Genomic DNA, 111286 nt, shown 5'->3' on the forward strand with positions numbered 1-111286 from the left:
AGGTGCTGGGCGACCTCGAGCACGAGGCGCGTGCTCTGCTCGCCGATCGTGATCGTCGTCTCGAGCGCGTTGTAGATCTCGGGGATCGAGTCGTGGGGGAACTCGATGTCGACGACCGGTCCGGTGACGCGGCAGATTCGGCCCGTGCTCATGTATACAACCATAGTTGTGTAACAACGGTTGTGCAAATGGTCCGGACGACGAGCTCGCTCGAACATCCGGGCCGCGGAGCCGGCCCGCGCGCGGTGCGCGAGCCGGCCTCGTGCGGTGGCTCAGCGGACGCCGGCGAGCGCGTTCTGCGCTGCCGTGGCGATGACCTCCGAGACGACGCCGGGCTGCGTCAGGAACACGGCGTGGCTGGCCTCGACGTGGGTGATCTCGGCGCCCGCGCGGGTGGCCATGTGCTCCACCATCGCCTGGTCGAAGGCGTTGTCGCCGATCGCGACGACGGCCCACGAGGGCTTGTCGTGCCAGGCCGCGTGGGTCACGGGTGCGCCGAAGACCGCCATGTTCACCGGCACCTGCGAGTCGCGCAGGAACGCCGCGTCGGCGTCGCTCGCGTCGCCGGCGAAGGCGACCTTGAACTTGTCGGGGTTGAGGAAGCCGAAGCCGTCGTCGCCCACGTCGATGACGAACTCGGGCGTCGCCGCGAAGCCCTCGTACTGCTCTCCGCTGTTCTGACCGCTGTCCGGGATGAGTGCCGCCACGTAGACGAGCCCGGCGACCGAGGGGTGGTTGCCCGCCTCGGTGACGACGGTGCCGCCCCACGAGTGGCCGACGAGGATGGTCGGGCCGTCCTGCTTGTCGAGCACGCGGGTGGTGGCCGCGACGTCGTCCTCGAACGAGGTGAGCGGGTTCTGCACGATCGTCACCCGGAAGCCTCGGGCGGTCAGGTCGTCGTACACGCCGCGCCATCCCGCGCCATCGGCGAAGGCGCCGTGCACCAGCACCACGTTCCGAACCTCTTGATCGATGGTGGTCATCGTTCCTCTTCCTTTCGTCGCTCCTGCCGCTGTCGGCGGAGTGGGGGCCGGATCGGCGGACGCCGACCCGGAGTTCTCGTCAGCCCGCGATCGCGGCCACGATCGTGCGGGTCACGACATCCGGTCGTGAGACGTGGAGGGCATGGGACGCGCCCTCGACGAGCGTCGTGCCGCGCGCACCCGCGCGCTCTGCGGTGAACGCGACCGCGGAGGGGGGCAGGATGCGGTCCGCGTCGCCGTACACGAACCACGAGGGCAGCGTGCGCCAGCCCGGAGTCGTCGTGGGAAGCGGATCGCGCAGCACGTGCTCGGGGATCGCGCCGACGGTGCCCTCCGGGGGAAGCGCGACCAGCTCGGCCCACGATTCACCGGTGTCGGGTGCGATCGCGGCGACGTAGACGAGCGCCTCGACGTCGCCCGCGTCGGTCGCCGCTTGCGTGATGACCATGCCGCCGTACGAGTGACCCACCAGCACGACCGGGCCGTCGACGCGGCGCACGAGGTCGGCGACGTGCGCGCCGTCGTCGGAGAGGCCGTGCATCCGGGAGGCCGCGGCGACCGCCCGCACGCCGTCCCGCGCCAGCCGCTCGATGACGGCGTCCCAGTTCGAGGTGTCGGAGGTCGCACCGTGCACGAGCACGACCGTGATGGTGCTGCTGCCCATCGCTCCTCCTCTCGACGATCGGATGCGCACCTCACCGGTGCACGATGCGATCGTGCGCCCCGCGGGCGACGGTCACGAAGAGTCGAATGACTCGACCGAGTCATCGACGAGTCGATACGGATGCACGGACCGGCGCCGCGATCCGCACGCGCGCGTCGCGCCTCACCACAGCGGCCCGGGGCGCGGGGTTCCGTATCATCGAGCATGACCACCCGACCGCCCTGGGGGAGCGACGTGCCGGCTGCATCCGCCCTCGCCCTGCGGCACCTCGAGGACATCTTCGGTGTCGAGGACGTGCCCCCGACGGCGGTCGAACGGCTGACCCGTCACGCCCAGTGGTTCGGCGTGCTGCCGCGGCTCGACGACCTGAGCGCCGAGGGGGCGGCGCTCGCCGCGGACTTCTCCGCACTGCAGCCCGATGTGCGCGGCCATCTGCTCGCGTTCGCGCTGCAGGGGGAGATGGGCGCGCTGTCGTCGGTGCGGGCGTCCGCCGCGGCGACGGGGTTCATCGAGCTCGCCGAGCGGGGACGTGTCGGCTGGACGACCGACCGGCACCGTGTGGCCGTTCTCGCCGCCGCCGGGCCCGACGACCACCGCCTCGCCGGTCGCGTGCACTTCTCCGACGCCGCGACGCCGCACGGCGGCGCGCTGCACCTGCTCTTCGCCGACGAGGAGGTCGGCGTCGACGACCTGGTCTCCGCCGCCGAGTTCTATGCCCGCGCCGACCGGCCCTCGTGGGCGGTGCACTGTCTCGTGAGCGCGGCGGATGCCGCGACCGCCCCGGATCGGGCGGCCGCGCTCGCCGCCGCTGCCGCGAACCTCGCGGCGTGCGACGGGGACTTCCAGGTCGCGGAGCGGGTGATGGAGCGCTTCACGGCGGTCGATACGCGCGTGCTCATCCGGGAGAGCGCCCCGGCTCGCGCCCTGCGGCAGGCGCTCGTCGAGAACGAGTCCGCCGCCGCCCGGGCCACTCTCGAGGCGCGGCTGTCGAGCGACGGCCTCGACGCCGATGCCGTCGGCGAGGCGCTCGCCGTCTACGCGCTCGTCAACGTGATCGGCGCGGAGCTGGAGGGCTGGAACGGGTTCATGGCCGCCTGCGCCGCCGCGACCGTGCCGCTCCACCCCGAGATCATCGCGATCGGCTCCACCTTCGGCAGCGCAACGGAGCCCCACCTCGACTACCCGGCGACCGCCGACGGACGCGGGTGGTCGCAGCTCGCGGGCTGCGTCGCGACGATCCTGCACGCGTACCGCGACATGCGCCTCGGGTCGTTCGCCCCGCCGGTCGGGCTGGTCAAGCGGGTCGGCAACCGCCTCGTGCGCGCCGTCGAGGCGACGTACGTGTCGATCATGCTCGCGCACAACCAGCACTGGAACGAGCTCGACACGGCGCTCGCGATCGCGATCGAGACCACCACGGAGACGGTGCCTGCGCCGCTCATGCGGGCCGGATCCGAGGCGATGCTCGCCTTCGCCGAGGCCTTCCGGGGGGAGCGCGACGCGGCGCGGCAGCGCGTCGACCGCATCCTCGCCGAACCGGTGGCGCGCGGCGCGTACCGGCTGCGCGCGATCCTCGACTCGGTAATCGTGATGATCGAGGGCCCGCAGGGCAACTACGACCAGGCGATGGCCCTGCTCTCGACGCGGCAGGCCGACATCCTGAACCTCACGACCGGCCCGTGCGGTCCGATCGAGCTGTTCGACTTCGTCGACTACGCGCTCATGGTGCAGGAGACCGAGCAGGCGGAGGCGCGCGTCGAGCGCTTCCGCGAGGCCCTGCAACGGCAGCGATCCGAGCGCGCCGACTTCGTGCTCGCCGCGTGCGATGCGATCATCGCCGCGCGCACCACCCTCGAGCCCACGGAGGAGTTGCTGGTGCGGGCGGAGTCGCTCCCGTTCGTCTACGAGGCGGCGCGGCTGCGCATGGTCTACGCGGAACGGCTGCGCCGCGCGCGCCGCACGACCGAGGCGCGGCGCCAGCTGCTGCGGGTCGAGTTCGACCTCATCAGCGTGCGCGCCGGCGCCTGGCTCGACCGCGTGCGGCGCGAGTTGCGCGCGTGCCAGCGCGAGATCGCCGTGCAGGTCGGCGATCTGACCGAGCAGGAGATGCGCATCGCGGAACTCGCCGCCGGCGGCATGTCCAACAAGGAGATCGGCGTGCAGCTGTACCTGTCGCCGCGCACGGTCGGCGGGCACCTGTACCGGATCTTCCCCAAGCTCGGCGTCACCACCCGGGCGCAGCTGCGCGATGCGATGTCGGTGAGCGCGGAAGTCGGCGGCGCGACCGGGCCGGCCGGCGACCCGCGTATGCCACGGGACACCGACTGGCCGGTCTGAGCCGCGCATCCGGGATCAGGCGGCCGACGCCGCCCCTGCCCGCACCGAACGCAGCGCCGTCGCCCAGGCGACCAGCTGGTCGAGCTGCACCTCGAGCGCCGCGACGTGGTACGCCGCGGGTTCCTTGAAGACGGTGTAGTCCTCGAAGTCGGTGATGGTGGAGAACAGCACCGGCTGGCGCACATCGGCCACCTGCAGTTCGGCGAGGATGAGCCTCAGGTGCTCCGCCGCGCGCGCTCCGCTCACGGCGCCGCCGTAGCTCACGATGCCCGCCGCCTTGTCGTTCCACTCGGCGTAGAGGAAGTCGATCGCGTTCTTCAGCGTGCCCGGGATCGAGCGGTTGTACTCCGGCGTGACGAACACGTAACCGTCGTATCGCGCGATGGTCGCCGCCCACTTCTTGGTGTGCTCCTTCTCGTACAGCCCGAGAATGGGCGAGTTCGCCTCGTCGAGGTGCGGCAGCGTGAAGTCGGCGAGGTCGATCAGCTCGTACCGCGCATCACCGCGGGCGCTCGCTCGATCGAGCACCCAGTCGGCCACCTGCTTGCCGACCCGTCCCGGTCGGGTGCTTCCGACGATGACGCCGATCCTGAGGTCTGACATGTCTTCCTTCCTTTCGACCCGGCGCCGGAGTCGACGCCGGGGGACCGTGGACGCCGTCAGCGAGACGACGTGAGGGCGGGGGCGGAGGCGCGACCCAGAAGCGTGTCGACGGAGGTCGTGCCGAGTTCCCTCTGCACGAGGGGGCGCACCTCCGTGCCGAACAACTCGATCGCGCGCAGCAGGTCCTTCTGCGGCAGGGCACCCATGTCGATGTGGAGGTACTGGCGCACGTGACCCCAGTGCTGGTGCATGAGGATGATCCGCTCGGCGATCTCCTCGGGGGAGCCGATCAGCAGACCGCCCTGCGGCCCGGTGTCCCGGTCGTAGGAGTCGCGGGTAGGGGCGGCGAAGCCGCGCTGCTCACCGACGATCTTCATGAACTGGTGCCAGTGCGGCCACCACGTCTCGCGGGCCATCTTGCCGTCGGGCATGAGGAAGCCCGGCGATCCGAGCATGATCATGGTCTGCTCGGGGCTGTTGCCGAACTGCTCGGCGGCCCGTCGGTAGAGGGTCGCGTTGGTGGCGGAACGGATGGCGCTCCCGCCGAGCACGCCGGTCGCCATCGGGAGACCCAGTTGGGCCGCACGGATGACCGATCCGGGGTTCCCGCCGACCCCGAGCCAGATCGGGATCGGCCCGTGCTCCGCCCTCGGCGGCACGTATTCGCCGTGCAGAGCAGGACGGGTGGTGCCCTCCCACGTGACGCGTGCGGACCGGTTCACCTCGAGCAGCAGGTCGAGCTTCTCGGCGAAGAGCCGGTCGTAGTCCCTCAAGTCGTATCCGAAGAGCGGGAACGACTCGATCGAGGAGCCGCGGCCGGGGATCATCTCGACCCGCCCGTTCGAGAGGGCGTCGACCGTCGCGTACTGCTCGTACACGCGCACCGGATCATCCGTGCTCAACACCGTGACGGCGCTCGACAGTTTGATGCGGGAGGTGCGTGCCGCGGCGGCGGCGAGTACGGTCGCGGCGGCCGAGACGGGGAACTCGGGCGTGTGGTGCTCGCCCAGTCCGAACCAGTCCAGTCCGGCCTGTTCGGCGACCTCGATCGATTCGACGACGTTCCGCACCGCTTGTGCTTCCGAGATGCGGGTTCCCGTAGCCGGATCCCAGTTGGCGTCTCCGAAGGCGCCGATTCCGAGTTCCATGTGACTCCGTTCGATGGTGATGGTTGAGGCGGGGATGAGAGGAGGCGGCGCGGAGCCGGATCAGGCGGCCTCGAGCCGGAGGTCCCGCAGCGCGCGGCTGATCTCGGCGGCGGTGAGGCGCGCTCCGAAGACCGGGCCGCCCGGTTGCAGCGCACGTCCGTCGGCGAGGGAGGGAAGGGTCACCGGGTCATAACCGATCCGCTCGATCACTCCGGCGACGATCGCGACGGCGGACGGGTCGTCGCCGGCGACGGCGAGCCCGAGTCGCTGCGGATGACCGAGCGCACGCCGGTCGACCTCGAGGTCGTGGTAGCCGACGTGGTTGAGCGTCTTCACGATCGTGCTTCCCGCGAGCAGGCGCTCGACGACCCTGCTCGTGCCGTCGGGAGCGGCGTCGAACTCCTCGAGTTCCCCGTCGATCGGCGGCCAGTAGTTCATCGCGTCGACCACCACCCGGCCGGTGAAGGGCGCCGGGGCGAGGCTCGCGAGGCGGTGCAGCGGCACGGCGACGATCACCAGATCGGCCTGCGTCACCGCCTCCGCCGTCCATCTCGCCTGGGCGCCCGGCGCGACGATGGAGGCGAATGCCTCCACCTCGGCGGGGGAACCGGACCCGCTCAGGGTCACGTCGTATCCGGCGTCGACCAGCGTGCGGGCGACGGCGGTTCCGACGCGTCCCGCGCCCACGACGGCGATCCGCTGTATCCCCATCACGCGACACCCGTCGCGGTGTCGGCGAGGAGCGTCCGCACGTGGGGCACGACCTCGAGCCCGAAGCGCTCGATGTTCTCGCGCTTGTCCTTGTGCGGCATCCGGCTCGCGGCGGCGACGAAGTCGAACCGCGTCGCGCCGAGCGTCCGCATCCCGGCCGCCACCTGGCGGGCGACCGTCTCGGGCGAGCCGACGACGAGCGAGCCGGCGGCGACTTCGGCGTCGTACCGGTCGCGCCGGAACGGCGCCCATCCGCGCTTCGGCGCCTCGGCGTTCATCATCCCCGACCAGACCGGCCAGAAGCGCTCGATCGCCTCGTCGTCGGTGTCGGCGATGAAGCCGTGCACGTGCATGCCGACCGGTTGCTCGGCCTGACCGAGCGTCTGCATCGTGCGCCGGTAGAGATCCACCAGGGGGCCGAACCGTTCGATGCTGCCGCCGATGATGCCGAGCATGAGGGGCAACCCGAATCGGGCCGCGCGCACGACCGACTGCGGGCTGCCGCCGACACCGACCCATACCGGGATGGCACCGGGGGCGACGGAGGGCTCGAGCACCTGATCGACGAGCGGCGATCGGAAGCGGCCCGACCAGGTGACCGGCTGCTCGCGCAGGAGGCGCATCAGCAGGTCGAGTTTCTCCTCGAAGAGCTGCTCGTAGTCCGCGAGCCGGAAGCCGAAGAGCGGGAACGACTCGATCGCCGAGCCGCGACCCACGATGAGCTGCGCGCGGCCGTCCGAGACGGCGTCGAGGGTGGCGTACTCGTTGTAGACGCGCACGGGATCCTGGGTGCTGAGCACGGTGACGGCCGTGCCTAGCCGGAGCGTCGTGGTGCGCGACGCGATCGCGCCGAGCACGACGGGTGCTGCGGAATCCATCATCCCCGGCCGGTAGTGCTCGGCGATGCCGAAGGAGTCGAGACCCGCGCGTTCCGCGGCGACGGCTTCGGCGACGACGTCGCGCAGTACTTGCGGTCCCGGCGTCGGCGATCCGTCGTCGTCGGCGGTCTGGAACGCGAAGGTGCCGATGCCGAAGTGGAGGCCGCCCGGAGCGGGATCCGCCACACGGGGCTCGGCGCGTGTGGAGAGCGCCGAATCCTGGGACCATGGGTTACTCATGGGTACTGTGTAACGGACGATAACCAGTCACTTCAATTGAACCTGGTCACCCCGATGTGACCGAGAGCGAGGACACGATGGCGGAGAAGCAGCGGATCAGCGACATGCTCTGCATCTGCACGGAGGACGACCCGCAGGTGTTCCGCTCCGTGCTCGATCGCGTCGCCGACAAGTGGACGCTCATCGTCATCGGGCTGCTCGAGGAACGCACGCTCCGTTTCACGGAGCTGCTCGCGGCCATCCCCGGCATCTCGCGGCGGATGCTGACACTGACGCTGCGCTCGCTCGAGAGGGACGGGCTGGTCAGCCGCACCATCTACGCCGAGGTGCCGCCGCGGGTCGAATACCGGGCCACTCCCCTCGGTGCCGCGCTCAGCGGGCCGGTGCTCGCCCTCGCGACGTGGGTCGCCGACCACAAGGACGAGATCGAGACGCACCGGCTCACGTTCGACGAAGCCGCCGATCGGCGGGCCGTGGAGGTCGGGCGCGGCTAGCGCCCCGGCCGCTCACTTCTTCGGCGCGATCCCGTCGAAGAGGTTGTCCACCAGCGCATCCAGGAACTCCGGGGTGACCGGCTCGTCGGGGATGAGCAGCCGGTGGTAGACCGCGCCCCAGAGCTGGTCGACGAGCACGTGCACGTCGACCCCGGCGCGGATCTCGCCGTTCTGCTGGGCGAGCGTCAACCGGTCGTGGGCCAGTAGACGTCGGCCGGAGGAGTACAGGGCGCGGTAGGCGACGGCGAGGTTCTCATCGAGCTGCGATTCCCCGATGAGCTGCAGGAGTGCCCGACCGCCGGGGGTCGCCATCACCTCCGCGAACGAGTGCAGTTGGTGCCGCAGGTCGGCCCGCACGTCGACCGTGGCGTCGAAGGCGAGTGTCCGTTCGACGGCGTGGAAGTAGCCGTCGAGGGCGAGCGCGCCGCGGGAGGGCCACCACTTGTACAGCGTCGTCTTGCTGACTCCCGCGATGCGGGCGACCCGCTCGAAGGTGAGTCCGGCGATGCCCTCGTCGAGCACGAGCCGGCCGACCGCGGCGAGCACGTCGGCGCGCACCTCGTCGGCACGCCGACGCCCGCGCCCGCGCGGGCGGGTGCCGGCGTCGGCGTCCGTCGTGGGTGTCGTCACACCTCATCCTCTCCCATCAGGCGATCCGCAGATCGGCGATGAGACCGTCCCGCAGAACGAACGTCATGGGTCCGGTGCCGTTGTAGCCATCGCCGGTGACCCGCAGCGTGACGAGGTACGCGTCCGCTTCGGATGCCGCCCGGATGTCGAGCAGCTCGAAGTGCGAGCGCACGCCGATGTTGTCGGTGCGGTTCCACCCCCGGATGCCGTCGTGGCCGGTGAAGACGCGGCCCCAGTCGTCCAGGCGGGCGTCCGGGGCGAAGGTCGCCACGAAGGCGTCGGTGTCGCCGGCGTTCGTCGCGTCGACGAAGGTGCGGATGGCGTCGGGGATGGGCGTGGCGTCCATGAGCGGATCCCTCACCGTCCGGTGTGCACGGTCAGCAGGTCCTCGAGCCCGACGCGTCCGAGGAACTCGCGGCGGACGCGGTCGGCGACCTCCGACACCTCTTCGGAGCCGTCGTCGGCCGGGTCGATGTGCACCCGGAACGGCCGCTCACCGGCGGGGAGCGCCACGATGCGGGCGATCTCGTCGGCGACGAGCGACGCGTCCGCGTCGGCGGGCGAGAGGTCGGCGAGCTTGCGGGCGACCTGCTCCATGAGTCCGGTGTACCGGGTCTCGTACTCGGCGGCGACCTCCGCGTCGGCGGGGGTGCCGCTGTGCGCGAAGTGGTTCGTGCCGCGGGTGAAGGAGCCGGGCACCACGATCGAGGTCTCGACGCCCCACCGGGCGAGTTCGCCCGCGTAGCTCACGGCGAGGGAGTCCATGCCGGCCTTCGCGGCGAAGTAGGGGGCGAGGTACGGCGGGGTACCGCCCTTCACGCTCGAGCTCGACACCCAGACGACGAGACCCGCGCCGCGAGCGCGCATCGCGGGCAGCACGGCCCGGTTGACCCGCTGGGTCGACAGCACGTTGACGTCGTACAACTCGGCGAGCTGTTCGGGGGTGAACGCCTCCGCGGGTCCGACAACCATGTGACCGGCGTTGTGGATGAGCACGTCGATGCGGCCCTCGGCGGCGAGGATCTGGGCGACCGCCGTGTCGACGGACTCCTGGAAGTTCACGTCGAGCTCGATGGCGCGCAGGTCGACGCCGTGCTGCTGCGAGTAGTCCGCCGCCTCCTGCACGCGCGGTGCATTGCGATCGCCCGTGTGGCGCATGCCGGCGTAGACGATGTCTCCGGCATCCGCGAGTGCGCGGGCGGTGAGGGCGCCGAAACCGCTCGAGGCGCCGGTGATGAGCACGACCTTCTGATCGGACATGATGTGGCCTTTCTGAGTCGCGGGGGCGTTCGGTCGGTGGGTCAGGCGATGCCGCCGTTGGCGAACAGCACCTGCCCGTTGATCCAGCGGGCGGGTCCGGCGAGGAACGCGACGACTTCGCCGATGTCCTCGGGCTGCCCGAGTCGCTCGAGCGGCGGGAGGGCGGCGAGGCGCGCGATGGTCTCCTCGTCCTTGCCGTCGAGGAACAGGGGAGTGGCGACGGGGCCGGGGGCGACGGCGTTCACGGTGATGTCCTTGCCGCGGAGCTCGCGGGCGAGCACCATGGTGAGGCCCTCGACAGCGGCTTTGCTCGCGGCGTAGGCGCCGTAGGTAGGGTGCTGCAGCCGAGTCTGGCTCGTCGAGACGTTGATGAGGGCGCCGCCGGCGCGCAGGCGCGTGGCCGCGAGCTGCGAGACGACGAAGGTGCCGCGGATGTTCGTGCGGTGCATCCGATCGAGGGCATCGAGGTCGAACGTCGCGACCGGGCCGAGGATCATGATGCCGGCCGTGTTGACGACCACGTCGATGCCGCCGAAGGCCTCTTCCGTCGCGTCGAACGCCGCGGCCATCGCGTTCTCGTCGGCGACATCGCCGCCGACGGCGATCGCCCGGTGACCGGACTCCGCGAGTCGCTCGGCGAGCGCGTCAGCCTTTGCCCGGTTGCCGGCGTAGTGCACGGCGACGGCGAAGCCGTCGGCCGCGAGTCGTTCGACGACGGACTGGCCGATGCCGCCCGAGCCGCCGGTGACCAGTGCGATCCGATCCGTGTTCATGGTTCCTCCTCGATGCCTTTCGCCGATATGGACGATGCGTACATATAAACATGAAATGAACGCGGTGTCCATAAAATTCCTCCGTCGCCTTCCCGAGCCGCTAGGGTCGGCCCGTGCCGATGCACGACGACGAACTCGAACTCGGCGATGCCGCCGCCGAAGCGCTGATCCGTGCGCAATTCCCCGAGTGGAGTGGAGAGCACGTGCGGCGCCTCCCCGGCGCGGGCACCGTCAACGCGATCTACCGCATCGGCACCGGGATGGCCGCGCGCTTCCCGCTTCGGCGCGCGGATGCCGGCGAAGCACGTCGTGCGCTCGAGCGCGAGGGCGCGGCGATGGTCGAGCTGGCTGCGTGCTCACCGGTTCCGACGCCGCAGCCGCTCGCCATCGGGGAGCCCGGCCTCGGATATCCGCTGCCCTGGTCGGTGCAGACCTGGGTGCCGGGCGACACGGCCACACCGCACGGGCTCGCGCACTCCGCGACCTTCGCGCGCGACCTCGCCGCGCTCATCCGCGCCCTGCACTCCGCCGACACGCGCGGGCGCACCTTCGACGGCGCCGGGCGCGGCGGGGATCTGCGGGACGGGGACGCGTGGATGCAGACGTGCTTCCGCGAGAGCGAGGGGCTGCTCGACGTGCCGCGACTGCGCTCGCTCTGGGCGTCGCTGCGCGACCTGCCGCGGCTCGCGCCCGACGCGATGACGCACGGCGACCTCATCCCCGGCAACCTGCTCGTGCAGGGGGAGTACCTCGTCGGGGTGGTCGACGGTGGCGGCTTCAAGGCCGCCGACCCGGCGCTCGACCTCGTCGCCGCGTGGCACCTGCTCGACGCCGGCGCGCGAACGATCCTCCGCGGGGAGCTGCAGAGCGACGACCTCGGATGGGCGCGTGGTGCCGCGTGGGCGTTCCAGCAGGCGATGGGCCTCGTCTGGTACTACCGCACCAGCAACCCCGTCATGAGCGCCCTGGGCCGCAGCACGCTCGACCGGCTGTTTGCGGACTTCGAGGTCTAGCGGGACTCAGGCCAGGGGATCTCCGGCGAGCGGTGGAACGCGATGCCGAGCGCCGTCCACAACTCACCTTGGGCCGCCACGCGTTCGCGGAACGACTCCCAGGTGCGCAGCTCGCTCGAGCCGGTGGCGGGCGACCACGCCGCCTCGGCCGCGGAGGCGAGCCGCGGGAAGGCGAGCTCGTCGATGTCGGCGAGGGTGCGCACCGTCTCCGTCCACAAGGGCGCCTCGACACCGAGGATCGCGGACTCGGGAAGGCCGGGGATGACCTCGGCCGGCTCCCATTCGTAGGAGCGCCGCACGCTCGTCGGTCCGTTCGCCCACTCGAGCCCGATCCGCGTCTCGGCGTCGTACTTCATGTCGAGGTACACCGCATCCGCCGGCGACAGGATGACCCGCGCGCCGCCGTCCGCGAACGCCCGCGCCTTCGCATCCATGCCGTCGAGCGGCACGACGAAACCCCAGTACTGCCCGACGGAACCGCGGGCGAGGCCCGGGGCGGCGCCCGCCTCGTGCCACGCGACCACGGTCTTGCCGTACTCGGCGACGATCGCGCTCGCGCGTTCGATGAACACGGCGAAATCAGCAGGGTCGGTGCCGTGAGCCTCGTCGCCGCCGATGTGCAGGTAGGGCCCGGGCGTCAGTGCGGCGAGCTCGCCGAGCACGTCGCGGAGCAGGTCGTACGTCGCGTCGTCGTGGATGCGCAGCGACGAGAAGCCCACCGCGGTGCCCTCGTACGGTTCGCCGCGGCGCGGGGGCTGCTCGCCCGCGCGCTCGCCGTGGGCCAGCACGTCGGGGGTCACGACGGGGTCGTGGGCGACGTCGGGGTAGGCGAGTCCCAGGGCGTGCGTGTGGCCGGGCAGGTCGATTTCCGGCACCGTCGTGATGTGACGGGACGCCGCGTAGGCGACGATCTCGCGGTAGTCGTCCTTCGTGTAGAAGCCGCCCGGGTCGCCGCCGACGGCGGTGCCGGCGCCGCGGGCGGTGAGCTCCGGCCGAGAGTCGAGGTGCAGGCGCCAGCCCTGGTCATCGGTGAGGTGCAGGTGCAGGTGGTTGAGCTTGAGCAGCGCCGCCCGGTCGATCACCGCCTTGACCGTGGGCACGTCGAAGCAGTGGCGGGCGACGTCGAGCATGACGCCTCGGTAGGGGAAGCGCGGCGCGTCGTCGATGCGCACCGCGGGGATCCGCACACCGTCCGCGGTCCGCTCGACGAGCTGTGCGAGCGTCTGGACCCCGTAGAAGAGCCCGGCGGAATCCGCCCCGACGACGGTGACCCCGGCCGCATCGACCGAGAGACGGTACGACTCGGCCGCTCCCGTGCCGTCGACCGTGAGCGCGATCTCGCCCTCGTCCGCGATCGGAAACGTCTCACCGAGTAGGGCGTCGAGCAGGTGCGTGAGTACGGACGCCGCGTCGGGATCGCCAGCGATCCGCGCGCGCGAGGTCAGGAGGAACGGATCGATGCCGGCGGAGTGCACCGTGGCGGGCGCGGGGATCACGCGTCAGATCCGGGCGAGCAGCGCCAGCACGCGCTCCGTGAGGAGGTCGGTCGCCGCCGCGTCGAAGGTGGGCAACGACTCGTCCTCGAAGAGATGCATTCCGCCGGGGTAGAGGAACAGCTCGCCGTCGTCGGCGCTCGCCACGAGCTCGCGGGCGGCATCGAGGTCGCCCTCTCCGGCGAAGATCGGGTCGGCGTCCATGCCGTGCACCTGCACCGGCACCCCGTCGGGCCACGGTCCGATCGCCCACTCGCCGGTGACCGGAAGGCACGACTCCATGAGCACCGCGCCGCCGGCGCCGGGCCGGGTCTGGGCGAGTCGCTGCGCCTGCAGCACCCCGAACGAGATGCCCGCGTAGACGACGCCGTCCGGCATCCCGGCCGCCGCCGCGTCCGCGAGGGAGTCGAAGTCCGGGTGATCGTCACCGCGCATGAAAGCCATGCCGTCATCGACGGTGGGGAATGTGGCCCCGCCGAAGAGGTCAGGGGTCAGCACCGCGTGCCCGGCCGCCCGCCAGCGGTCGGCGAGGGCGATCACCCCCGGTGTCAGCCCCTGTACGTGGTGGAACAACAGCACCTCGGCCATGAGGTCTCCCTAATCGCGTGGTCCGTTCGAGCCTAGGGCCGGCGGCGGACCGGGGGAACGGTAGGTTCGGCCGGGCGCGAGGAGTCGTTCCGCGCTACGACGCATGCCGCCACCTCACATTCGGGGCGCCGATCGCGTCGGAAGGGTATGAACTCAAATCTCCGCCGCGTCGTCCTCGCACTGACCGTGCTCATCGGCGCGTACGTCGGCATCTGGGGCTACGTCGTGCCCGACGCGTTCTACACGTCGTTCCCCGGATTCGGCTTGCACTGGATCGACATCGACGGACCCTTCAACGAGCACCTCATCCGCGACGTCGGCAGCCTCTACATCGCGCTCGGCGCCGGCAGCCTGGTCGCGATCTTCACCCGCACCGCCATGCCCGGCCGCGTGATGGGTGTCGTCTGGTTCGTCTTCGGCGTGCTCCACTTCGGCTACCACGTGCTGCACCCCGAAGGCACAACCCTCGACGTCGTCGGCAGCATCGTCAGCCTCGGCGTGAGTGCACTCGTCGGCGTCGTGCTCATGCTGCCGCTCGAGCCGCACGCCGACCGGGCGGGTACTAGCCCTTCTTCAGCCCCTGGGCGAGCATGACGAGGATGCCGCTCGGGCCGCGCAGGTACGTGAGCTTGTAGACGTCGTCGTAGGTCGCGACGCCGCGGAGCGGAGAGCACCCGTGTCGCGCGGCGATCTCGAGCGCTTCGTCGATGTCGTCCACCGAGAACGCGACCCGATGCATGCCGATCTCGTGGGGAAGGGTCGGCTCCGTCTCGATCGCCGCGGGATGGATGTACTCGAAGAGCTCGAGGCGGCCCTGACCGTCGGGCGTCTGCAGCATGGCGATCTTCGCGTGGTTGCCGTCGAGCCCCACTGCGGTGTCCGCCCACTCCCCGCTCACCGTGTCGCGGCCGATGACCGTGAGACCGAGATCGGTGAAGAAGGCGATCGCGGCCTCTAGATCGCGGACGGCGATGGCGACGTTCTCGAGCTTGATGGGCATGCGCTGCATGCTAGCGAGCCGGATCGTCGCCGGGTCAGTTGATGATCTCGCCCCGTCGGTCGGCGCGGATGGCGGCGAGGCGGTCCCTCCACCCTTGCAGGGGCTCCGGCGTCAGTCGCGTCCAGTCGGTCTTCGCCGACGATCCGCAACGGCTCGCTGCTGCGGTACGACCGGGTCGGGTTGCCCGGGAACTTCTTGTCCGTCACGTTCGGGTCGTTCTCGTAGGGACCGGTCGGCTCCACGACGTACACATGCGGGGCAAGCGCCTCAGCGCCGGCTGTCGTCCTCGTAGCCCACGGGCGCCACGACGTCATCCCATGACCGCACTTCGGGCAACGGGTCGTACACGCCCACGGCAGCGTTATCGAGCGTGCATTTCTCTCGCCCCTCGAAGGACGGTGAAGCTCCGTATATCTTGCTGACATGCATCTCGCCGGGGCCGTCGGCGACAATCACGTAGCCGTCTATTCGGGTGTCGTCGAGATTCGGCTCGGACGTGATTTCGCCAGTCTTCCTGCTCACCTCGTACGTTCCGTGAGCGGGCCGACACACTTCGATGACGGCACCCCCCTCGCCGTCCGGCTCGACAGATAATGGCTCAAAAATCCACGGGCCGCCGAACAGATGAGATGGGCTGTGGGTCTCGTCGAAGCTCTCGTACAAGTTGAGCACCTGCTCCTCCGTGCGGTGCTCGCGGAGCTGCGCAATAGAGAAGTCCTGGGTATTGACGGCGAGCTGGTAGCTCTCGAAGTAGCCGCGTAGCCATTGCACGTACGGATCATTATCGAGCGGGCCGTTCGGCTCCTGAGACCACACCACGTCGGGCTCCGCGACCTTGTTCGGTTCTGAGACGAACTGAGGTCGACTGCACCCGCTCAGCAGGGCGACGGCTGCGACGACGAAGCCGGTGACGACGAGCGGGCGATTGAACTGACGATTCATCTCGTCGCAACGCTAGCGGAGATGCTGCTGGCTATTGCGAACAACCGGCAAGGCGGAGCCTCATCCCGGGCCGCGAAGGTGAGAACGCCCCCTCACCCGGCGGCGCTGATCGCGTCCTCTTCGCGGGACCGCGCTCGCGCGATGACCTTGCCGCGCGCCGAGGTGGGGAAGCGCTCGAGCATCGCCCGCACCGCATCCGCCTCGACGTCGGCGCCGAACAGTTCCGCGCCCGGCTCGAGGGCGATGCCGGCCGCGAGGGGGCCGGCGACGACCGGATCGAATCCGAGTGCGTCGATGACGGCACCGACCGCCGCGACATCCGCCGGGTCGTCTCCCGCGATCGCGATCGCCTTGCGGTCGGCCGCGCCCGACGGCCGCGCTTCGTCTTCGAGGTCGTGGTAGCCCATGTGGTTGAAGGCCTTCACCACGCGCGCGTCGTGCAGGAACGCCTGCACCGTCTCGCTCGTCGAGGTGTGCGGGTTGTTGAGGTCGTCGCGCACCCCGTCGACCTCCCACCAGTAGTTCATCGCATCGATCACGAGCTTGCCGCGCAACGCCTCCGCCGGGATCGTGCGGTACTTGCCGAGCGGGAGGGCGAGGATGACGACATCGGCGGCGGCCGCGGCCTCCGCGGCCGTGACGGCGACGGCTCCCGGTGCGAGCACCTCGACCGTCAGCGCGATGCGCGCCGGATCGCCGGATCCCGCCACGAGCACGCGGTAGCCGGCGGCGCGCGCGAGTCGCGCGAGCACCGTGCCGACCTTTCCGGCCCCGAGGATGCCTATCGTCTCGGAATTCTCACGGACCATGCCGCTCGCCCTCCCTCTCCTTCGTCGTTCTCGATTGTCGCGGTCACCGGGCGAGCATGTCCCGCACCATCGGGATCACCCGGGAGCCGTACAACTCCACTGCCCGTAACCGCGCGGCGGCCGGTAACGTTCCCGACGTGTAGATGAGGTCGAAGCGCCCGACGCCGAGGGTCGTGATCGCCGCGGCCATCTTGCGCGCCACGGTCTCGGGCGACCCGACGTACATCGAGCCGTGGGTGACCTCGTGCTCGAACTCCTCGCGGCGCACCGGCGGCCAGCCGCGCAACGCGCCGATCCGGTCGCGGATGACCTTGTAGCGCGGGTAGAACAGCTCCTTGGCCTCGTCGTCCGTGTCGGCGATGAACCCGGGGGAGTGCATGCCGACCGGGTGCGCGATCGTGCCCGACTGCTCCGCCGCGCGACGGTACAGGTCGATGTAGGGCGCGAACCGGCCGGGGTCGCCGCCGATGATCGCGAGCATGAGCGGCAGACCGTAATAGGCGGTGCGGATGACCGACTGCGGCGAACCACCGACGCCCACCCAGGTGGTCAGCCGGCCGGACTCCGTCTTCGGGAACACGTCCGCGTTCTCGAGCGCCGGTCGCAGAGTGCCGTTCCAGGTGACCGGCTTCTCGTCGAGGAGTTTCACGAACAGGTCGATCTTCTCTTCGAACAGCTGGTCGTAGTCGCGCAGGTCGTATCCGAACAGCGGGAACGACTCGGTGAACGAACCACGGCCGAGGATCACCTCGGCGCGACCGTTCGAGAGGGCGTCGACGGTGGCGAAGCGTTGGAAGACGCGAACCGGGTCGTCCGAGCTGAGCACCGTCACGCCCGAGCCGAGCCGGATGCGGGAGGTGCGCGCGGCGATGCCGGCGAGCACCGTCTCGGGTGTCGAGATCGCGTACTCGGGCCGGTGATGCTCACCGAGCGCGATGGCGTCGACGCCAAGTTCGTCGGCGAGCACGGCCTCGTCGACCACCTGGCGGATCGCCGCCGCGTAGGAGAGCAGGGTGCCCGAGGTGTCCTCGGGCACGTCGCCGAAGGTGTCGAGGCCGAAGACGAGGTCAGACATGTGCGGGCTCCTTCACAAGCAGCTCACGCACGCGGGGGGCGACCTCGCGACCGAGCAGCTCGATCGTCGTGGCGCGCGCCTCACGCGGGAGGCTCATGATGTCGTATTTGAGGTCGAAGCGGTCGAGCTTCAGCTGTTCGGTCACGCGCGCGATCTTGCGCGCGACGGTCTCGGGGGATCCGACGAACAGCGCGCCGCCGTCGAGTTCCGCCTCGAAGCGGTCGCGGGTCGGAGCGTAGAACCCGCGTTCGCGGGCGAGGCTCTCGACCACCGGCTGCCAGTACGTCCACCAGGTCTCGCGCGCCTCCTCATCCGTCGCCGCGATGAGACCGAGCGAGTGCTGGCCGACCGGCTGCATCGGCTGCCCGAACTGGGCGAGCGCCCGGTGGTACAGCTCGACGTGACCGGCGAAGCGCTCGGGGCGGCCGCCGATGATGGCGAGCATGAGCGGCAGCCCGTACCGGGCCGCCCGCACCACCGAATCCGGGCTCCCGCCGACGCCGATCCAGGTGGGGATGCCCCCGGGTCGCATCCGCGGGTTGAGCGTCTGGGCGGTGAGCGGGGCACGGACGGTGCCCGACCAGGTGACCGGCTGGTCGAGCTGCAGCTTCATGAACAGGTCGAGCTTCTCTTCGAAGAGGTTCTCGTAGTCGGCGAGGTCGTAGCCGAAGAGCGGGAACGACTCGGTCGCAGACGCGCGGCCGAGCACGAGGCGGGCGCGTCCGTTCGAGACCGCGTCGAGGGTCGAGAACTCGTGGTAGAGCCGAACGGGGTCGTTCGTGCTGAGCACGGTGACGCTCGTGCCGAGGGCGATGCGCTCGGTGGCGGTTGCCATTGCGGCGAGGAGCACGGGCGGTGCCGAGTCGTTGTGACCCTCGCGATAGTGCTCGCCGACGCTGAAGACGTCGAGACCGACCGCCTCGGCGAGGCGCGCCTCCTCGACGAGCAGTCGCACGGTCTCCGCGCCGGACAGCACGCGTCCGCTGCCGTCGCTCGCGAGGTCTCCGAACGAGTTGAGGCCGAGTTCGAATCGACCGGTCATGGGGTCCTCCAGGTGATTGACACGTCAAGTAATTGACGCGTCAATGATGCGCCCATATGATTGACATGTCAATAACGGAGGTTCCGACATGACCGACAGCACCGCTGAGGCCGCGACTCCCGCCACGGGCGGCCCCGCGAAGACTGCGCGGCGCTCGCCGAACGCCTTGGAACTGCACACGTGGCGCACCTTCATCGAGACGGCGGAGGAGCTGCGCTCCGCGCTGAGCGGCCGGCTGCAGGCGGAGTCCGGCATCTCGTCGGGGGACTACGCGGTGATGCTCGCCCTAAGCGAGGCGGAGGGTCGGCGGTTGCGTTCCTCCGAACTGGCCGACCACATCGGCTGGGAGCGGAGTCGGCTCTCCCACCATCTCGGACGCATGGAGAAGCGCGGCCTGCTCGTGCGGGAAGGGTGCGCCACCGACAACCGCGGCGCCGAGATCACCCTGACCCCGGTCGGCAGCGATGCCTTCCGCTCGGCGTCGTCACCGCATCTGCGCGCCATCCGGGAACTGTTCATCGACGCCCTCACCCCCGAGCAGCTCGCCGCGGCCGGCGAGATCGCCGAGGCGTTGCAGGCGAAACTCCGGGAACGCGCGGGCGGCGCCTGACCGGTCAGCCGCGGAACGCGTCGGCGAGCACGTCCGCGAATCGGGCGGCGTCCGCGTCGAAGGCGACGCGCGCGGTGGTCGGTTCGGTGGTCCACTGCCTCGTGTCGACGATCATCTCGCCGAGGGTGCGGGTGCCCGTCGTCTCGACGTTCACCGGGTGGACGCCCGAACGCGTGACGACCTCGGGGTCGACGAGATAGGCGACGCACACCGCGTCGTGCACGGCCGTGCTCGCGGCCGCTTCGGCATCGCCGCGCAGCGCCGTGTCGATGCGGTGCCGGACGAACGCGCTCGAGGCGAGCGCGGCGGGCGTGCCGATCGCGTCGAAGCGGTCGCAGTCCGCGAGCGTGAGTTCCGCCGCGTGGGTGGCGTCGAGCGGCACGATCGTCACGTCGCGGATGCCCGCGGTGAGCACCGCCTCCGCCGCCTCCGGGTCGACCCAGAAGTTGAATTCCGCGGTCGGCGTGACGTTGCCCATCCGGTGCCCGCCGCCCATGATCACGAGCCGCGGGATGCGCGCGGCGAGCCGCGGCTCCGCGCCGAGCGCGAGGGCGAGGTTGGTGAGCGGCCCCGTGGCGACGAGCACGATGTCTGCGCCCTCGTCGCCGAGGTACGTGTCGATGAGGAACTGCACCGCGCCGGTCTGCTGCGCGGTGGACGTCGCCTCGGGGAGGTCGAGCTGCAGCACCTGGAACTCCGGGCTGTCGGCGTTGAGCACCTCGCGGGGGATGGGGAAGTCGGGTCGGATGAGGGGCCGCGCGGCTCCTGGGTAGACCGGCACGTCGGCGCCGACGTGATCGAGCACCCGCAGCGTGTTGTCCGTCGTGTTCTCGAGCGGCACGTTGCCGTTGACGGTGGTGACCGCCACGAGGTCGAGTTCCGGATGCCCGGCCGCCGCCATGATGGCGACCGCGTCGTCGGTGCCGGTGTCGCAGTCGAGGATCAATCGCGTGGTCATGCCTCCACTGTGGCAGGCTTCGCGTGCACCCTCGGAACCCCTCACCGACATCGAGTCAGGAGCACGCCATGTCATTCCAGGCCTACCTCGACAACATCGAGACGAAGACGGGGCTCACCCCTCGGCAGTTCGTCGAGCTCGCCCGCGAGCGCGGCTTCGGTGCCGGCACGAAGGCGACCCCGATCGTGCAGTGGCTCGCCGAGGAGTACGACCTCGGCCGCGGTCACGCGATGGCCCTCGTGCACGTGATCACGAAGGGGGCGCAGATCGACGCCAAACACGTCGACTCGGGCGGCACCCACAGCGACCCGAAGGACCACTTGTGGCTCGACGGCAAGGACTCCAAGCCCGAGGGCTATTGAGGCGCTAGTCGTCGAGGCGGAGCGTCCAGGCGCGCAGTCGCAGCTGGGCCCCGCGGAACTCCTGGTCGAACTCGGCACCCGGGCTGAACCCGGCCTTACGGCACACGGCATTGGACGCCGCGTTCGCCACAGCGGGGAACGCCGTGAGAAGAGGATGCGTGCCGTGCTCACGGGCATCCGCGACCACGAGCGCGAGCGCTGCCACCGCGATGCCGCGGCGCTGCGCCTCCGGTACGACGAACCACCCGGTCTCATGCACCTGCTCGCCGGACCAGTACGTCGACCACAGGCCGGTGCCGCCGACCGGCTCGCCGTCGGCGTCGATGCGGAACATGCGCGACTCGCCTGTCTCCCATCCGCGGAGGTAACGCGCGTGACGATCGGCGATCTGCTCGTCGGTCTCGGGTCCGCCGAGGTGTGCGGTCATCTCCGGGGTGTTCGCTCGAGAAAGCAGCGGCTCGTCCTCGTCGCTCCAGCGTCGCAGCGTCACGTGCGTCATGGCGTGCAGGCTACGCCCGGCCGCCGACGGCCGACCATCCGCCCGCACCTGTCTCGCGGCCGGCTTGACCCAAGGCGCATGCGACCGCATCCTGGGAGCACGTCATCACGCCGGCCGGGGCATCGATCGAGGAGTTGGCTGATGCGTGGAACCGACCGTCGTTGCGCGGCCGTCGACTGTCCGGAGGCGGCCGAGTCGGGAGCGCCGGCGCCGTTGTGCGCGGCGCACTCCGCGCTCGTGGCGGAGTGGGCGCAGGGCGAGGCGGGCACGACGGACGTGCTGCCGTCTCCGTGTCTCGTGTGCGGGTCTCGCACCGGCGTGCGCTACCCGGGCGGTTGGGTGTGCGCGGTGTGCGAATGGCGGCACGGCGAGGTGCCCGACGGCGACCTCGCGCCGCCCCGCGTGGACGTCGTGTACTACATCCGCTTCGACGACCGCATCAAGATCGGCACCACCGCGAACCCGCGGCAGCGGCTGGGCCGGTTGTGGCACGACCAGCTGCTGGCGTTCGAACGCGGCGGACGCGCGGTCGAGCAGCGGCGGCACGCGCAGTTCGCCCGGTACCGGTTCGACCGCACGGAGTGGTTCCGGGTGGACGACGAGCTCGAGCACCACATCCGCATCGTCGCGAACGGGGAGCCGGATGCGTGGGCGGTGTACGCGCGATGGACGAGCGAGGCGCTCGCCCTGCGCGGGTGACCGCGCTCTCACCTGAGGTAGGCGTCCACGAAGAGGGCGCCGCGGATGATCCGCAACTCGTCGAGTAGTTGCGCGTAGGTCGCCCGGCTGAGCCCCGCGACGGTGAGATCGTGCGGGCCGAGCTTCGGCAGCCGGCCCGTGCGGATGCGGATGACCTCCCAGCCGGCGGACCGCAGCGCTCGGTCCTTCCGGCGATCGGCGGCCTCCCGGCGTCCGACGTGCTCCAGGCCGTGCCGGCCGGTGGTGTCGTACTCGAGCGCGACGCGCAGTTCGGGCAGCAGCACGTCGGGCCACGCCTCGAGATGGTCGAAGAACGGCCGCGCCAGCCGCACGGCGTTGAGCGGGGACACTCCCATCAGTCGCGCCTCGAGTCCCGCCCGCAGGTCCGCCTCGGCCGCGGAGGCGACCCGGGGAGCGCATGTGCTCGCGAACGGCTCGCCGACCGGCAACGCGGGGGTGCGCGTGCAGAGCTCGCGAGCCGGACGGGTCTTCGTCGACCGGGATCGGACCTTCTGCGGAGGGGCTGCGGTCGCGGAGGGTGCGGCCGCCGCGGGAGCGGGCCGCGCCGGAACGGGACGATCGCGGGCGACCTCGCTGCACACCGGACACCACGACGAACGCCGCCGCTCCCGCCCGGGCCGGTCGCGCTGCTCGCTCGGCGTCGCGACGAAGATGTGCCCCGCCTCGCATTGCCACTGCAGGTACACCTCCGCCGCCGGAGGGATCTGGGTGAGCGTGATGCCGTGGTTGAGGTCGGGATGGTACTGACGCACGAGCACGGGATACGACGCCCACTCCGTGCGGTACGTGCCGATCGGATACGGCGTCTCGGTTCCGCGCGAGAACCGGCGGCGCTCCCACCACCTCTCGATCGACTCGGGCATGCGGGCAGGTTAGACGCCACCACCGGCACGCCGGGTGGGTACCGCTCCCCATGCCCGTGCGGCACGGCGAAGTCGTGAGTCCGTCATGATCGAGGGATGTCCTACGATCCTGCATCCGTTCCCCCTCCGCCTCCCGCCCCGTCGCCGTACGCGGCGCCCGCACAGCCGGCCGGTCCCGCCGGTGCGCCGCCGACCGGCCGCGTCAACGGTCTCGGCATCGCGGCGCTCGCCGTCGGTGCCGTCGGCCTCGTCGTCGCGTTCGTGCCGTTCATCGGCGCGCTCGGCGGCTTCCTCGGCTTCGTCGGCCTCGTGCTCGGCATCATCGGCCTCGTGCTCAAGGGCCGTAAGAAGGGTCTCGCGATCGCGGGCACGATCGTCTCCGGCGTCGCGCTGATCGCCTCGATCGTGATGATCTTCGTGTACACCGCCTCGTACATCAACGCCTTCAACGACGCCATCGAGAGCGGCCCTTCGGTCGTCGACGAGGCGCCGCCGGCCGAAGGGGAAGAGGAAGCGGAGGGCATCGAGCCCGGCGGGGTCGGCTCGCGCGAGAACCCCGCGCCGATCGGATCGACGGTGTCGATCGAGGCGATCACCGGCGCAGCCTGGGAGGTCTCGCTCGGCGCGCCGACTCTGAACGCGACCGACCTCGTGAAGGCCGCGAGCGAGTACAACCCCGACCCGGCCGCGGGCAACCAGTACGCGATCGTGCCGGCGACGATCACGAACGTCGGCGAGGCGAACGGCAGCCCGTTCGAGCTGACCTTCGAGTTCGTCGACGCCGACGGCCGCAGCTATACCGGCGGCTACGTGTCGATGGAGGGCCAGCTCGCGGACGTCGACGAGCTGCTGCCCGGGGCGTCCGCCACCGGCAACGTCGTCATCGAGATCCCGAGCGCGGGTGCCGAGGCGGGCACCTGGGCGGTGGCCCACATCATGGGCGACCCGATCTACTTCGCCGCCCAGTAAAGGCAGTACATCGACGGCCGCGTCGTCCGCCTCCCCAGCAGGGCGGATGGCGTGGCCGTCGTCATACACGCGGGTTGACTTCGCGGTCGGCGCGCATCACACTCATACCCCGACAGGGTATGGAGGTCGTGGTGTCCCACGGATACGTCGAGAACAAGGATGAACTGCTCAAGCGCCTGCGTCGCGCGGAGGGGCAGGTGCGCGGCATCCAGCGGATGGTCGAGAACGACACCTACTGCATCGACATCCTCACGCAGGTGTCGGCAGTGACGAAGGCGCTCGAAGGCGTGGCCCTCGCCCTTCTCGACGACCACCTCACGCACTGCGTGGCCGAGGCCACCGCGCAAGGTGGAGCGGTGGCGGACGAGAAGATCCGGGAGGCCAGCCAGGCCATCGCCCGGCTCGTGCGCTCCTAGCGTTCCACCGGAGATTTCCTCCGCACCGGCGTCGGTGCCAGAATGCCGGAGAGCGACGCCGCTCGGGAGTCCCCCGTAGCCGTCGCGTCCGGGAACGGGGTGAACCGCATGGACGATCGCACGCGCGATCTCTTCGCCGCGTCGTTCCGGCTGAAACGCGTGCAGTACCGCAAGAGCGCGGCCGTCGACGCAGCGCTGTTGCAGATCGGCTCGAGCCTCGCCCAGTGGGCCCTGCTCCGCGACATCTCCCAGCATCCGGGCGAGACGGCTCGCGCGCTCGCACAGCGCACCCGGCAGACCGACCAGGCGCTCGGCGCGCTCATCGTCAAGCTCGCCGAGCGGGGTCTCGTCGAGCGCACGCCGGGACGGGGGAAGGCGCTGCGGCACGAGCTCACCGAGACGGGTCGACGGATGCTCGCCCAATGCACCCCGGTCGTGGCCGAGGTGCTCAGCCGCGAGTTCGGGCATCTCGATGACGAGGAGCTCGCGACCTTCGTCGCTCTGCTCGGCAAGATCGCGGGCGACGAGGCCTGATCGCGTGACGGAGTCCGACGACGGGAAGCCCCGTGCCGCGAGGAGAGCGCTTCGGATCCTCGCCTGGATCGGCGGGTCGCTCGTCGTGCTCATCGTGGCCGGCGTCGTTTTCTGGAACGTGAGTCCCTGGCCGAGCGTCTGGCTGCTGCGTTCGGCGCCCGACCCGGCGGGCCTCGAGAACGCCGAAGCCGCTGCGCGCTACGTGCCCGACGACATCCACGCCGACCTCGACGTCGTCTACGACGAGACGTCGCCGGACGGTCGGCTCGACGTGTTCCGCCCCGACGACGCCGTCGCCGCCCTGCCCGTGATCTTCTGGGTGCACGGCGGCGCCTTCATCGCGGGGGAGAAGGAGCCGGTGCGCGACTACCTGCGTGTGCTGGCGTCTCACGGCTTCGCCGTCGTGAATGTGGAATACACCCACGCGCCGGAGGCGACTTACCCCCGGCCGATCGTGCAGGTGGACGAGGCGATCGCGCACGTCGTCGAGCACGCCGCCGAATTCCACGCCGACCTCGACCGCATCGTGCTCGCGGGTGATTCGGCAGGTGCCCACATCGCGGCGCAGGCCGCGATGGCGATCGCGCAACCCGACTACGCCGAGGAAGCCAGGCTGCCCGCGGCCGTGGAGCCTGGCCGGCTCGTCGGCACCGTGCTCTTCAGCGGCCCGTACGACCCGACGACCGTCGACTATGACAACGAGCTCTTCGGATTCTTCATGCGCACCGTCATGTGGTCGTACTCCGGCACGAAGGACTTCCTCGGGGACGAGCGCTTCCTCTACACGGCCCTCCCGCAGCACGTGAATGCCGACTATCCGCCGACGTTCGTGTCGACGGGTCCGGCCGATCCGCTCCTCCGGCAGAACGAGGAGTGGGTCGCCGCGCTCACCGCGGCGGGCGTGGAGGTCACTCCGCTGTTCTTCGATGCGGCGACGACGCCGGACACCGTGGGCCACGAATACCAGTTGTCGCTGGACACCCCTGAGGCGAAGCAGGCCATGGTCGAGCAGGTCGCGTTCCTGCGCGGCGTCACCGGCGCCGAGGAGCGCCCCGGGGTCTCCGACACCTGGTGAGCGCGGGGGGCTCGATACGCCGTCTCCGCTGGTCGAGTAGGCGCGCGAAGCCGCCGTATCGAGACCCCTCCAGCGCGCCCGTCAGTCGGTCAGGCGGATCTCACGGCGCTCGCGGGCCGAGAGGTACGCGGCGTCGATGATGCGGGCGAGCTTCGTCGCCGACGATCCGTCGACCGACGTCCAATCGCCCGAGCGGATCGCGTCGAGGAACTGATCGACGACGGCGGCGTGTCCGCGGCCGGGCGCGGCGTACAACCGGGTCTCGCTCGGGGTGCCGGCGTCGTCGGTGAACAGCCGCAGCTCGCCGCTCTCGATGTAGTTCTCGACGCGCAGTTCCGCGCCGCCGTCGGTGCCGTACATGGTGATGCCGAACTCGTCGCTGTTCGTCCGATGAGCGGCCCAGCTCGACTCGATGAGCAGCGTGCCGCCGCCCTCGAGCCGCAGGAAGACGCTCGCGAGGTCCTCGACCTCGAACGTCGTCGTGTCGGCGGCACCCGACTTCACGCCGGCGGAGCCGAAGCCGGCCGAACCGAGGTGGTTGTAGGTCGACGCGGTCACCGTCTCGACCGCCGGGTTGCCGAGCAGGTGCAGCGAGTAGTCGAGCACGTGCACGCCGATGTCGGCGAGCGGACCGCCGCCGGCGGTCTCGAAACGGGTGAACCAGCTGCCGATCATGGGGATGCCGCTACGGCGCAGCCAGTACGCCTTCGTGTAGTACGGGGTGCCGAGACGTCCGGCGTCGACGAGCTCCTTGAGCTTGCGGATGTCGCCGCGCTGACGGTGGTTGAACGCGACGTCGAGCACGCGACCGGCGGCGCGGGCCGCGTCGACCATCGACTGCGCCTCCTCACCCGTGCGGGCGATCGGCTTCTCCGACAGCACGTGGAGTCCGCGCTCGAGGGCGGCGACGGCGATCGGCGCGTGCAGGAACGTGGGCACCGCGACGCTGACGGCGTCCAGCCCGTCGAGCGCGACGAGGTCCTGCCAGTCGCGGTACAGGCCGCTGACGCCGTATCGGGCGCCGAGTTCGGCGAGCACCTCCTCCTCCATGCCGGCGATGGCGACGAGCTCGACGCCCGGAGCCATGGCGTACGCGTCGATGTGCTGCTGCCCCGCCCATCCGACGCCGATGACGCCGACGCGCAGGGGACTGGTGCTGGTGGTTTCCGTGGTCATCCGTCAATGCTTTCGGATGCGGCGCCGGTCTGCCAAGCGCATCCGGCGACTTTTTTGCACGACAGGAGAAAGTCGCATGAGAAAGGGCGGCCGGCTCTGCCGACCGCCCTGTTGACGCTGTTCCTACTTGAACGCGTCCTTGATGTTCTCGCCCGCCTGCTTGAGGTTGGCCTTCGTCTGGTCGCCCTTACCCTCCGCTTCGAGGTCGCGGTCGCCGGTGTGGCGGCCCGCCTCCTCCTTCGCGTGGCCCGTGGCGCCTTCGACGGTGTTCTTGATCTTGTCGTCCAGTCCCATATGCGCTCCTTCGTCCGGGTGCATTGCCTCTACGACAGTGCTCCTCTGGCCTGAAAGCGGCGTGTGCGCAGCCTCGGAAGAGCTGAGTCCCGGCTGCGCGCGGCGGGAGAGCTGGCCAGTGAGGGCGAGGACGAGGATGACCACGGCGAGCAGGATCCAGCCGGGCCAGCCGAGCAGCGTGCCGTACACGGCATCCAGAGGTTGCCCCGCCGCCATGAGCAGGGCGAACGTGTTGACGGAGGTGTTGAGGGCGGCGTGGGCGACGACCGCGGGCCACACCGACGCCGACCGCAGCCGCAGCCAGCCGAAGATCACGCCGAGCAGCGTGCACCACACGACCATGAGCAGCAGGCCCAGGATGTCGGTGCGCTGGTAGTTGTAGCCGAGCAGGATGACCGGGGCGTGCCAGAGCCCCCATACCGCGCCGCTCAGCGCGAGCGCCGGCACGGTGCCGAGCGGCAGGAGGTTCGGCAGCAGCCAGCCGCGCCAGCCGATCTCCTCACCGAAGGTCGCGACGCAGTTCATCAGCACGACCACGGGGATCATGGCGAGCTGCACGGCCACGATGCCCGGAACGGCGTCGGCGGGCAGGTCGGCGCCGGTGGCGGCGAACGCCTCGCGGGCCGCGGAGAAGGTGACGAGGTCGAGCTGGAGCAGTCCCATCGCATGGCCGAGCAGCATCGCCAGGAACGCGAGCGCCACGAACCCGACGAGTGCGATCGCGCTGAGGCCGAGGGTGCGGCGCACCGGTCGCAGCGGCGCGAGCCCGGTGAGGCGGGGGATGCTCGTGGGCCGGAACACGAGCACGGTCACGAGGGTCGCGACGGCGGGGGTGAACATCATGAGGGTCGTGAGCAGCAGGAACAGCGGATGCTGCATGCCCTGCCCCGACAGCCAGACCGGCAGCTGCACGAGCCACGCCCCGCCCAGGGCGAGCACCAGCCACAACGCGAGGGCTGCCCAGCGCATGCGTTCGGGGAGCACGGGGGCCAGGGCGGCGTTCTTCTGTCGTTGACGCTCGGCGGCGGCGCTGCGGCGTTCGGCCCGCGTCGCCGGGACGGCGGTGACGGTCGTCATGGTGACTCCTTCCGGTCCCTTCTCACGCTACGGAGCCGACGCGCCCGCGTCGTCCGCCTGCAGACGGGACGCCGACTCCACCGCGCGGCGGAGGCGCCTCGGGCTCGGTCACGGGCACCTGAGTCACCCCTGGACGACCCCAGAGCCGCCGCAAGACGGCGTGGTAGCTTGCGCGGATGTCACGCATCATCGCGGTCGCCCCCGTGCTACCCGATCACGCCTACTCACAGGCGGAGATCACCGCCGAACTGGCGTCGATGCTCGTTCCCGACTCCCCGAAACGCGCGCTGCTCGAGCGATTGCACGCCGGCACCCGCATCGGCACCCGCCACACCGCCCTGCCGCTCGAGGCGTATCGCGACCTCGGCTCGTTCGGCGAATCGAACGACCACTGGATCCGCGTCGGCACGCAGCTCTCCGAACGGGCCGTGCGCCGGGCGCTGTTGACAGCCGGATTGCAGCCGACCGACGTCGACCACCTCTTCTTCACCTCGGTGACCGGGGTTGCCGCCCCGTCGATCGACGCCCGGCTCGTGCCCCTGCTCGGCCTCCGGCCCGACGTCAAGCGGATCCCGTCGTTCGGGCTCGGTTGCGTCGCCGGCGCCTCGGGCCTGGCCCGCGTGCACGACTACCTGAAGGGCCACCCCGACGACATCGCCGTGCTCCTGTCGGTGGAGCTGTGCTCGCTCACCGTTCAGCGCGACGACGCGTCGGTCGCGAACTTCGTCGCGAGCGGCCTGTTCGGGGACGGCGCCGCCGCGGTGGTCGTCGCGGGCGAGAACCGGGCGCGCGAGCTCGGCATCGCAGGACCCGAGATCGTCGACACCCGCAGTTGCTTCTACGCCGACACGGCCGACGTCATCGGCTGGGATGTGCGCGACACGGGATTCCAGATCGTGTTGTCCGCCGGCGTCGCCGAAGCGATCGACGCCAACTTCGGTCCCGACGTCGCCACTCTGCTCCGCGCCCACGATCTCGACGTCCCCGACATCGGCGCGTGGATCGCCCACCCGGGCGGCCCGCGGGTTCTCGAGGCCTTCGCCGATTCGCTCGGCCTCACCGAGCAGGATCTCGCCCCGAGCTGGCGCTCGCTCGAGCAGGTCGGCAACCTCTCGTCGTCGTCGGTGCTGCACATCCTCGCCGACGTCGCCGAGCAACCGGCCGGCACTCGCGGTCTGCTGTTCGCCCTCGGCCCGGGGGTGACCGCGGAACTCGTGCTGCTGCGGTGGGCCGCGTGATCGGTTACCTCGCGCTGATCCTCGCGACCGGCATCGAGCGGATCGCCGAGCTCGTCATCTCGACGCGGCACGCGGACTGGGCATTCCAGCGCGGCGGCGTCGAGACCGGTCGTGGGCACTTCCCGTGGATGGTCGCCCTGCACACCGGCTTCCTGCTCGCGTGTCTCGGCGAGGTCGTGTTGTTCGACCGGCCCTTCCTCCCCGCCCTGGGCTGGCCGATGCTCGTGATCGCGCTGCTGTGTCAGGTCGGTCGCGCGTGGGTGATCGTGTCGCTCGGCAAGCAGTGGAACACCCGCGTGATCGTCGTGCCCGGCATGCCCCTCTCGCGTCGCGGACCGTACCGGTTCGACTGGCTGCCGCATCCGAACTACCTCATCGTCGCGATCGAGGGCATCGCCCTGCCCCTCGTGCACAGCGCGTGGGTGACCGCGATCGCCTTCACCGTGCTCAATGCGATTTTGCTGCTCGGCTTCCGGATCCCCGCGGAGGACCGCGCCCTCCGCCAGGCGGCGCCCGCATGATCGATGCGGATGTGCTCGTCGTCGGCGGCGGACCGGTCGGTCTGGCGACGGCGATCGAAGCGCGCCTCGCCGGATTCTCGGTGGTCGTCGCCGAGCCGCGTCGCGGCAGCATCGACAAGGCGTGCGGGGAGGGCCTGATGCCGGGGGCCGTGCCGCTGTTGGCGCGCCTCGGCGTCGATCCGCCCGGCTGCCCGCTGCGGGGAGTCAGCTACCGCGACGGGGTGCACCGCGTCGACCACGTGTTCTCGCACGGCGCCGGCAGGGGCGTGCGGCGCATCGCCCTGCACGAGGCGCTCGCCCGCCGAGCGGACGAGCTCGGCGTGCGCCGCGAAGCCGTCCGTGTCGAGGAGGTCGAGCAGGGTGCGGATGACGTGCGCGCCGGCGGGGTGCGCGCCCGGTACCTGCTCGCCTGCGACGGGCTGCACTCGACCGTGGCGCGCGCCGTCGGACTGGCGCTGCCGGTGCCGCGCGGGACGCGGCGCTACGGCATCCGGGAACACCACGAGGTCGAGCCGTGGTCGGATCTCATCGAGGTGCACGTCGCCCGCGACGCGGAGTTCTACGTCACCCCGGTGGCCGACGACACGGTCGGCATCTCGATGCTCGCCCGTCAGGGCGTCGACTACGACGACGCACTCGCCTCCGCACCGGAACTGGAGGAACGCATCGCCGGCACGATGCTCGTGAGCACCCGTCGTGGCGCGGGCCCGTTCCGGCAGCGCACCCGCCGCCGCGTCGCCGGACGGGTGCTGCTCGTCGGCGACGCGTCCGGCTACGTCGACGCGATCACCGGCGAGGGTCTGCGGCTCGGCTTCGCGCAAGCGACCGAGGCCGTGGCCGCGGTGCTCGCCGGCCGGCCGCGCGACTACGAGCGCCGCTGGCGCCGGGTCACCCGCGACTTCCGTATGCTCACGAGCGGTCTCGTCGCCCTCGCGACGTCGCCGGCGCGTCCGTACGTGATCCCCACCGCATCCCGGAACCCCGCCCTGTTCGGCCGGATGGTCGACCGCCTCGCGAGATAGGAGCAGCAATGGAAGAGATGACCGACGAGGAGAAGCGCCGCGATCAGCTGTTGCGCGCCGAGAAGTCGACGGAGCGCGACGCCGAGCCGCGCATCGAGGTCACGAAGAAGGATGACGGCGTGACGCGCATCGACGTGCGCGACGACGCCGTCGTGCGCCCCGGCGACCCCGAGGACTGACCGCCTCCCGCCGGCTCCCACAATCGGTTTCCCGTCAGTAGTCGCCCTTACGAGCGCCGCGAAAGGGCATCTACTGACGGGAAACCGCATGCACGAGCATCCGGACGCGACATTCCCGTCGCATATTGCGGGTGCGGGCGGCGCGCACCCGCGTTTCGCGACGGGGAATCGTCGGTGCGGTTGAGCAACCCGGGTGCCGCCTGAGGGAGATCTCGATACGGCCGTGGACGACCTACTCGATCGGCGGTGTCCGCGCTGCGGCGATGAGGGTCGTGAGCGAATCCCGGATGCCCTCGAGCTCGGTCACGTCCATGCCGAGTCGTTCGACGATGCGGCCTGGCACAAGCTCGGCCTCCCGGCGGAGCGCGCGCCCCGCGTCCGTGAGTTCGACCGCGAGGGCCCGCTCATCCGCGGCGTTACGCCGCCGGGTGATGAGCCCTGAGGCCTCGAGCCGCTTGAGCAGCGGGCTCAGCGTGGCGGATTCGAGCAGCAGGGCGTCGGCGATGTCGGCGACCGTGCGTGGGCTGCGCTCCCAAAGCGCGAGCATCACGAGGTACTGCGGATGCGTCAGGCCGAGCGGTTCGAGCACGGGCCGGTAGAGGCCGATGACGCTGCGTGAGGCGGCGGCGAGTGCGAAGCACACCTGCCGGTCGAGGGCGAGCGCATCCGTCATGCGACCACTATACGAGGGCACGAATAGTTAGTACACTAAGAATATGACCGACCGCGAACGCCTCCGCTGGTGGGAGCGCCTGAACAAGTCCCTGCGCCCCTTCATGGGTCCGGCGCAGCTCGGACCGTTCGATGAGGCGCCGCGGCCGTCGTCGACGGGCAAGCCGTGCCCGCTGTGCGGGGCACCGCTCGACACCCACGTGATCGAGCGCGGCGCCGGATCCACGCGTCTGCACTGCCCGGCACCGGTTCCCACCCCCTGAGTCCACTGCGCAGATCCCGCGACGCAGCCGCCGCCGGGGCGCTCCGTGCCAGCATCGCACCGGAGGTCACCATGGCGAGGATCATCGCGTTGCACCGCGAGCGGATGGCGCAGACCGTGCTCGACGCGGTGCGTGCCGGCGATCGGACGCGGCTGCGTCGGCTGCTCGCTCCGGCCGTGACCCTCGTCGACGACCGCGAACCCGCGCGCGTGATCCGCGGCGGTCGCGAGGTGGCCGCGGTGCTCGAGCGGATGCTCGCCGCTCCGGGGGCAGCGGTGCGCCGGATCGACGAACGGGACGGCATCGTGTTGCCGGGCGCCGACGGCGTGATCGTCTTCGGGGTGCGGTGGCGCATCGCCACCGTGCGGGTCCTCCGCGACCGCAGCGCGCTGCGGCCGTGGACCGAGAGGCGGCGAGCGGACCTCGCGAGCGCGGGACCGCGGGGCTACCGTGAGGTGTGGCCGCGACTCCGACCAGTGACCGGCGATCGATCGCCGTCGTCTCCGACATCCACGGCAACCTCACCGCGCTGCGCGCCGTGCTCGCCGACATCGAGTCGCGGGGCATCACCGAGATCGTCGACCTGGGCGACATCGTCGGGAAGGGACCACGCGGATCCGCGTGCGTCGCGCTGGCTCGAGAACGCTGCGCCGTCACCGTCGCGGGCAACTGGGAGGCGATGCTGCTCGCCGAGGGGCTGTCGCACGAGGCGCTCCTCTGGTGGCGCGACGAGCTGACCGACGCCGACCGGGAGTGGCTCGCCGCGCTGCCTCTCGTCCACGACATGGAGTTGAGCGGGCGCACCATCCGCTTCCTGCACGCCTCGGCGCTGAGCGTGTTCACCCGGGTGTTCGCGCAGCACTCCGACGAGGAGTTCGCGGCGATGTTCGCGAACACCGAGCTGACCGGCCCCGGGCCGGTGCCGCAGGTGGTCTGCTACGGCGACATCCACAACGCCTACGTCCGCACGATGCCGGGCCGGATGCTCCTCAACGCCGGCAGCGTGGGCAACCCGCTCGATGAGCCCACGGCGTCCTACCTCGTGCTGCACGGTTCCGACGGCCCGGGTCCGTTCGGAGTGGAGTTCGTACGGGTGCCGTACGACGTCGAAGCCGAGATCGCGGTCGCGTTCGAGCTCGGGATGCCCGACCTCGACGCGTACGCCGCGGAACTGCGCACGGCCCGCTACTCGCGCTGAGCCGTTCCGGGCATGGGTGAACCGGGTGCCGCCCCCCATGAGTACGGCACCCGGTCGCCCGTGCATCACACGCGGGTGTGCGCGCGACGCGTGCGGAGCATCAGCCCTCCCGCCGCGAGCAGCAGCAGGGCGAGCGCCCCGGCGAATCCGGCACCGTCGGCGCCGGTCGTCGCGAGACGGTTCGTGTTCCCGGAGTCGGCGGTCACGGCCGCCACGGTCATCCCCGCGGGGGTGATGGTGGCGTCGCCACCGTCACCCGGCACGGCCGGGTCGGTCGGATCTGTCGGCAGCACCGGGTCGGTCGGGTCCGTCGGGTCGGTCGGGTCCGTCGGGTCGGTCGGGTCCGTCGGGTCGGTCGGGTCGACCGGGCCGGTGGTCGAACCGCCGGTCGTGCTGTCTCCGATCACGCTGATCGCGTTGCCGCCGACCGTCACGGGGAGGGTCGGGACGATGATGATCTGCCCTCCGCCGACGATCGAGTCGTCGCCGGAGGTCGTCGGCGCATCCGACGATCCACCGGTGCTGGGGATACCCGTGGTGGAGCCCTCGGAGGTGCTGTCGCCGATCACGCTGACCGCGTTGCCTCCGGCGGTCACCGGGAGCGCGGGGGTGAGGACGACCTGGCTGCCGCCGAGCACGCTGTCGTCGCCGCCGGTGGTCGGGGCGCCGGAGGTGCCGGACGTGCCGCCGGTGGTGCCGGTGGTGGAGCCCTCCGAGGTGGAGTCGCCGATGACGCTGATCGCGTTGCCGGCCACCCCGATCGGGGCGAGCACGTCGCAGACGATCTGGGTGCCGCCGAGCACGCTGTCATCGCCGCCCGTCGTGGGCGTGGCGGAGGTACCGGGGGTGGAACCCGTGCCGCCCGCCGTGCCGGTGGTCGAGCCCTCCGAGGAGGAGTCACCGAGCACGCTGATCGCGTTGCCGCTCACGTTCACGGGAGCGACCGCGTCGACGACGGCTTGCGTGCCGCCGAGGATGCCGTCGTCACCCGAGGTGGCGGCCGAGTCGGCCGCTCCGCCGGTGCTGCCGGCCGGCGCCGCGGTCGAGCCCTCCGAGGAGGAGTCGCCGAGCACGCTGATGCTGTTGCCGCTCACCGTGACCGGCACGACCGCATCCACGACGGCCTGGCTGCCGCCGAGCACCGAGTCGCTGCCGCCCGTGGAGGCATCCGCCGGAGCCGAGGCCGGCGCGGACGCCGTGCTCGAACCGCTGCTCGACGAGTCGCCGAGCACGCTGATGTTGTTGCCGCTGACGTTCACGGGGAGCACCGCTTCGACGACGGCCTGGGTTCCGCCGAGGATGCTCTCCTCGCCGGTGGTGTCGGCCGCGTTGGCCACACCCGCTCCGAGAGCCATGAGGCCCCCGGTGAAGAGGACGCCGAAGAGTCCTCTCGAGACGTACTTGTTCATGGTCAGATTCCTTGTCCGATTGAGGTGGGGTCCCGCGATCACGGGACGGGGTCGTGTCCGCACAGGCGGATACGACGACCTCAGTCGGGCGAGGAGTCGGAGTCGGAGACGGGAGCGCCGGGCAGGCGGTCATCGGTGTGACCGTGAGCCGAACCGGCGGCGAAAGCGAAGCGGATGTGGTCGGCGAGGATGCCGACGGATGCGGCGGCGCCGTTGGATCCGGAGGCGGACGCGCCGCCGAGCGCGGCGGCCGATGCCGAGCCGCCCGAGGCGGCGTCGAACAGCACGCCGCTCGGCGTCACGGCCGCGTCGGCGCCGGTCGGCAGGTCGGCCCGCAGCGCGGTGGACGCGGAAGCGAGGCGGCCGGCGAGTGTGCCGGAGACCTCGAGTGAGGTGTCCCCGGCGACGGAGATCCCGATGACGACGGGGCCGATGCCGTCCACCGACTCGTCCGGGATCACGGCGTCGACGCCGGCGCCGAGTCCGTCCGTGATGGTGTCGACGGCATCCACCACCGGGTCGGTGACGGTCGTGATCGGCGATTCGCCGAGCACCGCGTCGACGAGCGGCAGGTTGCCGACGACCGGGAGGGCGCCCACCGTCGAGTCGACGACCCCGGCGACCGGGGTGAGGATCGTGGAGACCGACGTGTTCGCGACGGTCTCGGTGACGGTGTGCACCACGGCGGGAACCGGCGTGGCCTGCACGACCGGCGCCTGCACGACGGGAGCGGCGACGGCGACGACCTCCTGGACGGCGGCCGCAGCGGTGCTGGAGACGGGCGCGGTCACGTGCTCGACGAGCGTCGCGACGCGATCGACCACCGAATCCGGCGGCGCCTCCTCGGCCGATGACGGGCTGGCCGTCGTGAACAACGCGAGGAGGACACCGCCGAACACGGCGGCGAAGAGCCCCAGAAGCAGGCGCACGCGTCGGGGGTATCCGGCGACGAACGATTCGTCCACGTCAACCACCCCCCAGAGTCGGTGCGCTTGGGGGCGACGTTAGGCGCGATCCGCGTGAATCCCCTTCGTTATCAGGGAGTGCTCAGTCGTTCTTCACTGGTTCGACAGGGACACGACCACCGGCGTCGGGTTCGCGAACAGGTCGAGCACCGGGCAGTGGGCGTCGACAGCGGCCTTCAGTTCCTCGTACTTCTCCGCCGACTCGGGACCGCTCAGGCGCACGGCGAGACGCACCTCGGAGAACCCGGCGCGCACCGACTCGTCGATGCCGAACAGGCGTCGCACGTCGAGGTCGCCTTCGGCCGAGATGTCGATCTCGTCGACGCGGATGCCGAGAGCCTGCGCGTAGAGGCGGTAGACGACCACCTGACACGAGATGAGCGCCCCGAGCGCGAACTCCACCGGGCTCGCGGCCACGTCGTCCCCGGCGAGGGCGGCGGGCTCGTCGACGACGAACTCGTGCTTGCCGGCGGTGATGCGGGTGGCGACGGAGCCTTCGCCCGCTCCTCCCACGCGGTAGGTGAGTTGCGCAGAGGCGGGCTTCGCGGCGATGCGATCACCCCAGGCGGCGCCCGCCTCGGTGAGGCGCGCGGCGCGCTCGTCGGAAGTGGACTCGGGCACGGAGACGGTGTTGATGAGTGTCATGGCGCCACGCTAAAAGCGCCGGTCAGGGGGCACGAGTGCGCGAGTAACACGGCGACACGCTGCACGTCATCCGCCGTCACAAACGGCACGTCCGACGGTGGCGGCGGATGCCATCCCGGTCAGAAGAGCACGCGGAGCAGGGCGTTCGCGCTCGTCGACGGCGCAAAGGTCGGCGAGCCCTCGAACTGCGCCGTGACGGTGTGCCGCCCGCGGTCCACGCGGGGGAGGGTGACCGACGCGCGTCCGTTCGACGCGGTCGTCAGGGTCGCGGTGGCCACCCGCTCGCCGTCGATCAGGACGGCGACCCGCCCCGTCGGTGCTGCCGTGCCGGCGGCGCCGACGACGACGGTCGCACTCACCCGTTGGAACGAGAACGCGGTCGTCGACGAGACGGCGACGCGGGTCGTCGTGGGTGCGGCGACCGCTTCGCTGATCCTGGCGGAGTGCACCCAGAACGTGCGCCGCGTCTCCTCGGAGGATTCGCCGGCGCTCGAGGAGATCTCGATCCAGTTGATCGCCGCGAGATGCTCAGGGTGAAGCTCGCTCGGGAGGGTGAAGCTGAGCACGGAACCGTCCGCCGAGACGGTGCCCTCGAGGCCGGTGACGCGCTCCCAGGCGTCGCGCCCGTACGCGCGCAGTTCACCGGCGGCGGTGGAGCCCTCCCAGGTGCCCGGGCCTCCGGCGACCTCGATGCGGTCGCCGGGGTGGAGCGCGACCGGCGCCTCGGTGATCGACCCGTGGTAGGCCCGCACGTCGATCCGATCCGGCTCATCCGTGCTCAACTCCACTGTGGACGCCGCGCCCGCATCCGGCGTGAGCACCCACGTGTCGCGCCAACCGGCCCAGTCGATGGCCCCGCTGCGGCAGTCGAGCTCGTAGGAGCGGCCGTCGCCGGGCACGACGGCTCCCGCCTCGATCGGCACGACGGGGTCCGCCGTCCATTCCGCCCCGCTGAACGCCCGTTCGCCCACCCATTCGCCGGACGCGGACAGCGTGCAGACCACGAGATCCTGCACGGCCGCGACATCGGTGTCGATCGCGAGTCGCGTGGTCGCCGGTCCGACCAGGATGGGCGGGGCCGCCGTGCCGAAGACACGGTCCCGGTGTTCCTGCGCGGGACCGGCGGCGAAGTGCACGACCGCACCGGTCGTGTCGGCCGCCGCCGCGGCCATCGGGCCGCCGAGCGTGAGGGCGCCGGCGACGAGCGCGACGGCGATGGTGCGGCGGGTGGGGATGCGGTGCATGGCGTCACTCCGATCGCCAGGGCGGCTGATGGCTCGGAGCCTAGACCGCCGTGACGACGCCACGCCAGAGTGCCGGAGGGCGCAATATAAAGTGCGTCTTGTAATGGTGTGCGCCACACAGTATGGTGTGACGCATGGACACCGACGCCGCGCTCGCGGCACACCGACAGGAACTCCGGCGCGGCACCGTCGTCGTCGCCTGCCTCACCGTTCTGCGCGAGCCGAACTACGGGTACGCCCTGCTCGAAGCCCTCGACACGGCCGGGTTCGAAGTGGAGGCCAACACCCTCTACCCGCTGCTGCGGCGGCTCGAGACGCAGGGACTGCTCACGAGCGACTGGAACACCGACGAAGCGCGACCGCGCAAGTTCTACCGCACCACGATCGAGGGCGACGCCATGGCGACCACCCTCCGTGCCGACTGGGCGGCGCTCACCGCCGCCATCACCGAACTCGACGAAGGAGACCGCTCATGACCGTCACCACGACCCTGACCGACCGCTACGTCTGGGCGACGTTGCGCACCCTCCCCGACGCGAAGCGCGCCGACATCGAGCGCGAGCTCCGCGCATCCATCGAGGATGCGATGGAAGCGCGACTCGAGAGCGGTGCAGACCCTGACGAGGCCGAACGCGCCGTGCTGCTCGAACTCGGCGACCCCATCCGTCTCGCCGCCCAGTACGCCGAGCGGCCGCTGTACGTCATCGGGCCGAGCATGTACCCGGACTGGATCCGGTTGCTCAAGCTGCTGCTCGCCACCGTGCTGCCGATCGCCGGCCTCGCGGTCGGCACCGTGCAGGCGCTGATCGGCTCGACGATCGGCGAGATCATCGCCGAAGTCGTGCTCGTGCTGCTCGGCACGACGATGCACCTGATCTTCTGGACGACCCTCGTGTTCTGGATCGTCGAGCGCGCCGGATCGACGTGGCAGGGGTCCGGATGGACGCTCGCACAGCTGCCGGACCTCGACGACGGCAAGCACGTGAAGCTCAGCGAGGTCATCGGCGCGCTCGGGTTCGCCGCCCTCGTCGCCGTGCTGATGATCTGGCAGCAGAACTTCTCGTTCTTCACCGTGGACGGCCGGCCCCTTCCGCTGCTCCGCGAGGAGAACTGGAGCTTCTGGTGGCCGTACGTGATCGTCGTGCTCGCCCTCGACGCGCTCGTGCTCGTCGCCGTCTACGGCCGACGCCGGTGGACGTACGGGCTCGTCGCCACCAAGGCCGTCACCAACCTGGCCTTCGCGATCCCGGCGATCTGGCTGCTGCTCGCCGACCGCGTGTTCACCTCCGCCTTCCTCGAGCGGCTCGACTGGGGAACCGCCGACCCGCACACCGTGCTCACCGTGATCGGTGTGCTCACGATCGGCATCAGCGCGGTGTGGGACGTGGTGCAGAACCTCATCCGCGCCCGTCGCGCCCGCTTGTGACATCTCGTTCGTACCGAAACGACGAGATCGTGCGGCGTACCGCGCGATCTCGTCGCTTCGGCGCGAGGGCCGGCGTTCAGAGCGAGCGGATGAAGGCGCGCAGGTCGTCGAGCAGCATCTCCGGCTCCTCGAGTGCCGCGAAGTGGCCACCGCGATCGTGCACGTCGGTCCACCGGACGATGGTGTTCGAGCGCTCGGCGACCGCCCGGATCCCGATGTCGTGGGCGAACTGGATGGCCGCGGTGGGCACTCCCGAATCCTGCGGCTCCGCGCCCCAGGCGCCCTGCTGGGCGTAGCCGACCGCAGCCGCCGAGCCGGCGGACCGGGTGAACCAGTACAGGCCGAGGTTGCCGAAGACGAAGTCGGCGCCGAGCGCTTCTTCGGGAGTCGCCTCGAGGGGGTGGCTCCACGCGCGGTACTTGTCCCACATCCACGCCAACTGCGCCACCGGGCTGTCGGCGACCATCGCGCCGAGCAGAGCGGGACGCGTGGACTGCAGCGAGATGTAGGCGAACTCGTTCTGCATGAACTCGTGCACTCGGCGCATCCGATCGTGTTCGAACGGCTGGAGCACGGCCGTGGTCGCGTCGTCGAGTTCGCTGACGAACTCTCCGAGCGCGCCGTTGACGTGCACGCCGATCACGCGCTCGGGGCAGACCCGGCCGATCTCGGGTGCCACGCCGGCTCCGATGTCTCCGCCCTGCACGGCGAACCGCTCGTACCCGAGGCGCGACATCAGTTCCGCGAACGCTGCCGCGATCCGGCTCGTGGGCCAGTCGAGGCTCGCCAGCGGGGTCGAGAACCCGAAGCCGGGCAGCGACGGGATGACGACGTGGAAGGCGGGCTCGTCGCCGACCGGGTCGGTCATCCGGTCGATGAGGCCGACGAACTCGAGGAACGACCCGGGCCAGCCGTGGATGAGCAGCAACGGCACGGCGTCGGCCCGCTCGGAGCGCACGTGTGCGAAGTGGATGCGCTGCCCGTCGAACTCCGTCGTGAACTGCGGCACGTCGGCGAGGCGCCGCTCGAACGCCCGCCAGTCGAAGGCGCCCCAGCCGTCCACCGCGCGCTGCAGTTCGGTCACGGGTACCCCGAACGCCCAGTCGTCGCCGGGAAGCGCGTCGGGCAGTCGGGTGGCGTCGAGCCGCCGATGCAGATCGGCGAGCTCGCCGTCGTCGATCCGGAGTGAGAAGGGGGTGATGTCGTCGTCCATTCCCCCATGCTTCCGCCCGCTCAGGTCAGGATCCGTCCTGAATCCGGACGGATCGCGACGAGGTCGAGTGAACCGCGACAAGCGTCGCGCTGAGACGGCGCGGGCTACAGTCCGAGCGCCTCGCGGAGCTCCTCGGCGCTGGAGACGATGAGCGAGGCCCCCGCCGACTCGGCCGGGGAGCCGTAACCCCATTCGACGAAGATCGTCGGAACGCCGTGCGCCGCGGCCCCCTCGACGTCGTGGATGCGGTCGCCGATCATCACGACCCGCTCGAGGTCCGCTCCCAGATCGCGCAAGCGGCGCAGGGCCTCGGCCACCACATCCGCCTTCGCACTCCGCGTCTCGTCGGCGGAAGCGCCGGTGATCACGTCGAAGCAGCCGGCGAGCACGAAGTGCTCGAGCATGAGCGTCGCCGGCAGCTCGGGCTTCGAGGTCGCGAGCGACATGCGCATCGGGCTGTCGCGGATCGCGCGGAGCACCTCCGGCATGCCGGAGTAGACGCGCGAGTCGGTCGTACCCTGATCGAGGTAGCGCGCGCGGTAGATCTCGAGCGCCTCGGCGGACTGCTCCGGAGTGAGCCCGGCGAGATCGCGGAACGCGTCGAGGATCGGCGGTCCCACGTACTCGAGCAGTCCGCTCGGGCTCGGCACCGGAACGCCGATGCGCTCGAACGTGTACGCCAAGGTCGCCGTGATGCCGGGCGCCGAGTCGAGGATGGTGCCGTCGAGGTCGCACAGCACCGCCGTATAGGGGAGCGTCATCAGAACAGCCTCGAGTGCGCGTCGTCGAGCCCGCGCATGGCGTCGTAGTCGAGCACGACGCAGCGGATGCCGCGGTCCTGGGCGAGCGTGCGCGCCTGCGGTTTGATCTCCTGGGCCGCGAACACGCCCTCGACCGGGGCGAGCAGCGGATCGCGGTTCATCAGCTCCAGGTAGCGGGTGAGCTGCTCGACGCCGTCGATGTCGCCCCGCCGCTTGATCTCGACCGCGACGCTGCCGCCCGCGGCATCCTTCGCGAGGATGTCGACCGGGCCGATCGCGGTCATGTACTCGCGTCGCACGAGGCGGTACCCCTCACCGAGCAACTCGATCTGCTCGGCGAGGAGCTTCTGCAGGTGCGCCTCGACGCCGTCCTTCTGCAGCCCGGGGTCGACGCCGAGGTCGTGCGAGCTGTCGTGCAGGATCTCGTGGATGCTGATCACGAGCTGGTCGGCGGTCTTGGCCTGGCCGACCCGCCAGATCTGCTGCACTCCGAGGGCCGCCTGTTCCGCATCCGGCTCGATCGTGCTCAGGAAGCACGGCGGGCTCATCCAGTTCAACGGCTTGTAGCTGAGCGAATCCGAGTGCACGAGCACGCTGCCGTCGGCCTTGAGCAACAGCAGGCGGGTGGCGAGGGGCAGGTGGGCGCTCAACCTGCCCGCGTAGTCGACGGAGCACCGGGCGATGACGAGACGCACCCGTCGAGGCTACCCGGGCGGCGGGGCCACTCCGTGCATCCGCCGCCCGGACGATCAGCGACGTGCGTCGGCGACCGGCTGCTGCACCTTCGAACGCTCGCGGGCGGCCGGCGACAGGACGCCTGCGATCACGATGAGCACGAGCACGAACAGCAGCGCGTTGAGCAGGCCCACCTGCTCGCCGACGATGCCGATGAGGGGAGGTCCGACGAGGAACGCGCAGTAGCCGACGGTCGCGACGGCGCTCACGCGGGCCGCGGCCTTGGCGGGGTCGTCCGCCGCGGCCGACATGCCGACCGGGAAGCCGAGTGCGGCGCCGAGGCCCCAGAACACGATGCCGATCACCATGACGACCGGCTGCTCGACGAAGATGACGAGGGCGAGGCCGATCACGGCGAGCGCGGCCGATCCGCGCAGCACGGGAACGCGTCCGTAGCGGTCGAGCAGCGGAACGCCGGCGACGCGGGCGACCGTCATCGCGACGGTGAAGACGCCGAACAGGGCCGCGCCGGTCGCGTGCGAGACGCCGCGTTCGTCGACCATCGCGAGGGCGAGCCAGTCGTTCGCGGAGCCCTCGGTGAAGGCCATCCCGAGCACGATCGCGCCGATGAGCAGCGTGCGGGGCTCGAGCCAGATCGACACCCGGTCGCGGAAGGTGCTCTTCGGGGTGGGTTCGCCGTGCTCGTCGTGCGTGTCGACGATGTCGCCGAGGAAGGCACGGATGGCGAACACGGCGCCGACGGCGAGCACGACGGCGACGGCGGAGAGGTGCACGGCGACCGGCACGTGCGCGAGCGAGACGAGCGATCCGATGCCCGCGCCCACGATCGTGCCGACGCTCCACATCGCATGGAACAGCGGCATGAGGGTGCGGCCCGACGCGCGTTCCGCGGCGGCACCCTCCACGTTCATCGCGACGTCGCAGATGCCCGTGCCGAGTCCGTAGAGGAACAGGCCGAAGAGGGTGAGCACGTAGCTCTCGAACACGCTCGCGCCGACGCCCATCACGGTGAGGCCGAGCGCGCACATCGCGAGCGCGTAGAGCACGGTGCGCTTCGCGCCGAGCCAGGTGAGCACGTGGCTCGAGAACAGCAGGCCAATGATCGAGCCGGACGAGACGCCGAGCAGCAACAGGCCGACCTCACCGGAGCCGATGCCGAGGTGGTCGCGGATGGCCGGCGTGCGCGAGACCCACGTGGCCATGCCGAGCCCGTTGAGGGCGAACGTCACGAAGACGGCATTGCGCCAAGAGGCGATCTGCCTGCGGCTGAGGGCGGATGCGGTGGTGCTCACGGGTCTCCGGGGTTTCTCGAGGGGGCGACGTGCGGAAGATCGGATCGACCAAAGTCGAATCGATTCGATCGAATCGATTCGACTACGATAGCCACATGACCGCCGAACCGGCAACACCCGTGACGCGGGCCACCCTGTCCGATGTGGCCCGGGCCGCCGGCGTCTCCGCGTCGACGGCATCCCTCGCCTTCAGCGGCACCGGTCCGGTCGCGGAGGCGACACGGCAGCGCGTCATCGACGCCGCCGCCCGGCTCGGCTACGCGGGGCCCGACCCGCGGGCGCGTTCGCTGCGACGGGGACGCTCCGGCGTGGTCGCCGTCGTGATGGAGGACAGCATCGCCGACGCCTTCCGTGACCCGGTGAACATCGCCCTGCTCGACGGGATCGCCGACTCCCTCGGTGTCTCGGGTGACGGGCTGCTGCTGCTCACCGACCAGGGCGACGGCACCACCTCCCTCGCCACCGCCCCCATGGACGGCGTCATCCTCGTCGGCTGCTCCACCCGACTCGACGAATCGGTGGCCGTGCTGCGGCGACGCGGCGTGCCGGTCGTCGCGATCGAGGCGGATGGGCTCGAAGGCGCCGTGCTCATCTCGCTCGACAACCGCGACGCGAGCCGGCGCGCCGCCGAGTACGTACGCGACCTCGGGCACGAACGCGTCGCCATGGTCACCCTGCCGCTCGACGACGACCGCACCCGCGGACCGCTCACCCCGGAACGCGAAGCCGCGGCGACGGGCTACACCTCGAGCGGCCGCATCGCGGGGGTGCGCGACGTCTACCCCGACGCGGGCGGCATCTCGACGGCGGGCAGCTACCGGGAGGAGGGGCGCATCGCGGGCCTCGCGCTGCTCGACCGCCCGGCCGCCGAGCGCCCGACGGCGATCATCGCGCAGAGCGACATGCTCGCCGCCGGCGTGCTGCGCGCGGCGCTCGACCTCGGATTGAGCGTGCCCGAGGACCTCAGCATCGTCGGCTTCGACGGCGTGCGTGTGGAGGGCATCGCCCCGCACGTGCTCACGACCCTCGCCCAGCCGGCCGTGGAGAAGGGACGCGCCGCCGGGTCCGCCCTCATCGAAGCGATCGAGGGCGGCGCCCCCGACGCCGTCGCGTTCACGAGCGAGCTGCGCATCGGCACGACGACGGGTCCCGCACCCCGCTGACCGCGCCTCGTGCGTCCCTCGACGACGCACACGTTATGTCCACTGGCACGAAAGGCCCCGTATGGCGCCCGTGTTCGGGGCCTCTGGCGCCACTCGGGGCTCGTGCAGGCGCAGCGAGCGGCGAGTGTCGGATTCAGGACGAGCGCTGACCTGTGCGATCCGTACAGTCGGGGCGCCGCGAGAGCCGCGGCATCCGATCGGAGGACCAATGAGCACGATCCCGCGCGCACCCGAGGGGTACCGCACCGTCAACCCGTTCGTCTTCGCGGACGACGCGCCCGCCCTCATCCGCTTCATGACCGACGTGTTCGGCGCACGCGAGCGCATGGACGCCCACACCGTCGACACGGACGGGCTGCTGCTGCACTCCGAGCTGGAGCTCGGCGACTCCATCGTCATGGTCGTCGACCGCAAACCCGACTGGCCGTTCACGCCGGCGTTCCTGCAGGTGTACGTCGACGACCTCGCCACGACGCTCGAGCGAGCGCGCGCGGCGGGCGCCCGGGTGATCACCGAGCCGCGGCCGTTCTTCGGCGACGTGCTGTCACGCGTGCTCGACCCATGGGGCGACATCTGGTGGGTCTACTCGCACGAGGGTGGCCCCGCCGAGTGGCCCGCGGACGGCGGCGAGGAGTGGGCGGGGCCGGATGCCGCCGGCGCGGAATGGGAGGGCGACCTCGCGTACGTGCACGACACGATCACGGCCGCGATGCGCGCGCTGCGCGATCCGCGCGGCTGACGGCGCATCCGCGCGCTCGCCGCCTCCCGGCCCGCTCGCGTGCATCCGCCGGCTACTTCCGCCGAGCGTGCCCTTTTGCGACGCCGCAATCGATCCCAGAGGGCCGGAAACGTCGCGAACGGGCACGCTCGGCGCTACACGGCCGGATCAGGCGCCCGTGACGATCCAGCGCGTGCCGCGGGCGCGCAAACCGAGAGTGACCGCGCGGGCGCCGAGGTAGCCGAAGCACAGGGCGGCGAGGATGGCGACGAGGGCAGCCGTCCCCGATGCGAAGGCCGCGAGGGCGAGCAGGGGCAGGTAGGCGACGAGGTTCACGACGCCCGTCCAGGCGAGGTACCGGGCGTCGCCCGCCCCGATGAGCACGCCGTCGAGCACGAAGACGTAGCCGGCGAGCGGGGTGCTCGCCGCGACCACGAGCAGCGCGGGCACGAGCGCCTGCCGCACCGCCGCATCCGAGGTGAACACCGGTCCGAGCAGCGGCGCGAGCGCGGCCGCAACGAGTCCGAGCGCGACGCCGGACACGACGCCGAGCACGATGAGGCGTCGCGTCACCGCCTGCACGCGGGGGACATCCGCCGCCCCGAGCCCGTGTCCGATGAGCGCCTGCCCGGCGATCGCGTAGGCGTCGAGCACGAACGCGAGCGTCGAGAACACGGTGAGCGCGATCTGCAGGGTCGCGAGTTCCGTGACGCCGACGGATGCGCCGACGGCGACGGTCGCGAGCATCGCGACGCGCAGGCTCGCCGTGCGCAGCAGCAACCATCCGCCGGCGAGGGCGCTCGCACTCACCCCGCGCAGCCCCGGACGCAGCGGGGACCCGTAACGGCGGGCGGCCCGCACCGCGATCACGACGTACACGGCGGCCATGCCCCACTGCGCCACGACCGTGCCGAGCGCGCTCCCGGCGATGCCGAGTCCGGCGCCGTAGATGAGCAGTGCGTTGAGGCCCGCGTTCGCCGCGAAGCCCGCGACGGCGACGATGAGCGGGGTGCGGGTGTCCTGCAGCCCGCGCAGCAGGCCGGTCGCGGCGATGACGAGCAGCATGCCGGGCAGCCCCCAGAGGGAGACCGAGAGGTAGGTGGTCGCCGCGTCGGCGACGGCGCCGTCGGCACCGAGCGTGCGCGCGACCGGCGCGGCGAGCGGCAGGCCCGCGACGAGCAGCAGCACCCCGATGCCGAGCGCGAGCCACATTCCGTCGATGCCCGCACGGATCGCGCCGGGGGTGTCGCCGGCGCCGAGGCGGCGGGCGACGGTCGGGGTGGTGGCGTAGGCGAGGAACACGAGCAGCCCCACCGCCGTCTGCAGCACGATCGACGCGATTCCGAGACCCGCTAGCGCATCCGCACCGAGGTGTCCGACGAGCGCGGTGTCGGTCAGCAGGAACAACGGCTCGGCCACGAGGGCGCCGAGCGCGGGCACCGCGAGACGCAGGATGTCGCGGTCGAGGGGGGAGCGGAGCAGCGCGGTACGGATGCGTCGATTTTAGGGAACGGCCGGCCCGTCGGGGCCCGGGGCGTGGGCGTCGCCTGAGGCGGGCGCTCCCGCATCCGGAGTGCCGCCCTCCGAGACGCGCGCTCCCGCATCCGGAGCATCGAGCGCGTCGAGCTGCGCCAGGCCGGCGTGGGCCCGCTCGAGTCGGGCGCGTTCGTCCGACTCCCACCACTTCGGTCCGCGCTCGCCGAGGGCGTGCTTCGCGAGGTTCACCCGGTGCCGGGCGGCCGCGACGGCGGCCTCGTCCCCGCTGCGCGTGGCGGTCCGGACGCCCGCGCGTCCTCGCCCGAGGTGCGAGCGGAGCCGCGCCACCACGTCATCCGGCAGCGCGGGATCGGTGCGGCGCCACCGCCGACCGCCGATGACGAGCCACCGCTCCTCGTCGGACGACTCCGGTTCCATCCGCTCACCCTGCCAGCCCGGCACACACCGCGCGGCGATCGACCCCCCACACACGGCAACCGCGCGGGCGGCGTCCGAGCACCCTTGAAACGCACTCAGCGTCGCGCCGGCCACGGTCGTAGGGTGGACGGGTGACCGCCGACGCGCTGAACTCCGGAATCCTGCTCGACGAACTCGATCCGGAGGTGCGTCCGCAGGACGACCTCTTCCGGCACGTCAACGGCACGTGGATCCGCCGCACCGAGATCCCGAGCGACAAGGCGCGTTACGGCTCCTTCTATGTGCTCGCGGAGGAGGCCGAGAAGGCGGTGCGCGCGATCATCGAGCGCGCGCAGCAGGCCGAACCGGGCACGGAGGAGCGCAAGATCGGCGACCTCTACTCGAGCTTCATGGACGAAGACGCGGTCGAACGCCGCGGCGCGGAGCCCGTCGCGCCGCTGCTCGCCGAGGTCGACGCCGCCCACGACCTCGACTCGTTCCTGGATGTGCTGGGTCGCCTCGAGCGCGGCGGCACGAGCGGATTCCTGCAGCTCTTCGTCGACAACGACCCGGGCAACCCCGAGCGCTACCTCGTGTTCGCGGAGCAGGGCGGACTCGGTCTTCCCGACGAGGGCTACTACCGCGAGGAGCACTTCGCCGAGGTGCGCGACAACTACCGCGGATTCCTCGAGCGGATGTTCACCCTCGCCGGGCTCGGAGACCCGGCCACCCGTGCCGAGCGCGTGTTCACCCTCGAGACCGAACTCGCCTCCCACCACTGGGACAAGGTGCGTTCGCGCGACAGCCAGGCCACCTACAACCCGATGCCGTGGAACGACGTCGTCGCGAAGACCCCGCAGCTGCAGCGCTGGCTCGACGCGGTCGACGCTCCCGCCGGCGCGCTGAGCGAGGTCGTCGTGCGGCAGCCGAGCTTCGTGCAGTCGCTCGGCGAGCTGCTCGACGCCGACCGGCTCGACGCGTGGCGGGACTGGGCACGCTGGCAGGTCATCCGCAGCTACGCCCCGTACCTCTCGAGCGAGTTCGTCGCGGAGAACTTCGACTTCTACGGCCGCACCCTCACCGGCACGCCGGAACTGCGTGCGCGGTGGAAGCGCGGCGTTTCCCTCGTCGAGGGAGCCCTCGGCGAGGCGGTCGGACGCATCTACGTCGACGAGCACTTCAAGCCCGCGGCGAAGGAGGCGATGGACGAGCTCGTCGGTCACCTCGTGGAGGCGTACCGGCAGAGCATCCGTTCGCTCGAATGGATGACCGAGGAGACCCAGCAGCGCGCGCTCGAGAAGCTCGAGAAGTTCACGCCGAAGATCGGGTACCCGGTGAAGTGGCGCGACTACTCCGCGCTCGAGATCACCGCATCCGATCTGATCGGCAACGTGCGGGCGACCAACGAGTTCGAGTTCCAGCGGGAGCTCGGCAAGATCGGCAAGCCGATCGACCGCGACGAGTGGTTCATGACCCCGCAGACGATCAACGCGTACTACAACCCGGGGTTCAACGAGATCGTGTTCCCGGCGGCGATCCTGCAGTACCCCTTCTTCGACGAGACCCGGGATGCGGCGGCGAACTACGGCGCGATCGGTGCCGTGATCGGGCACGAGATCGGGCACGGCTTCGATGACCAGGGGTCCCGGTACGACGGCGACGGCAAGCTCACCGACTGGTGGACCGAGGCCGACCGCGCCGCGTTCGAGGAGCGCACCTCCTCGCTCATCGCGCAGTACGACGCGCTCGCGCCGGCGCAGGTGCCCGATCACCACGTCAACGGCGCGCTCACCATCGGCGAGAACATCGGCGACCTCGGCGGACTCGGCATCGCGTGGAAGGCGTATCTGATCTCGCTCGGCGGGCAGGAGCCGCCGGTGATCGATGGGCTCACCGGTGCTGAGCGGTTCTTCCTGAGCTGGGCGCAGGCGTGGCAGACGAAGGCGCGCGACGAGGAGGCGATCCGGCTGCTCGCGATCGACCCGCACTCGCCGGCCGAATTCCGCTGCAACCAGATCGTGCGTAACATCGACGAGTTCTACACGGCCTTCGGGGTGACCGAAGGCGATGCGCTGTGGCTCGACCCCGCCGAGCGCGTCACCATCTGGTAGTCAGTCCACCCCCTCTTCACCCCCGGAGTGCCGTGACCGACAGCGTGCGAACCCGAGAGCGCAGCGAGCGGATGCGCCGCCTGCGCCAGGCCCGACATCGCGCCCCGGCGGAGCGCGAGAACTTCGGGCGCGGGTTCGCCGCCCTCGGCGACCTCGCCTACGAGGGCGCTCAGGTGTCCGCGAAGATCATGGATCTCGACACCGGCCGGGTGCTCATGGCGGTCGACGACCGGATCGTGCTGCCCACCGCATCCATCGGCAAGATCCTGCTGCTCGTCGAGGTGTCGGCACGGATGACCGCCCGCGACCCGAGCGCCTTCGCGGTGCTCGACAAGACGGCGCGCGACTCGGTCGGCGACTCCGGCGTGTGGCAGCACCTGCAGGCCACCTCGTTCTCGGTGCCCGACCTCGCGGCCCTCATCGCGGCGACGAGCGACAACCTCGCGACCAACGTGCTGCTGCGGCATGTCGGACTCGAGGCGGTGCGGGCGCGCGGCGAGGAGATGGGTCTCATGCGCACCGCGTTGCTCGACCTGGTGCGCGACAGCCGGGGGCCGGATGACGCGCCGCAGCTCTCCGTCGGGTCGACCGCGGAGCTCGCGTGGCTCTTCGGGGCCCTCGCGAACAACCAGGTGGTCGACTCGCTCACGAGCGCGCGGGTGCTCGCGTGGTTGTCGCTGAACACCGACCTGTCGATGGTAGCGAGCGCGTTCGGGCTCGATCCGCTCGCCCACCGGGGCGCGGACCACCGGACCCTGCTCGTGAACAAGACGGGCACGGACACGGGCGTGCGCGCCGAGGCCGGCGTCGTGCGCGGCCGCCGGGCCGCCGCCGCGTACGCCGTGTCGGTGCAGTTCAGCGACGACGACATCGGCGCGCGGCTGCGCGTGCTCGAGGCGATGCGCACGATCGGCATGGACCTGCTCGAGTACGTCCACTGAGGGGGTGGGTGCCGCCTGGGGTGCGTCGCTGGTCGAGTAGGCGCGCAAAGCCGCCGTATCGAGACCCGCCGAGCACAGCATCCGCCGGCCCTCCCATCCCCGCCACCACCACCTCGGCTCGTTCTCCCGTCGCAAAGTGCGGGTGCCATCGACGCCGACCCGCAATACGCGACGGGAGATCGTCCCCGCGGCCCCCCCCCGCCAACGCGGCCGGCCCGAGCGAGCACGAGCCGCCGAATTCGCCCCCGCCGCGGCACAACATCCGCCGGGCGTCCAGGCGCCGCTCGGCCGGCGCGCAGCATAATGGCGCGCATGATCTCCCCCGAACTGGCCGCGCAGCTGCGGGAAGCCGGGCTGGTGTGGCATCCGGTCTCGGGTGACCGCTTCCAGATCAACCTGCCCGACCTCGACGTCGACGTCTTCACGGTGAGCGACATGACGATCGAGGCGCACCACTACCCGACGGGTTCGGTGCTCGGCTTCAACGGCACCACCGAGTGGGCGCTCGACTCGGTCGCGCTCGAGGATGCGCTGTGGCTGCCGCGTGAAGACCAGTTGCGCGAGATGCTGCGCACCACCTTCCGCGCCCTGCGCCGCACCGACGAGAGCTTCGAGGTGGAGATCGACCTGCGCGGGGAGACGCGCGTCTTCGACCACCCGGAACCCGCCGAGGCCTACGGCCGGGCCCTGCTCGCCCTCATCAGCCTCAGCCGCTGAGCCGTCACCTGCTGGCTGGTTCAGCGAGAGCGGAACGTCACGCGCCACACCGCGTGGCAGGCCCACCAGCGCGGCGTGCCGTGGCACGGTTCCGCGCTCACTGCCGCCGGAGCCGGCGCCCGCCGGCGCGAACCCCTCCGATGCCGTGGTTTCGGAAACTCAGGAGTTCCGTCCGCGCGGATCACGTGGGCCTTGACGGAAATTCAGGACTACGCGGCGCTGGAGCCCGCCGGACCGGCGGAACGACACACCTCGAGCCGACGACTCTCCTGAATTTCCGACACCGTGTCGCGGAATGATGCGTTGCACCGGGAGGCGTAAGTCCTGAAGTTCCGACACCCGACACTCGGCGCGGGGCTGGAGAGGCAGCGGCGTGGGGAGCGCGAGGCACGCCGGGTCAGCGGGCGGCGCGCCACTCCTCGGCGAGGATCGCGTGGATGCCCGTGTCGCCCCACGAGCCGTCGGGCAGCGGGAAGTTCTTCACGAAGTGCGCCTCCTCGCGCATCCCGAGCCGTGCGCAGAGGGCGACGGATGCGGCGTTGCGCGGGTCGAGCTCGGCCACGACGCGGTGCAGGGCGACGCGGTCGAATGCCAACTCGAGCACCGCGCGGGCTGCTTCGTTGGCGTACCCCTTCCCGTGGGCATCCGGATGCAGCACCCAGCCGATCTCGCCGCCGCTGAGCGCCGCCGACGTGATGCGCAACATGACCTCGCCGATGACGCGGCCGTCGTCGCGACGCTCGAGCGGCAGCAACCAGAAGTCGCCGTCGTTCTCCAGCCGGGTGATCGCGGCGTTCCGCTCGAGCTTCTCGGCGACCTCCTCCCGGCTGCGGGGCGCGTACGGCAGGAACTCGCACACGTCCTCGCGCGACTGGTAGGCGTACACGGCGTCCGTGTCGTCCAAGGTCGGCAGGCGCAGCAGCAGTCGCTCGGTCTCGAAGGGACCGTCGTAGTCGAGCGGGATCACCCCCCGAAACTACCGGCGCGACGCGGACCCGTCAGGACGGCAGCGCGGACCGATCAGGACGGCGCGACGCGGACCCGTCAGGACGGCGTGACCCGGAGCTCAGGCGCTCGCGGTGCCGTCGCGGCGGTCGGACTCGACTTCGCGCGGTTCCGGCACGACGCCGAACAGCGCCTCGAGTCCGGCGGTGAACTCCTCGGCGCGTCCCTCGCGGGCGAGCTCTCGGGCGCGCACCGACGGGGTGTGCAGCAGCACGCCGGCGAGGTGGCGCAGCGACTCGACGGTCGTCTCGTCGGCACCCTTCGCGCGGGCGCGGGCGATCTCCGCGTCGAGGGCGTCGAACACGTGCTTGCGCAGGGCGACGATCGCGGGCGTGACCTCCTGGTCGGCGGCATACGCGGATGCGGCGTTCTGCACGAGCGTGCGGGCGTCGTCGGTCGCGCGGAACTCCGCGAGCGGCGCGTGCAGCGCGATGACCTCGAGGTCGAGCAGTTCCACGTTCGGGAGGGTCGCCACCGCCGGGTCGACGTTGCGCGGCAGGCCCAGGTCGATGACGAGGCGGCGCGACTCGTCGGGAACGTCGTCCACGGTGATCGTGTAGCGGGCGGTGCAGGTGATCACGACATCCGCATCGCCGATCGCGGCGGACAGCTCGCGCTCGGCGCGCACACCGTAACGGGCGGAGAAGCGGGCGGCACGACCGGTCGCCGAGTAGACGCGCACGTCGGAGACGCCGCGGTCGCGCAGGGCGGCGATCGTCGTCGCCGCGTACTGCCCGGTGCCGACGACGAGCACGCGCGCGGCGGACCAGTCGGTCACCCGGCTCGACGCGAGTTCGAGGGCGAGACGCACGAGCGAGCGGCCCTTGCCGCCGATGTCGGTGGCGGTGCGCACCTCGCGCGAGGTGCGCGCGGCGTGTTGGAAGAGGCGCTCGAGAGCGGATGAGGTGGTGCCGTCGGTGCGGGCACGGTCGAAGGCGCGGCGCATCTGCCCGGCGATCTCCTCCTCGCCGACCACGACGGACTCGAGGCCTGACCCGACGGCGAACAGGTGGTGGGCGACGTCCTCACCGCGCAGCACCGTGATCGCGTCGCGGAGCTCCTCGGGGTCGACGCCGCTCGCGTCGCTCATCGCGGTGACGGTGCGTTCCACGGCAGGCAGCACGTCATCCGGACCGTCGATGTCGAGGTACGCCTCGAACCGGTTGCACGTGGCGAGCACCACCGCGCCGTCGACGGTGTCGCTGCCGTTCACGAGATGCGCGGTCGCCTCGGGAGCCGCGACCGAGAGCCGGTCGAGCAGATCGAATCCCGCGTTGCGGTGATTCGCCGTGAGGCAGAGGAGCACTGATCCATGGTACGCCCGCGTCGCGCGTGCCACTGCCGCGCGGGTGCGCGCTGGGCGAACGTGCACACGCCCATCGGCCGCGTCCGTCGATCCCGTGCCGTTTCCCGTCAGTAGATGCCCTCATGGGTCGGGTGAAAGGGCATCTACTGACGGAAAACCGACCCGCGCCCGGGGCGGGGGCCGTCCGGGGGAAGGGCCGACCCGCGCCCGGGGCGGGGGCTGACCGGGGGCCGGCGGGCCGGCCGACCCGCCGGCGCGGCCGCGGCCGGATGTGCGTCGGCGGTGAACGGATGTGCGGCGGCGGGCAGCGCTCCAGGCGGCCATGGCAGGATGTGCCGGTGCCTTTGCCCGAGCAGCATCCCCTCGTCGACGGGCGGACCGCATCCGCCCCCCTCATCCGCGCGTACCGCGGCGACCGCCCCGAGCGCACCCCCGTGTGGTTCATGCGCCAGGCCGGGCGCTCGCTGCCCGAGTACCGCGAGCTGCGGGTCGGCACGGCGATGCTCGACGCCTGCCTCAACCCGGAGCTCGCGAGCGAGATCACCCTGCAGCCGGTGCGGCGCCACGACGTCGACGCGGCCATCTTCTTCAGCGACATCGTCGTGCCGGTCAAGCTTGCGGGTGTGGGGGTCGAGATCGTGCCCGGGCGCGGTCCGGTGCTCGAGAACCCGATCCGCACCGCGTCCGACATCATGTCGCTGCCGCCGCTCGACCCGGAGAGCCTCGCGCCCATCCGGGAGGCCGTCGCCCGCACGGTCGCGGAGCTCGGCAGCACCCCGCTGATCGGATTCGCGGGTGCCCCGTTCACCCTCGCGAGCTACCTCGTCGAGGGCGGCCCGTCGAAGGACCAGCTGCGGGCGCGCTCGCTCATGTACTCCGACCCGCACTCCTGGGCGACGCTGCTCAACTGGTGCGCCGACCTCGCCGGGGCGTTCCTGCGGGCGCAGGTCGACGCCGGGGCGAGCGCCGTGCAGCTGTTCGACTCCTGGGTCGGCGCGCTCTCGGCCCGCGACTACGTGCGCCGGGTCGCCCCGCATTCCAAGCGCGCGTTCGACGCCTTGCGCGGTTACGACGTGCCGCGCGTGCACTTCGGGGTCGGCGGCGGCGAGCTGCTCGCCGCGATGCGCGACGTCGGAGCCGACACGGTCGGCGTCGACTGGCGCATCCCGCTCGACGAGGCGAATCGCCGCCTCGGCGGCACGACGCCGCTGCAGGGCAACATCGACCCGGCCCTGCTGACCGTGCCGTGGCCCACCCTCGAGTCCCACGTGCGCGACGTCGTCGACCGCGGTCGCGACGCGCCCGCCCACGTCGTCAACCTCGGCCACGGCGTTCCGCCGGAGACCGACCCCGACGTGCTCACCCGCATCGTGCAGCTGGTCCACTCCCTCTGAACGCATCCCGACCATGAGCGACGAAGCATCAGCGGCCGAGCGTCCCGCGAACGTCATCGTGGTCGGCGGCGGTGTCGCCGGGCTCGTCGCCGCCCGCGATCTCGCGCGCGCCGGCGTGCGGGTGACCGTGCTCGAGTCGTCGGAGCGCTTCGGCGGTCAACTGCAGCGCCACACGGTGGGCGGCATCGAGCTCGACGCGGGTGCCGAGGCGTTCGCGACCCGCGGCGGCACGGTGCAGGCGCTCGCCGAGGAGCTCGGGCTCGCGGATGCGGTGGTCGCCCCGAGCGACGCGGGAGCCTGGCTGCAGCGCTCGAGCGGTGACGCGGTGCCGCTGCCCGCCACGAGCATCCTCGGCATCCCGGGCACGCCGCTCGCCTCCGACGTCATCCGGGTGATCGGCTGGTGGTCGGCGCTGCGCGCGTTCGCGGATGCGCTGCTGCCGTCGGTCGTCGGGGCGAAGAAGACCACGCTCGGGGAGTTCGTGCGGGTGCGGATGGGACGCGCCGTCGTCGACGAACTGGTCGCCCCGGTCGCGCGCGGCGTGCACTCGGCGCAACCGGACGAGCTCGAGCTCGACCGGGTCGCCCCGGGCGTGCGCATCGCCCTGCTGCGCGAGGGCTCGCTCGCCCGCGGTGTGCGCGACCTGCGCGCGAAGGCGCCCGCGGGGTCCGCCGTGCTCGGCCTGCGCGGCGGCGTCGCGCGGCTCGTCGACGAGCTCGTCGCCGACCTGCGGCTCGCGGGGGCGACGCTGCGCACCCGCGCGCATGTCGAGTCCGTCGGCCCCGACGTGGTGGTGGTCGACGGCGAGCGGATGCCCGGTCGCGTGCTCGTCGCGGCGGCCGGCTTCACCGGCGACGACGCGGCGACTCCCACGACCGTCACCGTCGTGACCCTCGTCGTGCAGCAGTCCGCGCTCGACACGGCACCGCGGGGTACGGGCGTGCTCGTCGCCCAGGGCGCCCCCGGCGTGCGCGCGCGAGCGCTCACCCATGTCACCGCGAAGTGGCCGTGGCTCGCGGAACGCGCGGGTGGCCGCCACGTGCTGCGCCTGTCGTACGACCGGGTCGGCGACGACTGGCGCGAGGTGGCCCGCGCCGACGCGGCGGTGCTGCTCGGCGTCGAACTGCCAACCGGCGCCGTGATCGATGCGGCGCGGGTGGAGTGGACCCGCCGTGGGGCCGCCGACGCCCTCGACGGCGTCGCCGGGGTGGGGGAGTGGACGGCCGGCACCGGACTCGCCGCGGTCGTGCGACAAGCCCGGGAGCAGGCTGGGAGGATGCTGCACGGCCCCGATGTGCCCTGAGGGGGCGTGACAGTGTGGGGGCACAACGAACGGAGGAACGATGCGAGGCAAGATCCTGCTCCTCACCGGTCTCGCGGTGGGATACGTCTTCGGCGCCAAGGCCGGACGTGAGAAGTACAACCAGCTCAAGGACAGTGCCGAGCGGCTCTGGAACGACCCGCGCGTGAAGCAGCGCGTCGACCAGGTCGAGGACTTCGTCAAGGAGAAGGCTCCCGAGGTCGCCGGTTTCGTCACCGACAACGCGAAGAAGGTCACCGGCAATAAGCCGTCGGGCTCGAGCTCCTCGTCGAGCACCGGCTCCACCGCGTCGACCGGCTCGTCGACCGCTTCGGACTCGTCGACCGGCTCGACCGGACCGTCGTCCACCGCGGGCTGACAGCTCCTTCTGAAGAAGGGGACACATGACCGAGACACAGGCCAAGAAGCGCAAGTCGCTCTTCGAGCTCATCGGCGACGTTCCCGGCCTCGTCACGGATCTCGTCAAGAGCGAGATCGAGCTCCTCAAAGCGGAGCTCATCGGCAAGCTCAAGGCGATCGGGATCGGGGCCGGCATCCTCGCCGGTGCCGCGGTGGTCGCCTTGCTCTTCGTCGGCGTGCTCTTGACGGCTGCGATCCTCGGTCTCGCCGAGGTGATGCCGGGATGGCTCGCCGCGTTGCTCGTGGCGCTCGTGCTGGCGATCGTCGTCGTGGTGCTCGCGCTCATCGGGCGCAAGAAGCTCATGGAGGGCGTGCCGCCCGTTCCGGAGAAGGCGCTGGAGAGCGTGCGACGCGATCTCGACGCGATCAAGGGAACAGGAAAGAGGACATCAGGTGACCGATCCGGCCCTGCAGGCACGCGCTGAGCGCGTGCGCAACGAATTGGGACACACCCTCGACGCGATCGAGGACAAGCTCAACGTGCAGAAGCAGTTCGAACGGCTGAAGACGAAGGCGAAGTCGAACTACGACGAGCAGCCTGTGCCCTGGATGGTCGGGGCCGGCGCCGTCGCCGCGGTGGTGCTGGGCCTCGTGGCCTGGGCGCTGTTCACCGACGACTGAGTCCGCCGACCGACTCGCGCGACACCGATTTCGGGCGATCGCTCCTCCGGGAGCGGTCGCCCGTTTTTGTTCCTCTCAGCCGGGCGGGGGAGGATAGGGGCATGAGCACGAGCGCTCCGGCGCAGGCCGAACCCGATTCCCCCGAGCTGGGCTACACGCTCTGGGCGGTTCTGCGACGGGATCCCCAGAACCAGGCGATCGTCACGACGCACGCCCTGGCCGCCAGCATCCGACGCGTCGAGGAGCAGGGGGTGACCCTGCGCGGACTGTACGACGTCTCGTCGATGCGCGCGGACGCCGACCTCATGATCTGGTTCCACGGCCCCGACCCGCAGAAGCTGCAGTGGGCGCTGCGCGAGCTGCGCCGGCACAACTCCCTCACCTGGCTCATCCCGAGCTGGGTCGCGATGGGCGTGCACCGCGACGCCGAGTTCACGAGCAACCACCTGCCCGCCTTCATGAAGGGGCACGAGCCGAAGAAGTGGGTCACCGTCTACCCCTTCGTGCGCAGCCACGAGTGGTACCTGCTCCCCGACGATGAGCGCCGCACGATGCTCGGCCAGCACGGACGTAAGGGCGGCCAGTACCCGCAGGTGCTCGCGAACACGGTCGCGAGCTTCGCCCTCGGCGACTACGAGTGGATCCTCGCCCTCGAAGCCGACGAGCTCGTCGACCTCGTCGACCTCATGCGCCACCTGCGTCAGACGGATGCCCGGCGGCACGTCCGCCTCGAGACGCCGTTCTTCACCGGTCGTCGCATCACCGTCGACGAGGTGGAGGAACTGCTCTCGTGACCCCCGAGTCCACCCCGGTCGTGCTCGGCGCGACGCCCGAGGCCGCCTCCGGTGCGCCCCACGTCGAGCAGCCCGTGGCCTACGACGCCATCCTGCTCGCCGGCTTCGGCGGGCCGGAGGGCCAGGACGACGTCATCCCGTTCCTGCGCAACGTGACCCGTGGCCGCGGCATCCCCGACGAACGACTCGAGGAGGTCGCCACCCACTACCGCCACTTCGGCGGCGTGAGCCCGATCAACGCCCAGAACCGGGCGCTGCGCGAGGCGCTCGAGGAGGCGCTGCGTGCGCGCGGCATCGACCTGCCCGTGCTGTGGGGCAATCGCAACTGGGCGCCCTATCTCAGCGACACGGTCGCCGAGGCGGCGGAGCAGGGCCACACGAAGCTCCTCGCGATCGCGACGAGCGCCTACAGCTCCTACTCGAGCTGCCGCCAGTACCGCGAGGACTTCGCCGCGGCGCTCGACGCCGGCGGTCTGCTCGGTCGCGTGCAGATCGACAAGGTGCGCCAGTTCTTCGACCACCCCGGCTTCGTGCAGCCCTTCATCGACGGGGTGCGTGACGCGCTCGACGCCTTCGCCGCCGAGCTGCCCGCGGAGCTCATCCACGTGCTGTTCTCGACCCACAGCATCCCGAACGCGGATGCGGCCAAGAGCGGACCGGCCGAGCGCGGCTTCGGCGAGGGCGGCGCCTACGAGGCGCAGCACCGCGCCGTCGCCGAGGTCGTCATGGCCGCGACCGGTCGCAGCGACATCGGCTGGGACCTCGTCTACCAGAGCCGCTCCGGACCGCCGAGCGTGCCGTGGCTCGAGCCCGACATCAACGACGCGATCACCGACCTCGCCGCGCGCGGTGTGCAGGCCGTCGTGATCGTTCCGCTCGGATTCGTGAGCGACCACATGGAGGTCATGTGGGACCTCGACAACGAGGCGATGCAGACCGCGGCCGAGGTCGGCATCCGCGCGACCCGCGTGCCGACGCCGGGCCTCGACCCCAACTACGTGAACGGCCTCGTCGACCTCCTCGTCGAGCGTCTCGAGGGCACGCCGGTCGAACAGCGCCCGGCCGCCACCGACCTCGGGCCCTGGTACGACGTCTGCCGACCCGGGTGCTGCGAGAACGCGCGCCTCGGGTTCCGCCCCGCCGTGGCGGGGGTGGCTCCGTGAGCGTGCTGCGCATCGGAACGCGGGCGAGCGCCCTCGCCATGGCCCAGACCCGGACGACGGCCGACTCGATCGCCGCGCGCACCGGCGTCGAGATCGAACTCGTTCCGGTCACCACCGAGGGCGACACGTCGACAGCGTCGCTCAAGAACGTGGGCGGCACTGGTGTGTTCGCGAGTGCGCTGCGGGAGGCCCTCCTCGCCGGCGACTGCGACGTCGTCGTGCACTCCTTCAAGGACCTGCCGACCGCTCCGGCCGACGGACTCGTGATCGGCGCGGTGCCCAAGCGCGCGGATGCACGCGACGCGTTGTGCGCCCGGGACGGCCTCACCCTCGACACGCTGCCGGAAGGTGCCCGTGTCGGCACCGGATCGCCGCGACGCCAGGCCCAGCTGCACGCGCGCCGCCCCGACCTCGACGTCGTCGACATCCGCGGCAACATCGACACGCGGCTCGGCCGCGTCGGCGACGACCTCGACGCCGTCGTGCTCGCCGCGGCCGGTCTCGACCGCCTGCACCGTCTGGACGCGGTGACGCAGTACCTCGAACTCGGGCCGTGGCCGACCGCCCCGGCACAGGGCGCGCTCGCGCTCGAGACCCGACGCGGCGAAGAACGCCTCGTCGCCAAGCTCGACCACCGCCCGTCGCACCTCGCCGTCTCGGCCGAGCGCGGGGTGCTCGCTCGCCTCGAGGCCGGCTGCGCGGCCCCGATCGGTGCCCACGCGCTGCTCGAAGACGGGCTGCTGTTCCTCTCCGCGCGCGTCTACGCCCCGGACGGCTCGGGTCACGTCACGAGTTCGCACGCGCTCTACGCCGCCGACGCGAAGCACCCGGCGGGGGAGCTCGCCGAGCGTGTCGCCGACGAGCTGCTGGAGCAGGGCGCCGCGGACCTCGCGCCGCTCGGGGGAACCGCGTGAAGCCGTTGGCCGGATGGCGCGTGCTCGTGCCGCGTGGAGGCAAGTGGGGCGACACCGTCGCCGCGACCCTGCGCAGCCACGGTGCCGTGCCCGTCATCGCCCCGATGATCAACTTCGCGGGCACCGACGACCCGACGGCGCTCGCAAACGCGCTGCACGAGCTGCAGGACGGCCAGTTCGACTGGCTCGTCGTCACGAGCGCGACCACGGTCGACGTGCTCGTGAGCGAACGCACCCGCGTCCCCGAGTCGACGAAGGTCGCCGCCGTCGGTGAGACGACCGCTGCGGCCCTGTCCCTCGCCGGCTACCGCGTGGACTTCATCCCGCAGGGCGACAACTCCGCACGCGGCCTCGTCAAGGAGTGGCCGAAGGCCGACATCCGCGGTCGCGTGCTCATCCCGCAATCCGACATCGCCGAGCCGACGCTCGTCGCCGGCCTCTCGCAACTCGGCTTCGAGGTCGAGTTCATCACCGCCTACCGCACCGTCGGCGTGCCCGTCGCCGAGCAGGTGCGGGCGGATGTCGCGAGCGGCGCGATCGGGGCGATCCTCGTCACCTCCGGGAGCGTCGCCCGTCAGGTCGCCGCGCAGCTCGCGCCGCTGCCGGACTCCACGATCATCGCGTGCATCGGTCCGCGCACCGCGTTCGACGCCCGAGCAGCGGGCCTCGCGGTGCACGTCATCGCCGACGAACGCAGCGCGGGCGGCCTCGTCGAAGCGCTCGTCGAGCACGCCGGAGGTACGCCGTGACCGGTCCCGTCATCCGGCCCCGCCGACTGCGGGACACCCCGGCGATGCGACGGCTCGTCGCCGAGACGCGCCTGCATCCGGCCGAGCTCGTGCTTCCCATGTTCGTGCGCGAGGGCGTCGACGAACCGGTGCCGATCGCGTCGATGCCGGGCGTCGTGCAGCACACGCTCGACTCCCTCAAGCCCGCGCTCGCCGAAGCGGCGGAGGTGGGCATCGGCGGCGTCATGCTCTTCGGCATCCCGGAGACGAAGGATGCGGTCGGCAGCTGCGCGACCGACCCGGACGGCATCCTCAACGCCGCCACCCGCGTCGCCGTCGCCGAGGTGGGCGACGCGCTCGTGGTGCAGACCGACCTGTGCCTCGACGAGTTCACCGACCACGGACACTGCGGCGTGCTCGATGCGCGGGGCGGGGTCGACAACGACGCCACACTCGAGCGCTACCGCGAGATGGCCCTCGTGCAGGCGGAAGCCGGATCCCAGCTGCTCGGGCTCTCGGGCATGATGGACGGCCAGGTCGCCGCAGTGCGCGACGCGCTCGACAGCGCCGGGCGCACCGATGTGGCCCTGCTCGCCTACGCGGCGAAGTACGCGTCCGCGTTCTACGGCCCCTTCCGGGAAGCCGTGCAGTCGTCGCTGCAGGGCGACCGCCGCAGCTACCAGCTCGACTCCGGCAACCGCCGGGAGGGACTCCGCGAGGTCGAACTCGACATCGCCGAGGGTGCCGACATCGTGATGGTGAAGCCCGCGATGAGCTACCTCGACGTGCTCGCCGACACCGCCGCGATGAGCGAGGTGCCCGTCTGGGCATACCAGATCAGCGGCGAGTACGCGATGATCGTCGCCGCCGCGCAGAACGGCTGGATCGACCGCGACGCGGCGATGCTCGAATCGGTGCTCGGCATCCGCCGCGCCGGAGCCGACGCCGTGCTCACCTATTTCGCCGTCGACCTCGCCCGGAGCCTCCGATGACCACGCACCCGACGACGAAGCCCACCCTCACCAACGCCGAGGCGTTCGCGCGGGCCCGCAACTCCATCCCCGGCGGCGTGAACTCGCCCGTGCGGGCGTTCGGCTCCGTCGGCGGCACCCCCCGCTTCCTCGTCTCCGCCCGCGGCCCCTACGTCACCGACGTCGAGGGCCGCGACTACGTCGACCTCGTCGGGTCGTGGGGTCCGGCGCTGCTCGGCCACACCCATCCGGCCGTCGTCGAGGCGGTGCAGCAGGCCGCAGCGCGCGGGCTCTCGTTCGGCGCCTCGACGCCCGGCGAGACCGAGCTCGCCGAGATCATCCGTGCCCGCTACTCGGCGAAGCCGTTCACCGGTCCCGGGTGCCGCAGCGACGAGCGCGACGACGACGACACCCCGCCCATCCGTCCGCTCGAGCGGGTGCGGCTCGTGTCGACCGGCACCGAGGCGACGATGACGGCGATCCGCCTCGCCCGCGGGTTCACCGGACGCGACCTCCTCGTGAAGTTCGCCGGGCACTACCACGGGCACTCCGACTCGCTTCTGGCCGAAGCCGGCTCCGGGCTGGCGACGCTGTCGATGCCCGGATCGGCCGGCATCACCGAGGCGACCGCGGCGCAGACGCTCGTGCTGCCGTACAACGACCTCGACGCGGTGCGCGCGGCGTTCGCCCAGCACGGGGACCGCATCGGCGGCGTCATCGTCGAGGCCGCCGCGGCGAACATGGGCGTCGTGCCCCCGTCGCGCGGGTTCAACCGCGCGCTCTCGCACCTGACCCACGAGATCGGCGCCGTGCTCATCGTCGACGAGGTGCTCACCGGGTTCCGGGCCTCCTCGGCCGGCTGGTGGGGACTCGAGGCGAGCAACATCGTTCCCGACGGCATGGGCTGGAGCCCCGACCTCGTCACGTTCGGCAAGGTCATCGGCGGGGGACTGCCGCTCGCCGCGCTCGGCGGCCGGGCGGACATCCTCGACCGGCTCGCCCCGCTCGGTCCCGTCTATCAGGCGGGCACGCTGAGCGGCAATCCGGTCGCCGTCGCCGCGGGCATCGCGACGATGCGGGCGGCGGATGCGGCCGTCTACGAGCGGGTCGCGTATGTCGCCGACACCCTCGCCGCCGCCCTCTCCGAGGCGCTCGCCGCCGAGGGCGTGGCCCACAGCATCCAGCGCGCCGGCACGCTCTTCTCGGTCGCGTTCCGCGAGGGCGCCCCGCGGAACTACGACGAGGTGCGGCAGCAGGACGCGTTCCGCTATCCCGCTTTCTTCCACGCCGCGCTCGACGCCGGGGTGTCGCTGCCTCCGTCGGTGTTCGAGGCGTGGTTCGTCTCGGCCGCCCACGACGACACGGCGGTGAACCGCATCCTCGAGGTGCTGCCGGTCGCCGCGCGCGCCGCCGCAGCGGCCACCCCGGGGGATGCGGCTCCGGTCGCGCCCACCCCGGAGTCCGCGCAGTAGCTCCCGTATCGAGATCCGCGGGGAGGACAACTCCGCCGGTCGAGTAGGGCGCCCTGGCGCCCGTATGGAGACCTCCCTGCCGGCGACTTCCCGTCGCGGATCGCGGGTGCGAGCCGGCCACACCCGCACTATGCGACGGGAAACCGCCCCGGCGGCCGGCGCGACCCGCGTCAGTGCCGCCGCATCACGCGGCCGTTTTCCACGTGCAACCAGCGGTCGGCGCGCGCCGCCGCGACCGCGTCGTGCGTCGCGTGCACCACCGTGACGCCGCGCGCCGCCTCTTCGAGCAGCACGTCGTGCAGGATGCGCTCGCCGTCGTCGTCGAGGGCCGTCGCCGGTTCGTCGAGCAGCAGGGCGTCGGCGCGTTGCGCGAGTCCCTGGGCGATGAGCACCCGCTGGCGCTGGCCCCCGGAGAGGTCGCCGAACGGACGGCTCCGCAGTGCGTCCACGCCCATCCGCTGCGCGCTCGCGGTGACGAGGTGGCGGTCGATGCGGTGCATCCGGCCCCAGGGTCGCGCCTCCCAGCGGCCCATCGCGACGACATCCGCGACCGTCACCGGCAGGGTCTCGGATGCGCTCGAGCGTTGCGGCACGAAGGCGAGCGAGCGGGGCCGCCGCACCGTGCCGGCGTCCGCCGGCAGCAGGCCGGCGAGGAGCGCGAGCAGCGTGGACTTGCCCGAGCCGTTCGCGCCCGTGACCGCGGTGATCGTGCCAGGGGAGAACTCGAGGTTCAGTCTGCTCAGCACCGGCCGTCCGTCGCGGGAGACGGTCGCGGCGTCGAGCGCGAGGAGAACGGGCATGCGGCCATCGTAGCGCGGGTGATAATCGTTCTCATGTAGGGTCGGGATGGTGATCGCCCTGCTCGAGTCCGCGCTGTTCGCGCCGTTCGGCGCCGCGTTCATGCTGCGCGCGCTGCTCGGAGGGGTGCTCGTCGCGGCCCTCTGTGCCGTGGTCGGAACCTGGGTCGTGGCGCGCGGCATGGCGTTCCTCGGCGAGGCGCTCGCCCACGGAATGCTCCCCGGCGTGGCGCTCGCGACCCTGCTCGGGCTGCCGCCGGTGCTCGGGGCCGCGGTGAGCGCGGCGGGCATGTCCGCCGCGATCGGCGCCCTGAGCCGCCGCCGGTTGAGCGACGACACCGCGATCGGCATCATCTTCGCCGGCATGCTCGCGCTCGGCGTGATCATCGTGTCGCGCTCGCGCAGCTTCGCGACCGACCTCACGGCGATCCTCTTCGGCGACGTGCTCGCCGTCCGCGCCGACGACCTCGCCCTCGTCGGCTCCGCCCTCGCGGCGACGCTCGTGATCGCTATCGCCTTCCACCGGCCGTTCGTCGCGCTCGCGTTCGACCCCGCGAAGGCGGCGACGCTGCGCCTGCGCCCGCGACTGGCCCGCACCGTGCTCGTCGGGCTCGTGACCCTCGCGGTCGTCGCGTCGTACCAGGCCGTCGGCACGCTCCTCGTCGTGGCCCTGCTGCTCGCCCCGGCGGCGACCGCGCGGCACTGGACCCACCGCATCCCGCAGCAGATGGCGCTCGCCGCCGCCCTCGGTGCCGTGTGGGCCTACGCCGGGCTGCTCGTCTCGTGGCACGCCGGCACCGCGGCGGGCGCGTCGATCGCCCTTACGGCCGTCACCGGATTCCTCGCCTCGCTCGCCCTGCGCCCCGCCGTGGTTGCCCTCCGGCGCCCGCGTGAGCATCCCGTTCCCGCTCCCCGACCCGGAAAGGTCATCCCGTGAAACGCCTGACGCCCGCTCTGCTCGCCCTGGCCGCCGTGACGCTCACCTCCGCGTGCGCGACGACCACGCCGGCGCCGGCGGACACCCCGTCCGCCGGCCACGGCTACATCCCCGGCGCGGAGGAGATGCCCGAGCCGCAGCTGCGCGTCATCACCGTCGACGACGACGGCTCCACCGCATCCATCGACCTGCTGACCGGGGACGAGGTGGACGTCGCCGACCTCGGTGCGCCGGGCGACATCGTCACCGACGGTCGGTTCGTGTTCGCCACGACCGATGCGGGCGTCGAGGTGCTCGACAGCGGCGTGTGGACACGCCCGCACGGTGACCACTCGCACTACTACCGCGCCGACTCGCGCCGCGTCGGTGTCGTGAAGGGCGACGGAGCGGCTCGTGTCGCATCCGACCGCCGCACCGTCGTGATCGCCTTCGACGATGAGGCCGTCGTGCTCGAGGCCGCCGCGCTCGCCGACGGCGGGCTGGGCGATCCGCGCCGCGTCGACCTCGACCCCGGCGCGGTCGCGGCGCCGTTCGGCGACCACCTCGTCGTGGGCGAGTCGGATGCGGTGCGGGTGCAGGATGCGGACGGCGCGGTCGTCGCCGAGGCGCCCTGCGCGGCACCCGCCGGGTCGTTCCCCACCCGCGCGGGCCTCGTCATCGGGTGCGCCGAGGGGGCCCTGCTCGTCACCGAGGGCGAGACCGCGCCCGTAGTCGAGCCCGTTCCCTACCCGGCTCCCGTCGTCGACGCGGACCGGGCGCGGGACTTCGCGGCACGGGCCGACCGCCCCTCGGTCGCCGCCCCGGCCGGCATCACCGGGGTGTGGCTGCTCGACGCGCGCGAGCGCGCCTGGATGCGCATCCCGACCGAGGCGCCCGTGATCGCCGCGAGCGCGGTGGGCGACGACGACGAGACGGTGCTCGCCGTCGACGCGACCGGGCGGCTGCTTGTGCTCGACGGCCTCGGCGGCACCCTGCTCGCCGCGACGGAGCCGCTCGTGGCCGAGTCGGTCGCCGACCCTGCGCTCGCGGCGGGGGTGACGCTCGAGGTCGACGCGCAGCGGGCGTACCTCAACGACCCCGCGGGCGGGCGCGTGCTCGAGATCGACTACCGCGACGGCGGACGCGTCGCCCGGGAGTTCCGGATGCCGCACACTCCGCTGTTCCTGGCGGAGGTCGGCCGGTGAACCGCGCGTGGGGCGCCCTGCTGATCGCGATCGGGGTCGCGGCCGGACTGGTCGGTTGCGACGCCGTCACGCAGGGCGGGCCGCGCATCGTGGCGACGACGAACATCCTCGGAGACGTCGCGCAGAACGTGGTGGGCGACGCCGTCGAGGTGGTCACGCTCATGCCGCCGGGCGCCGATCCGCACTCGTTCGAGATCTCGGCGCAGGAGGCGGCCATGCTGCGCGACGCCGACCTCATCATCTCGAACGGCCTCGGCCTCGAGGAGGGGGTGCAGCACCACGTCGACGCCGCGGTGGAGGACGGCGTGCCGACGTTCGTCGCCGGCGACCACGTCTCGGTGCTCGAGTTCGCCACCGACGACGCCTCCGGCCCCGACCCGCACTTCTGGACGGACCCGGCCCGCGTGACGGAGCTGCTGGGTCCGCTCGCCGACGCGATCGCCGAGCACGTGCCCGGCGTCGACGCCGTCGCGCTCGCGGAATCGGCCGAGGTGTACGCGGCGCAGGTCGCCGAGCTGGATGCGGACCTCGAGGCCGCCTTCGCCGCGCTGCCCAGCGAACGCCGTCGGCTGGTCACGAACCACCACGTGTTCGGGTACCTCGCCGAGCGCTACGACTTCGAGGTCATCGGCGCGGTGCTGCCCAGCGGAACGACCCTCGCCGCGCCGAGCGCGAGCGACCTCGAGGAGCTCGCGTCGGCCATCCGTGACGCGGGGGTGCCCGCGATCTTCGCCGACTCGTCGCAACCGGCCCGCGTCGCCGAGGTGCTCGCCGAGGAGGCGGGCGTCGAGGTCGAGATCGTGTCGCTGTTCACCGAGTCGCTGAGTGGCGCGGGCGAGGGTGCGGAGACGTACCTCGAGATGATGCGCACGAACGGCGAGCGGATCGCGTCGGCGCTGCGCTGATGATCGACTTGCTTAATGAAAACGCTTATCAATAGAGTCGGCATCATGAGACATTCCCGCACCGCCACCACCGCAGCCGCTGCCTTCGCGGCGGTCGTCGGCCTCACCCTCGCCGGGTGCGCCGCGACCGACGATGCGAACGAGCCTGCCGCCGACTCCTCGACCACCACCCCGAGCCCGCAGATCGCCCTCACCTACGACGGCGGGCTGCTCGTGCTCGACGCCGAGACGCTCGAGGTCGCCGGCGACCTGCCGATCGAGGGGTTCACGCGCGTCAACCCGTCCGGCAACGACCGCCACATCATGGTCACGACGACCGAGGGATTCCGCGTGCTCGACACCGGCGCCGGGATCGACGAGCCGGAGCTCACCGACCTCGTCTTCGAGGCGAGCGAGGCCGGCCACGTCGTCCGCCACGCCGACCGCACGGTGCTCTTCGCCGACGGCACCGGCGACATCACCCTGTTCGACACCGCGGACCTGAACTCCGACGAGCTGCCCGAGACCGAGACGGTGGAGTCGGAGGCGGCCCACCACGGCGTCGCGATCGAGCTCGAGGACGGCACCCTGCTGTCGACCATCGGCACGCCCGACTCCCGCACCGGCGCCCGCGTCCTCGACCCGTCCGGCGCCGAGATCGCCCGCAATGAGGACTGCCCCGCCGTGCACGGCGAGGGCACCGCGGCCGACGAGGTCGTCGTGTTCGGCTGCGAGAACGGCGTGCTCGTCTACACCGACGGCGCGTTCACCAAGATCCCCGCACCCGACGCGTACGGCCGGATGGGCAACGCCTACGTCACCGAGACCTCGCCGATCGCGGTCGGCGACTACAACTCCGACCCCGACTCCGAGGGCTACCTCCTGTCGGAGCTCACCCTCATCGACACGGTCGCGCTCACCTCGACCGTCGTCGACCTCCCCGAGGGCGTCGAGTACACCTGGCGCGGCGTGAGCCGCGGCCCGCAGGACGAGATCGTGCTGCTGAGCGCCGACGGCACCCTCAACCTTCTCGACGAGACCACCGGCGAGGTCACCGAGTCGTGGTCGGTCATCGACCCGTGGGAGAGTCCCGTCGAGTGGCAGGACGCCCACCCGGCCCTCACCGTGCACGACGGCATCGCGTACGTGACCGAGCCGGCCGCCGACCGCATCCTCGCCGTCGATCTCGCGACCGGTGAGACCGTCGCCGAGGGCGACCTGCCGGCCACCCCCAACGAGATCGCCATCACCGGCTGACCCTGACGCGTATGCGGGTGCACCGGTTTCCCGTCAGTAGACGCCCTCATCGCGGCGGCGAAAGGGCATCTACTGACGGGAAACGGCGATCCGGGGGTCAGTCGCAGAGCGCCGTGTCGACGGCGGCGTTCACCTGCTGGGCGAGGGCGATGGCGGACTCCTCCTCGGGCGAGACGGCACTCGGCAGCGCCGTGACGGCGACGGTCACCGCGCGACCGTCCTCCGTCGCCCCGTTGCGCGTCTCGAAGCCGGAGATGTCGCCGCCGTGGCCCCACGCCACGCCGCCACAGCTGAGCGGATAGCTCATGAGCCCCAGCCCGTAGCGGGCACCGGCCCAGAGGTCGTCGGCGGGCACGGTGGTGCGCATCTCGTCGAGCATCGCCGCGTCGAGGAGCTCGCCGTCGAGCAGGGCTCGCGTGAAGGTGTTCAGGTCGCTCGGGGTCGCGACGATCGCCCCCGCGGCACCCGCCCAGCCGGGATCCGTCTCGGTGATGTCGACCAGCTCGCCGTCGGCGTCGCGGTGGTAACCGCGCGGGTGCGGCTCGGGAAGGGTGCGCTCGCCCTCCGCCGGATACACCGTGTGCTCGAGGTCGAGCGGTTCGAGGATGCGGTCGGCGATCTGCTCGCGCAGCGGCCGCCCGGTCAGCTTCTCGATGAGCAGCCCCGCGACGGTGTAGTTGGTGTTGCTGTAGCTCCAGCGCTCGCCGGGGGCGAAGTCCGCCGGCATGGTGAGCGCGAGATCGATGAGGTCGCGTGCCGAGAGGTACCGGTCGCGGATGGCCAGCAGATCGGTCGCGAGCGCGGTCGTGTAGCTCGGCAGTCCGCTGGTGTGCTGCAGCAGGTTCCGCACCGTGATGCGCGAGGCGTCGATCCCGTCGCCGACGAGCAGCCCGGGCAGGTACGTCTCGATCGACTCGTCGAGGTCGACGAGGCCCTCCTCGACGAGTTGCAGCACCACGACGGCGACGTAGGTCTTCGTGTTGCTGCCCATCCGCACGTACCCGTCGGCCGGCACCGGCTCATCCGTGCCGCGTTCGGATGCGCCCGCGACGTACTCGGTGGTGTCGCCCCGGCCATCCGTGACCGTCGCGAGCGCACCGGGGAAGCCGTCGTCGACGAGCCCCTCGAGGCTGCGCTGCACCGCCGTCGACGACGCGGGCGGGGGTGAGCCGAACGCGCCGAACGCTCCCGCGAGGGTCGCGGTGAGCCCGATGGCGATAGCGGATGCGCCGACCGCGAGCGAGACCTTCTTCGTGCGAGTGTCCATGGGATGCCTTCCGTCCGTGGGGGATGTCATGCCTCCACCTTTCGCTCCCGCGGACGGGAGGGCACCGGCCGGGAGGAGGGGATGAGGACTAGCCGTTCGGCGGGGGACCCGCGCGCGCCGGAGATCCACGCTGGGGACATGAACGATTCCCCCACCACTGCGATCGCGGTCTCCGTACTGCGCAAGACGTACGGCTCGTACGCCGCCGTCGAAGACGTGAGCTTCGACGTGCCGCACGGCCGTGTCGTCGGGCTGCTCGGCCCGAACGGTGCAGGCAAGACCACCACCATGCGCATGCTGCTCGGCCTCGCCCGCCCCGACGCGGGTACGGCTCTGCTCGACGGCACCCCGTACCGGGAGCTGGCCCAGCCGGCCCGCACGGTCGGCGCGATGCTCGACGACGGCGGCCTGCATCCCGGGCGCACCGCCCGCCAGCACCTGACCATCTCCGCCGCGATGGCGGGCGTCGACGCCGCTCGCGTTCCCGCCATGCTCACGGAGACCGGCCTCGGTGCGGCCGCCGATCGCCGCATCGGCGGATACTCGCTCGGGATGCGCCAGCGCCTCGCCCTCGCGGCGGCGCTGCTCGGTGAGCCGGGCATCCTCGTGCTCGACGAGCCGGCGAACGGACTCGACCCGGCCGGCATGCGCTGGTTGCGTCAACGGCTGCGCGCCTTCGCCGACGCCGGGGGCGCCGTGCTGCTGTCGTCGCACGTGCTCGCCGAGGTGTCGAACGTCGCGGACGACATCATCGTCGTCGCCCAGGGCCGGATCGTGGCCGACGGCCCCATCCCGGAACTCACCGCCCGCTACGGCGGGGATCTCGAGTCCTACTACCTCGACCTCACGGCCGAGACCGCGGAGGTGCGCTGATGTTCGCGGCAGAACTGTTGAAACTGCGCACCGTCGCGGCGACCAAGATCACCATCGCGGTCGGAGCCGGCGGCCTGCTGCTGACGCAGGTGCTCCTCGTCACCCTGCTCCCCGCTCTCGCGAACGGCGCGCTCGGGGCCGACGTGGCGCCCTCCGAACTGGGCCCGACCGACCCGGGGACGGCCGCCTTCCAGTCCGGCGCGCTCGACATCCTCGGTGGCGGCTCCGGAATGGGATCCGTGGGCGCCGCCACGATCGCCGTCGTGCTGCTCGGGCTGTTCGCCGCGACCACGGACTACCGGTACGGCGGCATCGTCGCGACGGCCCTCGCCCAACCGCGTCGCACCCGCATCCTCGTCGGCAAGGCCGCGGCGACCGCCGTGACCGCGGCCGCGTTCGCGCTGCTGCTCGCCGTCATCACCGTCGCGGTGCTGCTCATCTCGGTGACCGTGCTGCCCTCGACGGGACTCGTGCTCGGCTGGACCGACATCCTCGCCACCCTCGGCCGCGGCGCGATCGTCGTCGTGCTGCTCGCCCTGCTCGGTCTCGCGGTCGGCGTGCTCGTGCGCAGCCAGCTCGCCGGAGTACTCGTGGTCGTCGCCCTGCTGCTGCTCGAGCCGATCGTGCAGGCGTTCGCGCAGCTGTTCGCCGGCGCGCTTCCCCTCTGGGCGCAACTGCTGCCGCTGTCGCTCGGCCGCGCAGCGATCGCCGGCGGCGACGGGGGAGCCGTGCTCCCGTGGGGTGTGGCGCTCGCCGCCCTCGCCGGGATCGTGCTGGCGGCGCTCGCCGCGGGTGCCGCCGTGCTCCGCCGGCGTGACCTGTGAGCCCCGTCATCGCTCCGGAGACCGGAGAATGAGCACATGAGAACCGACACCCGCCGGAGTCGCGCGACCGCGCGCCTCCGGCGGGTGATTCCCGTGCTCGCCGTGGCGGTGCTCGCCGTGGGCACCCTCGTCGCCGATGTCGTGGTGCGCGCGTCGCCCTCGGCGACGCTCGAGGACTACGTGCTGCCCGACGGATACGGATGGATGTGCGCCGTGCTCGTGCTGCTGCAGGCGGCCGTGCTGTGGTGGCGGGGGCCCCGGCCGGCGCTCGCCCTCGTCGCCACGACCGTGCTCGACATCGCGATCATGTCGCTGACCTCGGGCGAGCTCGGCATGGGGGCGATCGCCGTGATGGTCGCGGTCGTCGCGATCCGGCAGCGGCTCGACACGCGGCCCGCCCTGCTCTGGGTCGCGGCGTCGGCGGCGGCGTCGGCGATCGCCGGTGCGATCGCCCTCGCGTCGAGCGACGTCGTGCCGGGGGAGTGGTCGTTCGCCCTCGCTCTCACCCGGGTCGCCATCACCTTCGTCGCCCCCGCCCTCATCGCCGAGGTCACGATCTCCCGTCGGCGGATGCTCGAGGCGCTGCGGGAACGCGCCGCGCTCGCCGAACGCGATCGCGAGCGCAGCGCTCGCGAGGCCGTGCAGCAGGAACGCGCGCTCATGGCCCGAGAGCTGCACGACATCGCGGCGCATCACCTCTCGGGCATCATCGTCGGCAGTCAGGCCGCGGGTGCGCTCCTCGCCCGCGAACCGGACCGTGCGCGCGAGTACCTGCGCGGCGTGACGACTGAGGCGCAGGAGACGCTCGCCAACCTCCGTCAGACGGTGGGGCTGCTGCGGCCCGACCAGCAGGGCGAGCTCGGCCCGCAACCGGCGCTCGACCGGTTGCCCGAGCTCGTCGACGGGCTGCGCGCGTCGGGGATGACGGTCGTGTTCGAGCAGAGCGGCGAACCCGTGCCCCTCGGCCCGGTCGCCGAGATCGCGGCATACCGCATGGTGCAGGAGTCGCTCACGAACGCCCGGCGGCACGCGCCCGGAGCCCCGTGCGACGTCACCGTGCGCTACGGCTCGGATTCCGTCGAGCTCAGCGTGACCAACGCGCCATCAGGCGGGTCCGTGCCCACCGAGGGTGGCGGCAACGGTCTGCTCGGGATGCGGGAACGCGCGGCTCTCACCGGATCGACGCTGCACGCCGGCGCGACACCCGACGGCGGGTGGCGCAACGTGCTCGTCGTGCCCTACCCGTCGACGAACGAGGAGTCCGCGTGATCCGCGTCATGGTGGCCGACGACCAGAAGATCGTCCGCAGCGGCATCGCGGTCGTGGTGGGTGCCGCAGACGACATCGAGGTCGTGGGTGAGGCGAAGGACGGCTACGAGGCCGTGGAGTTCGCGCGCGAGCTGCGTCCGGATGTCGTGCTCATGGACATCCGGATGCCCGGCCGCGACGGCATCGAGGCGACCCGGTTGCTCTCCGCCGACCCCGACGGCGCCATCCCGGTGCTCGTGCTCACCACGTTCGACCTCGACGACTACGTGTTCGGGGCGCTCGAGGCGGGAGCGGCCGGGTTCCTGCTCAAGGGGGCCGACGAGGAGACGCTGATCGCCGCCATCCGCTCGGTGGCCTCCGGCAGCGGGACCCTCGACCAGCGGCTGACCCGGCGGGTGATCGCCGAGTTCGCCGCCCGGCGCCCCACCCCGCAGAAGCGCCGCGACGAGCTCGCGTCGGCGCTCACCGGCCGGGAGCTCGAAATCCTCGAGCTGCTGTGCGAGGGGCTCTCGAATCAGGAGATGGCGACGCGGCTGTTCATCGAACCGTCGACGGTGAAGTACCACGTCGCCGGGCTGCTCGCGAAGATCGGCGCCCGCGACCGGCTGCAGGCGGTCGTGTGGGCCTTCCAGAACGGGGTCGTCGCGCCGTCGATCGAGTAGGTGGACGGGGCGGAGTGGTTCCGGTGCGGGTAAAGTGCCGCCATCCGCGCCCGCCGGGCGGGATGGAGGGACGCCGATGACCGCCGCCGAAGGGAAGGGTTCCCAGGACGACTCGACTGCTCCCGCGGTGCGCTCCCCGACCATCTACGACGTTGCGCGGATCGCGGGCGTCAGTCACCAGACGGTGAGTCGGCTGCTCAAGGGGTATCAAGGCATCCGCCCGCACACCCGGGAACGGGTCGAGGAGGCGCTGCGCGAACTCGACTACCGCCCGAACATGACGGCGCGCTCCCTCGCCACCAACCGGTCGCACCGGGTCGGCGCGTTCACCCATGCGATCGCCGAGGTCGGACCGAGCCGCATCGTGCAGGGCGCGAGTGCCGGGGCGCGCGAGGCCGGCTACCTGCTCGACATCGTCGCCCTCGACATGGGCGACGAGGATTCGGTCGCCGAGGCGATCGGGTTGATGGCGACGCAGGACATCGCGGGCGTGCTCGCATTCGCGTCGACCGACGCGATGACCGACGCCATCCGGCACGCCGACATCCGCGTTCCCTTGATGCTCGAACTGGATGCGGATGATGCGACGACCGGGTATCGAACGGAGTTGCAGCGCGCGGTGTTCGACCTGGTCGAGCACCTGCGCTCTCTCGGGCACCGCCGGTTCTTCCACATCGCCGGACCTCAGGGGTGGGTCGCTGCCCGCAATCGGGAATTCGCCTACCACCGTGCGGTCACCGAATCCGGACTCGAGTCGCTCGGGGTGGCGCACGGCGACTGGTCTGCGGCCTCCGGCTACGCGGCCGCCGAACGCATCCCGCTCGAGGCGGGGGTGACGGCGGTCGTGGCGAGCAACGACCAGATGGCCCTCGGAGCCATCCTCGCCCTCATGCGCCGCGGACTGCGGGTTCCGGAGGACGTCAGCGTCACCGGGTTCGACGACATCCCCGAAGCCGCCTTCTTCGTGCCTCCGCTGACCACGGTGAAGCTCGACTTCGAGGGTCAGGGCCGCGCCGCGTTCGCACGCCTGCTGCGGGTGATCGATCAGACCAAGACGCCCGTGCCCGCCCAGGCGGGCGCACAGTTGCGCATCCGGGAGTCGAGCGGTCCGGCCCCCCGCTGACGGCCGCCTCGGGCTTCGGCTGCACCGTCTTCCCAGAGTCGGCGCCGGTGCTCGGACGCGCGGCGGGGTGGTGCCGCACCCGATGTGAACGTGAACAGCAATGTGGTCAAGCCTCTTGTTACCGGTAACAAATGCGGCTACGGTTCCCGTATCCGTCGACGACGACGGATGACGACGACAACGACGGGGTTATCGATCAGCATGGCAACGGCTTCCGCCTTCCGCCCGAAGGGCATCCTGTTCGGCGCCGCCTACTACGCGGAGTACCACCTCGAGGACCGGGTCGATGTCGATCTCGACCTCATGCGCGACGCCGGCTTCACGGTCATCCGGGTGGGCGAATCCGTGTGGTCGACGTGGGAGCCGCGAGACGGAGAATTCGAGCTCGACTGGCTTCAGCCGGTGCTCGACGGCGCTCACTCGCGCGGGATCGCGGTCATCCTCGGCACGCCCACCTACGCCGTGCCGCCGTGGCTGCAGTCCGCCTACCCCGAGATCGCCGCCGAGCGCCGCACCGGCGAGCGGGTGCCGTGGGGAGCCCGCCAGGAGGTCGACTACTCGCACCCCGCATTCCGGTTCCATGCCGAGCGGATCATCCGCGCGGTCGTCGCGCGCTACGCCGACCACCCCGCCGTCATCGGCTATCAGGTCGACAACGAGCCGGGAATGGAGCTGTTCCACAATCAGGGCACGTTCCAGCGGTTCGTGCGCCGGCTCGCCGCGCAATACGGCGACGTCGAGACCCTCAACCGGGAGTGGGGGCTCACCTACTGGTCGCACCGCATCGCGGACTGGTCGGAGCTGTGGCGGCCCGACGGCAACTCACTGCCGCAGTACGACCTCGCATGGCGTCGCTACCAGGCGGACCTCACGACCGAGTTCATCGCGTGGCAGGCGGGCATAGTGCGCGAGTACGCGCGCGACGGCCAGTTCGTCACGACCTGCATCGCCTACCCGCGGCCCGCACTCGACGACGAGGCGCTCGTCGCGGATCTCGATGTGACCGCCGGCAACCCGTACTACGCGATGCAGGACCACCTCGATGCGACGATCGACATTGAGCCGGTCACCCCGTGGACGACCTCGGGCGTCGCGGCGCTGTTCCGGCAGGCCGACCGGATGTACTCCTCCAAGCAGTCCCGGTTCCTGGTGACCGAGACGGACGCGCAGTCGATCGGCGGCCCGGAGTTCAACCTCCCGCCCTACCCCGGGCAGCTCCGGCAGGCCGCGCTCGCCCTCGTCTCCCGGGGCGCCGCGATGATCGAGTACTGGCACTGGCATACCCTGCCGTACGGCACCGAGACGTATTGGGGCGGCGTGCTGCCGCACAGCCTCGTGCCCGGCCGGGTCTATGCCGAGCTCTCGCAGCTCGGCGCCGATCTCGCCGCGATGGGCGATACCCTCGACGGCTTCGAGCCCGATGCCGATGTCGCCATCCTGTGGTCGAACGACTCGCGCTTCGCGTTCGAGTTCGCCCCGCCCCTCGCCGACGCCGACGGACGGCCCGACCGCATGGCGTACCCCCGCATCGTCGACGCGTTCCATCGCGGCGTCATCGATGCCGGCGCCCAGGCGCGCTTCCTGCACGCCGCCCAGGCCCGCGCGCTCGGCGCCGCCGCGCTCGCCGACCGATTCCCCGTGCTCATCGCGCCGGCGTTCTACGTCGCCACTGACGACGACCTCGACCTCCTGCGTGAGTACGCCGCCGCGGGTGGGCACCTCATCACGGGGATCCGCACCGGCTATGGTGACCACGAGGCCCGCGCGCGGGTCGAAGTCGCGCCGCCGCGACTGGCCGAGGCGGCCGGTGCGCACTACGAGGAGTACTCGAATCTGCGCGACGACGTGCTGATCGAGGGGGAGGGCCTCGCCGTCACGGAGGGCGCGCGGGCGACGCTGTGGGCCGACGGACTGCTCGTCGATGGCGCCGAGGTGCTCGCCCGGTACCGGCACCCGCGCTTCGCCGGGTTCCCCGCCGTGACGACGAACCCGCACGGCCACGGCCGAGTCACCCTCGTCGGCACCGTGCCCTCGCCCGCCCTCGCCGTGGACCTCATCCGCTGGGCCGTCGAGGCGCCGATCGCGGATGCCCTCGCGCCGGAGCGCGCCCTGCCGGTCACCGTGTCGTCGGGATCGCTGCTCGACGGCCGCCGCGCCTGGTTCCTCTTCAACTGGAGCTGGAACGCCACGACGGTCACGCTCGCGAGAGAGGTCACCGATGCCGTCACCGACACCCGCCACCCGGCGGGCACCGAACTCCCCCTCGCCCCATGGTCCGCGACGACCGTGATCGACGGGTGAGGAGACCGGACCCCGGTCTCACCCGAAACAGGACAAGGAAGAAGGACATGAGGAACGCACCAAGAACAGCACTGGCGCTGGGCTCCGGCATCGCCGCCGTGACACTGCTCCTCGGCGGATGCACGACCGGCGCAGACTCGGGCGGCTCCGGCGGTCCCGTCACGCAGGAGCAGATCGACGAGGCGCTGAAGACCCCCACCGAGCTCACCTTCTGGACGTGGGTGCCCGACATCGAGAACGAGGTCGCACTCTTCGAGGAGAAGTACCCCGCGATCGACGTCACGGTCGAGAACGTCGGGCAAGGGCTGCCGCATTACCAGAAGCTCCGTAGCGCCCTCGAGGCGGGCGAAGGGGCGCCGGATGTCGCGCAGGTCGAGTACCAGTACATCCCGTCGTTCGTGCTCACCGAATCGCTGCTCGACCTCTCCGACTACGGCGGCGACGACCTCGCCGGGGATTACGTCGACTGGGCCTGGAACCAGGTGTCGCCCGGCGAGGAGGTGTGGGCGGTTCCGCAAGACGTCGGGCCGATGGGCAACTTGTACCGCGAGGACATCCTGACGCAGGCGGGCATCACCGAGCCGCCGGCCACGTGGGAGGAGTACGCGACGGCCGCCCGGGCCGTGAAGGACTCGACCGGGTCGTACATCTCGAACCTCGGCGCCACCCAGGCCGGCCAGATGATCGGGTTCTTCTGGCAGAAGGGGCTCAAGCCGTTCGGCTACGACGGTGAGGAGACGGTCACCATCGACGTGAACAGCGATGAGGCGAAGGAGGTGGCCGACTACTGGACGCAGCTCATCCAGGACGACCTCGTCTCCACCGACGTGGACTTCAACGACCAGTGGTACCAGGGGCTCGCGAACGGCAAGTACGCCGGCTGGCTCACTGCCGCGTGGGGACCGGTGTTCCTTCAGGGCACGGCCGAGAGCACCTCCGGGTTGTGGCGCGCGGCGCCGCTGCCGCAGTGGTCGGAGGGCGAGAACGTGTCGGGCAACTGGGGCGGGTCAGCCGACGCCGTGCTCGCCACGAGCGAGAACCCGATCGCCGCATACGAGCTCGCGAAATTCATCAACAACGATGAGGAGTCGGCGATGAAGCTCGCGACGGAGCAGTTCCTGTTCCCGCCGCAGCAGTCGGTGCTCGACGACCCCGAGTTCACCGACCTCGAATCCGAGTTCTACGGCGGTCAGCAGGTCAACCAGCTGTTCTCCGAGATCTCCGAGACCGTCGACACCGAATTCCAATGGCTCCCGTTCATGGATTTCGCCTACTCCTCATACGAGGAGACGCTCGGCACAGTCATCGCCGCTAAGGGTGACATCTCCGCAGGGCTCGACGAGTGGCAGGACGCTCTCGTCGGCTACGCCGAGAGCCAGGGCTTCACCGTCGAGTGAACGCCGGGTCGCCCGCCCCAGGGCGGGCGACCCGTCCCGGCGACGTCCGCGTCGCCACTCCAGTCCTCCGCATCCGGAAGGAACCCCGTGTCCGAATCGCTCACGGTGAGCCGCCCGCCGACCGCAGCCGCGCCGCCCCGTCGGCGTCCGTCGGCGACCAAGCGCAAGCAGAACCGCGCCGCCTACCTCTTCGTACTCCCGTTCTTCGTCGTGTTCGTCGCGATGCTCGTCGTCCCGCTGGTCTACTCCGGTTACCTCAGTCTGTTCGAGAGCAAGCTCATCGGCGGCGAGGTCTTCGCCGGTTTGAACAACTACGTGCGGGCGTTCCTCGACCCGGGATTCCTCTCCGGCGTCGGGCGGATGGCTCTGTTCCTCGTGGTGCAGGTGCCCATCATGCTGGGGCTCGCGCTGTTCTTCGCGCTCGCGCTCGACAGCGGCCGGGCGCGCGCGTCGAAAGCGGCGCGGCTGCTGATCTTCATGCCGTACGCGGTGCCGGCGGTCGTCGCGACGCTCATGTGGGGCTACCTGTACGGACCCGACTTCGGTCCGATCGCGCAGGTCGCGCGAGCTCTCGGCCTGGGCACGCCCGATCTGCTCGCGGGCGACACCATCCTCGGGTCGATGATGAACATCGTCACGTGGGAGTTCGTCGGCTACAACATGATCGTCATGTTCGCGGCTCTGCGGTCGATCCCCACCGAGTTGTACGAAGCGGCGGAGATCGACGGCGCGAGCCAGCTCCGGGTGGCGTGGAGTATCAAGATCCCGGCCATCCGTCCGGCGATCCTGCTGACCGTCATCTTCTCGATCATCGGCACCTTCCAGCTCTTCAACGAGCCGAGCCTGCTCAACGCGATCGCGCCCGACGCGATCTCGAGCGCGTTCACGCCGAACTACTACGCCTACAACCTGGCCTTCATCAACCAGGACCTGAACTACGCGGCCGCCCTGGCCTTCCTGCTCGGGGTGGTCATCGCGGTCGTCTCGTACGTCGTGCAGCTTGGGGCGCAACGTGGCGAGCGGCGGGAGAGGAATCAGTCGTGACCAGGATCGAACCGCGGGCAGCCGCGCCCGCACGCCGAGCGGCCGGCCGAACGCGGCCCCGGCGTCGCTACGCTCCCGAACGGCGCCGCAGCCTCCTGCTCACGCTGCTGCTCTGGCTGTGCGTGCTCTACTTCGTGCTGCCTCTGCTGTGGCTCCTGATCGCCTCGACGAAGGACAACGCCGACCTCTTCTCGAGCTTCGGGTTCTGGTTCGGCGAGCGGTTCTCGCTCGGAGAGAACCTCGTGACCGTGTTCACCACGCGGGACGGCATCTTCGGACGGTGGATCCTCAACACCGTGGTCTACGCCGTCGTGTCGGCAGCAGGCGCGACGTTGTTGGCGACGATGGCGGGGTACGCGTTCGCGAAGTATCGGTTCCCCGGCGACAAGGTGATGTTCAGCCTGACGCTCGGCGCCGTGATGATCCCCCTGACCGCCCTCGCGCTGCCGACCTACTTGCTGTTCTCCTCGGCGGGTCTCACGAACACGCCCTGGGCGATCATCGTTCCTTCGCTGGTCAGCCCGTTCGGCGTCTACCTCATGCGGGTCTACGCCGCCGACGCCATCCCGGACACCCTCATCGAGGCGGCCCGCGTGGACGGTGCGGGCGAATTCCGCACCTTCTGGCAGGTGGGACTGCGGCTGCTCGCGCCCGGACTCGTGACGGTCTTCCTGTTCTCGCTCGTGGCGACCTGGAACAACTACTTCCTGCCGCTCATCATGCTCAACAGTTCCGAGCTGTACCCGCTGACGGTGGGGCTCGCGCAACTGCAGGCTGCGAGTTCGGCGGGCGGGGGATCGCAGGCCCTGTTCTCGACCGTGATCACCGGGTCACTCGTGTCGGTGCTGCCCCTGATCGTCGCGTTCCTCGTGCTGCAGCGGTATTGGCAGACGGGGCTCGCGACCGGAGGTGTGAAGGGCTGACCGGAAGCAGCGTCAGCCGGAGATCTCGACGACCACGCGGCCGTCGACCTCGCCGCGCAGGATGCGGTCCGCGGCCTGCTGAACGTCGGCGAGGGGCACGGATGCGGTGATCGAGTCGAGCAGGTCGAGATCGAGGTCGGTGGCGAGTCGCCGCCACGCCTCGAGCCGCTGCTCCCGCGGGCACTCGACGGAGTTGATGCCGACGAGGGTCACCGCGCGCAGGATGAAGGGCATCACGGTGGTCGGCAGCTCCGCGCCGGCGACGAGTCCGCACGCGGCCACGACGCCGCCGTAACGCGTCTGCGCGAGCACGTTCGCGAGCGGAGCGCCGCCCGCCGAATCGACGGCCGCGGCCCACCGCTGACTCTGCAGCGGCTTGCCCGGCTCCGCCAGCTCGGCCCGGTCGAGGATGCGGGTCGCGCCGAGGCGGTGGAGCCCCTCCGCGTCGTCGGGGTGACCGGTCGCGGCGACGACCTCGTGCCCGAGCCGGGCGAGCAGGGCGGTGGCGATCGATCCCACCCCGCCCGACGCGCCGGTGACGAGCACCGGTCCGTCCGGGTGGTTCTCGACGGCCATGACGGCGAGCATCGCGGTGAAGCCGGCTGTGCCGATCGCCGCGGCCCGGCGGTTGTCGATCGCCTCGGGGAGCGGCACGAGCCAGTCGCCCGGCACCCGGGCCCGCTCGGTGTAACCGCCGTCGCGGGTTTCGCCGATGCCCCAGCCGTTGAGCACCACCCGGTCGCCGCGCTCGAAGTCGGCGTGGCCCGATTCGGTCACGCGACCGACGAGGTCGATCCCGGGCACGAGCGGTGACGTGCGGGCGACCCCGCGATCGCCGCGCAGCGCCATCGCGTCCTTGAAGTTGAGGGAGGAGTACTCGATGTCGACGGTGACCTCGCCCGCCGTCGCGTCCGGCTCGGGGTGGTCGTCGACGAACCGGGTCGTCGTCTCGCCGTCGTCGTTCCGGGTGACCGTCCACGCGCGCATGGGCACACCCTACGCGTGCCGGCTCGACCGGCGAGTGGACCGGGAGATCGCGCCGCCGGGTCCCGTCCCGCCCGGGATGCACCCGGCCAGCGACGACTCGACCCCGGCGGTGATGCAGCGAGCGCGGATCCTCGCGGCGGCACGCAGCGTGTCGCCACGGAGATCCGCTCTCGCTGCACGTCGACGATCCCCCGGTGGTCGCTTCGAATCACCGGCCGAGGATGGCAGCGACAGCGGATGCTGGAGCCGCCGCGCCGTGGGGAGGCCATTGTTTCCGGCGCGTCGCCACTGACATCCGCTCTCGCTGCAGCGCGCCGAGGGTTCGCGCGCGCGAGAGCCCGTGCCCGGTGGCGCGACGCGGTAGGTTCCCGACATGGACCTGTGGCTCATCATCGGCGTCGTGGTCGCCGCGCTCCTGGCGGTCGGCCTCGTGTTCGACGTGCTGCGCCGCCACGCGCGCACCGACGAGACGGAGATCGCGCACGGCGACTTGCGGGATGCGCAGGCGTTCGATGACGGGTCGCGCGGCGTTCCGCGCGCGGACGGGACGCTGGGTCCCGGCAGCGGCTCCGCGGGGTCCGGTTCCTGACTCGACCTGCCGGCGACGGGCCGTGACCACCGACGGTCGGACCCCGACCCGTGCTGGAGCGGGGACCGACGCCGCCCGTCGGGTCACCGACGCCCTCCGAGCACGCCACGCCACGCGGCCGTGAACGCGCGGCGCGCGTCGGCGTTCACGAGCACGTCGACGTTGTCGACCCACTGCTCGATCGAACCCACCCCGTGCGGGAGGGCGCGGACGGCGGCGTCGCGGATGCTGTCGCGCACGAGCTCCGGCACGGGACCGACCCCGCGGAACGGCCGATCCCAGAACGGCTCCGTCGCGGCGTCGGCGGTCGGCAGGCCGACCTCGCGCTGCAGTGCGTGCATCCGCTCGATCGCCGCGACGAGAGCGGCTTCCCGTTCCCGCCAGTCGCCCGCGTCGAGGGCGCGTCCCAGATCGTCCGCGGCGGCGCCCGCGCGGGGGAGACCCGCGAACATCGTGCCGAACCATTTCGAGTAGGGCGGCCAACGCCGCTCGAGCAGGAAGCCGAGGTGCATCACCACGCGGGTGAGGCGTGCGGCGATGATGCCTGAGCCGAGGTCGTCGCCGCGCTGCCCGGCCCGGCCGAGGAACGGCAGCTCCTGCCCCAGGCGCGCCCAGTCGGCCGCGACGACGTAGCGCCAGAGGTCGTCCGGATACCACTCGAGGCGCTCCCGCATCCGGGTGAGCGCTCCATCGGTGTCGGCGAACACGGGGCCGCCGACCACCTCGAGCACGGCCTGACCGGTGAGCGACAACCACTCGGACGCGTCGAGGGTCTCCGACGGGGCGACGCCCAGCCGCGAGATCGCGAACGCGGACGCCGTGGTCACCTCCACCTGGTGGCGGGGCTCCGGATGCCACGTGGTGCCGAACCGCACCGGCGAACCGCCGAACGACTCCGGCAGCCGCAGCTCGAGGAGCGCATCGATCTCCGGCGCGCGCCCGTCGGGCACGAGGAGAGTGAGGCGGAGGCCCCAGTCGTGATCGCGGGAGGTGGCGTCGTCGAGGCCGAGCACATCCGACCCGCTGCCGAGCCGGGCGGCCGCGTGCGGCAGTCCGGGCGGCATGAGCGGCAGCACCGCATCCGTATAGAAGCGGCGCGCGAGTGCGATGCCGGTCATGCGACGTCCTTGTCGTGCGGGCGGGAGCGCGGCTCAGCCGAAGAGGACGCGCGCCTCGTCGTAGCGGTCCTGCGGCACCGTCTTGAGCTTGCCGAGCGCATCCTCGAAGGGCACGTGCACGATCTCGGTGCCGCGCAGTGCGACCATGCAGCCCCAGTGCTCCTCGAGCACGGTGCGCAGCGCGGCCATGCCGAGTCGCGTGGCGAGCACGCGGTCGTACGCCGACGGGGTGCCGCCGCGCTGGATGTGGCCGAGGGTCGTCGCGCGGGTCTCGATGCCGGTGCGCTCCTCGATGAGCGGGGCGAGGTGCTCACCGATGCCGCCGAGACGCGGGCGGCCGAACGCGTCGAGGCCGCGCTCCGAGTGCACGTCGGTCATCGTGTCGAGTGCGAAGCCCTCCGCCACGACGACGAGCGGCGCGCGACCGCGATCGTGCGCGGAGGTCACCCACTCGGTGATCTGCTCGATCGAGGTCTTCTGCTCCGGGATGAGGATGCAGTGGGCGCCGGCGGCCATGCCCGAATGCAGCGCGATCCAACCGACGTGCCGGCCCATGACCTCGGCGATCATGCAGCGGCCGTGGGAGTCGCCCGTGGTGCGCAACCGGTCCATCGCCTCGGTGGCAATCTGCACCGCGGTGTCGAAGCCGAACGTGTAGTCGGTGGCAGAGAGGTCGTTGTCGACCGTCTTCGGCACGCCCACGATGCGCACCCCCGCATCCGTCAGCCGCTTCGCGGCGGCGAGCGTGCCCTCTCCGCCGATGGCGATGAGCGCGTCGATGCCGTTGCGTTCGAGCACCGTCTTCACCCGCTCGGCGCCGCCGTGCTCGAACGGATTGGTACGGCTCGTGCCGAGGATCGTGCCACCCTGCTTGCTGATGCCCATGATCTGGTGGCGCGTCAGCGGGATCGTCGTGTCGTCGACGAGACCCTTCCACCCGTTCAGGAAGCCGACGAACTCGTGCCCGTACACCTGGAGGCCGGTGAACACGATCCCGCGGATGACCGCGTTGAGGCCCGGGGCGTCACCGCCGGAGGTGAGGATGCCGATCTTCATGCGCCTATCTTGGCGGATCGCGCGCGATCCGCCGCATCCTAGAGAGACGAGCGACGGGAGAACCATGCCAGAACACACCGATCGATCCATCCGCGTCGAGCTGATCGGCGGCCCGACCGCCGTGATCGACATCGGCGGACTCCGCTTCGTCACCGACCCGACCTTCAACCCGCCCGGGCCCCAGGCCTCGGGCACCTCCGTGCTCACCAAACTCGTCGGCCCGTCGCGCTCGCCGGACGAGCTGGGCTCCGTCGACGCCGTGCTGCTCTCCCACGACCAGCACGGCGACAACCTCGACGACGCGGGCCGCGGGTTCCTCGCCACCGTTCCGGTGACGTTCTCCACCGTCGCCGCGGCGGAGCGGATCGGCGCGGGTGTCACCGGTCTCACGCCGTGGCAGCGCACGACCCTCCGCCGGCCCGACGGCCGGGACCTGTTCGTCACCGCGGTGCCCGCCGTCCACGGCCCCGACGGGATGGAGGCCTCTTCCGGACCGGTCATCGGATTCGTGCTCCACGGCGACGACCTGCCGAGCGTGTACGTCAGCGGCGACAACGCGTCCCTCCGGGTCGTGGAGGAGGTCGCCCACCACCTGGGCCCGATCACCTTCGCGGTGCTCTTCGGCGGCGGCGCGCGAGTCGCGCGGCTCGACGCGTTCCTGACGCTCACGAGCGACCAGCTCCCCACCGCGACCCGGCTGCTCGACGCGGCCAAGATCGTGCCGGTGCACAGCGAGGGATGGGCGCACTTCACCCAGGATCAGGCGTCGATCCGCGCGGCGTTCGACGGGAGCGACGTCGCCGACCGCCTCGTGCTGCTCGAGCCGGGGGAGCACGCGATCCTCTGAACCGGGCGGCCACCTCGACCCGCACTCGCTTCCGGCGTCGGGGGCGGCCGGGTAGCGTGGCGGGATGCTCGAGCCGGTCGGTACGGATGCGGTGCTGCGCTGGCAGCGGTTGTGGGGCGTGGCCCGCGGGCTCCCGCCCGCGGACCGGCTCGACGGGGCGTTGCGCATCCCCTACGGCGGCGCGACGCGGCAACTCGAGTACCTCGTCTTCGACGACGCCGCGGTCGACGACGTCGCCGCTCTCGCGGCCCGCACCCGCGCGGCGTGGGTGACGGTCGTCACGCCCGAGCCGCTTCCGATCTCGGCGCGACTCGCGGCGCGTGGCCTGCACCTGCGGAGCGCATCGGAGACGCTCATGGCCATCTCGTGGGCGGACCATCCGCGGCGACCGTTGCCCGAGGGCTACCGCGCCGAGACCGTGCGGGACGCCACTCACGTGGTCACGGTCCGCGTCGTCGACGCCACGGGGGAGCTCGCCGCGCAAGGCACCCTCGCCGTGGACGGCGACGACGCGGTGCCCGACCGCATCGAGACGCAGCGCGCGCATCGCCGCCGCGGGCTCGGCGCCGCCGTGATGTCGGCTCTCGCCGACCGGGCGCGCGACGAGGGCGCGACCCACGGACTGCTCATCGCCTCGATCGAGGGCGAGCGGCTCTACTCCTCGCTCGGCTGGCGCGCGCTCTCGCCGGTCGTCGTCGCGGTCTCCCGGGTCTGAGCCGCCCCGCGCGAGTAGCGTGGCGGCATGAAAGAGCTCGGCGACGTCTCCCTCGGGCTGGCCGGCGCGCTCGGCCCCGATCGCATCGGCCGGCTCGCGGTCGAGATCGAACGGGCCGGGTTCTTCGGGCTCTGGGTCAACGACACTCCGGGAGGCGACGCCCTGACCGCACTCGCCGCCGCCGCGCGAGTGACCTCCCGCATCCGGCTCGGCGCGGGCGTGATCGCGCTCGACCGGCGTCCGGCCGAGCAGATTGCGGCGGCGCTGGGCGACCTCCCGCAGGAGCGGCTCGTGCTCGGACTCGGCGTCGGCCGTGGCAGTCGGGGGTCGCTCGACGGCATGCGGGACGCGGTCGCCCTGCTGCGCGAGCGCACCGAAGCGTCCGTGGTCGTCGGCGCGCTGGGCCCTCGGATGCGCGGACTGGCGGCGCGTGTAGGGGACGGGGTTCTGCTCAACTGGCTGCCCGCCGCTGCTGCCGACGAGCAGCGGGCCGAACTTCAGCGCGTGGCCGCCGATGCTGGGCGGCCGGCGCCTCGCACGATCCTGTACGTGCGCACGATCGTCGACGACGCGGCCCGTCCGGCGCTCGAGCGCGAGGCGGCCCGCTACGGCGGAGTGCCCGCCTATGCGGCGAACTTCGAGCGCCTCGGTGTCGAGCCGATCGACACGACGCTCACGCCGCCGCTCGAGGAGGGCATCCGCACCTACCGCGGCGCCGTCGACGAGCTCGTGCTGCGCGCGATCACCGCGGACGACGCCGAGCCCTCCTACGCGCGGTTCATCGAGACGGCGGCCGCCGCGCTGGCGTGATCGGGCGCAGCGCTCGTACGCGGTGACTTGCGGACAACTGCTGTTTCGAGGTCGGTCATGACCGCAGATGTCCGCAACTCGAGCACACAGCGGGGGTGCGGACGCGGTTCGATGACCGCGCCCCGCTTCGGGCGCGGATGCGGCGGGAGTCGCCGGGGCGGCATAGGGTTCCAGCGTGATCCCCGTGCAGACCGTCTACGCGCCGCGGGACCCGGTCGCGCTGCGGCCGACGCTGTCGCCGCTGCAGCGGGGCGCGGCGGATCCGACGCTGCGGTGGGACGCCGCGGGCGCATGGATGACCATGCGCACGCCGCACGGCATCGCGACCCTGCACCTCGCCGGCACGCGGGAGATCACCGCGCGGGCGTGGGGACCGGGCGCCGAGTGGGCGATCGACGGCGTGCCCGAGCTGCTCGGTGAGGGTGACGACTGGTCGGAGCTCGACCTGTCGGGCAATCCGTTCCTCGCCGAGGTGCGGCGCACGAATCCGCACCTGCGGCTGAGCCGCACGCGGCGCGTCTTCGAGGCGCTCGTGCCGGCCGTGCTGGAGCAGAAGATCACGACCCTCGAGGCCCGACGCGCGTGGCGGTACCTGCTCGCGAAGTACGGCGAGACGCCGCCCGGGCCCGCTCCGCTCGGCATGAAGGTGTTCCCGGCGCCGGAGGTGTGGCGTCGCATCCCGTCGTGGGAGTGGCACCGCGCGGGCGTGGGACCGCAGCGTTCCGAGACTGCGGTGCGGTGCGCATCCGTCGCCGCCTCGCTCGAACGCACCCTCGAGCACGGGCGCGGCGGGGAGCAGGTCGCGCGGGCGCTCACGTCGCTGCGCGGCGTGGGGGTGTGGACGGCGGCGGAGACGAGCCAACGCGCCCACGGCGACCCGGATGCGGTGAGCGTCGGCGACTACCACCTGCACGACATCGTCGGCTGGGCCCTGATCGGCGAGAAGGTCGACGACGCCGGGATGATGGAGCTGCTCGAGCCGTGGCGCGGCCACCGGCAGCGGGTGATGCGGCTCATCCTCGCGAGCGGGCGGATGCCGCCGAAGCACGGCGCCCGTATGACGGTGCAGGACCACCGCTGGCACTGAGCGCGTGCCCGTTCCCTGAGCTCGTCGAAGGGGATCGCCGTGGGACCGGCTTCGACGGGCCCAGCGAGCGTTCCGTTCCCTGAGCCTGTCGAAGGGAACAGCCGCAGCACCGGCTGCGCACTCTGCGTTGTGGACCGTGAACCAAACCCGCGCGGCGACGGCGTGCATCCGCCTACCCTGTCGCGGTGCACCTGCTCTGGAGGACCCTGCTCACGCTGTTCCGCTCGCGCCGTGGCGAACGGCTGCACTTCCACGACCTCGCCCGACTGCCGTTGCGGGTGAAGGCCGCGGACCTCGACCTCTTCGGCCACGTCAACAACGGCGTGTATTTCTCGCTCATGGACCTCGGCCGCATGGACCTGCTGCAGCGATCCGGCGTGTGGTCCCGGATGCGCGCAGCCGGCATCGCGCCGGTGGTCGCGAGCGAGACGATCACGTTCCGACGCTCGCTGCAGCCGCGGCAGAAGTACGTGCTCGAGACGCAGGTGCTCGGCTACGACGACCGGTCCGTGTTCGTCGAGCAGCGATTCACCGTCGACGGCGAGATCTACGCACGCGGCTGGATCCGCGGCCGCTTCGTGCGGCCCGGCCAGGGGCCGGTGTCGCTCGCCGAACTCGAATCAGTGGTCGGCGAGTCGCTCGGTGACCGCGAGCTGCCCGACTGGCTGCTGCGCTGGTCGGCGGATGTGGCACTGCCGTCGACGCGGAACCCCGCGCCGAGCGTCTGGGAGTGACGCGGCCGGCGCCCAGTGTGCCTCCATCCGACGTTTCCGCCCCCGATCCGGCCGGAATTCGTCGGATGAAGGCACGCTCGGCGGTCTGCACACGACCGGTCGCGCCGCGTCAGACCCCGTAGGGGAAGACGCCCTCCGGGTCGTGCCGCGAGCGCACGGCGGCGAGGCGGGCGAACGTCTCCTCCGTCCACGCGGACTTCCATGCCGAGTGCTCCGACGGGTAGCTCGCGAAGTTGATGGTCGTCCTCGCGGACACCCACGGGTCGAGCTCGTCGACGACGTGTTGCGCCGCTGCGGGGAGCACCGCGTCGAACAGGTCGGGCACCGGCGCGCCGATGAGCATGAACGTGAAGCCCGGTTCGCGGCCGCCGACCGCGGAGCCGCCATCGACGTCGTGGGCGGTCGCCCCGCCGAGGTGACGGATCTCCGTCGCGATGAACGGCAGGTCGGTGCCGGCGCCCAGCAGACCGAGCAGGCGGGTCGCGAAGTCCTGGTCGATGTGGTCGAGCATCATGCCGCGACCCCAGCTCGGTCCCGGCTGGTCGGGGTCGCTGTGGATGCGCGCCATCTCCGCCGGCGGCAGCTCACCGAGCGCGTCGAGGTGCGTAGGAGCGGCGGCGCGCAGGGGCGCGGCGAGCCGTTCCCCTTCCGCCGCGTCGCCCGGGAAGGCGAAGCGCACACTCAGCATGCGGCGACCGCGGAACACCTCGGGTACGAACTCGAGGTCGGGAAAGCGGATGATCGCCACGCTCGTGGTGACGCGCGGGTCGGCGTCGGGCGTCCACTCGACCCACGCGCGCAGCGCCGCCTCGATGTGCGGCTCGTCGAAGAAGAGCGACCCCGCGTACAGCCCGTCGAGCTGCACGAGCCGCAACGTCAGCTCGGTGACCACGCCCAGGCCGATCTTGCCGCCGCGCAGCGCCCAGTAGAGCTCCTCGTTCTCGTCGGCGCTCGCCTGCACGAGCTCACCGTGCCCGGTGACGACACGGAACGACTCGACGTAGTCGGAGCTGAACCCGTGGCTGCGGGCGAGCGGCCCGAGACCGCCGCCGAGCAGGTAGCCGACGACACCCACGCTGCCGGAGGCGCCGGGGATGGCCGCGAGACCGTGCTCCGCCGCGGCCGCGAGCACCGCGCCCCAGCGGGCGCCGGCACCGATGACCGCGACCCGTCGCTCGGGGTCGACCCGCACGCCGGTCAGCCGCGACGTCGTGATGAACAGCCCCTCGCTCACCGGCGCGTGCGCCCCGTGCCCGGTGGACTGCACCGAGACCGGGTAGCCGTGCTCGCGGGCGAAGCGCACCGCCTCGACGACGTCGTCGGCGCTCGAGGCGCCGACCACGACATCCGGGGTGTGCACGACGGCGCGGTTGTGGGCGAGGATCTCCTCGGCGTAGCCGGCGTCCGCCGGCGTGAAGACGGGACCGGCCACCCGGTCGGCGAGTGCAGCGCTCATGGCCGGATGGTAGACCCGGCCGCGGACCCCCCGAAAGAGTCTCAGGTCACCGCTCGCGGTTCGGGCGACGCGAGGGGCGCGAAAAGCCCCGCAAAAGGCGCGGATGAGGGGCCTTTCGCGCCAGTGGACATAACGTGGAGCGTCGAGCGTGCGGCGTGCGGCGTGCGGATCAGGCGGGCAGCACGAGCTCTCCGTCGACGCGGCGCGGGATGCCGAGCGGGTTGCCCTCCTTGAGGGCATCCGGCAGCAGCGCGTCCGGCACGTTCTGGTACGCGACGGGGCGCAGGAAGCGGTTCATCGCTGCCGTGCCGACGGAGGTGGTGCCGACCGCGGTCGTCGCCGGGTATGGGCCACCGTGCTGCTGCGCCCAGGTGACCGAGACGCCCGTCGGCCACTGGTTCCACAGCACACGCCCCGCCTTCTCGGCGAGCACCGGCAGCAGCTCGGCGGCGATCGCGTCGCCGTCGTCGCCGATGACGGTCGCGGTGAGCTGACCCTCGAGGATGCGGGCGATCTCGAGCAGATCGGACTCGTCTGTGTAGGTCGCGACGACTGCGCCGGGGCCGAACATCTCGGCGAGCAGGTTCTCGGGGTCGCGGGTGAGCGCCTCAGCGGTCGTCGTGAGGATCGTCGGGGCGGGGTCCGTCGACGCCATGGGCAGGTCGCCGTTGAGCACGTCGACTCCCGGGCGTCCGCTCGTGTTGCGCACCGCGCGCACGTATCCCTCGTGGATGCCGGGGTAGAGCAGCGGGGAACCGCCGGGCAGTGCGGCGGCGGCGAGTCGCTGAGGGATGTCGGAGTCGGCGGGCACGACGAGCACGCCGGGCTTGGTGCACAGCTGTCCCGCGCTGCCGGTGAACGACGCGACGAACGCGTCGGCGATCTCCTGCGGCCGAGCGGCGGCCGCCGACGCGGTGACGAACGCGGGGTTCACGCTGCCGAGCTCGCCGTAGAACGGGATCGGCTCGAGCCGCGACGACGCGATGTCGAACAGCGCGCGACCTCCGGCGATCGACCCGGTGAACGCGGCGGCCTTGATGGCGGGAGCCTGGAGCGCGTGCACACCGGCATCGGACCCGAAGATCGTCTGGAAGAGGTGCTCCGGAGCGCCGGCCGCGGTGAGCGCCTCCGTCGCGACGCGCGTCGTCGCGGCCGAGAGCTCCGGGTGCCCGGGGTGAGCCTTGAGCACGACGGCGTTGCCCGCGGCGAGGGCGCTCGCCGTGTCGCCGCCGGCGACCGAGAACGCGAACGGGAAGTTGCTCGCCGCGAAGACCAGCACGGGGCCGATCGGTTCGAGCTGCCGGCGGATGTCCGGACGCGGCACGCCCATCGGCCACTCCGGGTCGGCGTGGTCGATGCGGGCGTCGAGCCAGGTGCCCTCTTCGAGCACGTCGCCGAACATCCGCAACTGGAAGGTGGTGCGGGCGAGCTCGCCGCGCAGGCGAGCCTCGGCCAGGTGAGTCTCCTGCTGCGCGAGCGGCACGAGCTCGTCGCCCGCGGCATCCAACGCGTCGGCGACGGCGCGCAGCACGCGGGCGCGGTCGGTGAGCGGGGTGCGCTTCCAGGCGGCGGACGCGTCGGCGGCGCGGTCGACGACGCGGTCGACCTCGTCGATCGGGGTGTCCTGCACGGTCATGGGGTGATCCTTCCCTCGATGTCCAGTTCGGCGACGTCGGAGAGCCGCAGCGGCACTCCGATCGGACGTTTCTGCAGCGGTTCGAGTTGTTCGCGGGTCCACGCGCACCCGGAGTGCTCGGCGGTGAGCTTCGACACCGCGAATCCGCACACGCGCCCCTGGCACCATCCCATGCCCGGCCGGGCGGTGACGCGCACGTCCCGCGGATCGTCAGCGTCGAGTCCGGTCACCGTTTCGGCGATCGCGGCCGCGTCGACCTCTTCGCAGCGGCACACGATCGTGTCGGGTCGCACCCAGTCCGACCAGGCGCGCGGCACCGGACTCGCCCGGTGCATCCCGATCGCGAAGCGGCGACCGCGGCGGATGCGGCGGGCCAGCCGGCGGGAGCGCTCGGCGGGTGCCGTGGCGGCCGCGTCGGCGACGGCGGTGAGGGCGGCGAGCTCGCCTTCGGCGCACGACTGCACCGCCCCGCCGATGCCGGTGGTCTCGCCGGCGGCGTAGACGCCGGGGAGGGAGGTGCGCTGGGCGTCGTCGACGCGCACGACGAGCGATTCGTCGACGTCGATGCGGGTGTCGAGTCCGAGGTTCACGGCGAGCTCGAGTTGCGGGGTGAAGCCCCATCCGAAGGCCACGAGGTCCGCCTCGAGTTCCCGTTCGGTCCCGGGGCGCACGCGTCCGGCGCCGTCGACGCGTGCCGTCACGACGCTCTCGGCCCGACCGCGCCCGCGCACCTCGGTGACGATCGTGCGGGTGCGGTACGGGATGCGGTCGCGCAGGAAGGTGCGCGCGTAGCCGACACCCTCGAGCAGCTTTCCGGGCTCTTGCGTCGCGCGCAGCGGGGTGGCCGCCCAGCGCGACAGCGCGTTCGCCTCGCACACCGCGACGACCTCGACGCCCGCGTCGGCGAGCCCGGCCGCGACGGAGAGCAGGAACGGCCCGGTGCCGGCGACGACCGCGCGGCGGCCGGCGACCACCTGGTTCGCCTTGTAGAGCGCCTGCACACCGCCGGCGGCCATGACGCCGGGCAGCGTCCAGCCCGGCACCGGCAGCTGCCGGTCGTACGCGCCGGTCGCGATCACGAGGCGATCCGCGTGCACGACCCGGTCGGCGGGAGCGCTCGCGTCCCGCCCGGCCGTCGGGGTCATCCGCAGCGCGAAGGGGGCGCCCTCCGGGCGCAGCACCTGCCACACCTGCCGTCCGGCGAGATGCAGCACCCGACCGGCGTCGACGGCGCGCGACAGGCGGGTGCGCAGGTCGCGGAAGTGCGGCCAGTGGTGGTGCCCGGTGCTCTCGGGTCGGGCGTAGGAGTCGAGGTGCCGCTCGTCGGGGTGCCGCCAGTACTGGCCGCCCGCCTGCGGGGAGGCGTCGACGAGGGCGACGGTGAGCCCGTTCTCGGCCGCGACGACGGCGGCGCTCAGACCGGCGGGTCCGGCGCCGACGACCGCGAGGTCCACCTGGCGCTCCGCGACGCCCACGGTCGGATCACTCATCGGCGGCCCCCGGCAGGGGCAGCGGGGTGCTCGGATCGGCGGAGCGCACATCCTGACCCGGATGCGCGGGGGTGACGCACGCGCGCTGGCTGCGCTGCCCGTCCACGGTCACCAGGCAATCGAAGCACACGCCGATGCCGCAGAAGAGTCCGCGCGGTCGCCCCTCGACACGCGTGGTGCGCCAGGACGAGATGCCGTTGGCCATGAGGGCGGCGCCGATCGACTGACCGGGAACGAAGGGCACCGGCGTGCCGTCGAAGCGCAGCTCGGCGCGCGGGTCGGTCGGGCTCACGCGGCGAGCACCTCATCGAGTCGTTCCGGGCGGAAGGGGGCGAGATCGAGGTCGGGGGTGACGCCGCGCAGCGCCTGCACGAGCACCTTGGCGGTGCCGACCGACAGGCCGATGCCGGCGCCCTCGTGCCCCGCGGCGTGCCAGAGTCCGGGCATCCGGGCGTCTTCGCCGATGACGGGCAGGTGGTCGGGGCAGTAGGGGCGGAAGCCCGAGTAGGCGCGCAGCAGCTGCACGTCGGCGAGCACCGGGAACAGCGCGATGCCGCTGCGGGCGATCCGTGCGATGGCCTCGTTCGAGAACGTCTCGTCGAAGCCGACGCGCTCGCGGCTCGCGCCCATGAGGATCGTGCCGCTCGGCGTGCCCTCGACGACGGGGGAGACCTGCAGCGCGGCGTCCGAACTGGCGACGTCGCCGACGTACTCGGCCGCGTAGACCTTGTGGTGCACGGTGATCGGGACCGGCTCGGTGACGAGCACGAAACCGCGGCGGGGGAGCACCGGGAGGGTCAGCCCGGCGAGCTCCGCGACGTCGCCGCTCCAGGCGCCCGCGCAATTGATCACGGCGCCGGCGTCGATGCCGCCGCCGGTCGTCTCGACCCCGATCGCGCGACCGGCCCTCGTGCGGATGGCCCGCACGTCGGTGTGCGTGAACACTCGGGCGCCCGCCTCCCGCGCGAGGCGCAGCAGGTGGTGGGCGGCGAGCACGGGCTGCACTTGTGCGTCATCCGGGTAGAAGGCCCCGCCCACCGACTCGGGGTTGAGGTACGGCTCGATCTCGCGCAGCGCGGCGGTTCCGGCGACGGCCTCCACTCGGATGCCGAGCTCCCGTTGGTGCGCCGTCAACGCGGTCAACGACGCCATGCTCGCGTCGCTCCCGGCGACGACGAGGCCGCCCTTCGATTCGAACTCCCAGTCGGCGGCGTGCTCGGCGAGGTCCTCCCGCCAGATCCGCTGCGAGTAGAGGGCGAGCTCGAGCTCCGGCCCGACCTCCTTGTCGGAGACGAGCAGGTTGCCCTCGCAGCGGCTCGTCGTGCCGGCGGCGATCGATCCGCGTTCGACGACGGCCACGCTCAGGCCCGCGCGCGCCGCGAAGCACGCGGTCGCCGCCCCCATGATGCCCGCGCCGATGATGACGACGTCGGCGCTGCGGATGTCGATGCTCATGCAGTGCCCGTGTCGACCTCGACCGGGGGCACCTCGCCCGCCCAGTCGGTGCGCACGTGCTCGATGTGGGCGTACACGAGCTCGCGGGCGCGCGCCGCGTCGCGCTCCTGGATGGCGTCGAGCATCACGTGGTGCTCCTGCGCCGACGCGGCGAGGCGACCCTGCTCGAAGAGGGCCGAGAGTCCGAACAGCCGCGTCTGGGAGCGCAGCGAGGCGACGAGCTCGATGAGCCGCTCGTTCTGCGCGTAGCGCAGGATCGCGAGGTGGAAGTCGCTGTCGGCGGTGAGGTAGCTGACGAGCTCGCCCCGGGCTGCGTGGGTGACGATGAGGTCGGCCTGGGCGCGCAGCGCGGGGAACGCGTCGTCGGGGATGAGCGGGGTGGCGCGCTCGACGGCCGGCGGCTCGAGCAGCAGGCGCAGCTCGGTGACCTCGTTGAGGTCCTTCGCCGACACCTCGGTCACCTGGAAGCCGCGGTTGGGCAGGGCGACGACGAGTCCCTCGCGGGCGAGGTCGAGCATGGCCTCGCGGATGGGCGTGGCCGAGACGCCGAACTGCTCACCGAGCGTCGGTGCCGAGTAGACCCCGCCCGGCTGCATCTCGCCGCTGATGATCGCCGACCGCAGCGCCTTCTTGACCGTGTCACGGATGCTCGGTTGCTTGCTGAGGCGGACGACGTTGCGCAGTTCGACGGTGGGCGTGGTCATGGGGTGGCCTCCTGCATCGTGATCGACGGTCGATCCGGTGAGCGGTTCATGATCCGCTCGCCCAGGCCGAGGATCGCACACCGGGCCCGGTCACAGCAGGAATCCCGTCGGGAACGGGTCGGTCGGGTCGAGCATGTACTGCGCCGTGCCGGTCACCCACGCGCGACCGGTGATCGTCGGAACGACGGCCGGGATGCCCGCCACCGTCGTCTCCTCGACGAGCCGGCCGGTGAACGACGTGCCGATGAACGACTCGTTCACGAAGTCGGTGTCGAGCGGCAGTTCGCCGCGGGCGTGCAGTTGGGCCATCCGTGCGCTCGTGCCGGTGCCGCACGGGGAGCGATCGAACCAGCCCGGGTGGATCGCCATCGCGTGACGCGAGTGGCGGGCGGTCGAGCCCGGTGCCTCGAGGTACACGTGGTGGCAGCCGCGGATGGCCGGGTCGAGCGGATGCACGGGCTCGCCGGCGTCGTCGATCGCCCGCATGATGTCGAGGCCGGCGCGCAGCAGGTCGTCCTGGCGGGACCGGTCGAAGGGCAGGCCGAGCTCGTCGAGCGAGACGATGGCGTAGAAGTTGCCGCCGAACGCGAGGTCGTAGCCGACGGTGCCGAGCCCGGGCACCTCCACCCGCTGGTCGAGGGCGACGACGAACGACGGCACGTTGCGGATGGTCACCTTGTCGGCGTGCCCGTCGCTCACGTGCACGTCGGCGACGACGAGGCCCGCGGGGGTGTCGAGGCGGATGGTCGTGACCGGTTCGACCACCTCGACCATGCCGGTCTCGACGAGCACGGTCGCGACCCCGATGGTGCCGTGGCCGCACATCGGCAGGCACCCGGACACCTCGATGAAGAGCACGCCGAAGTCGGCGTCGGGCCGCGTCGGCGGCTGCAGGATGGCGCCGCTCATGGCGGCATGACCCCGCGGCTCGGTCATGAGCAGCGTGCGCAGTCCGTCACGCTCCTGCATGAACCGGATGCGGCGCTCCTCCATCGTGTCGCCGGGAAGCACCCCGACCCCGCCCACGATCACACGGGTGGGCATGCCCTCCGTGTGGGAGTCGACGGCGTGGAAGACGCGCTGGGTTCGCATCGGCGGGGCTCCTGATTCAGCGGTAGCCCTTGGCCAGAACGGCCTCGGTGTCGGCGATGATACGCGTGTGCACGTCCTCGGGAAGCGGCAGGCGCGGCGGGCGGGTGACGATGCCGCCGAAGGCGACCCCGGCGACCTCTTGCGAGAGCTTGATGGCCTGCACGAACCAGGTCTTCGAGTCCCAGCGCAGCAGCGGGTGCAGGTCGCGGTAGATGTCGCGCGCGCGACCCCAGTCCTGCGGGTCGTCGGAGGTGGACAGCGTGTAGAGCTCGACCGTCGCGGCCGGGATGGCGTTCGGGTAGCCGGCGACCCAGCCCTTGGCTCCGTTGATGCCGAGCTCGAGAACGACGTCGTCGGAGCCGATCGACACGTCGAGGCCGGGGGCGAGCTCCTTGATCTCGTAGGAGTGGCGCACGTCGCCCGAGAACTCCTTGACCGAGACGATGAGGCCCTCGTCGAACAGCCGCGCGAGCAGGTCGGGTCGCAGGTCGACCTTCGTGTCGATGGGGTTGTTGTAGGCGAGGATCGGCAGTCCGACCGCCGCGACGCGGCGGTAGTGGTCGATGACCTCGTCGTCGCTCGCGCGGTAGGCGTTCGGCGGCAGCAGCATGACGGCGGGGGCGCCGAGTTCGGCGGCGTGCTCGGTGAACCGCACGCTCTCGAGGGCCCCGTACGCGCCGACGCCGGGGATGACCGCGGTGCCCGCGGGCGCGGCCTGCTGGGCGGTGACGAGCACCTGCCTGCGCTCCTCCTCGGTGAGCGTCTGGTACTCGCCGAGCGACCCGTTGGGGATGATGCCGGTCACGCCGTTGTCGGTGACGAAGCGGATCTGCTCGGCGTACGCGTCGTGGTCGATCGACAGATCGGCGCGGAACGGCAGCGTGGTGGCGAGATTGACCCCGTGCCAGGGTTTCGTGTCGGTCATTCGGGGTCCTCGGCAATCGTCGTCGGGGTGGTGCCGGATGCGGTCGCATCGTCGGCGAAAGAAGGTGCAATTGCAATAGTAGCGTCCGAGCGGGGCGGAAGGACGAGCCGCTGCCGGGGTTCCTCGTTGCCCGCGCGGTCGGTCGCGCCGAACTCGATCACCTGCTCGGAATCGGTGAGCGCGCGCACGAACGCCTCCTGGAACGTCGCGAGGAAGGTGCCCGGTCCCTGCCAGCGGATTCGCTCGACGCCGGACACGTCGTCGATCGCACTCAACGTGATCTCGACGCTCGCGCCGAGTTCTACGACGCGCGCGGCCGAGCGTGGCGGGGTCAGGTCGAGGGAGAGCTCCCGCGCGGCGTGACCCGCCCTCCCGGACGCGCCGGTGGCGCGGGCGCTCACCCGGCGAACGCCCTCGTCGGCGAGCTCGAACGGCGCGGTGTACGGCCGCCACGGTCCGTCGTCGATGCGCACCTCGGTGTCGGGCGCCCGGCCCTCGCCGTCGCGGGGTGCGTCGAGCTCCACCGCCTCGACGCGGATGAGCGGCGGGGTCGTGTACCAGCCCGACGCGGCGGGAGTCCCGTCGACGTGGATGAGGACGGCGAGAGGTGCGCCGCCCTCGGCGGGCTCGGGAGGGAGGGTCCAGACGGTCGCCCCGTCGGGTCCGTCGCCGCGCCAGCCGGGCGCGGCCCCCTCGGCGATCTCCACGCGCGCCCGCCGGCGCACTCCGTCGCGTGCGAGGTCGGCTTCGGCGCCGGCGACGAGCACCCGTTCCAGCTCGGCGCGGCCGAGCAGCCCGTCGGCGCGTGCCCGTTCGCCGGCCTCGAGCAGCCGGTCGAGAAAGTCGGCGCGCGTGGTGGGGGCCGCTGCCGCCCAGAGGTCGTCGAGCAGGCCGGTGTCGTCGGCACGTCGTCGCACCGGCACTCCGGTCGTCCGGCCGGCGAAGGCGACTTCGGCATCCTCGGCCCGCACGTACACGTGGTACCGCTCGTCGCCACCCGTCGCGAGGGGGGCGAACGGCACCCCGCCGACCGTCTCAGCGGTGGCGGACTCGAGCGGTGCATCCGTGAGCAGCGCATCCGTGAGCCGCGCATCCGTGAGCAGCGTGCCGTCGAGCATCCGTCGACCCAGGAGGGGCAGCCCGAGCGTCGTGGTGGCGTCCGAGCGGGCGGCGAGCACGACCGCGCCGCGCTCGAGGTGGTGCAGTCGTGGGTCGTCGATCGTCGGCACGGCGCGCACGCCGGTGGGCAGTCGCAGTTCGAGCTCGTCTCCCGGGGCCCAGCTGCGTCGCACGGTCGCGTATCCGCCGGGTGCGGCGTCGATCGCGAGCGTCTCGGACCCGACGCGGGCGGAGGGTGCGGTCACGAGCCACTCCGGCAGGCGCACGTGCATCGTGAGGTCGACGGGATCGGCGGCTCCGTCGAGGCGGTCGACGCGCAGGCGGACGACGGACCCGTCCGTGCGGAGGGCGACGCGGACGCCGGCCTCGTCCCAGCGCAACTCGCTCGGCACGAAGAGGTTGACCCACAGCTCCCCGTCGCCGTGCAGGAACACGGACTCCTGGTACTTGACGTGGTTCTCCAGCCCGGTGCCGCCGCAGCACGTGCCGACGTTGTCGTACTCCGGCAGCGCCCCCGGGTGCACCGGGAACATGTAGGTCACCTCGGGGCTCGAGTCGGAGTCGACGGCCCGGCAGGAGCCGAGAATCTGGTTGAACGTCGCGCGTTCGATGTAGTGCATGAAGCGCGGGTCGCGGGTGCGCAGGAACAGCAGGCGCGCGATCTTGACGAGGTTGTACGCGGCGCACGTCTCCGCGTTGCGATGCCCGATGTGCCCCGCGACCGTGGCGGGCGGACCCCACAGTTCGCTCTCGCCGGTGCCTCCGTGGGCGAACATCCGCCCCGGCACGATCTGCTCCCACAGGCCGAGCACCGCGTCGAGGTACCGGCGCTCGCCGGTCGCCTCGAACTCGAGCAGGTAGCCCACCAGTTGGGGCAGGTGTTGGTTGGCGTGCATCCCGGTGAGCACGTCCTCGTGCCGGGCGCCGGCGTCGAGGAGGCGGTCGAGGTCGAACAGTCGCGCCGTCTCGAGGAACTCCGGCACGCGCGCGACGACGCTCAGCCGCGCCATCGTCTCGTTCATGCCGCCGTACTCGCCGGCGATGTAGAGCGACCACATCCGTTGCAGGCGCTCCGGTTCGAGCCGCGACAGGCGCGAGTGCACCCAGTGCCCCATCGCGGTCACGACCTCGAGAGCGCGGGCGCTCCCCGCGAGCTCGAAGGCGTCGAGCAGCCCCGCCATGATCTTGTGGCAGGTGTAGTACGGGGCCCAGATCTCCCCGTACGGAGCGAACTGCTCGAGGCGGGAGAACTGCCATTCGCCGTAGGCGGCGAGGAATCCGGGATGCGAGTAGCGGCCGGTCGCGGCGAGCGTCTGCTGCACTTCGGCGAGGCCGGCGACGAACTCGTCGATCTTCGCGAGCAGGGCGGGGTCGCGCTCGCCGGCGTAGGCGAGGGAGAGCATCGACAGGAAGTGTCCGGCGTAGTGCCCGCGCAGCAGGTTGGCCGTCTGGGCGTTCTCGCGTCCGGGGTAGTCGGCCTCGCCCCACGCCTGCTCCCGCGGGTGGCCGAAGTCCTCCCAGGTGCCGGGCGCCGCGGCGCCGCGCGTGTCGAGTCCCGCGTTCGCGCGGAACACGGCGAGCAGCCGGTCCACGGGGTAGACCCGGGCGAGATGCAGCATGCGGTCGCGCGCCGCGGCGAACGGGCCGGCGTCGTCCAGCCGCACCCGATCGAGCGCGAACGGCTCGAGGGTGCGGGTGAGGGTCGCCGACGGCGAGGAGGTCGGCGTCATCGGGCACCCAGGTGTGCGCGGGTCCACTGCTCGACCCCGCTCGCGTCGATGGGCAGCGCGTCGGAGAGCACGTCGGATCCCGTCGCCGTCACGAGCACGTCGTCTTCGAGGCGCACGCCGATGCCGCGCAGTTCCGGCGGGAGCGTCAGGTCGTGGGCGTGGAAGTACAGACCCGGTTCGACCGTCATGACGACACCGGGCTGCATGTCGGCGCCCATATAGTCCTCGTAGTGCGCCTGACTGCAGTCGTGCACGTCGAGGCCGAGGTGGTGGCCGATCCCGCACGCGAGGTAGCGCCGGTGCTGCTGACCCTGCGGGGAGAGCGCCTCGTCGACCGACACGGGCAGCAGTCCCCAGTCGTGCAGCCCCTGGGCGACGACCTCCATCGCGGCGAAGTGGAAGTCGAGGTAAGGCGTGCCGGGCCGGATGCGGTCCAGTCCCGCGCGATGCGCCCGCTCGACGAGGTCGTGCACGTCGCGCTGCGTGCTCGAGAAGGTGCCGCTCGCGGGCACGGTGCGGGTGACGTCGGCGGTGTACAGGGTGCGCGCCTCCACCCCCATGTCGAGCAGGAGCGCCGCATCCTCGAGCACCGGCCCGTCGCACTTCACCCAGTGCAGGATCGGCGCGTGCGCGCCGGAGCCGACGATCGTCGAATAGCCCGGGCCGTTGCCGAAGGTGCGCGCGTGGCGGTCGAAGGTGCCCTGCAGCCAGCGCTCGCCGAGGCCGTCGGCGATCGCGCGCGGCACCTCCGCGACGACGGCGGCGAATCCGGTCACCGTCGCGTCGATCGTCTGCCGCAGCTGGCCGATCTCCCACTCGTCCTTGATCATGCGCAACGTCGAGAGGGCCCGGCCGAGGTCGGCCGAGGCGGTGAGGTCGAACTCGCGCAGCGTGGTCTCCGGCACCGAGCGCGAGGCGAGCCCGCCGCGCAGCTGGGCGGAGCGCGCCGCCAGTGCGGTGAGGGGTTCGACGTCCATGCCGAGCGCGCGGCGCCACGCGGGCAGGCCGGCGCTCGGACCGACCCACAGTTCGCCGTGCAGCGCATCGCTGAAGAAGCCGTCGTCGCCCGGGCGGAACGGCGGCGGCATGAAGAGCACCGCGTCGTGTCCCGCGGCGGCGGGGAGCATCACGAGGATCGCGCCCTCGACCTGGCACCCGGTGAGCCACACGAAGTCGCTGTCGGCGCGGAAGAGGTAGGCGGCGTCGTCGTTGCGGATCGGCGCGGTGCCCGCCGCGACGACGATGACGGATCCGGGCAGGGCGGCGCTGAGCCGACGCCGGTGCTCGGCTGCGGCATCCGCTGCGCCCTCCGGCAGGTCGGCCGCGACCTCGACGTCGTCCCAGCCGCCCGCGATGAAGCGGGTGAACGCGGGGATGTCCTTCAGCCGCGGGTAGCGGGTGCCGGCGTAGGGCGGTCGCGGATGCGTCGTGTCGGTCATCGCCGGTTCCCTTCTGCGGTGAGCTCTCCGCCCCGGTCGCGCACGAGTTCGCGCAAGCGCGTGAAGGTGCGTCCGGAGCCGATGCCGTCGTGTTCGAACTCGTTGGTGACCCAGTACTGCGCGTTGCCCACGCGGGTGAGCGTGTCGAGCTGCAGGTGCGCGTCGACGTACATGTCGTCGAAGTAGACGGCCGCGGCGACCGGCACGTCGTTCGCGGCGAGACGCTCCCGGTCGTACAGCGGCGACCACTCGGTGCGCCGCGCGAGTTCGTGCACGGCCGGCGCGAAGCCGCGCAGCAGGCGCACCTCGTCGAACATCCACGGGAAGGCCATCTCGCCGGTGAACAGCAGCGGCCGCCGGGACTCGTCGAACTGCGGACGGCGGTCCCGCTCGGCCTGCGCCGCCCATCCGGTCGGTCCGTTGTCGGCGTCGCCGTAGATCGACTCCTGCAGCGTCCAGAACAGCGGGTTGCCTGCGCTCGAGGTGAGCGTGAGCACCTCGCCGAGGAACGCGGGGGAGAGGCGGCCGGGTTCGGCGAAGGACTTCTCGAGGAGCCAGTGGATGCGTTCGAAGCCGGGCTTCATGCCGAAGTCGATGCCGAGGGACTGGAAGCGGCGCACGGTGAGCACGTCGCCGTCGGGCAGCAGCACGTCACCGGCGGCGAGCACGTCCGCGATCGCGGCCACCCGCTCGACGTCCTGGGGGTACCGGCGGTAGAACTCCGCCGTCTTCTGCTCCACGCGGGTGAAGGTGCGCCGGTACACCTCCGCGGCGCTCGCCGGGATGCCGGGCACGCCGCCGCAGATGTAGCACGCGGTGAGCGCCTCGGGCGCGGTCGACAGGTAGGTCATGGTGAGCCAGCCGCCGTAGCTCTGCGCGAGGGTCGCCCAGCGGCGCCCGCCGTACAGCTCGGCGCGCACGCGCTCGAGGTCGCGCACGATCGAATCGGCACGGAACAGGGCGAGGTGGTCGGCGCCCGCGGTGCCGTCGCCCTGGCGGGCGACGATCTCGGCGTCGAGCGGGGTGCTCAGTCCGGTGCCGCGCTGATCGACGAGCACCACGCGGTAGTGCCTGAGCGCCTCCTCGAGCCAGCCGCCGGGGCTCAAGGGGCGCGGGTTCGCGCCGCCCGGTCCGCCCTGCAGATACGTGAGCAGAGGCAGGTCGTCGTCGCGGCGGTCCGGGTCGACGAACTCGCGCACGAACACCGAGATGTCGCCGCGATCGGGGCGCGACCAGTCGAGGGGCACGGGAATCGTGTGTTCGGTGACCCAGAGGCCCGGCATCGAGTACTGCATGTCTCCTCCTATGCGCCCAGCCGCGCGTCGTCGGCCGCGAGGCGAGCGGCCCGCTCGGCTTCGTTGCGGCGCCGTCGAGCATCCCACTCCGGGTTGATGCGCGGCACGGCGGCGAGCAGGGTGCGGGTGTACTCGTCCTGCGGGTCGTCGAACACCTGGTCGCGGGCGCCGCTCTCGACGATCCGTCCCTGGCTCATCACGGCGACCCGGGTGGCGATCTGGCGCACGACGGCGAGGTCGTGCGCGATGAAGAGGTAGCCGAAGCCCTCCTCGCGCTGCAGGTCGCGCAGCAGGTTGATGACCTGGGCCTGCACCGACACGTCGAGGGCCGAGACGGCCTCGTCGCAGATGATGAGCTTCGGACCGACCGCGAGGGCGCGGGCGATGCCGATGCGCTGGGCCTGCCCGCCGGAGAACTGGGCGGGGAAGCGGCCCGAGTGGTCGGGGTCGAGGCCGACGCGTTCCATGAGCTCGCGGGTGAAGGCGCGGGCGCCACCCGGGATGGGGCGCTTCTGATACATGAGCGGCGCGGTCACGAGGCGTTCGACCGTGTGGCGCGGGTTGAGCGACGAGAACGGGTCCTGGAAGATCACCTGCACGTCGCCGCGGAATCCGTGGAGCGCACGGCCGTTCAGCCGGGTCACGTCGCGACCCTCGAACTCGACCGTGCCGGCGGTCACGTCCATGAGGCGCGCGACGAGCCGCGCGGTCGTCGACTTGCCCGAGCCGGATTCGCCGACGAGGGCGAGGGTCTCGCCCTTGCGGATCTCGAGCGACACGTCATCCACGGCGCGGAACCGGCGGGCGCGGCCGAACGTGCCCGAGTCACGGGTCGAGAACTCCTTGACGAGGCCGGTCGCCCGGCACAGCACGTCGTGGTCGCTCATGAGGCGTCCCTCTCTGCGGGAACGACCGGCATGTCCGTCGTGCGGAGCGAGCCGATCTCGTCGTCGATGCGGGGCACGGCGTCGAGCAGGCGACGGGTGTACTCGGCCTGCGGATCGGTGAAGATCTGCTCCGCCGTACCCTGTTCGACCAGATCGCCGCCGCGCATCACCACGATGTGCTCGGCCACCTCGCTCACGACGGCGAGGTCGTGGGTGATGAGGATGAGGCCCGCGCCCGTGTCGCGGCGGATCTCGGCGAGCAGGTCGAGGATCTGCGCCTGCACCGTCACATCCAGTGCCGTCGTCGGTTCGTCGGCGATGATGAGCTCCGGCTCCATACTGAGGGCCATCGCGATCATGATGCGCTGCCGCATCCCGCCGGAGAACTGGTGGGGGTAGTGGTCGACGCGGCGGGCGGCGTCGCGGATGTGCACGCGTTCCATCGCCTCGATCGCCACGCGGCGGGCGGCCTTCCGCGAAACCCCGGCGCGGTGTGAGCGGTACGCCTCCGCGATCTGCGTGCCGACCGTGTAGTACGGGTTGAGCGACGACAGCGGGTCTTGGAAGATCATCGCGATGCGGTCGCCGCGGATGCGTCGCAGCTCGTTCTCGCGCAACGTCGCGAGCTCGGTGCCGTCGAACACGATCGAGCCGGTCGCCCGGCCGCCCTTCGGCAGCAGGCCCATGATCGCGAGGCTCGTCATCGACTTGCCCGATCCGGATTCCCCGACGATCCCCACGGCGCCGCCGCGCGGCAGGTCGAAGTCGAGCTTGCGCACGACCTCGGTCGGCCCGTTCGCGGTCGTGAAGCTCACGGTGAGGTCGCGCACGCGCAGCAGCGGGCGGTCCGTCGGCTCCGGGGTGCCCGTCATGCGCGCGCCCCCGTCCGCACGCGGGGATCGATCGCCGAGTAGAGCACGTCGACCACGAGGTTGCCGACGATCACGAAGAACGCCGACAACAGTGTCACGGCGAGGATGACCGGCTGGTCGTTGCTCGTGATCGAGTCGGCGGTGAGCTTGCCCACGCCGTTCAGCCCGAACACCGTCTCGGTGATGAGGGCGCCGCCCAACAGGCCCGCCACATCCATGCCGAAGATCGTGACGATCGGCGTGAGCGCCGGGCGCAACGCGTGGCGCCGCCAGACCAGGCTCGGCCGCAGTCCCTTCGCCCGCGCGGTGCGCACGAAGTTCTCCTGCAGGGTGTCGATGACGTTCGCGCGGGTGAGGCGTGTGTACACGGCGGCGTAGCCGACGGCGAGCACGATCCACGGCATGAGGAAGTTGAGGAACCACTGGCCCGGGTTCTCGGCGAACGGGATCGCCTGCGGGAACGGCAGCCAGCCGAGGGCGACGACGAGCACGAACTGCAGCAACAGGGCGAGCACGTAGTTCGGCACCGCCATCGCCCCGAGGGTCAGGCCGGCGACGAAGCGGTCGGTGAAGCGACCCTCGCGCACCGCGCTCAGCAGGCCGCCGATGACGCCGCCGAGCAGCCACAGCACGGCCGCGCCGATCGCGATCGTCGCCGAGATGGGCAGGCGCTGCACGATCATGTCGGTGACGAGCTGGCTCGTCTGGAACGAGTAGCCCAAGCACGGGGCCGGGCACTCGACGATCGCGCCGCCGGCGACGTACGAGCGGCCGGCGAAGAGGCCCGTGAGGAAGCCGGAGAACTGCGTCCAGAACGGCTGGTCGAGTCCGAAGTTCTCGCGGATCTGGTCAATGCGCTCCGGGGTGCAGTTCTTGCCGCAGATCTGCACCGCCGGGTCCGGCGAGAGCACGAAGAAGATGACGTAGGTGAACAGACTCACGAGGAACAGCACGAGCACCATCCCGGCGACCCGAGCGAGCAGGAACCTGATCACGCGCGCGCCTCCCCGCTGCCGACGAGCGCCCGGATCCGGTCGCCGAGGGTCGTGAACGACAGCACGAGCAGGAACAAGAACGAGCCGGGGATGATGAAGTACATCGGGTCGACCGCGTACCAGGAGGCGGCCGCGGCGATCATCTGCCCCCAGCTCGGAGTGGGCGGCACGACGCCGACGCCGAGGAACGACAGCCCCGCCTCGGTGCCGATGTAGCCCGGCACGGCGAGGGTCGTCATGACGATGATCGTCGAGCGCAGGTTCGGCAGGATCTCGCGGAACACGATCTGCGCGCTCGTGGCGCCGGAGGCGCGGGCCGCCTCGACGAACTCGCGCTCCTTGAGCGAGAGCGTCTGCGCCCGGATGATGCGCGCCAGGTAGGGCCAGCCGAAGAGCGAGATCACGAGCACGAGCAGCACGATGCGGTTGTCCGACGGGAGCGCCGAGAGGATCGCGATCATGAAGATGAGCGCGGGGAACGCCATGAGGAACTCCATCACCCGCGAGATCACGGTGTCGACGAAGCCGCCGAAGTAGCCGGCGAGCAGCCCGAGCACGACGCCCAGGATGCCGGTGAGCAGAGTCGCCGAGAGGGCGACGGTCATCGACACCTGGGCGCCGTAGACGATGCGGGCGAAGATGTCGCGCCCGCTGCCGGGCTCCACCCCGAACCAGTGTTCCGCGCTCACGCCGCCGAGCGGGCCGATCGGGATCGCGCCCATGTTCGGGTCGATCGCCGACTGGTCGAACTCGTACGGGCTCCATCCGCTGATCTGCACGATGAGCGGGGCGAGCAGCGCCATGAGGATCACGAGCAGGATGTAGACGCTCGAGAGCACGGCGGGCACGTCGCGCAGGAACGCACGCAGGAGGCGGCGGCCCGACGCCGGGGGCGACGCCAGCGACTCTTCGAGTGCTGGATCGCCCCCCGGCGTGGCCTCGACCTCGAGATTGGTCGGGGTGAAGGTCATGGTCAGCCCTTCGACGGGTCCTTCAGGCCGATGATGGTGAGGTCCGTCATGTTCGTGCTCGGGTGGTAGCCGGCGATGTTGGAGCCCGGCAGGAACAGGCCCTTCTCGAACACGAGCGGCGCGATCGGCGCGAGCTCCATGATCTGCGCGTCGAGCTCACCCCACGCCGTGGCGGCCTCTTCGGGATCGGCCATCGCGCGGATCTCGTCGATCCGGGTGTTGATCGCCGGGTCGTTGATCTGCGCGAGGTTCGAGTTGCCCTTCTCGGTGATGTTGCGCCCGTCGAACAGCGGCGGGATGAAGGTGCTCGCGCTCGACGCCCAGTCGGGGCACCAGCCGGTGATTGCCGCGTGGTTCTGCTGCGAGGGGGTGCCGATCGTCTCGTAGTAGATCGACGTGTCGATCACGTTGAGGTTCACGGTGACGCCGATCTTCTCGAGCGACTGCTGCACCGCCTCCGCCTGCGCCTGCATGGCCGGTTGCGCGCGGATGTCGAGGGTGAACTCGAACCCGTCGGGGAGTCCGGCCTCGGCGAGCAGGTCGAGCGCCGCATCCGGGTCGCCCTTGTGGTCCTCGCTCGAGTACAGGTCGAACTCCTTGTGCCCGCTGACGGCCGGCGGGATGATCGTCGTCGCGATGTCGGCGAGCTGCGTGCCGCCGCTCGCGTTCTGCACGGCCGAGCGGTCGAGTGCCGTGTTGACGGCCTGACGCACGAGCACGTTGTCGAACGGCGCCTTGGTGGTGTTGAGCCCCATGTAGGTGGTGCAGTACGCCGGGGCGCTGATGACGCGGTCCTTGAGCTGCGGGGTCTGGATGCGCGGCAGGCTCGCGGCGGTCAGCTTGCTGCCGATCGCGTCGGCGTCGGCACCCTGACCGGCGATGAGCCGCTCGTCGATCGTCGCGGCGTCGAGGCCGATGTTGAACTCCCACTCGTCGGGGTACGCCTTACGCACCTCGTCGGTCTCGGGGTCCCAGTGCTCGTTGCGCACGAGCCGGATGAGGCTGCCGGGCGTGTAGGTGTCGAGCGTGTACGGGCCCGACGCGATGACGTCGTTGATGAACTCGTCGCCGCCTCCGCTGCCGACGGGGAACGGCACGGCGTTCACCTGGGCGAGCACGTTGTCGAACTCGGGGAAGGGCTGCTTGAGCTGGAAGACGATCGTCTTCTCGTCGGGAGTCTCGATCGTCGGGAGGTCACCGGAGATGTACGGACCCTCGTAGTCCTCGGGGGCGGCGATCACCGTCTTGAGGTAGGGCGAGCCGATGCCGATCTGCGGGTCCCAGGCACGCGAGATGCCGAACTCGACCTCCGCCGAGGTGATCGGGTCGCCGTTGTCGAACGCGATCCCGTCCTTGAGCGTGTAGGTCCAGGTGAGGCCGTCCTCGGAGGGCTCGCCGAGCGATTCGGCGAGGTCGGGCACGATCTCGTTGGGGTTCTCCGCGTCGCCGGCCGCCTGCATCGTGAGGCCCCGGTACAGCAGGCGGTAGAACGCGTTGACTCCGCCGTCCCACCCGCGCGCCGGGTCGAGATACGAGAAGTCCGCGTTCTGCAGCATGTGCACGGTTCCGCCGGTCTGCGGCCCGTCGCCGGACTGCCCCGACGTATCGGTCGAGCCTCCCGCCGAACACGCCGTCACCAGCAACACGGATGCGGTTGCGGTCGCCAGTACGCCGGCGATCCTCTTCTTGGTGGTCACGCTGCGACCTTCCTTCCTCTTGCGCCATTGCAGTCGAATGCGACCGATCATATGTGACATGTGAAATTGCATCCAACCGACAACCGACTTTCTAGCGCAGGAATGTGCGTCATCCGGGCCGTGTGATCAGATCGTCACAAGAGCGCGCCGGATGTTTACACGGTCGAAACACGTGACCCGGAGGCCTGCACGCGGTGTTCCGTGCCGCGGAGGTCAGCCGGCGGTCGAGACGCTGGCCTCGGAGTCGATCTCGTCGCACGTCGGCGCGTCCATGCGACGCAGCACCCGTCGTGAGATGTCGCCGAGCAGCTCGAGCTCGTCGGGGGTCATCGCGTCGAAGAAGTACTCGCGGATGCGCAGGGCGTGATCGCGCATCGCCCCGAGCACTGCCCGGCGGCCGTTGGTCGTGAGGCCGACCCAGGTACCGCGGCCGTCGCTGTCGCACTCACGGCGCGAGACCAGGTCGCGCGCCACCATGCGCGTGAGCTGGTGGGAGAGTCGGCTCTTCTCCCACCCGAGCAGCTCGGCGAGTTGCCGCGCGCGCAGTTCCCGCGCGGGCGCCTCGAAGAGGGCGAGCAGCACCTCGTAGTCGGGGCCGCTGATTCCGGATGCGCGTTGCAGGTCGCGTTCGAGGGCGCGGTCGAGCTGCCGGCGCATTCCGTAGAACTCGCGCCAGACGCCCCACTCGGCGGGGGAGACCTCGCTCACCTCGGTCATGACTCCATGGTAGCCGCTCGTTGACATATCAACCAGAGGTGTTATGGTGACGTGTCAACGTTTTCAGGTGACACATCAACTACTTCCTCGGAGGCTCCCATGCTCAAGATCGGCATCATTCTCGGCAGCACCCGCCCGGGTCGTAACGGCGCTGCGGTCGCGGAGTGGGTGCGCGACCTCGCCTCGCGTCGCGACGACGCCGAGTACGAACTCGTCGACCTGCTCGACTTCGCGCTGCCGCACCTCGACGAGGCGATCCCCGCCGCGATGGGCCAGTATGCCAACGAGCACACCCGCCGCTGGGCCGCGAAGGTCGCCGAGTTCGACGGCTACGTGTTCGTCACGCCGGAGTACAACCACTCCACGTCGGCCGCGCTCAAGAACGCCATCGACTTCGTCTACGCCGAGTGGAACGACAAGGCCGCCGGCATCGTGAGCTACGGCTCGCTCGGCGGTGCCCGCGCCGCGGAGCACCTGCGCCTCATCCTCGGCGAGCTGCGCATCGCCGACGTGCGCCAGCAGGTCGCCTTCTCGCTCGCGACCGACTTCGAGAACTACAGCACCTTCACCCCGGCCCCGCGTCACGAGGCCGACCTGAATGTGCTGCTCGACCAGGTGAACAGCTGGGCCGGCGCCCTCCGCAGCGTGCGCGCCGACGCCTCCGTCGCCGCCTGACCCGCCCCCTCCAGCGCGCGCCTGACCCGCCCCCTCCACCGCGCGGACGTCGACCCGAACGACACCGCGCCACCCGCCGCCGCGGGGCCGACTCCGGCCCCGCGGCGGTGCCGTATCCCGCGCCGTATCCGTCGAGCGTGCCTTCATCCGACGTTTCAGCGTTGATTGCCGCCCCGAAGTGTCGGATGGAGGCACGTTCGGCGATTCCACGGCCCGGGCGCTGCGCGACAACTCGCTGCGCGACATCACCCGAGCGCGCACGGATCCCGCGTGCGGCGGCAGGAACCGCAGCGGATGCGCGGTTAGTCTCGATCCATGCCGACCCCTGAACTCTCGCGGGAATCGCTCCGTCCGCAGGAACTCGCCGACCAGGTGGTCGCGACCGTGCGACGCTGGCTCGCCGCGAGCAGTGAGATCCCGGCCGATCGCAGCGCCGAACGTCTCGCCGGCGTGCTGCGCGACCCGGTCGGGCTCGAGTTCACCCTCGGCTTCGTCGACCGCGTCGTGCGTCCCGAGGACCTGCGGGTCGCCGGCCGCAACCTCGAGCGGCTGAGCCACCGCATCCCCAAGTTCCTGCCCTGGTATCTGCGCCTGCTCATCATGATCGGCGGCGGATTCGCCCCCGTGCTGCCGTGGCCGATCATCCCCATCGCCCGGCGCGTGCTGCGCGGTATGGTCTCGCACCTCGTGATCGACGCGACGCCCGCGAAGCTCGACAAGAGCCTCGTCGACCTGCGCGGCAGCGGACGCCGCCTCAACCTCAACCTGCTCGGCGAAGCGGTGCTCGGCGACGGCGAGGCCGACCGGCGTCTCGCCGGCACGCGCGAACTGCTGCAGCGCGACGACGTCGACTACGTGTCGATCAAGGTCTCGTCGGTCGTCAGCCAGCTCAACATGTGGGCGTTCGACGAGACCGTCGAGCGGGTCGTCGAGCGTCTCGCGCCGCTCTACGAGTACGCGGCGAGCGCGCCCGGCACGAAGTTCATCAACCTCGACATGGAGGAGTACCGCGACCTCGACCTGACCATCGAGGTGTTCACGCGGCTGCTCTCCCGGCCGTCCCTGCACGGACTCGAAGCCGGCATCGTCATCCAGGCGTACCTGCCGGATGCCCTCGGGGCGTACCAGCGCCTCACCGCGTGGGCGCTCGAACGCCGTCGCGCCGGCGGGGCCGGCATCAAGGTGCGCGTCGTGAAGGGCGCCAACCTCGCCATGGAACGCGTCGACGCGACCGTGCACGGCTGGCCGCTAGCGACCTACGGCGACAAGCAGCACACCGACACCAACTACAAGCGCGTGCTCGAGTGGGCGATGACCCCGGAGCGCACGGATGCGGTGCGCATCGGCGTCGCCGGTCACAACCTCTTCGACCTCGCCTTCGCGTGGACCCTCGCGCAGCAGCGCGGCGTCACGACGCGCGTCGACATCGAGATGCTGCTCGGCATGGCGACCCAGCAGGCCGAGGTGGTGCGCCGCGAGGTCGGCGGGCTGCTGCTCTACACGCCCCTCGTGCATCCGCGCGACTTCGACGCCGCGATCGCCTACCTCGTGCGGCGTCTCGAAGAGAACGCGAGCGACGAGAACTTCATGTCGGCGCTCTTCGAGATGGACGACGACGCCTACTTCTCCCGCGAGGAGCAGCGGTTCCGGGCATCCCTCGCCGACCTCGACGAGACCGTGCCGGGCCCGAACCGCACCCAGGACCGCACGCACCCGGTCGTGCCCCAGGCGCCGGAGCTCTTCGACAACGAGCCCGACACCGATCCCGCCCTCCCCGGCAACCGCCGCTGGGCGCGGGTCGTGCTCGAGCGCAGCGCCGCCTCCGACCTCGGGGTCGCGACGATCACCGCGGCCCGGGTGGTCGACCCGGCGCTGTTGGACGACCTCATCGAGGGTGCCGCCGACGCCGGGGCGCGCTGGGGCGCGACGGATGCGGCGGAGCGCGCCCGCGTGCTCGGTGCCGCCGGTGAGGTGCTCTCCGCCTTCCGCGGGCGCCTGCTCGAGGTGATGGCGAGTGAGACCGGCAAGACGATCGCCGAGGGCGACCCCGAGGTCAGCGAGGCGATCGACTTCGCGCACTACTACGCGGAACGCGCGCGCGAACTCGACACCCTCGACCACGCGCGCTTCGTGCCCGCCCGGCTCACCGTCGTGACGCCGCCGTGGAACTTCCCGGTGGCGATCCCGCTCGGGTCGGTCGCGTCGGCGCTCGCCGCGGGCAGTGCCGTGATCATCAAGCCCGCCCCGCAGGCGCGCCGCTGCGCCGCGGTCATGGTCGAGGCGCTGTGGGAGGCGGGCGTGCCCCGCGAGGTGCTGCGTCTCGTCGACGTTGAGGAGGGCGACCTCGGTCAGCGCCTCATCGCGCATCCGGCCGTCGACCGCGTCATCCTCACCGGCTCGTTCGAGACCGCGGCGCTCTTCCGCTCCTGGCGACCCGACCTGCCGTTGCTCGCCGAGACGAGCGGCAAGAACGCCATCATCGTGACCCCGAGTGCCGACCTCGACCTCGCCGTGAACGACATCGTGAAGAGCGCGTTCGGTCACGCCGGCCAGAAGTGCTCCGCCGCATCGCTCGCCATCCTCGTCGGCTCGGTCGGCAAGAGCGAGCGGTTCCGCCGCCAGCTCGTCGACGCCGTCAGCACCCTGCGCGTCGGGTGGCCGCAGAACCCGACCTCCCAGATGGGTCCGCTCATCGAACCGGCGGACGGCAAACTGCTGCGCGGCCTCACCCGACTCGGCTCCGGCGAGCGCTGGCTCGTGCAGCCGAAGAAGGCGGACGGCAGCGGACGACTGTGGACCCCGGGAGTGCGCACCGGCGTCGCCGCGGGCAGCGAG

Annotated in this window: 113 protein-coding genes and 3 pseudogenes (1 of these 116 cut by a window edge); 56 read left to right on the plus strand and 60 right to left on the minus strand. The window is 71.5% G+C overall.

Annotated elements, in window-relative coordinates; translation table 11 throughout:
* The 3 genes and pseudogenes from CLV46_RS00005 to CLV46_RS00015 form a co-directional block, all read right to left on the minus strand.
* Window positions 1-164: pseudogene (locus CLV46_RS00005) on the minus strand (F0F1 ATP synthase subunit beta); the annotation flags it as partial.
* Between the two features lie 108 nt (window positions 165-272).
* Window positions 273-983, minus strand: coding sequence for an alpha/beta fold hydrolase (locus CLV46_RS00010; RefSeq protein WP_100362898.1), 711 nt, complete (start codon window positions 981-983; stop codon window positions 273-275).
* 79 nt (window positions 984-1062) lie between these two features.
* Window positions 1063-1647, minus strand: coding sequence for an alpha/beta fold hydrolase (locus CLV46_RS00015; RefSeq protein WP_100362899.1), 585 nt, complete (start codon window positions 1645-1647; stop codon window positions 1063-1065).
* Window positions 1648-1851: 204 nt separating this feature from the next.
* On the opposite strand from CLV46_RS00015, the gene CLV46_RS00020 reads away from it, so the two are divergent.
* A complete protein-coding gene (locus CLV46_RS00020; protein ID WP_100362900.1) occupies window positions 1852-3984 on the plus strand; it encodes a helix-turn-helix transcriptional regulator in 2133 nt (710 codons plus the stop codon).
* Between the two features lie 15 nt (window positions 3985-3999).
* Here CLV46_RS00020 and CLV46_RS00025 read toward each other — a convergent pair whose 3' ends face one another.
* Genes CLV46_RS00025 through CLV46_RS00040 form a run of 4 tightly spaced genes read right to left on the minus strand, consistent with a single transcriptional unit; the run spans window position 4000 to window position 7564 of the window.
* Window positions 4000-4587, minus strand: coding sequence for an NADPH-dependent FMN reductase (locus CLV46_RS00025; RefSeq protein ID WP_100362901.1), 588 nt, complete (start codon window positions 4585-4587; stop codon window positions 4000-4002).
* Window positions 4588-4643: 56 nt separating this feature from the next.
* Complete coding sequence (locus tag CLV46_RS00030) at window positions 4644-5735, minus strand: LLM class flavin-dependent oxidoreductase (RefSeq protein WP_100362902.1); 1092 nt, start codon at window positions 5733-5735, stop codon at window positions 4644-4646.
* Window positions 5736-5795: 60 nt separating this feature from the next.
* Window positions 5796-6446: an NADPH-dependent F420 reductase gene (locus tag CLV46_RS00035; protein WP_100362903.1), complete on the minus strand. Its 651-nt coding sequence runs from the start codon at window positions 6444-6446 to the stop codon at window positions 5796-5798.
* Window positions 6446-7564 (minus strand): LLM class flavin-dependent oxidoreductase, encoded by a 1119-nt coding sequence (locus tag CLV46_RS00040; RefSeq protein WP_100362904.1) that lies wholly within the window; start codon window positions 7562-7564, stop codon window positions 6446-6448. The genes CLV46_RS00035 and CLV46_RS00040 overlap by 1 nt, the downstream gene beginning before the upstream one ends.
* Before the next feature lie 56 nt (window positions 7565-7620).
* On the opposite strand from CLV46_RS00040, the gene CLV46_RS17035 reads away from it, so the two are divergent.
* Window positions 7621-8058 carry a winged helix-turn-helix transcriptional regulator gene (locus CLV46_RS17035; RefSeq protein ID WP_281253534.1) on the plus strand — a complete coding sequence of 146 codons (438 nt, stop codon included), beginning with the start codon at window positions 7621-7623 and terminating at the stop codon, window positions 8056-8058.
* A 12-nt stretch (window positions 8059-8070) separates the two neighbouring features.
* On the opposite strand, the gene CLV46_RS00050 is transcribed toward CLV46_RS17035, so the two are convergent.
* Genes CLV46_RS00050 through CLV46_RS00065 form a run of 4 tightly spaced genes read right to left on the minus strand, consistent with a single transcriptional unit; the run spans window position 8071 to window position 10721 of the window.
* Window positions 8071-8688: a TetR/AcrR family transcriptional regulator gene (locus tag CLV46_RS00050; protein ID WP_100362905.1), complete on the minus strand. Its 618-nt coding sequence runs from the start codon at window positions 8686-8688 to the stop codon at window positions 8071-8073.
* Between the two features lie 16 nt (window positions 8689-8704).
* Window positions 8705-9034: a nuclear transport factor 2 family protein gene (locus CLV46_RS00055; protein WP_100362906.1), complete on the minus strand. Its 330-nt coding sequence runs from the start codon at window positions 9032-9034 to the stop codon at window positions 8705-8707.
* An 11-nt stretch (window positions 9035-9045) separates the two neighbouring features.
* Window positions 9046-9948, minus strand: coding sequence for an SDR family oxidoreductase (locus tag CLV46_RS00060; RefSeq protein ID WP_100362907.1), 903 nt, complete (start codon window positions 9946-9948; stop codon window positions 9046-9048).
* Between the two features lie 41 nt (window positions 9949-9989).
* Window positions 9990-10721: an SDR family oxidoreductase gene (locus CLV46_RS00065; RefSeq protein WP_100362908.1), complete on the minus strand. Its 732-nt coding sequence runs from the start codon at window positions 10719-10721 to the stop codon at window positions 9990-9992.
* A gap of 119 nt (window positions 10722-10840) precedes the next feature.
* Between CLV46_RS00065 and CLV46_RS00070 the strand changes: the two genes are divergently transcribed.
* Window positions 10841-11734, plus strand: coding sequence for an aminoglycoside phosphotransferase family protein (locus tag CLV46_RS00070; protein ID WP_100365789.1), 894 nt, complete (start codon window positions 10841-10843; stop codon window positions 11732-11734).
* Here CLV46_RS00070 and CLV46_RS00075 read toward each other — a convergent pair.
* Together CLV46_RS00075 and CLV46_RS00080 are read right to left on the minus strand one after the other, a co-directional pair.
* Window positions 11731-13230 (minus strand): family 20 glycosylhydrolase, encoded by a 1500-nt coding sequence (locus CLV46_RS00075; protein ID WP_100362909.1) that lies wholly within the window; start codon window positions 13228-13230, stop codon window positions 11731-11733. The genes CLV46_RS00070 and CLV46_RS00075 overlap by 4 nt on opposite strands.
* A 3-nt stretch (window positions 13231-13233) precedes the next feature.
* Window positions 13234-13815: a dienelactone hydrolase family protein gene (locus CLV46_RS00080; RefSeq protein ID WP_100362910.1), complete on the minus strand. Its 582-nt coding sequence runs from the start codon at window positions 13813-13815 to the stop codon at window positions 13234-13236.
* A gap of 147 nt (window positions 13816-13962) precedes the next feature.
* Here CLV46_RS00080 and CLV46_RS00085 point away from each other — a divergent pair, with 147 nt between their 5' ends.
* Window positions 13963-14409 (plus strand): hypothetical protein, encoded by a 447-nt coding sequence (locus tag CLV46_RS00085; protein WP_100362911.1) that lies wholly within the window; start codon window positions 13963-13965, stop codon window positions 14407-14409.
* Here CLV46_RS00085 and CLV46_RS00090 read toward each other — a convergent pair.
* From CLV46_RS00090 to CLV46_RS00115, 6 genes and pseudogenes are all read right to left on the minus strand, one after another.
* The gene (locus CLV46_RS00090; protein ID WP_100365790.1) at window positions 14378-14815 is read right to left on the minus strand and encodes a VOC family protein; all 438 of its coding nucleotides are present in this window, start codon (window positions 14813-14815) and stop codon (window positions 14378-14380) included. The two genes, CLV46_RS00085 and CLV46_RS00090, sit on opposite strands and share 32 nt — an antisense overlap.
* Before the next feature lie 34 nt (window positions 14816-14849).
* Window positions 14850-15069 (minus strand): annotated as a pseudogene (locus CLV46_RS00095) (NAD(+)--rifampin ADP-ribosyltransferase); the annotation flags it as partial.
* 13 nt (window positions 15070-15082) lie between these two features.
* Window positions 15083-15757, minus strand: a complete 675-nt coding sequence (locus tag CLV46_RS16835) for a hypothetical protein (RefSeq protein WP_100362912.1) — start codon at window positions 15755-15757, stop codon at window positions 15083-15085.
* Window positions 15758-15849: 92 nt separating this feature from the next.
* Window positions 15850-16566, minus strand: coding sequence for an NADPH-dependent F420 reductase (locus CLV46_RS00105; protein WP_100362913.1), 717 nt, complete (start codon window positions 16564-16566; stop codon window positions 15850-15852).
* Window positions 16567-16609: 43 nt separating this feature from the next.
* On the minus strand, window positions 16610-17641 hold the full coding sequence (locus tag CLV46_RS00110; protein ID WP_100362914.1) for an LLM class flavin-dependent oxidoreductase: 1032 nt from the start codon (window positions 17639-17641) through the stop codon (window positions 16610-16612).
* Entirely contained in the window at window positions 17634-18683 is a 1050-nt protein-coding gene (locus CLV46_RS00115; protein WP_100362915.1) for an LLM class flavin-dependent oxidoreductase, read from the minus strand. The genes CLV46_RS00110 and CLV46_RS00115 overlap by 8 nt, the downstream gene beginning before the upstream one ends.
* Before the next feature lie 88 nt (window positions 18684-18771).
* Here CLV46_RS00115 and CLV46_RS00120 point away from each other — a divergent pair, with 88 nt between their 5' ends.
* The gene (locus tag CLV46_RS00120; protein WP_100362916.1) at window positions 18772-19293 is read left to right on the plus strand and encodes a MarR family winged helix-turn-helix transcriptional regulator; all 522 of its coding nucleotides are present in this window, start codon (window positions 18772-18774) and stop codon (window positions 19291-19293) included.
* A 4-nt stretch (window positions 19294-19297) separates the two neighbouring features.
* On the opposite strand, the gene CLV46_RS00125 is transcribed toward CLV46_RS00120, so the two are convergent.
* Window positions 19298-20251 (minus strand): nucleoside hydrolase, encoded by a 954-nt coding sequence (locus tag CLV46_RS00125; RefSeq protein ID WP_100362917.1) that lies wholly within the window; start codon window positions 20249-20251, stop codon window positions 19298-19300.
* 68 nt (window positions 20252-20319) lie between these two features.
* On the opposite strand from CLV46_RS00125, the gene CLV46_RS00130 reads away from it, so the two are divergent.
* Window positions 20320-20613, plus strand: a complete 294-nt coding sequence (locus CLV46_RS00130) for a DUF4287 domain-containing protein (protein WP_100362918.1) — start codon at window positions 20320-20322, stop codon at window positions 20611-20613.
* A gap of 4 nt (window positions 20614-20617) precedes the next feature.
* Here the strand turns inward: CLV46_RS00130 and CLV46_RS00135 are convergent, their stop codons facing one another.
* The gene (locus CLV46_RS00135) at window positions 20618-21112 is read right to left on the minus strand and encodes a GNAT family N-acetyltransferase (RefSeq protein ID WP_100362919.1); all 495 of its coding nucleotides are present in this window, start codon (window positions 21110-21112) and stop codon (window positions 20618-20620) included.
* 141 nt (window positions 21113-21253) lie between these two features.
* Between CLV46_RS00135 and CLV46_RS00140 the strand changes: the two genes are divergently transcribed.
* Window positions 21254-21811: a GIY-YIG nuclease family protein gene (locus CLV46_RS00140; protein ID WP_100362920.1), complete on the plus strand. Its 558-nt coding sequence runs from the start codon at window positions 21254-21256 to the stop codon at window positions 21809-21811.
* An 8-nt stretch (window positions 21812-21819) separates the two neighbouring features.
* Here the strand turns inward: CLV46_RS00140 and CLV46_RS00145 are convergent, their stop codons facing one another.
* Window positions 21820-22695: a zinc-ribbon domain-containing protein gene (locus CLV46_RS00145; protein ID WP_100362921.1), complete on the minus strand. Its 876-nt coding sequence runs from the start codon at window positions 22693-22695 to the stop codon at window positions 21820-21822.
* Between the two features lie 96 nt (window positions 22696-22791).
* Between CLV46_RS00145 and CLV46_RS00150 the strand changes: the two genes are divergently transcribed.
* The 4 genes from CLV46_RS00150 to CLV46_RS00165 all read left to right on the plus strand — a co-directional run bounded on the left by CLV46_RS00150 (window position 22792) and on the right by CLV46_RS00165 (window position 25689).
* The gene (locus CLV46_RS00150; protein ID WP_100362922.1) at window positions 22792-23664 is read left to right on the plus strand and encodes a DUF4352 domain-containing protein; all 873 of its coding nucleotides are present in this window, start codon (window positions 22792-22794) and stop codon (window positions 23662-23664) included.
* A gap of 119 nt (window positions 23665-23783) precedes the next feature.
* Window positions 23784-24080 carry a metal-sensitive transcriptional regulator gene (locus CLV46_RS00155; RefSeq protein WP_100362923.1) on the plus strand — a complete coding sequence of 99 codons (297 nt, stop codon included), beginning with the start codon at window positions 23784-23786 and terminating at the stop codon, window positions 24078-24080.
* Between the two features lie 108 nt (window positions 24081-24188).
* Window positions 24189-24614 carry a MarR family winged helix-turn-helix transcriptional regulator gene (locus CLV46_RS00160; RefSeq protein ID WP_157802171.1) on the plus strand — a complete coding sequence of 142 codons (426 nt, stop codon included), beginning with the start codon at window positions 24189-24191 and terminating at the stop codon, window positions 24612-24614.
* Between the two features lie 4 nt (window positions 24615-24618).
* Complete coding sequence (locus CLV46_RS00165; protein WP_157802172.1) at window positions 24619-25689, plus strand: alpha/beta hydrolase; 1071 nt, start codon at window positions 24619-24621, stop codon at window positions 25687-25689.
* 81 nt (window positions 25690-25770) lie between these two features.
* Here CLV46_RS00165 and CLV46_RS00170 read toward each other — a convergent pair whose 3' ends face one another.
* The 3 genes and pseudogenes from CLV46_RS00170 to CLV46_RS17105 all read right to left on the minus strand — a co-directional run.
* Window positions 25771-26865 (minus strand): Gfo/Idh/MocA family protein, encoded by a 1095-nt coding sequence (locus CLV46_RS00170; RefSeq protein ID WP_100362926.1) that lies wholly within the window; start codon window positions 26863-26865, stop codon window positions 25771-25773.
* 123 nt (window positions 26866-26988) lie between these two features.
* Window positions 26989-27159 carry a CsbD family protein gene (locus CLV46_RS16755; RefSeq protein ID WP_170028618.1) on the minus strand — a complete coding sequence of 57 codons (171 nt, stop codon included), beginning with the start codon at window positions 27157-27159 and terminating at the stop codon, window positions 26989-26991.
* A gap of 252 nt (window positions 27160-27411) precedes the next feature.
* Window positions 27412-28236, minus strand: a pseudogene (locus CLV46_RS17105) (CPBP family intramembrane glutamic endopeptidase); the annotation flags it as partial.
* Between the two features lie 176 nt (window positions 28237-28412).
* Here CLV46_RS17105 and CLV46_RS00180 point away from each other — a divergent pair.
* The 4 genes from CLV46_RS00180 to CLV46_RS16760 are packed head-to-tail and all read left to right on the plus strand — an operon-like array spanning window position 28413 to window position 31196.
* Entirely contained in the window at window positions 28413-29474 is a 1062-nt protein-coding gene (locus CLV46_RS00180; RefSeq protein WP_100362928.1) for a type III polyketide synthase, read from the plus strand.
* Entirely contained in the window at window positions 29471-29995 is a 525-nt protein-coding gene (locus CLV46_RS00185) for an isoprenylcysteine carboxyl methyltransferase family protein (protein ID WP_100365791.1), read from the plus strand. Before CLV46_RS00180 ends, CLV46_RS00185 begins: the two co-directional genes overlap by 4 nt.
* Window positions 29992-31017 (plus strand): NAD(P)/FAD-dependent oxidoreductase, encoded by a 1026-nt coding sequence (locus CLV46_RS00190; RefSeq protein WP_211282112.1) that lies wholly within the window; start codon window positions 29992-29994, stop codon window positions 31015-31017. Before CLV46_RS00185 ends, CLV46_RS00190 begins: the two co-directional genes overlap by 4 nt.
* 8 nt (window positions 31018-31025) lie before the next feature.
* Window positions 31026-31196, plus strand: coding sequence for a hypothetical protein (locus tag CLV46_RS16760; RefSeq protein WP_170028511.1), 171 nt, complete (start codon window positions 31026-31028; stop codon window positions 31194-31196).
* Between the two features lie 232 nt (window positions 31197-31428).
* On the opposite strand, the gene CLV46_RS00195 is transcribed toward CLV46_RS16760, so the two are convergent.
* A complete protein-coding gene (locus CLV46_RS00195) occupies window positions 31429-31869 on the minus strand; it encodes a MarR family winged helix-turn-helix transcriptional regulator (RefSeq protein ID WP_100362929.1) in 441 nt (146 codons plus the stop codon).
* 43 nt (window positions 31870-31912) lie between these two features.
* Here CLV46_RS00195 and CLV46_RS00200 point away from each other — a divergent pair, with 43 nt between their 5' ends.
* Complete coding sequence (locus CLV46_RS00200; RefSeq protein ID WP_100362930.1) at window positions 31913-32131, plus strand: hypothetical protein; 219 nt, start codon at window positions 31913-31915, stop codon at window positions 32129-32131.
* 457 nt (window positions 32132-32588) lie between these two features.
* A complete protein-coding gene (locus tag CLV46_RS00205) occupies window positions 32589-33329 on the plus strand; it encodes a metallophosphoesterase family protein (protein ID WP_100362931.1) in 741 nt (246 codons plus the stop codon).
* A gap of 65 nt (window positions 33330-33394) precedes the next feature.
* On the opposite strand, the gene CLV46_RS00210 is transcribed toward CLV46_RS00205, so the two are convergent.
* From CLV46_RS00210 to CLV46_RS00225, 4 genes are all read right to left on the minus strand, one after another.
* Window positions 33395-34738, minus strand: a complete 1344-nt coding sequence (locus tag CLV46_RS00210) for a hypothetical protein (RefSeq protein WP_100362932.1) — start codon at window positions 34736-34738, stop codon at window positions 33395-33397.
* 80 nt (window positions 34739-34818) lie between these two features.
* Window positions 34819-35703: a hypothetical protein gene (locus CLV46_RS00215; protein WP_100362933.1), complete on the minus strand. Its 885-nt coding sequence runs from the start codon at window positions 35701-35703 to the stop codon at window positions 34819-34821.
* 93 nt (window positions 35704-35796) lie between these two features.
* Window positions 35797-36348: an OsmC family protein gene (locus CLV46_RS00220; RefSeq protein ID WP_100362934.1), complete on the minus strand. Its 552-nt coding sequence runs from the start codon at window positions 36346-36348 to the stop codon at window positions 35797-35799.
* Window positions 36349-36467: 119 nt separating this feature from the next.
* The gene (locus CLV46_RS00225; protein WP_100362935.1) at window positions 36468-37592 is read right to left on the minus strand and encodes an Ig-like domain-containing protein; all 1125 of its coding nucleotides are present in this window, start codon (window positions 37590-37592) and stop codon (window positions 36468-36470) included.
* Window positions 37593-37726: 134 nt separating this feature from the next.
* Here CLV46_RS00225 and CLV46_RS00230 point away from each other — a divergent pair, with 134 nt between their 5' ends.
* A complete protein-coding gene (locus CLV46_RS00230; protein ID WP_100362936.1) occupies window positions 37727-38068 on the plus strand; it encodes a PadR family transcriptional regulator in 342 nt (113 codons plus the stop codon).
* A complete protein-coding gene (locus CLV46_RS00235) occupies window positions 38065-39018 on the plus strand; it encodes a permease prefix domain 1-containing protein (RefSeq protein ID WP_100362937.1) in 954 nt (317 codons plus the stop codon). The genes CLV46_RS00230 and CLV46_RS00235 overlap by 4 nt, the downstream gene beginning before the upstream one ends.
* 76 nt (window positions 39019-39094) lie before the next feature.
* Here CLV46_RS00235 and CLV46_RS00240 read toward each other — a convergent pair whose 3' ends face one another.
* The 4 genes from CLV46_RS00240 to CLV46_RS00255 form a co-directional block, all read right to left on the minus strand.
* Window positions 39095-40231: an epoxide hydrolase family protein gene (locus CLV46_RS00240; protein WP_100362938.1), complete on the minus strand. Its 1137-nt coding sequence runs from the start codon at window positions 40229-40231 to the stop codon at window positions 39095-39097.
* Window positions 40232-40335: 104 nt separating this feature from the next.
* On the minus strand, window positions 40336-40992 hold the full coding sequence (locus CLV46_RS00245; RefSeq protein ID WP_100362939.1) for an HAD hydrolase-like protein: 657 nt from the start codon (window positions 40990-40992) through the stop codon (window positions 40336-40338).
* Window positions 40992-41687, minus strand: coding sequence for an endonuclease NucS (nucS, locus tag CLV46_RS00250; RefSeq protein WP_100362940.1), 696 nt, complete (start codon window positions 41685-41687; stop codon window positions 40992-40994). Before nucS ends, CLV46_RS00245 begins: the two co-directional genes overlap by 1 nt.
* 54 nt (window positions 41688-41741) lie before the next feature.
* Window positions 41742-43160, minus strand: a complete 1419-nt coding sequence (locus CLV46_RS00255; protein ID WP_100362941.1) for an MFS transporter — start codon at window positions 43158-43160, stop codon at window positions 41742-41744.
* On the opposite strand from CLV46_RS00255, the gene CLV46_RS00260 reads away from it, so the two are divergent.
* Window positions 43076-44143 (plus strand): LacI family DNA-binding transcriptional regulator, encoded by a 1068-nt coding sequence (locus tag CLV46_RS00260; protein ID WP_100362942.1) that lies wholly within the window; start codon window positions 43076-43078, stop codon window positions 44141-44143. The genes CLV46_RS00255 and CLV46_RS00260 overlap by 85 nt on opposite strands.
* A gap of 208 nt (window positions 44144-44351) precedes the next feature.
* On the plus strand, window positions 44352-44882 hold the full coding sequence (locus CLV46_RS00265) for a VOC family protein (RefSeq protein ID WP_100362943.1): 531 nt from the start codon (window positions 44352-44354) through the stop codon (window positions 44880-44882).
* Window positions 44883-45029: 147 nt separating this feature from the next.
* Here the strand turns inward: CLV46_RS00265 and CLV46_RS00270 are convergent, their stop codons facing one another.
* Both CLV46_RS00270 and CLV46_RS00275 read right to left on the minus strand, forming a co-directional pair.
* Window positions 45030-46301 carry an MATE family efflux transporter gene (locus tag CLV46_RS00270; protein WP_100362944.1) on the minus strand — a complete coding sequence of 424 codons (1272 nt, stop codon included), beginning with the start codon at window positions 46299-46301 and terminating at the stop codon, window positions 45030-45032.
* Window positions 46302-46364: 63 nt separating this feature from the next.
* The gene (locus CLV46_RS00275) at window positions 46365-46775 is read right to left on the minus strand and encodes a biopolymer transporter Tol (RefSeq protein WP_425430395.1); all 411 of its coding nucleotides are present in this window, start codon (window positions 46773-46775) and stop codon (window positions 46365-46367) included.
* 131 nt (window positions 46776-46906) lie between these two features.
* Here CLV46_RS00275 and CLV46_RS00280 point away from each other — a divergent pair, with 131 nt between their 5' ends.
* From CLV46_RS00280 to CLV46_RS00290, 3 genes are all read left to right on the plus strand, one after another.
* Window positions 46907-48865: a M13 family metallopeptidase gene (locus CLV46_RS00280; protein ID WP_100362945.1), complete on the plus strand. Its 1959-nt coding sequence runs from the start codon at window positions 46907-46909 to the stop codon at window positions 48863-48865.
* A gap of 32 nt (window positions 48866-48897) precedes the next feature.
* Window positions 48898-49806 carry a serine hydrolase gene (locus tag CLV46_RS00285; protein ID WP_100362946.1) on the plus strand — a complete coding sequence of 303 codons (909 nt, stop codon included), beginning with the start codon at window positions 48898-48900 and terminating at the stop codon, window positions 49804-49806.
* Between the two features lie 312 nt (window positions 49807-50118).
* Window positions 50119-50523, plus strand: a complete 405-nt coding sequence (locus CLV46_RS00290) for a pilus assembly protein CpaE (RefSeq protein WP_100362947.1) — start codon at window positions 50119-50121, stop codon at window positions 50521-50523.
* Window positions 50524-50920: 397 nt separating this feature from the next.
* On the opposite strand, the gene CLV46_RS00295 is transcribed toward CLV46_RS00290, so the two are convergent.
* The gene (locus CLV46_RS00295; RefSeq protein WP_100362948.1) at window positions 50921-51490 is read right to left on the minus strand and encodes a GNAT family N-acetyltransferase; all 570 of its coding nucleotides are present in this window, start codon (window positions 51488-51490) and stop codon (window positions 50921-50923) included.
* Between the two features lie 99 nt (window positions 51491-51589).
* Window positions 51590-52834: a glutamyl-tRNA reductase gene (locus CLV46_RS00300; protein ID WP_100362949.1), complete on the minus strand. Its 1245-nt coding sequence runs from the start codon at window positions 52832-52834 to the stop codon at window positions 51590-51592.
* Window positions 52835-53124: 290 nt separating this feature from the next.
* On the opposite strand from CLV46_RS00300, the gene hemE reads away from it, so the two are divergent.
* The 11 genes from hemE (at window position 53125) to hemL (ending at window position 62611) form a co-directional block, all read left to right on the plus strand.
* Complete coding sequence (gene hemE / locus CLV46_RS00305; protein WP_100362950.1) at window positions 53125-54228, plus strand: uroporphyrinogen decarboxylase; 1104 nt, start codon at window positions 53125-53127, stop codon at window positions 54226-54228.
* Between the two features lie 13 nt (window positions 54229-54241).
* Window positions 54242-55531, plus strand: a complete 1290-nt coding sequence (locus CLV46_RS00310) for a protoporphyrinogen/coproporphyrinogen oxidase (protein WP_100362951.1) — start codon at window positions 54242-54244, stop codon at window positions 55529-55531.
* 40 nt (window positions 55532-55571) lie between these two features.
* Window positions 55572-55907, plus strand: coding sequence for a hypothetical protein (locus tag CLV46_RS00315; RefSeq protein ID WP_100362952.1), 336 nt, complete (start codon window positions 55572-55574; stop codon window positions 55905-55907).
* A gap of 25 nt (window positions 55908-55932) precedes the next feature.
* Window positions 55933-56373, plus strand: coding sequence for a phage holin family protein (locus CLV46_RS00320; protein WP_100362953.1), 441 nt, complete (start codon window positions 55933-55935; stop codon window positions 56371-56373).
* The gene (locus CLV46_RS00325) at window positions 56342-56569 is read left to right on the plus strand and encodes a DUF3618 domain-containing protein (RefSeq protein WP_157802173.1); all 228 of its coding nucleotides are present in this window, start codon (window positions 56342-56344) and stop codon (window positions 56567-56569) included. Before CLV46_RS00320 ends, CLV46_RS00325 begins: the two co-directional genes overlap by 32 nt.
* Before the next feature lie 101 nt (window positions 56570-56670).
* Entirely contained in the window at window positions 56671-57363 is a 693-nt protein-coding gene (gene hemQ, locus CLV46_RS00330) for a hydrogen peroxide-dependent heme synthase (protein WP_100362955.1), read from the plus strand.
* A complete protein-coding gene (locus tag CLV46_RS00335; RefSeq protein ID WP_425430396.1) occupies window positions 57360-58526 on the plus strand; it encodes a ferrochelatase in 1167 nt (388 codons plus the stop codon). Before hemQ ends, CLV46_RS00335 begins: the two co-directional genes overlap by 4 nt.
* 38 nt (window positions 58527-58564) lie before the next feature.
* Window positions 58565-59440, plus strand: coding sequence for a hydroxymethylbilane synthase (gene hemC, locus CLV46_RS00340; protein WP_245866976.1), 876 nt, complete (start codon window positions 58565-58567; stop codon window positions 59438-59440).
* On the plus strand, window positions 59437-60189 hold the full coding sequence (locus CLV46_RS00345; RefSeq protein ID WP_100362957.1) for a uroporphyrinogen-III synthase: 753 nt from the start codon (window positions 59437-59439) through the stop codon (window positions 60187-60189). The genes hemC and CLV46_RS00345 overlap by 4 nt, the downstream gene beginning before the upstream one ends.
* Complete coding sequence (gene hemB / locus CLV46_RS00350; protein ID WP_100362958.1) at window positions 60186-61160, plus strand: porphobilinogen synthase; 975 nt, start codon at window positions 60186-60188, stop codon at window positions 61158-61160. The genes CLV46_RS00345 and hemB overlap by 4 nt, the downstream gene beginning before the upstream one ends.
* Window positions 61157-62611, plus strand: a complete 1455-nt coding sequence (gene hemL / locus CLV46_RS00355; RefSeq protein ID WP_100362959.1) for a glutamate-1-semialdehyde 2,1-aminomutase — start codon at window positions 61157-61159, stop codon at window positions 62609-62611. The genes hemB and hemL overlap by 4 nt, the downstream gene beginning before the upstream one ends.
* Before the next feature lie 170 nt (window positions 62612-62781).
* Here hemL and aztA read toward each other — a convergent pair whose 3' ends face one another.
* Window positions 62782-63411: a zinc ABC transporter ATP-binding protein AztA gene (aztA, locus tag CLV46_RS00360; RefSeq protein WP_157802174.1), complete on the minus strand. Its 630-nt coding sequence runs from the start codon at window positions 63409-63411 to the stop codon at window positions 62782-62784.
* A 46-nt stretch (window positions 63412-63457) separates the two neighbouring features.
* Here aztA and aztB point away from each other — a divergent pair, with 46 nt between their 5' ends.
* The 4 genes from aztB to aztD are packed head-to-tail and all read left to right on the plus strand — an operon-like array spanning window position 63458 to window position 67670.
* A complete protein-coding gene (gene aztB / locus CLV46_RS00365; RefSeq protein WP_100362961.1) occupies window positions 63458-64345 on the plus strand; it encodes a zinc ABC transporter permease AztB in 888 nt (295 codons plus the stop codon).
* The gene (locus tag CLV46_RS00370; protein ID WP_100362962.1) at window positions 64342-65529 is read left to right on the plus strand and encodes an ABC transporter; all 1188 of its coding nucleotides are present in this window, start codon (window positions 64342-64344) and stop codon (window positions 65527-65529) included. Before aztB ends, CLV46_RS00370 begins: the two co-directional genes overlap by 4 nt.
* A complete protein-coding gene (gene aztC / locus CLV46_RS00375) occupies window positions 65526-66434 on the plus strand; it encodes a zinc ABC transporter substrate-binding protein AztC (RefSeq protein WP_100362963.1) in 909 nt (302 codons plus the stop codon). Before CLV46_RS00370 ends, aztC begins: the two co-directional genes overlap by 4 nt.
* A gap of 45 nt (window positions 66435-66479) precedes the next feature.
* The gene (aztD, locus tag CLV46_RS00380) at window positions 66480-67670 is read left to right on the plus strand and encodes a zinc metallochaperone AztD (RefSeq protein ID WP_100362964.1); all 1191 of its coding nucleotides are present in this window, start codon (window positions 66480-66482) and stop codon (window positions 67668-67670) included.
* 97 nt (window positions 67671-67767) lie between these two features.
* Here the strand turns inward: aztD and CLV46_RS00385 are convergent, their stop codons facing one another.
* Window positions 67768-68937 carry a serine hydrolase domain-containing protein gene (locus tag CLV46_RS00385; RefSeq protein ID WP_100362965.1) on the minus strand — a complete coding sequence of 390 codons (1170 nt, stop codon included), beginning with the start codon at window positions 68935-68937 and terminating at the stop codon, window positions 67768-67770.
* Between the two features lie 138 nt (window positions 68938-69075).
* Between CLV46_RS00385 and CLV46_RS00390 the strand changes: the two genes are divergently transcribed.
* The 9 genes from CLV46_RS00390 to CLV46_RS00430 all read left to right on the plus strand — a co-directional run bounded on the left by CLV46_RS00390 (window position 69076) and on the right by CLV46_RS00430 (window position 79353).
* On the plus strand, window positions 69076-69810 hold the full coding sequence (locus tag CLV46_RS00390; protein ID WP_100362966.1) for an ABC transporter ATP-binding protein: 735 nt from the start codon (window positions 69076-69078) through the stop codon (window positions 69808-69810).
* Window positions 69810-70634, plus strand: coding sequence for a hypothetical protein (locus tag CLV46_RS00395; RefSeq protein WP_100362967.1), 825 nt, complete (start codon window positions 69810-69812; stop codon window positions 70632-70634). The genes CLV46_RS00390 and CLV46_RS00395 overlap by 1 nt, the downstream gene beginning before the upstream one ends.
* A gap of 36 nt (window positions 70635-70670) precedes the next feature.
* Window positions 70671-71903, plus strand: coding sequence for a sensor histidine kinase (locus CLV46_RS00400; protein WP_100362968.1), 1233 nt, complete (start codon window positions 70671-70673; stop codon window positions 71901-71903).
* Complete coding sequence (locus CLV46_RS00405; RefSeq protein WP_100362969.1) at window positions 71900-72565, plus strand: response regulator transcription factor; 666 nt, start codon at window positions 71900-71902, stop codon at window positions 72563-72565. The genes CLV46_RS00400 and CLV46_RS00405 overlap by 4 nt, the downstream gene beginning before the upstream one ends.
* 76 nt (window positions 72566-72641) lie before the next feature.
* Entirely contained in the window at window positions 72642-73688 is a 1047-nt protein-coding gene (locus CLV46_RS00410) for a LacI family DNA-binding transcriptional regulator (RefSeq protein ID WP_100362970.1), read from the plus strand.
* A gap of 201 nt (window positions 73689-73889) precedes the next feature.
* Window positions 73890-75989 (plus strand): beta-galactosidase, encoded by a 2100-nt coding sequence (locus tag CLV46_RS00415; RefSeq protein WP_100362971.1) that lies wholly within the window; start codon window positions 73890-73892, stop codon window positions 75987-75989.
* Between the two features lie 47 nt (window positions 75990-76036).
* Window positions 76037-77386: an ABC transporter substrate-binding protein gene (locus tag CLV46_RS00420; RefSeq protein WP_245866402.1), complete on the plus strand. Its 1350-nt coding sequence runs from the start codon at window positions 76037-76039 to the stop codon at window positions 77384-77386.
* A gap of 87 nt (window positions 77387-77473) precedes the next feature.
* A complete protein-coding gene (locus tag CLV46_RS00425) occupies window positions 77474-78430 on the plus strand; it encodes a carbohydrate ABC transporter permease (RefSeq protein ID WP_245866403.1) in 957 nt (318 codons plus the stop codon).
* Complete coding sequence (locus CLV46_RS00430; RefSeq protein ID WP_211282113.1) at window positions 78427-79353, plus strand: carbohydrate ABC transporter permease; 927 nt, start codon at window positions 78427-78429, stop codon at window positions 79351-79353. Before CLV46_RS00425 ends, CLV46_RS00430 begins: the two co-directional genes overlap by 4 nt.
* Before the next feature lie 12 nt (window positions 79354-79365).
* Here CLV46_RS00430 and CLV46_RS00435 read toward each other — a convergent pair whose 3' ends face one another.
* Window positions 79366-80340, minus strand: coding sequence for an MDR family oxidoreductase (locus CLV46_RS00435; RefSeq protein WP_100362972.1), 975 nt, complete (start codon window positions 80338-80340; stop codon window positions 79366-79368).
* A 373-nt stretch (window positions 80341-80713) separates the two neighbouring features.
* Here CLV46_RS00435 and CLV46_RS00440 point away from each other — a divergent pair, with 373 nt between their 5' ends.
* Window positions 80714-80929, plus strand: a complete 216-nt coding sequence (locus CLV46_RS00440) for a hypothetical protein (RefSeq protein WP_100362973.1) — start codon at window positions 80714-80716, stop codon at window positions 80927-80929.
* Window positions 80930-81012: 83 nt separating this feature from the next.
* Here CLV46_RS00440 and CLV46_RS00445 read toward each other — a convergent pair whose 3' ends face one another.
* On the minus strand, window positions 81013-82047 hold the full coding sequence (locus tag CLV46_RS00445) for a DUF4037 domain-containing protein (RefSeq protein WP_100362974.1): 1035 nt from the start codon (window positions 82045-82047) through the stop codon (window positions 81013-81015).
* A gap of 33 nt (window positions 82048-82080) precedes the next feature.
* Window positions 82081-83103: a 6-phosphofructokinase gene (locus CLV46_RS00450; RefSeq protein WP_100362975.1), complete on the minus strand. Its 1023-nt coding sequence runs from the start codon at window positions 83101-83103 to the stop codon at window positions 82081-82083.
* A gap of 64 nt (window positions 83104-83167) precedes the next feature.
* On the opposite strand from CLV46_RS00450, the gene CLV46_RS00455 reads away from it, so the two are divergent.
* The 5 genes from CLV46_RS00455 to CLV46_RS00475 all read left to right on the plus strand — a co-directional run bounded on the left by CLV46_RS00455 (window position 83168) and on the right by CLV46_RS00475 (window position 87296).
* A complete protein-coding gene (locus CLV46_RS00455; protein WP_100362976.1) occupies window positions 83168-83950 on the plus strand; it encodes an MBL fold metallo-hydrolase in 783 nt (260 codons plus the stop codon).
* 64 nt (window positions 83951-84014) lie between these two features.
* The gene (locus CLV46_RS00460) at window positions 84015-84665 is read left to right on the plus strand and encodes a GNAT family N-acetyltransferase (RefSeq protein WP_100362977.1); all 651 of its coding nucleotides are present in this window, start codon (window positions 84015-84017) and stop codon (window positions 84663-84665) included.
* 27 nt (window positions 84666-84692) lie between these two features.
* Window positions 84693-85475, plus strand: coding sequence for an LLM class flavin-dependent oxidoreductase (locus CLV46_RS00465; protein ID WP_100362978.1), 783 nt, complete (start codon window positions 84693-84695; stop codon window positions 85473-85475).
* Between the two features lie 175 nt (window positions 85476-85650).
* Window positions 85651-86562: a DNA-3-methyladenine glycosylase family protein gene (locus tag CLV46_RS00470; RefSeq protein WP_100362979.1), complete on the plus strand. Its 912-nt coding sequence runs from the start codon at window positions 85651-85653 to the stop codon at window positions 86560-86562.
* A 185-nt stretch (window positions 86563-86747) separates the two neighbouring features.
* Window positions 86748-87296: an acyl-CoA thioesterase gene (locus tag CLV46_RS00475; RefSeq protein WP_100362980.1), complete on the plus strand. Its 549-nt coding sequence runs from the start codon at window positions 86748-86750 to the stop codon at window positions 87294-87296.
* Window positions 87297-87405: 109 nt separating this feature from the next.
* Here CLV46_RS00475 and CLV46_RS00480 read toward each other — a convergent pair whose 3' ends face one another.
* The 17 genes from CLV46_RS00480 to CLV46_RS00560 all read right to left on the minus strand — a co-directional run bounded on the left by CLV46_RS00480 (window position 87406) and on the right by CLV46_RS00560 (window position 107776).
* Window positions 87406-88752: an FAD-binding oxidoreductase gene (locus CLV46_RS00480; RefSeq protein ID WP_100362981.1), complete on the minus strand. Its 1347-nt coding sequence runs from the start codon at window positions 88750-88752 to the stop codon at window positions 87406-87408.
* Window positions 88753-88921: 169 nt separating this feature from the next.
* Window positions 88922-90388 carry an aldehyde dehydrogenase (NADP(+)) gene (locus tag CLV46_RS00485; protein ID WP_100362982.1) on the minus strand — a complete coding sequence of 489 codons (1467 nt, stop codon included), beginning with the start codon at window positions 90386-90388 and terminating at the stop codon, window positions 88922-88924.
* Window positions 90385-91878, minus strand: coding sequence for an FAD-dependent oxidoreductase (locus tag CLV46_RS00490; protein WP_100362983.1), 1494 nt, complete (start codon window positions 91876-91878; stop codon window positions 90385-90387). The genes CLV46_RS00485 and CLV46_RS00490 overlap by 4 nt, the downstream gene beginning before the upstream one ends.
* A complete protein-coding gene (locus CLV46_RS00495; RefSeq protein ID WP_211282114.1) occupies window positions 91871-92170 on the minus strand; it encodes a (2Fe-2S)-binding protein in 300 nt (99 codons plus the stop codon). The genes CLV46_RS00490 and CLV46_RS00495 overlap by 8 nt, the downstream gene beginning before the upstream one ends.
* Window positions 92167-93333: an NAD(P)/FAD-dependent oxidoreductase gene (locus CLV46_RS00500; RefSeq protein ID WP_100362984.1), complete on the minus strand. Its 1167-nt coding sequence runs from the start codon at window positions 93331-93333 to the stop codon at window positions 92167-92169. Before CLV46_RS00500 ends, CLV46_RS00495 begins: the two co-directional genes overlap by 4 nt.
* A complete protein-coding gene (locus CLV46_RS00505) occupies window positions 93330-94037 on the minus strand; it encodes a GntR family transcriptional regulator (protein ID WP_100362985.1) in 708 nt (235 codons plus the stop codon). The genes CLV46_RS00500 and CLV46_RS00505 overlap by 4 nt, the downstream gene beginning before the upstream one ends.
* A gap of 90 nt (window positions 94038-94127) precedes the next feature.
* Window positions 94128-95129, minus strand: coding sequence for a proline racemase family protein (locus CLV46_RS00510; protein ID WP_100362986.1), 1002 nt, complete (start codon window positions 95127-95129; stop codon window positions 94128-94130).
* A gap of 16 nt (window positions 95130-95145) precedes the next feature.
* On the minus strand, window positions 95146-96054 hold the full coding sequence (locus tag CLV46_RS00515; protein ID WP_100362987.1) for a dihydrodipicolinate synthase family protein: 909 nt from the start codon (window positions 96052-96054) through the stop codon (window positions 95146-95148).
* The gene (locus tag CLV46_RS00520) at window positions 96051-98903 is read right to left on the minus strand and encodes a beta-L-arabinofuranosidase domain-containing protein (RefSeq protein WP_100362988.1); all 2853 of its coding nucleotides are present in this window, start codon (window positions 98901-98903) and stop codon (window positions 96051-96053) included. The genes CLV46_RS00515 and CLV46_RS00520 overlap by 4 nt, the downstream gene beginning before the upstream one ends.
* Entirely contained in the window at window positions 98900-100342 is a 1443-nt protein-coding gene (locus CLV46_RS00525; RefSeq protein ID WP_100362989.1) for an aminopeptidase P family protein, read from the minus strand. The genes CLV46_RS00520 and CLV46_RS00525 overlap by 4 nt, the downstream gene beginning before the upstream one ends.
* Window positions 100339-101637, minus strand: a complete 1299-nt coding sequence (locus tag CLV46_RS00530) for an alpha/beta fold hydrolase (protein ID WP_100362990.1) — start codon at window positions 101635-101637, stop codon at window positions 100339-100341. Before CLV46_RS00530 ends, CLV46_RS00525 begins: the two co-directional genes overlap by 4 nt.
* An 8-nt stretch (window positions 101638-101645) precedes the next feature.
* Window positions 101646-102524 carry an ATP-binding cassette domain-containing protein gene (locus tag CLV46_RS00535; protein ID WP_100362991.1) on the minus strand — a complete coding sequence of 293 codons (879 nt, stop codon included), beginning with the start codon at window positions 102522-102524 and terminating at the stop codon, window positions 101646-101648.
* Window positions 102521-103396, minus strand: a complete 876-nt coding sequence (locus CLV46_RS00540) for an ABC transporter ATP-binding protein (RefSeq protein ID WP_100362992.1) — start codon at window positions 103394-103396, stop codon at window positions 102521-102523. The genes CLV46_RS00535 and CLV46_RS00540 overlap by 4 nt, the downstream gene beginning before the upstream one ends.
* Window positions 103393-104391: an ABC transporter permease gene (locus CLV46_RS00545; RefSeq protein WP_100362993.1), complete on the minus strand. Its 999-nt coding sequence runs from the start codon at window positions 104389-104391 to the stop codon at window positions 103393-103395. The genes CLV46_RS00540 and CLV46_RS00545 overlap by 4 nt, the downstream gene beginning before the upstream one ends.
* A complete protein-coding gene (locus CLV46_RS00550; protein ID WP_100362994.1) occupies window positions 104388-105362 on the minus strand; it encodes an ABC transporter permease in 975 nt (324 codons plus the stop codon). Before CLV46_RS00550 ends, CLV46_RS00545 begins: the two co-directional genes overlap by 4 nt.
* Before the next feature lie 2 nt (window positions 105363-105364).
* On the minus strand, window positions 105365-107059 hold the full coding sequence (locus CLV46_RS00555; protein WP_245866404.1) for an ABC transporter substrate-binding protein: 1695 nt from the start codon (window positions 107057-107059) through the stop codon (window positions 105365-105367).
* Window positions 107060-107272: 213 nt separating this feature from the next.
* Entirely contained in the window at window positions 107273-107776 is a 504-nt protein-coding gene (locus tag CLV46_RS00560) for a MarR family winged helix-turn-helix transcriptional regulator (protein WP_157802175.1), read from the minus strand.
* A 99-nt stretch (window positions 107777-107875) separates the two neighbouring features.
* On the opposite strand from CLV46_RS00560, the gene CLV46_RS00565 reads away from it, so the two are divergent.
* Together CLV46_RS00565 and CLV46_RS00570 are read left to right on the plus strand one after the other, a co-directional pair.
* Window positions 107876-108451 (plus strand): NADPH-dependent FMN reductase, encoded by a 576-nt coding sequence (locus tag CLV46_RS00565; protein ID WP_100362997.1) that lies wholly within the window; start codon window positions 107876-107878, stop codon window positions 108449-108451.
* Window positions 108452-108766: 315 nt separating this feature from the next.
* A protein-coding gene (locus CLV46_RS00570; RefSeq protein ID WP_100362998.1) for a bifunctional proline dehydrogenase/L-glutamate gamma-semialdehyde dehydrogenase crosses the window boundary here: on the plus strand, window positions 108767-111286 show its 5' portion. Its footprint extends 948 nt past the window's final position; the window shows 2520 of its 3468 coding nt (coding positions 1-2520); the start codon lies at window positions 108767-108769; the stop codon falls past the right edge of the window.

Source organism: Diaminobutyricimonas aerilata (assembly GCF_002797715.1).
In the GTDB taxonomy this organism is placed as follows: Bacteria; Actinomycetota; Actinomycetes; order Actinomycetales; family Microbacteriaceae; genus Diaminobutyricimonas; species Diaminobutyricimonas aerilata.

Bases quoted from the DNA above. Each gene is read 5' to 3' on its own strand.
- CLV46_RS00105 (WP_100362913.1), bottom strand. From the start codon at position 16,566: ATGGTCCGTGAGAATTCCGAGACGATAGGCATCCTCGGGGCCGGAAAG.
- CLV46_RS00435 (WP_100362972.1), bottom strand. From the start codon at position 80,340: ATGCGCGCGTGGACGGTCACCCGGAACGACGACGGCGAGACGACGACC.
- CLV46_RS00490 (WP_100362983.1), bottom strand. From the start codon at position 91,878: ATGAGTGATCCGACCGTGGGCGTCGCGGAGCGCCAGGTGGACCTCGCG.
- CLV46_RS00460 (WP_100362977.1), top strand. From the start codon at position 84,015: ATGCTCGAGCCGGTCGGTACGGATGCGGTGCTGCGCTGGCAGCGGTTG.
- CLV46_RS00465 (WP_100362978.1), top strand. From the start codon at position 84,693: ATGAAAGAGCTCGGCGACGTCTCCCTCGGGCTGGCCGGCGCGCTCGGC.
- CLV46_RS00385 (WP_100362965.1), bottom strand. From the start codon at position 68,937: ATGGACACTCGCACGAAGAAGGTCTCGCTCGCGGTCGGCGCATCCGCT.
- CLV46_RS00055 (WP_100362906.1), bottom strand. From the start codon at position 9,034: ATGGACGCCACGCCCATCCCCGACGCCATCCGCACCTTCGTCGACGCG.
- CLV46_RS16835 (WP_100362912.1), bottom strand. From the start codon at position 15,757: ATGAATCGTCAGTTCAATCGCCCGCTCGTCGTCACCGGCTTCGTCGTC.
- CLV46_RS00525 (WP_100362989.1), bottom strand. From the start codon at position 100,342: ATGACCGACACGACGCATCCGCGACCGCCCTACGCCGGCACCCGCTAC.
- CLV46_RS00415 (WP_100362971.1), top strand. From the start codon at position 73,890: ATGGCAACGGCTTCCGCCTTCCGCCCGAAGGGCATCCTGTTCGGCGCC.
- CLV46_RS00265 (WP_100362943.1), top strand. From the start codon at position 44,352: ATGAGCACGATCCCGCGCGCACCCGAGGGGTACCGCACCGTCAACCCG.
- CLV46_RS00010 (WP_100362898.1), bottom strand. From the start codon at position 983: ATGACCACCATCGATCAAGAGGTTCGGAACGTGGTGCTGGTGCACGGC.
- CLV46_RS00420 (WP_245866402.1), top strand. From the start codon at position 76,037: ATGAGGAACGCACCAAGAACAGCACTGGCGCTGGGCTCCGGCATCGCC.
- hemC (WP_245866976.1), top strand. From the start codon at position 58,565: ATGGCCCAGACCCGGACGACGGCCGACTCGATCGCCGCGCGCACCGGC.
- CLV46_RS00200 (WP_100362930.1), top strand. From the start codon at position 31,913: ATGACCGACCGCGAACGCCTCCGCTGGTGGGAGCGCCTGAACAAGTCC.
- CLV46_RS00180 (WP_100362928.1), top strand. From the start codon at position 28,413: ATGTCACGCATCATCGCGGTCGCCCCCGTGCTACCCGATCACGCCTAC.
- CLV46_RS00550 (WP_100362994.1), bottom strand. From the start codon at position 105,362: ATGACCTTCACCCCGACCAATCTCGAGGTCGAGGCCACGCCGGGGGGC.
- CLV46_RS00030 (WP_100362902.1), bottom strand. From the start codon at position 5,735: ATGGAACTCGGAATCGGCGCCTTCGGAGACGCCAACTGGGATCCGGCT.
- CLV46_RS00505 (WP_100362985.1), bottom strand. From the start codon at position 94,037: ATGACCACGCCCACCGTCGAACTGCGCAACGTCGTCCGCCTCAGCAAG.
- CLV46_RS00535 (WP_100362991.1), bottom strand. From the start codon at position 102,524: ATGAGCGACCACGACGTGCTGTGCCGGGCGACCGGCCTCGTCAAGGAG.
- CLV46_RS00560 (WP_157802175.1), bottom strand. From the start codon at position 107,776: ATGACCGAGGTGAGCGAGGTCTCCCCCGCCGAGTGGGGCGTCTGGCGC.
- CLV46_RS00455 (WP_100362976.1), top strand. From the start codon at position 83,168: ATGCCAGAACACACCGATCGATCCATCCGCGTCGAGCTGATCGGCGGC.
- CLV46_RS00040 (WP_100362904.1), bottom strand. From the start codon at position 7,564: ATGAGTAACCCATGGTCCCAGGATTCGGCGCTCTCCACACGCGCCGAG.
- CLV46_RS00140 (WP_100362920.1), top strand. From the start codon at position 21,254: ATGCGTGGAACCGACCGTCGTTGCGCGGCCGTCGACTGTCCGGAGGCG.
- CLV46_RS00070 (WP_100365789.1), top strand. From the start codon at position 10,841: ATGCACGACGACGAACTCGAACTCGGCGATGCCGCCGCCGAAGCGCTG.
- aztD (WP_100362964.1), top strand. From the start codon at position 66,480: ATGAGACATTCCCGCACCGCCACCACCGCAGCCGCTGCCTTCGCGGCG.
- CLV46_RS00210 (WP_100362932.1), bottom strand. From the start codon at position 34,738: ATGAACAAGTACGTCTCGAGAGGACTCTTCGGCGTCCTCTTCACCGGG.
- CLV46_RS00255 (WP_100362941.1), bottom strand. From the start codon at position 43,160: ATGCCGTCGACGCGGAGACGCCGGCGGCCCGGGCCACATCGGACAGGG.
- CLV46_RS00060 (WP_100362907.1), bottom strand. From the start codon at position 9,948: ATGTCCGATCAGAAGGTCGTGCTCATCACCGGCGCCTCGAGCGGTTTC.
- CLV46_RS00190 (WP_211282112.1), top strand. From the start codon at position 29,992: ATGATCGATGCGGATGTGCTCGTCGTCGGCGGCGGACCGGTCGGTCTG.
- CLV46_RS00260 (WP_100362942.1), top strand. From the start codon at position 43,076: ATGACCGCCGAACCGGCAACACCCGTGACGCGGGCCACCCTGTCCGAT.
- CLV46_RS00090 (WP_100365790.1), bottom strand. From the start codon at position 14,815: ATGCCCATCAAGCTCGAGAACGTCGCCATCGCCGTCCGCGATCTAGAG.
- CLV46_RS00080 (WP_100362910.1), bottom strand. From the start codon at position 13,815: ATGGCCGAGGTGCTGTTGTTCCACCACGTACAGGGGCTGACACCGGGG.
- aztB (WP_100362961.1), top strand. From the start codon at position 63,458: ATGGTGATCGCCCTGCTCGAGTCCGCGCTGTTCGCGCCGTTCGGCGCC.
- CLV46_RS00135 (WP_100362919.1), bottom strand. From the start codon at position 21,112: ATGACGCACGTGACGCTGCGACGCTGGAGCGACGAGGACGAGCCGCTG.
- CLV46_RS00310 (WP_100362951.1), top strand. From the start codon at position 54,242: ATGAGCGACGAAGCATCAGCGGCCGAGCGTCCCGCGAACGTCATCGTG.
- CLV46_RS00020 (WP_100362900.1), top strand. From the start codon at position 1,852: ATGACCACCCGACCGCCCTGGGGGAGCGACGTGCCGGCTGCATCCGCC.
- CLV46_RS00155 (WP_100362923.1), top strand. From the start codon at position 23,784: ATGGAGGTCGTGGTGTCCCACGGATACGTCGAGAACAAGGATGAACTG.
- CLV46_RS00275 (WP_425430395.1), bottom strand. From the start codon at position 46,775: ATGGAACCGGAGTCGTCCGACGAGGAGCGGTGGCTCGTCATCGGCGGT.
- CLV46_RS00480 (WP_100362981.1), bottom strand. From the start codon at position 88,752: ATGAGCGCTGCACTCGCCGACCGGGTGGCCGGTCCCGTCTTCACGCCG.
- CLV46_RS00065 (WP_100362908.1), bottom strand. From the start codon at position 10,721: ATGAACACGGATCGGATCGCACTGGTCACCGGCGGCTCGGGCGGCATC.
- CLV46_RS00230 (WP_100362936.1), top strand. From the start codon at position 37,727: ATGGACACCGACGCCGCGCTCGCGGCACACCGACAGGAACTCCGGCGC.
- CLV46_RS00445 (WP_100362974.1), bottom strand. From the start codon at position 82,047: ATGACCGGCATCGCACTCGCGCGCCGCTTCTATACGGATGCGGTGCTG.
- CLV46_RS00410 (WP_100362970.1), top strand. From the start codon at position 72,642: ATGACCGCCGCCGAAGGGAAGGGTTCCCAGGACGACTCGACTGCTCCC.
- CLV46_RS00440 (WP_100362973.1), top strand. From the start codon at position 80,714: ATGGACCTGTGGCTCATCATCGGCGTCGTGGTCGCCGCGCTCCTGGCG.
- CLV46_RS00540 (WP_100362992.1), bottom strand. From the start codon at position 103,396: ATGACGGGCACCCCGGAGCCGACGGACCGCCCGCTGCTGCGCGTGCGC.
- CLV46_RS16760 (WP_170028511.1), top strand. From the start codon at position 31,026: ATGGAAGAGATGACCGACGAGGAGAAGCGCCGCGATCAGCTGTTGCGC.
- CLV46_RS00515 (WP_100362987.1), bottom strand. From the start codon at position 96,054: ATGACCGACACGAAACCCTGGCACGGGGTCAATCTCGCCACCACGCTG.
- CLV46_RS00035 (WP_100362903.1), bottom strand. From the start codon at position 6,446: ATGGGGATACAGCGGATCGCCGTCGTGGGCGCGGGACGCGTCGGAACC.
- CLV46_RS00170 (WP_100362926.1), bottom strand. From the start codon at position 26,865: ATGACCACGGAAACCACCAGCACCAGTCCCCTGCGCGTCGGCGTCATC.
- CLV46_RS00450 (WP_100362975.1), bottom strand. From the start codon at position 83,103: ATGAAGATCGGCATCCTCACCTCCGGCGGTGACGCCCCGGGCCTCAAC.
- CLV46_RS00195 (WP_100362929.1), bottom strand. From the start codon at position 31,869: ATGACGGATGCGCTCGCCCTCGACCGGCAGGTGTGCTTCGCACTCGCC.
- CLV46_RS00510 (WP_100362986.1), bottom strand. From the start codon at position 95,129: ATGCGAACCCAGCGCGTCTTCCACGCCGTCGACTCCCACACGGAGGGC.
- CLV46_RS00130 (WP_100362918.1), top strand. From the start codon at position 20,320: ATGTCATTCCAGGCCTACCTCGACAACATCGAGACGAAGACGGGGCTC.
- CLV46_RS00235 (WP_100362937.1), top strand. From the start codon at position 38,065: ATGACCGTCACCACGACCCTGACCGACCGCTACGTCTGGGCGACGTTG.
- CLV46_RS00015 (WP_100362899.1), bottom strand. From the start codon at position 1,647: ATGGGCAGCAGCACCATCACGGTCGTGCTCGTGCACGGTGCGACCTCC.
- CLV46_RS00320 (WP_100362953.1), top strand. From the start codon at position 55,933: ATGACCGAGACACAGGCCAAGAAGCGCAAGTCGCTCTTCGAGCTCATC.
- CLV46_RS00530 (WP_100362990.1), bottom strand. From the start codon at position 101,637: ATGCAGTACTCGATGCCGGGCCTCTGGGTCACCGAACACACGATTCCC.
- CLV46_RS00400 (WP_100362968.1), top strand. From the start codon at position 70,671: ATGAGAACCGACACCCGCCGGAGTCGCGCGACCGCGCGCCTCCGGCGG.
- hemQ (WP_100362955.1), top strand. From the start codon at position 56,671: ATGAGCACGAGCGCTCCGGCGCAGGCCGAACCCGATTCCCCCGAGCTG.
- CLV46_RS00115 (WP_100362915.1), bottom strand. From the start codon at position 18,683: ATGACCGGTCGATTCGAACTCGGCCTCAACTCGTTCGGAGACCTCGCG.
- hemE (WP_100362950.1), top strand. From the start codon at position 53,125: ATGTGCGGCGGCGGGCAGCGCTCCAGGCGGCCATGGCAGGATGTGCCG.
- CLV46_RS00085 (WP_100362911.1), top strand. From the start codon at position 13,963: ATGAACTCAAATCTCCGCCGCGTCGTCCTCGCACTGACCGTGCTCATC.
- CLV46_RS00160 (WP_157802171.1), top strand. From the start codon at position 24,189: ATGGACGATCGCACGCGCGATCTCTTCGCCGCGTCGTTCCGGCTGAAA.
- CLV46_RS00290 (WP_100362947.1), top strand. From the start codon at position 50,119: ATGATCTCCCCCGAACTGGCCGCGCAGCTGCGGGAAGCCGGGCTGGTG.
- CLV46_RS00145 (WP_100362921.1), bottom strand. From the start codon at position 22,695: ATGCCCGAGTCGATCGAGAGGTGGTGGGAGCGCCGCCGGTTCTCGCGC.
- CLV46_RS00395 (WP_100362967.1), top strand. From the start codon at position 69,810: ATGTTCGCGGCAGAACTGTTGAAACTGCGCACCGTCGCGGCGACCAAG.
- CLV46_RS00565 (WP_100362997.1), top strand. From the start codon at position 107,876: ATGCTCAAGATCGGCATCATTCTCGGCAGCACCCGCCCGGGTCGTAAC.
- CLV46_RS00120 (WP_100362916.1), top strand. From the start codon at position 18,772: ATGACCGACAGCACCGCTGAGGCCGCGACTCCCGCCACGGGCGGCCCC.
- CLV46_RS00315 (WP_100362952.1), top strand. From the start codon at position 55,572: ATGCGAGGCAAGATCCTGCTCCTCACCGGTCTCGCGGTGGGATACGTC.
- aztA (WP_157802174.1), bottom strand. From the start codon at position 63,411: ATGCCCGTTCTCCTCGCGCTCGACGCCGCGACCGTCTCCCGCGACGGA.
- CLV46_RS00220 (WP_100362934.1), bottom strand. From the start codon at position 36,348: ATGACACTCATCAACACCGTCTCCGTGCCCGAGTCCACTTCCGACGAG.
- CLV46_RS00225 (WP_100362935.1), bottom strand. From the start codon at position 37,592: ATGCACCGCATCCCCACCCGCCGCACCATCGCCGTCGCGCTCGTCGCC.
- CLV46_RS00125 (WP_100362917.1), bottom strand. From the start codon at position 20,251: ATGACCACGCGATTGATCCTCGACTGCGACACCGGCACCGACGACGCG.
- CLV46_RS00110 (WP_100362914.1), bottom strand. From the start codon at position 17,641: ATGTCTGACCTCGTCTTCGGCCTCGACACCTTCGGCGACGTGCCCGAG.
- hemL (WP_100362959.1), top strand. From the start codon at position 61,157: ATGACCACGCACCCGACGACGAAGCCCACCCTCACCAACGCCGAGGCG.
- CLV46_RS00520 (WP_100362988.1), bottom strand. From the start codon at position 98,903: ATGACGCCGACCTCCTCGCCGTCGGCGACCCTCACCCGCACCCTCGAG.
- CLV46_RS00245 (WP_100362939.1), bottom strand. From the start codon at position 40,992: ATGACGCTCCCCTATACGGCGGTGCTGTGCGACCTCGACGGCACCATC.
- CLV46_RS00240 (WP_100362938.1), bottom strand. From the start codon at position 40,231: ATGGACGACGACATCACCCCCTTCTCACTCCGGATCGACGACGGCGAG.
- CLV46_RS16755 (WP_170028618.1), bottom strand. From the start codon at position 27,159: ATGGGACTGGACGACAAGATCAAGAACACCGTCGAAGGCGCCACGGGC.
- CLV46_RS00390 (WP_100362966.1), top strand. From the start codon at position 69,076: ATGAACGATTCCCCCACCACTGCGATCGCGGTCTCCGTACTGCGCAAG.
- CLV46_RS00485 (WP_100362982.1), bottom strand. From the start codon at position 90,388: ATGACCGTGCAGGACACCCCGATCGACGAGGTCGACCGCGTCGTCGAC.
- CLV46_RS00150 (WP_100362922.1), top strand. From the start codon at position 22,792: ATGTCCTACGATCCTGCATCCGTTCCCCCTCCGCCTCCCGCCCCGTCG.
- CLV46_RS00025 (WP_100362901.1), bottom strand. From the start codon at position 4,587: ATGTCAGACCTCAGGATCGGCGTCATCGTCGGAAGCACCCGACCGGGA.
- CLV46_RS00500 (WP_100362984.1), bottom strand. From the start codon at position 93,333: ATGAGCATCGACATCCGCAGCGCCGACGTCGTCATCATCGGCGCGGGC.